At 40.3% G+C, this 93,365-nt stretch carries 82 protein-coding genes and 2 pseudogenes; 40 read left to right on the top strand and 44 right to left on the bottom strand.

The window, feature by feature from the left end:
* The 7 genes and pseudogenes from FTT98_RS07620 to FTT98_RS07650 all read left to right on the top strand — a co-directional run.
* Positions 1-111, top strand: a pseudogene (locus tag FTT98_RS07620) (IS701 family transposase); the annotation flags it as partial.
* Between the two features lie 971 nt (positions 112-1,082).
* The gene (locus FTT98_RS07625) at positions 1,083-2,285 is read left to right on the top strand and encodes an SfnB family sulfur acquisition oxidoreductase (protein WP_180177218.1); all 1,203 of its coding nucleotides are present in this window, start codon (positions 1,083-1,085) and stop codon (positions 2,283-2,285) included.
* A gap of 11 nt (positions 2,286-2,296) precedes the next feature.
* Complete coding sequence (locus FTT98_RS07630; RefSeq protein WP_180177219.1) at positions 2,297-3,520, top strand: SfnB family sulfur acquisition oxidoreductase; 1,224 nt, start codon at positions 2,297-2,299, stop codon at positions 3,518-3,520.
* Positions 3,520-4,956, top strand: coding sequence for an LLM class flavin-dependent oxidoreductase (locus tag FTT98_RS07635; RefSeq protein WP_180177220.1), 1,437 nt, complete (start codon positions 3,520-3,522; stop codon positions 4,954-4,956). The genes FTT98_RS07630 and FTT98_RS07635 overlap by 1 nt, the downstream gene beginning before the upstream one ends.
* A 64-nt stretch (positions 4,957-5,020) precedes the next feature.
* On the top strand, positions 5,021-5,851 hold the full coding sequence (locus tag FTT98_RS07640) for a MetQ/NlpA family ABC transporter substrate-binding protein (protein ID WP_180123837.1): 831 nt from the start codon (positions 5,021-5,023) through the stop codon (positions 5,849-5,851).
* A gap of 10 nt (positions 5,852-5,861) precedes the next feature.
* Positions 5,862-6,932 carry a methionine ABC transporter ATP-binding protein gene (locus FTT98_RS07645; RefSeq protein WP_180123836.1) on the top strand — a complete coding sequence of 357 codons (1,071 nt, stop codon included), beginning with the start codon at positions 5,862-5,864 and terminating at the stop codon, positions 6,930-6,932.
* Positions 6,913-7,572 (top strand): methionine ABC transporter permease, encoded by a 660-nt coding sequence (locus FTT98_RS07650; protein ID WP_078191524.1) that lies wholly within the window; start codon positions 6,913-6,915, stop codon positions 7,570-7,572. The genes FTT98_RS07645 and FTT98_RS07650 overlap by 20 nt, the downstream gene beginning before the upstream one ends.
* 138 nt (positions 7,573-7,710) lie before the next feature.
* Here FTT98_RS07650 and FTT98_RS07655 read toward each other — a convergent pair whose 3' ends face one another.
* Entirely contained in the window at positions 7,711-9,411 is a 1,701-nt protein-coding gene (locus tag FTT98_RS07655; RefSeq protein ID WP_180177221.1) for an NAD-dependent malic enzyme, read from the bottom strand.
* Positions 9,412-9,811: 400 nt separating this feature from the next.
* Here FTT98_RS07655 and FTT98_RS07660 point away from each other — a divergent pair, with 400 nt between their 5' ends.
* Together FTT98_RS07660 and FTT98_RS07665 are read left to right on the top strand one after the other, a co-directional pair.
* Positions 9,812-11,023, top strand: a complete 1,212-nt coding sequence (locus tag FTT98_RS07660; RefSeq protein WP_180177222.1) for an iron-containing alcohol dehydrogenase — start codon at positions 9,812-9,814, stop codon at positions 11,021-11,023.
* Positions 11,024-11,267: 244 nt separating this feature from the next.
* Positions 11,268-12,230, top strand: coding sequence for an alpha/beta hydrolase (locus FTT98_RS07665; protein WP_180177223.1), 963 nt, complete (start codon positions 11,268-11,270; stop codon positions 12,228-12,230).
* Positions 12,231-12,251: 21 nt separating this feature from the next.
* Here the strand turns inward: FTT98_RS07665 and FTT98_RS07670 are convergent, their stop codons facing one another.
* Positions 12,252-13,433: a transcriptional regulator gene (locus FTT98_RS07670; RefSeq protein ID WP_180177224.1), complete on the bottom strand. Its 1,182-nt coding sequence runs from the start codon at positions 13,431-13,433 to the stop codon at positions 12,252-12,254.
* A gap of 221 nt (positions 13,434-13,654) precedes the next feature.
* On the opposite strand from FTT98_RS07670, the gene FTT98_RS07675 reads away from it, so the two are divergent.
* The gene (locus FTT98_RS07675) at positions 13,655-15,166 is read left to right on the top strand and encodes an aldehyde dehydrogenase family protein (RefSeq protein WP_078191529.1); all 1,512 of its coding nucleotides are present in this window, start codon (positions 13,655-13,657) and stop codon (positions 15,164-15,166) included.
* 89 nt (positions 15,167-15,255) lie between these two features.
* Here the strand turns inward: FTT98_RS07675 and FTT98_RS07680 are convergent, their stop codons facing one another.
* Both FTT98_RS07680 and FTT98_RS07685 read right to left on the bottom strand, forming a co-directional pair.
* Positions 15,256-15,849, bottom strand: coding sequence for a 2-hydroxychromene-2-carboxylate isomerase (locus tag FTT98_RS07680; protein WP_180007987.1), 594 nt, complete (start codon positions 15,847-15,849; stop codon positions 15,256-15,258).
* A 314-nt stretch (positions 15,850-16,163) separates the two neighbouring features.
* Positions 16,164-16,913 carry an SDR family oxidoreductase gene (locus FTT98_RS07685; RefSeq protein WP_180123830.1) on the bottom strand — a complete coding sequence of 250 codons (750 nt, stop codon included), beginning with the start codon at positions 16,911-16,913 and terminating at the stop codon, positions 16,164-16,166.
* A 131-nt stretch (positions 16,914-17,044) separates the two neighbouring features.
* Between FTT98_RS07685 and FTT98_RS07690 the strand changes: the two genes are divergently transcribed.
* The 8 genes from FTT98_RS07690 to glmS all read left to right on the top strand — a co-directional run bounded on the left by FTT98_RS07690 (position 17,045) and on the right by glmS (position 24,663).
* A complete protein-coding gene (locus tag FTT98_RS07690) occupies positions 17,045-17,617 on the top strand; it encodes a TetR/AcrR family transcriptional regulator (protein ID WP_180177225.1) in 573 nt (190 codons plus the stop codon).
* 314 nt (positions 17,618-17,931) lie between these two features.
* Positions 17,932-19,053, top strand: a complete 1,122-nt coding sequence (ribBA, locus tag FTT98_RS07695) for a bifunctional 3,4-dihydroxy-2-butanone-4-phosphate synthase/GTP cyclohydrolase II (protein WP_078191533.1) — start codon at positions 17,932-17,934, stop codon at positions 19,051-19,053.
* Between the two features lie 11 nt (positions 19,054-19,064).
* Entirely contained in the window at positions 19,065-19,535 is a 471-nt protein-coding gene (ribE, locus tag FTT98_RS07700) for a 6,7-dimethyl-8-ribityllumazine synthase (protein ID WP_067765591.1), read from the top strand.
* Positions 19,536-19,539: 4 nt separating this feature from the next.
* Positions 19,540-19,989, top strand: a complete 450-nt coding sequence (gene nusB / locus FTT98_RS07705) for a transcription antitermination factor NusB (protein WP_078191534.1) — start codon at positions 19,540-19,542, stop codon at positions 19,987-19,989.
* A gap of 20 nt (positions 19,990-20,009) precedes the next feature.
* Positions 20,010-20,927, top strand: coding sequence for a thiamine-phosphate kinase (gene thiL / locus FTT98_RS07710; protein ID WP_180177226.1), 918 nt, complete (start codon positions 20,010-20,012; stop codon positions 20,925-20,927).
* 22 nt (positions 20,928-20,949) lie between these two features.
* On the top strand, positions 20,950-21,426 hold the full coding sequence (locus FTT98_RS07715) for a phosphatidylglycerophosphatase A (RefSeq protein ID WP_180055734.1): 477 nt from the start codon (positions 20,950-20,952) through the stop codon (positions 21,424-21,426).
* A 21-nt stretch (positions 21,427-21,447) separates the two neighbouring features.
* The gene (gene glmU, locus FTT98_RS07720) at positions 21,448-22,812 is read left to right on the top strand and encodes a bifunctional UDP-N-acetylglucosamine diphosphorylase/glucosamine-1-phosphate N-acetyltransferase GlmU (RefSeq protein WP_180177227.1); all 1,365 of its coding nucleotides are present in this window, start codon (positions 21,448-21,450) and stop codon (positions 22,810-22,812) included.
* A 12-nt stretch (positions 22,813-22,824) separates the two neighbouring features.
* A complete protein-coding gene (gene glmS / locus FTT98_RS07725) occupies positions 22,825-24,663 on the top strand; it encodes a glutamine--fructose-6-phosphate transaminase (isomerizing) (protein WP_180177228.1) in 1,839 nt (612 codons plus the stop codon).
* Positions 24,664-25,267: 604 nt separating this feature from the next.
* Here the strand turns inward: glmS and FTT98_RS07730 are convergent.
* Positions 25,268-25,753 carry a GNAT family N-acetyltransferase gene (locus tag FTT98_RS07730; RefSeq protein WP_180003567.1) on the bottom strand — a complete coding sequence of 162 codons (486 nt, stop codon included), beginning with the start codon at positions 25,751-25,753 and terminating at the stop codon, positions 25,268-25,270.
* On the bottom strand, positions 25,743-26,009 hold the full coding sequence (locus FTT98_RS07735) for a DUF1778 domain-containing protein (protein ID WP_039890759.1): 267 nt from the start codon (positions 26,007-26,009) through the stop codon (positions 25,743-25,745). Before FTT98_RS07735 ends, FTT98_RS07730 begins: the two co-directional genes overlap by 11 nt.
* Positions 26,010-26,438: 429 nt before the next feature.
* Here FTT98_RS07735 and FTT98_RS07740 point away from each other — a divergent pair, with 429 nt between their 5' ends.
* From FTT98_RS07740 to FTT98_RS07765, 6 genes are all read left to right on the top strand, one after another.
* Positions 26,439-27,242, top strand: a complete 804-nt coding sequence (locus FTT98_RS07740) for a TnsA endonuclease C-terminal domain-containing protein (protein ID WP_180003570.1) — start codon at positions 26,439-26,441, stop codon at positions 27,240-27,242.
* Positions 27,229-29,349, top strand: a complete 2,121-nt coding sequence (locus FTT98_RS07745) for a Mu transposase C-terminal domain-containing protein (protein WP_180109285.1) — start codon at positions 27,229-27,231, stop codon at positions 29,347-29,349. The genes FTT98_RS07740 and FTT98_RS07745 overlap by 14 nt, the downstream gene beginning before the upstream one ends.
* Positions 29,346-31,028, top strand: a complete 1,683-nt coding sequence (locus FTT98_RS07750; RefSeq protein ID WP_180177229.1) for an AAA family ATPase — start codon at positions 29,346-29,348, stop codon at positions 31,026-31,028. Before FTT98_RS07745 ends, FTT98_RS07750 begins: the two co-directional genes overlap by 4 nt.
* 25 nt (positions 31,029-31,053) lie before the next feature.
* Entirely contained in the window at positions 31,054-32,595 is a 1,542-nt protein-coding gene (locus tag FTT98_RS07755) for a TnsD family Tn7-like transposition protein (protein WP_180035096.1), read from the top strand.
* An 8-nt stretch (positions 32,596-32,603) separates the two neighbouring features.
* Positions 32,604-34,199 carry a Tn7-like element transposition protein TnsE gene (locus tag FTT98_RS07760; RefSeq protein ID WP_180105748.1) on the top strand — a complete coding sequence of 532 codons (1,596 nt, stop codon included), beginning with the start codon at positions 32,604-32,606 and terminating at the stop codon, positions 34,197-34,199.
* Between the two features lie 88 nt (positions 34,200-34,287).
* On the top strand, positions 34,288-35,658 hold the full coding sequence (locus FTT98_RS07765) for a phosphomannomutase CpsG (protein ID WP_180177230.1): 1,371 nt from the start codon (positions 34,288-34,290) through the stop codon (positions 35,656-35,658).
* A 102-nt stretch (positions 35,659-35,760) separates the two neighbouring features.
* On the opposite strand, the gene FTT98_RS07770 is transcribed toward FTT98_RS07765, so the two are convergent.
* From FTT98_RS07770 to FTT98_RS07810, 9 genes are all read right to left on the bottom strand, one after another.
* Positions 35,761-37,203, bottom strand: coding sequence for a capsule assembly Wzi family protein (locus FTT98_RS07770; RefSeq protein ID WP_180177231.1), 1,443 nt, complete (start codon positions 37,201-37,203; stop codon positions 35,761-35,763).
* A gap of 183 nt (positions 37,204-37,386) precedes the next feature.
* A complete protein-coding gene (gene galE, locus FTT98_RS07775) occupies positions 37,387-38,403 on the bottom strand; it encodes a UDP-glucose 4-epimerase GalE (protein ID WP_180177232.1) in 1,017 nt (338 codons plus the stop codon).
* Positions 38,396-40,063, bottom strand: a complete 1,668-nt coding sequence (pgi, locus tag FTT98_RS07780; RefSeq protein WP_373685133.1) for a glucose-6-phosphate isomerase — start codon at positions 40,061-40,063, stop codon at positions 38,396-38,398. The genes galE and pgi overlap by 8 nt, the downstream gene beginning before the upstream one ends.
* A gap of 5 nt (positions 40,064-40,068) precedes the next feature.
* Positions 40,069-41,322: a nucleotide sugar dehydrogenase gene (locus FTT98_RS07785; RefSeq protein ID WP_180041263.1), complete on the bottom strand. Its 1,254-nt coding sequence runs from the start codon at positions 41,320-41,322 to the stop codon at positions 40,069-40,071.
* Between the two features lie 12 nt (positions 41,323-41,334).
* Positions 41,335-42,210, bottom strand: coding sequence for a UTP--glucose-1-phosphate uridylyltransferase GalU (galU, locus tag FTT98_RS07790; protein ID WP_180177233.1), 876 nt, complete (start codon positions 42,208-42,210; stop codon positions 41,335-41,337).
* Positions 42,211-42,244: 34 nt separating this feature from the next.
* Positions 42,245-42,868 carry a sugar transferase gene (locus FTT98_RS07795; RefSeq protein ID WP_180177234.1) on the bottom strand — a complete coding sequence of 208 codons (624 nt, stop codon included), beginning with the start codon at positions 42,866-42,868 and terminating at the stop codon, positions 42,245-42,247.
* A 19-nt stretch (positions 42,869-42,887) separates the two neighbouring features.
* The gene (locus FTT98_RS07800; protein WP_180177235.1) at positions 42,888-43,715 is read right to left on the bottom strand and encodes a glycosyltransferase; all 828 of its coding nucleotides are present in this window, start codon (positions 43,713-43,715) and stop codon (positions 42,888-42,890) included.
* A 1-nt stretch (position 43,716) separates the two neighbouring features.
* Positions 43,717-44,535, bottom strand: coding sequence for a beta-1,6-N-acetylglucosaminyltransferase (locus tag FTT98_RS07805; RefSeq protein ID WP_180177236.1), 819 nt, complete (start codon positions 44,533-44,535; stop codon positions 43,717-43,719).
* A 12-nt stretch (positions 44,536-44,547) separates the two neighbouring features.
* Positions 44,548-45,633, bottom strand: coding sequence for an EpsG family protein (locus tag FTT98_RS07810; protein WP_180177237.1), 1,086 nt, complete (start codon positions 45,631-45,633; stop codon positions 44,548-44,550).
* Positions 45,634-46,119: 486 nt separating this feature from the next.
* Between FTT98_RS07810 and FTT98_RS07815 the strand changes: the two are divergent.
* Positions 46,120-46,243: pseudogene (locus tag FTT98_RS07815) on the top strand (IS1 family transposase); the annotation flags it as partial.
* A gap of 295 nt (positions 46,244-46,538) precedes the next feature.
* Here the strand turns inward: FTT98_RS07815 and FTT98_RS07820 are convergent.
* From FTT98_RS07820 to tviB, 21 genes are all read right to left on the bottom strand, one after another.
* The gene (locus FTT98_RS07820; RefSeq protein ID WP_180177238.1) at positions 46,539-47,192 is read right to left on the bottom strand and encodes a glycosyltransferase family 32 protein; all 654 of its coding nucleotides are present in this window, start codon (positions 47,190-47,192) and stop codon (positions 46,539-46,541) included.
* A gap of 9 nt (positions 47,193-47,201) precedes the next feature.
* The gene (locus FTT98_RS07825) at positions 47,202-48,092 is read right to left on the bottom strand and encodes a glycosyltransferase (RefSeq protein WP_180041252.1); all 891 of its coding nucleotides are present in this window, start codon (positions 48,090-48,092) and stop codon (positions 47,202-47,204) included.
* Positions 48,089-49,042: a glycosyltransferase family 2 protein gene (locus tag FTT98_RS07830; RefSeq protein WP_180041250.1), complete on the bottom strand. Its 954-nt coding sequence runs from the start codon at positions 49,040-49,042 to the stop codon at positions 48,089-48,091. The genes FTT98_RS07825 and FTT98_RS07830 overlap by 4 nt, the downstream gene beginning before the upstream one ends.
* A gap of 1 nt (position 49,043) precedes the next feature.
* A complete protein-coding gene (locus tag FTT98_RS07835; protein WP_180041248.1) occupies positions 49,044-50,300 on the bottom strand; it encodes an O-antigen translocase in 1,257 nt (418 codons plus the stop codon).
* 1 nt (position 50,301) lies between these two features.
* Positions 50,302-51,417 carry a DegT/DnrJ/EryC1/StrS aminotransferase family protein gene (locus FTT98_RS07840; RefSeq protein WP_180041246.1) on the bottom strand — a complete coding sequence of 372 codons (1,116 nt, stop codon included), beginning with the start codon at positions 51,415-51,417 and terminating at the stop codon, positions 50,302-50,304.
* A gap of 2 nt (positions 51,418-51,419) precedes the next feature.
* Positions 51,420-52,271: a WxcM-like domain-containing protein gene (locus FTT98_RS07845; protein WP_180041244.1), complete on the bottom strand. Its 852-nt coding sequence runs from the start codon at positions 52,269-52,271 to the stop codon at positions 51,420-51,422.
* A gap of 1 nt (position 52,272) precedes the next feature.
* Positions 52,273-53,145, bottom strand: a complete 873-nt coding sequence (rfbA, locus tag FTT98_RS07850; RefSeq protein ID WP_180041242.1) for a glucose-1-phosphate thymidylyltransferase RfbA — start codon at positions 53,143-53,145, stop codon at positions 52,273-52,275.
* The gene (gene rfbB, locus FTT98_RS07855; RefSeq protein WP_180041240.1) at positions 53,145-54,203 is read right to left on the bottom strand and encodes a dTDP-glucose 4,6-dehydratase; all 1,059 of its coding nucleotides are present in this window, start codon (positions 54,201-54,203) and stop codon (positions 53,145-53,147) included. Before rfbB ends, rfbA begins: the two co-directional genes overlap by 1 nt.
* A 104-nt stretch (positions 54,204-54,307) precedes the next feature.
* Positions 54,308-56,167, bottom strand: a complete 1,860-nt coding sequence (locus FTT98_RS07860) for a nucleoside-diphosphate sugar epimerase/dehydratase (protein WP_180041238.1) — start codon at positions 56,165-56,167, stop codon at positions 54,308-54,310.
* Positions 56,168-56,228: 61 nt separating this feature from the next.
* Positions 56,229-57,398 carry a DegT/DnrJ/EryC1/StrS aminotransferase family protein gene (locus FTT98_RS07865; RefSeq protein WP_180041236.1) on the bottom strand — a complete coding sequence of 390 codons (1,170 nt, stop codon included), beginning with the start codon at positions 57,396-57,398 and terminating at the stop codon, positions 56,229-56,231.
* A gap of 19 nt (positions 57,399-57,417) precedes the next feature.
* Positions 57,418-58,077 (bottom strand): acetyltransferase, encoded by a 660-nt coding sequence (locus tag FTT98_RS07870; protein ID WP_180041234.1) that lies wholly within the window; start codon positions 58,075-58,077, stop codon positions 57,418-57,420.
* Positions 58,070-58,678 carry a sugar transferase gene (locus FTT98_RS07875; protein WP_180041232.1) on the bottom strand — a complete coding sequence of 203 codons (609 nt, stop codon included), beginning with the start codon at positions 58,676-58,678 and terminating at the stop codon, positions 58,070-58,072. Before FTT98_RS07875 ends, FTT98_RS07870 begins: the two co-directional genes overlap by 8 nt.
* A gap of 153 nt (positions 58,679-58,831) precedes the next feature.
* Positions 58,832-59,371, bottom strand: coding sequence for a serine O-acetyltransferase (locus FTT98_RS07880; protein ID WP_180003610.1), 540 nt, complete (start codon positions 59,369-59,371; stop codon positions 58,832-58,834).
* Positions 59,372-59,403: 32 nt separating this feature from the next.
* Positions 59,404-60,543 carry a glycosyltransferase family 4 protein gene (locus tag FTT98_RS07885; RefSeq protein WP_180041230.1) on the bottom strand — a complete coding sequence of 380 codons (1,140 nt, stop codon included), beginning with the start codon at positions 60,541-60,543 and terminating at the stop codon, positions 59,404-59,406.
* Positions 60,540-61,634 carry a glycosyltransferase gene (locus tag FTT98_RS07890; RefSeq protein ID WP_180041228.1) on the bottom strand — a complete coding sequence of 365 codons (1,095 nt, stop codon included), beginning with the start codon at positions 61,632-61,634 and terminating at the stop codon, positions 60,540-60,542. Before FTT98_RS07890 ends, FTT98_RS07885 begins: the two co-directional genes overlap by 4 nt.
* Complete coding sequence (locus FTT98_RS07895; protein WP_180041226.1) at positions 61,631-62,749, bottom strand: glycosyltransferase; 1,119 nt, start codon at positions 62,747-62,749, stop codon at positions 61,631-61,633. Before FTT98_RS07895 ends, FTT98_RS07890 begins: the two co-directional genes overlap by 4 nt.
* 31 nt (positions 62,750-62,780) lie before the next feature.
* A complete protein-coding gene (locus FTT98_RS07900) occupies positions 62,781-63,329 on the bottom strand; it encodes an acyltransferase (RefSeq protein WP_180041224.1) in 549 nt (182 codons plus the stop codon).
* A gap of 120 nt (positions 63,330-63,449) precedes the next feature.
* Positions 63,450-64,043 carry a DapH/DapD/GlmU-related protein gene (locus FTT98_RS07905; protein WP_180003620.1) on the bottom strand — a complete coding sequence of 198 codons (594 nt, stop codon included), beginning with the start codon at positions 64,041-64,043 and terminating at the stop codon, positions 63,450-63,452.
* Positions 64,043-65,215, bottom strand: a complete 1,173-nt coding sequence (locus FTT98_RS07910; RefSeq protein WP_180041222.1) for an oligosaccharide flippase family protein — start codon at positions 65,213-65,215, stop codon at positions 64,043-64,045. The genes FTT98_RS07905 and FTT98_RS07910 overlap by 1 nt, the downstream gene beginning before the upstream one ends.
* A gap of 10 nt (positions 65,216-65,225) precedes the next feature.
* A complete protein-coding gene (locus FTT98_RS07915; protein WP_180041220.1) occupies positions 65,226-66,248 on the bottom strand; it encodes an NAD-dependent epimerase/dehydratase family protein in 1,023 nt (340 codons plus the stop codon).
* Positions 66,249-66,263: 15 nt separating this feature from the next.
* Entirely contained in the window at positions 66,264-67,541 is a 1,278-nt protein-coding gene (gene tviB, locus FTT98_RS07920; protein WP_180041218.1) for a Vi polysaccharide biosynthesis UDP-N-acetylglucosamine C-6 dehydrogenase TviB, read from the bottom strand.
* Positions 67,542-67,950: 409 nt separating this feature from the next.
* Here tviB and FTT98_RS07925 point away from each other — a divergent pair, with 409 nt between their 5' ends.
* The 11 genes from FTT98_RS07925 (at position 67,951) to FTT98_RS07975 (ending at position 77,936) form a co-directional block, all read left to right on the top strand.
* The gene (locus FTT98_RS07925; protein WP_218954607.1) at positions 67,951-69,027 is read left to right on the top strand and encodes a polysaccharide biosynthesis/export family protein; all 1,077 of its coding nucleotides are present in this window, start codon (positions 67,951-67,953) and stop codon (positions 69,025-69,027) included.
* 86 nt (positions 69,028-69,113) lie between these two features.
* Positions 69,114-71,252 (top strand): polysaccharide biosynthesis tyrosine autokinase, encoded by a 2,139-nt coding sequence (locus FTT98_RS07930; protein ID WP_180041216.1) that lies wholly within the window; start codon positions 69,114-69,116, stop codon positions 71,250-71,252.
* A gap of 186 nt (positions 71,253-71,438) precedes the next feature.
* A complete protein-coding gene (locus FTT98_RS07935) occupies positions 71,439-72,152 on the top strand; it encodes an FKBP-type peptidyl-prolyl cis-trans isomerase (protein WP_180041214.1) in 714 nt (237 codons plus the stop codon).
* A gap of 54 nt (positions 72,153-72,206) precedes the next feature.
* A complete protein-coding gene (locus tag FTT98_RS07940) occupies positions 72,207-72,899 on the top strand; it encodes an FKBP-type peptidyl-prolyl cis-trans isomerase (RefSeq protein ID WP_180011068.1) in 693 nt (230 codons plus the stop codon).
* 191 nt (positions 72,900-73,090) lie between these two features.
* Complete coding sequence (locus tag FTT98_RS07945) at positions 73,091-73,831, top strand: dienelactone hydrolase family protein (RefSeq protein WP_180177239.1); 741 nt, start codon at positions 73,091-73,093, stop codon at positions 73,829-73,831.
* Positions 73,832-73,882: 51 nt separating this feature from the next.
* A complete protein-coding gene (locus tag FTT98_RS07950; RefSeq protein WP_078191628.1) occupies positions 73,883-74,242 on the top strand; it encodes an HIT family protein in 360 nt (119 codons plus the stop codon).
* A gap of 153 nt (positions 74,243-74,395) precedes the next feature.
* The gene (gene mutY, locus FTT98_RS07955; RefSeq protein ID WP_180042050.1) at positions 74,396-75,442 is read left to right on the top strand and encodes an A/G-specific adenine glycosylase; all 1,047 of its coding nucleotides are present in this window, start codon (positions 74,396-74,398) and stop codon (positions 75,440-75,442) included.
* A 67-nt stretch (positions 75,443-75,509) separates the two neighbouring features.
* On the top strand, positions 75,510-76,037 hold the full coding sequence (locus FTT98_RS07960) for a M23 family metallopeptidase (protein WP_180066619.1): 528 nt from the start codon (positions 75,510-75,512) through the stop codon (positions 76,035-76,037).
* A gap of 15 nt (positions 76,038-76,052) precedes the next feature.
* The gene (locus tag FTT98_RS07965; protein ID WP_180003637.1) at positions 76,053-76,298 is read left to right on the top strand and encodes a hypothetical protein; all 246 of its coding nucleotides are present in this window, start codon (positions 76,053-76,055) and stop codon (positions 76,296-76,298) included.
* A 20-nt stretch (positions 76,299-76,318) separates the two neighbouring features.
* Positions 76,319-76,888 carry a DNA-3-methyladenine glycosylase I gene (locus FTT98_RS07970; RefSeq protein WP_180177240.1) on the top strand — a complete coding sequence of 190 codons (570 nt, stop codon included), beginning with the start codon at positions 76,319-76,321 and terminating at the stop codon, positions 76,886-76,888.
* A 25-nt stretch (positions 76,889-76,913) separates the two neighbouring features.
* Positions 76,914-77,936: an NAD(P)-dependent alcohol dehydrogenase gene (locus FTT98_RS07975; protein WP_180177241.1), complete on the top strand. Its 1,023-nt coding sequence runs from the start codon at positions 76,914-76,916 to the stop codon at positions 77,934-77,936.
* A 71-nt stretch (positions 77,937-78,007) separates the two neighbouring features.
* Here the strand turns inward: FTT98_RS07975 and FTT98_RS07980 are convergent, their stop codons facing one another.
* Positions 78,008-79,444, bottom strand: a complete 1,437-nt coding sequence (locus FTT98_RS07980; RefSeq protein ID WP_180042056.1) for a PLP-dependent aminotransferase family protein — start codon at positions 79,442-79,444, stop codon at positions 78,008-78,010.
* Positions 79,445-79,551: 107 nt separating this feature from the next.
* On the opposite strand from FTT98_RS07980, the gene FTT98_RS07985 reads away from it, so the two are divergent.
* On the top strand, positions 79,552-79,968 hold the full coding sequence (locus FTT98_RS07985) for a hypothetical protein (protein WP_257220817.1): 417 nt from the start codon (positions 79,552-79,554) through the stop codon (positions 79,966-79,968).
* 44 nt (positions 79,969-80,012) lie between these two features.
* Here the strand turns inward: FTT98_RS07985 and FTT98_RS07990 are convergent, their stop codons facing one another.
* Together FTT98_RS07990 and dapB are read right to left on the bottom strand one after the other, a co-directional pair.
* On the bottom strand, positions 80,013-80,657 hold the full coding sequence (locus FTT98_RS07990) for an START domain-containing protein (RefSeq protein WP_180042057.1): 645 nt from the start codon (positions 80,655-80,657) through the stop codon (positions 80,013-80,015).
* Positions 80,658-80,715: 58 nt separating this feature from the next.
* Entirely contained in the window at positions 80,716-81,537 is an 822-nt protein-coding gene (dapB, locus tag FTT98_RS07995; RefSeq protein WP_078194102.1) for a 4-hydroxy-tetrahydrodipicolinate reductase, read from the bottom strand.
* Positions 81,538-81,735: 198 nt separating this feature from the next.
* Here dapB and FTT98_RS08000 point away from each other — a divergent pair, with 198 nt between their 5' ends.
* Positions 81,736-83,379 (top strand): PglL family O-oligosaccharyltransferase, encoded by a 1,644-nt coding sequence (locus FTT98_RS08000; RefSeq protein WP_180177242.1) that lies wholly within the window; start codon positions 81,736-81,738, stop codon positions 83,377-83,379.
* A gap of 84 nt (positions 83,380-83,463) precedes the next feature.
* Here FTT98_RS08000 and dnaJ read toward each other — a convergent pair whose 3' ends face one another.
* From dnaJ to FTT98_RS08020, 4 genes are all read right to left on the bottom strand, one after another.
* Entirely contained in the window at positions 83,464-84,582 is a 1,119-nt protein-coding gene (dnaJ, locus tag FTT98_RS08005; protein WP_111885156.1) for a molecular chaperone DnaJ, read from the bottom strand.
* 106 nt (positions 84,583-84,688) lie between these two features.
* Entirely contained in the window at positions 84,689-85,066 is a 378-nt protein-coding gene (locus FTT98_RS08010) for a hypothetical protein (RefSeq protein ID WP_180003650.1), read from the bottom strand.
* 133 nt (positions 85,067-85,199) lie between these two features.
* Positions 85,200-88,337, bottom strand: coding sequence for an efflux RND transporter permease subunit (locus FTT98_RS08015; protein WP_180177243.1), 3,138 nt, complete (start codon positions 88,335-88,337; stop codon positions 85,200-85,202).
* Positions 88,337-89,443 carry an efflux RND transporter periplasmic adaptor subunit gene (locus tag FTT98_RS08020; protein WP_180177244.1) on the bottom strand — a complete coding sequence of 369 codons (1,107 nt, stop codon included), beginning with the start codon at positions 89,441-89,443 and terminating at the stop codon, positions 88,337-88,339. Before FTT98_RS08020 ends, FTT98_RS08015 begins: the two co-directional genes overlap by 1 nt.
* 151 nt (positions 89,444-89,594) lie before the next feature.
* Here FTT98_RS08020 and FTT98_RS08025 point away from each other — a divergent pair, with 151 nt between their 5' ends.
* Together FTT98_RS08025 and ppc are read left to right on the top strand one after the other, a co-directional pair.
* Positions 89,595-90,218, top strand: coding sequence for a TetR/AcrR family transcriptional regulator (locus FTT98_RS08025; RefSeq protein WP_180011056.1), 624 nt, complete (start codon positions 89,595-89,597; stop codon positions 90,216-90,218).
* A 152-nt stretch (positions 90,219-90,370) separates the two neighbouring features.
* Positions 90,371-93,055, top strand: a complete 2,685-nt coding sequence (gene ppc, locus FTT98_RS08030) for a phosphoenolpyruvate carboxylase (RefSeq protein WP_180058405.1) — start codon at positions 90,371-90,373, stop codon at positions 93,053-93,055.
* A gap of 100 nt (positions 93,056-93,155) precedes the next feature.
* Here ppc and FTT98_RS08035 read toward each other — a convergent pair.
* Positions 93,156-93,365 (bottom strand): zinc ribbon domain-containing protein (locus tag FTT98_RS08035; protein WP_180177245.1); only part of this gene is annotated, 210 nt, incomplete at its 5' end.

Consider the following 93,365-nt stretch of genomic DNA (forward strand, 5'->3'; position numbering starts at 1 on the left):
GAAAATGTATATCGTTGGCAGAAGAAATTATTTAGACCAATTATCAAAAGCTTCATTGATGACTTTATTCTCGATAAAAATCATCTGCTACCACAGAGAATCTTTAAATAATAGTGCGTAAGTCCTAGTCTTTTAAATCGTATGCTATAAATACATGGTGCCCAACAAAACGCATTTGAAATCGTATAAATCTAATTACATTCTACTCATTCAATTCTTGAAGTTATGGCTAGCATTCAGTTTTAAATACTTACAGATAAGGAAATAATTTGGGCTATTGATACCAAATAGTTGCCTATGTAACGAAGTTTGAAGATTGAGTACAATCACACACTGTGATTGTACTTTAGTAGTAGAAGTATACTCCTTTTCAAGTATTGTGTTTTGATCGACATGCTTATTCAAAGATTCAAAAAATTAAGCCCTCCTAAACAACTTAGATTTAAGTCATCATTGAGGGGTGAAAACAGCCTCGTTCGTTCAATTGATTTCAAACCATTACACATGCATGAATCTGATTAATTTAAGAAATATTGAACTGGTAATTTAGAATCTCATCCTTTATTCCTGTTCGAAGCAATTTCTTAACTGCATTGGCAACGATATTCAGACTGAGGTTTCCACTCATCCCATTTAATGTATGTTAAAACATCAAGCTCTAGAGCCAATAGCTAGATGAAGCCTATCACTACTTTCTTTATAGCTATCGTAATATTACTAAGCTTTTGTCTTCTACAAAGAAAGTGAGATAATTTGGAGCGATTCAGACGAATCTACAATGTTAAATGAGGCCTTGAACAAAGCTATACTTCATTCAAATAGAAGTATCTAACCCACTATCTTAGATATATTATTTTTAAGGTTGAATATCTGCAAAGTTGCTAATACCTTATTTTCTAATAAATTCATTTGTTGTTATTTCTACATCTATTGTTTTAAATCAAACACTTATTTTATCTAATTTGCATAATTTTTATGCAGATTAAATGCTAAAAAGACATTCTGCTAAGTTAAGAATAATCCATCATTTAAAGAATCACGCATTTACGAGTAGCGTTTTGATATCTATTAAAGGTGTCATTATGTCTCATTTAATCTCTGAAAATATTCATGTTATTGAAAATGACTTAGAAGCAATTCATGCAGCGTATCACGTTGCAGATTTTGCTTTGGAAGGTCGAAATGAACGTGATCAGAACCGCCTACTGCCATTTGCAGAAATCGACTTGTTTAGTCAAAAAGGTTTAGGCGGCATTCGTATACCCAAGCAATTTGGCGGTGCCTACGTGTCCAACAAGACACTGGCGCAGGTTTTTCGCATTATCAACAAAGCAGATTCTAGCGTGGGCCAAATTCCACAAAACCAAATTGCCTTGCTGTATATGATTGACCTCATGGGAACGGATGAACAAAAAGCCTTTATTTTTAATGAAATTTTACAGGGAAAACGTTTAGCCAATGGTGGCCCAGAGCGCAATACCAAAGACACCAAAACCTTAAAAACAACGCTACGCATCGAAGATGGAACGTATGTGGTCGATGGTGAAAAGTTCTATTCGACCGGCAGTAGTTTTGCAGATTGGTTGGCGATTAAAGCCGTTCACCCTGAAGGTCATGTTGTCCTGACCATCATTGATCGACACGCTACAGGCGTAGAAGTGATTGATAACTGGAATGGTTTTGGCCAACGCACAACGTCTAGTGGCACTGTCAAACTGAATCATGTGGCAGTAGATCCCCTATTAATTTTTGATGAACGTAAGCTTTCTGCAGGGCCAACGTATCGCGGTGCCTTTTCGCAATTGATGCAAGTCGCGATCGATGTGGGGATTGCGGAAGCTGCCTTTGCAGACACCCTTTCTGCGGTACAAAAAGCCCGTCCAATTGTAGATGCACAAGTTGAGAAAGCCAGTTTTGAGCCTTACACCCTACAGGAAGTGGGTAAATCTGCCGTTTTATTGGATGCTGCGATTTTACTTTTAGATGAAGCCGCAGACTACCTCGATGAATTAGATCAGCTTGATCAGGTGAGCGAACAACAAGCCGCTCTAGCTTCGATTCGTGTCGCTGAAGCTAAAATCTATGCCAATGATGCAGCCTTACAGATCTCTGAAAAACTCCTTGAATTAGGCGGCAGCCGTGCAAGTTTGAGTGCCCATAACCTTGATCAACACTGGCGCAATGCCCGAGTACACACCTTACATGATCCTGTGCGCTGGAAGCTGCATACCTTAGGCGACTATTACTTAAATCATAAATTACCTGCACGCCATGCGTGGATTTAAGGAGAATTCTGATGACCTCATTTCCAAATATTAATTCGCTACAGGCCATATCAACAACACCTGCGCATATTATTCAGTCCGATGCAGAAGCACTTGAAATTGCAAAACAATTAGCCGAAAAATTTAGAAAAAATGCCGTGCAACGTGATGCCGAACGCATACTGCCGTTTGATGAAATCGAGGCCTATAGTCAATCTGGTCTCTGGGCAATCACGGTTCCCAAGGCATTTGGCGGTGCCGAAGTTTCAAGTTATACCGTGGCGCAAGTGATTGCGCTTATGAGTGGTGTAGATGGCTCAATTGGGCAAATTCCACAAAACCATTTTTATGCATTGGAAGTATTACGAAACACCGGCACAACTGAACAAAAGCAAAAGCTTTATGCCGAAGTGCTTGCTGGCGCTCGTTTTGGCAATGCCTTAGCCGAGTTTAAAACCAAAACCGCTGCGCAAAAACAAACGTCGATTCGCCCTCATGACAATGGTTTTGTGGTGAATGGTGAAAAGTTTTATTGCACCGGCAGTTTATTTGCACATCGTATTCCCACATTGGTCAAAGACCAAGATGGTCGTGAATATTTAGCCTTTATTGCACGTGAAAGTACAGGTTTAGAGCTGATCGATGATTGGACAGGGTTTGGACAGCGCACCACGGGTAGCGGCTCTGTAAAATTTCACCAAGTTGCAGTTCCTGCCATAGATGTCATTCCCTTTGATCGGGCATTTACGGAGCCGACATTGGTTGGGCCATTTGCGCAAATTATGCATGCTGCGATTGAAGTCGGTATAGCCCGCGCAGCCTTTGAAGAAAGTTTGAGCCGCGTACACCAAGCTCGACCATGGATTGATTCAGGTCTTGATCTTGCAAGCGAAGATCCTTTAACCAAATACGAACTCGGTCGCATTGCCGCAGATGTTCGCGCCAGTGAGGTCTTGCTGAAACAAGCCGCTCGTGCCATCGATGCTGCTCGCCCACAGCCCAATGCTGAAAACATCGCAAAAGCCTCATTAGATGTAGCGAAAGTGCGTGCGCATAGTACTGAAACCGCACTGAAAGCGGCATCAAAATTGATTGAGCTTGCAGGCAGCCGTGGCAGTCAGCGTGAAGATGGCCTAGATCGATTTTGGCGTAATGCACGTGTCCACACCTTGCATGATGCAGGGCGTTGGAAATATTTCTTCATTGCCAATTACCTCCTAAATGGCGTATTGCCCCCACGTCGAGGGACCTTGTAATGAGCGAAATCACCACAGCTGATACCCAATCACATACAGCCAAGAAAATTTTACTGAATGCCTTCGACATGAACTGTGTCGGCCATATCAATCATGGCTTATGGACCCATCCACGCGATGAGTCATACCGCTTTAATGAACTGAGCTATTGGACCGATCTTGCCAAAACCTTGGAGCAAGGGCTGTTTGACGGGCTATTTATTGCGGATATCACCGGGGTCTATGATGTTTATGAAGGCAATATTGATCTCACACTTAAAGAGTCGATCCAACTGCCGAGCCATGACCCCAGCACCCTAATTTCTGCAATGGCTGCGGTCACTGAAAACTTAGGTTTTGGTGTAACAGTCAATTTGAGCTATGAAACGCCTTATCAATTTGCACGTCGATTTGCCAGCCTAGACCACCTGACCCAAGGTCGAATCGGTTGGAATATCGTGACTGGATATCTAGACAGTGCAGAACGCTTGATTGGGCAAAAAGGCCTGAAAGATCATGGTCTACGCTATGAACAAGCTGAAGAGTTTTTGCAGCTTTGCTATAAGTTTTGGGAAGGCTCTTGGGAAAATGATGCGGTTCAAAAAGATAAAGCAAATCGCATCTTTAGCGACCCCAAAAAAGTACATGCCATTCAACACCAAGGGAAGTTCTATCAAAGCCAAGGGGTATTTCAAGTTTCTCCATCGATACAGCGCACCCCTGTGTTGTATCAGGCCGGTGCTTCACCACGTGGTTTAGCTTTTGCTACGCAACATGCAGAAGGCATGTTTATCGGTGCAGACAGCGCAGAAAAAGTTAAAAATCAGGTACAAAAAATTCGCAGCCAAACCGCAGCGCAAGGTCGTGACCCACAAGCCGTAAAACTCTTTGTCGGCATTACGGTAGTGACCGCAGAGACCGATGAACTCGCCCAAGAGAAATTGGCTGAATACATTCGCTATGCCAATCCTGAAGCGGGACTGGCACACTTTTCCAGCTCGATTGGGATGAACCTCGCCAACTTTGCAGAAGATGAAGCCATTCCGTATCAGCAGACCAATAGCATCGCATCGGTCAATCAAAAATTTAAAGAGCAGAAAATTACGCGCCAAGATTTGCGTGCTCAGCACGTTCTAGGTGGGCGTTATCCGCTCTTTGTTGGGAGTGGTGCCAATGTTGCAGAACAGTTAATTGATTATTTGGATGAAACTGGCATCGATGGATTTAATCTGACTCGCACCGTTGCACCTGAGTCACATCAAGATTTTATTCGTTTGGTCATTCCTGAATTACAGCAACGTGGTCGCTATAAAACTGCATATGACACCGGTAGTTTGCGGCAAAAACTGTTTCAACAAGGTGACCATTTAGCCACGACACATCCTGCTCATCGCTACCGATGTCGCACTTCCGACGCGGGATCTCAGGCAGCAATTAAAAACGTTGAGACAGCATAAGCTGCACTTAAAAAATAAAATTTTAGTCAAAAAATTTAATTATTTCAAAAAATAGAGGTGTGCCATGGCACAAACAGCAAAATCTAAATTCACACTGATTGGTGTGATCGTGGCCATCTTGGTGATTGGCTTAGTTATTTGGAATCAACAAAAGAAAAATCATCAAAGTGAATTGGTGATTGGGATTAGCCCATCTTTTGCTAAACCCTTACAAGTCGCCGCAGATGAAGCCAAGCAGCAAGGGCTGAATGTGAAATTGGTGGAATTTTCAGACTGGAATACCCCGAATATCACTCTAAACCACGGCGATATTGATGCAAACTTTTTCCAACATCAGCCGTTTCTAGACAATGCAAAAAAAGAAACGGATTTTAAAATCAAAGCCTTTGATGTTGGTGCTGCAACCCATGTCGGGCTGTATTCCAAAAAGTATAAAAACTTTGCTGATTTACCCCATAAAGCCAAAGTGGTGATTCCGAATGATCCGGTCAATCAGGGCCGTGCCTTACAACTGTTACAGCAAGCCAAGCTCATTGAACTGAAACAGCCAGATAACTTTTTATCGACTTTAAATGACATTGCTGCGAATCCTAAACAACTTCAATTTATTGAGGTGGAAGGCCCTCAAACGGCACGTGCGATTGATGATGTCGATCTGGCTTTTGGCTATCCACATTATTTACGTCTAGCAAAAACTGCCGATCCTGAAAATGCCTTACTGTTTGACTCCAATACCGACAAGCGTTTTGCCATCTTATTTGCCGTTCGTGATGACTATGTAGATCGTGACGATAAACTGCGTAAATTTGTCGATATTTATCAAAACTCACCTAAAGTTAAACAGGCATTGGACGCAGATTTTGGTGCAAAACTGTGGTTCCCTGGTTGGAAATAAGGAGTCGCTCATGGTGAGTTTCGGTTCATCGGTTGAATTTGCCGTCCCCCATATCCAAATCAAAAATTTAAATAAATTTTATGATGTGCAAGGACAGCAGGTTCATGCCTTAAAAGATATCAATCTGAATATTCCACAAGGCAAAATATTCGGCATTATTGGGAAAAGCGGCGCGGGTAAATCTTCGCTGATTCGAACGCTGAATGGCTTAGAACAAATCAGTGATGGCAGTATTCACATCCATCAACAAGAATTATCAAGCTTAAATCACGCAGGGTTGATTGCACTGCGTCAACGCATAGGCATGATTTTTCAGCATTTTAATTTGATGTCTGCCAAAACCGTGTATGACAATATTGCGCTGCCCCTTAAAATTGCCAATTTCAGTCAAGCTGATATCTCTCAGCGAGTGAATGAAGTGCTGAAGCTAGTGGGTCTTGAAAATAAAGCAGCGCACTACCCTTCTCAACTTTCCGGTGGGCAAAAACAACGTGTCGGGATTGCACGAGCGTTAGTTCATCATCCGGAAATTTTACTCTGTGATGAAGCGACTTCTGCACTCGATCCTGAAAGTACTTCTGTTGTGCTGTCTTTGCTTAAAGAAATTAATCAAAAGCTCGGTATCACCATTGTGTTGATTACCCATGAAATGCAGGTCATTCGCGAGATTTGCGATCAAGTTGTGGTGATCGATCAAGGCGAAATTGTAGAAGCAGGACAGGTTTGGAAAGTGTTTTCTACGCCTCAGCAGCAGATCACACAAGAGTTGCTCAACCTTGAACAGCTTGATTTACCAAGCGATATTCAGCCACAACCGTCAGATCCAAATGATCAAATCATTTTAAAATTACGCTATGAATCGACACTACAACAGTCGCCGGACTTAAAGTTTATTTTTGATCAATTTCAGGCGCCAGTACATCTGTATCAAAGTCATATCGATAGTATTCAAGGGCATTTAATCGGTTCTTTGATTGTTGCAATAGACCACAGCCATTTAGAGATCAACGCCTTATCTGAACAACTTAAACACCATATCGCAAAGATTGAGGTACTCGGCTATGCACGACCAACTCATTGATTTACTGATTAGTGGAACCATTGATACCTTACTGATGGTCGGCGTTTCAGCCTTTGTGGCCTTTCTGATCGGCCTGCCTTTAGCGGTCGTATTGGTGTGTAGTGCTGAACACGGGATTTATCCTTCAAAAAGCCTAAACCACACGCTAGGTTGGTTGGTCAATATTACCCGTTCGGTGCCTTTTCTGATTTTAATGGTGGCGCTTATTCCGCTCACGCGCTTTATCGTGGGCACCAGTTATGGCGTTTGGGCCGCTGTCGTGCCTTTAACCCTTGCGGCCACGCCTTTTTTTGCACGTATAGCTGAAGTAAGCTTACGTGAAGTCGATCAAGGTCTGATTGAGGCTGCTCAAGCCATCGGCTGTAACCGCAAACAAATCATTTGGCATGTGCTGCTCCCTGAAGCGCTTCCCGGCATCGTCGCAGGCTTTACCGTGACCTTGGTGACCATGATTAATTCTTCTGCCATTGCAGGGGCGATCGGTGCAGGTGGTTTGGGGGATATTGCTTATCGGTACGGTTATCAACGCTTTGATATGCAAATCATGTTGGCAGTGATTGTGGTATTGGTCGCGATCGTGATGCTGGTTCAAGCCTGTGGTGATCACATTTCCAACCAGCTCGATAAACGCAAAATTTAAAACGACCCTCACGATTATTTTTCGTATTTCTTAGAAAAAAGCGTGCGGCTACACATAAAAAATACCCTAATCCAGATTAGGGTATTTTTTCAATTAGGTGCAAATTCGATTCTGTTCAAACAGGATCTTTAGACCGAATTAATAGGTCACACGGACATAATCACGATATTCAGGTTTCCAGAAATTCTCTTCAATCGCATGTTCGAGCACTTCAACGCTGACATTTGGTGCAACACCATCAGCAATCGCTGCCAATGCCACTTTCAAAGCGATTTTCTTCGAAATATCCTGTAAATAATCCAAACTTGGCAATAAATCGGCATTTGGATCTGCCAATTTTGGTGAACAGTCTGCCAACGCCGTACTCGATGCCATCAGCATATTTTCCGTCACACGTTTCGCCCCAGATGCAATCACACCGAGACCAATCCCCGGGAAAATATAGGAGTTATTGCACTGTGAAATATGATGAATCTTGCCGTGATAATTCACTGGTGCAAATGGACTACCAGTCGCAATCAGAGCCTTACCTTTGGTCCACTCGATAATATCTGCAGGCACCGCTTCGACACGCGATGTCGGATTAGACAGTGGCAACACAATAGGCTGTTCACAATTCGCAGCCATCGTTTCAATGACCTCTTGGCTAAACAGTCCCGGTTGTCCCGAAACCCCAATCAATACAGTCGGTTTGGCATGTGTAACTACATCCAAGAGTGAAACAACCGAATCTGCATTTGCCCAATGAGCAACGTTATCTGGTGCTTGTGCAAGTTTGCGTTGGAAATCTAAAAGATTCGGCTGATTTTCAGTAATTAAACCAAAGCGATCGACCATAAACACCCGCGCACGCGCTTGAGCATCGGTTAAACCTTCCGCCACCATTTGCTTGATGATCTGTTCTGCAATCCCACAACCTGCTGAACCCGCCCCTAAGAAGGTGACGATTTGATCTTTGAGCTGTTTACCTGCTGCGCGTGATGCTGCTATTAAACTTCCGACAGACACTGCTGCTGTCCCTTGAATATCGTCATTGAAGCAGCAAATTTTATCGCGATATTTTTCCAATAAAGGCATCGCATTTTTTTGTGCAAAGTCTTCAAATTGAATCAGCGCTTTTGGCCAACGTTGTTGAATGGCTTTAATCACGTCATCGACAAATTGATAATATTCTTCACCGCTGATACGAGGCTGACTCCAACCCATATAAATCGGGTCATTCAACAGCTGTTGGTTATTGGTTCCGACATCTAAAGTAATCGGCAATGTATAGGCTGGACTGATCCCACCACACGCGGTGTACAGTGACAACTTACCAATCGGAATCCCCATCCCGCCAATGCCTTGGTCACCAAGCCCAAGAATACGTTCACCGTCCGTAATAACGATCACTTTCACGTTCTTTTTATTCACGTTATGAATAATTTGGTCAATATGATCACGGTCAGGATATGAAATAAAAATCCCACGATGACGACGGTAAATGTCCGAGAAGCGCTGACAAGCCTCACCCACTGTTGGTGTATAGATGATCGGCATCATCTCACTGAGGTGATTTTCAATTAAGTGATAGAACAATGTTTCATTGGTGTCTTGAATATTGCGCAGGTAGATATGCTTATTGATATCACTATTAAATGCACAATATTGTTGATAAGAACGCTGACTTTGTTCTTCAATGCTTTCTGTGACGTGTGGAATTAAACCGTGCAAATTAAAGCTCTTACGTTCATCTTCATTAAACGCAGAACCTTTATTTAAAAGTGGGAGTTCTAAAAGTGTATTTCCGGCATAAGGAATATATAAAGGTCGTTTCGTTTTCAAATTTTCACTGGGCATTATTTAACTCGTTTAATTAATCTTTTGTTTCGCACTGCAAAAAGCGAAATGCACAAAAGTGACTATCTCGTTATTTGTTATAGCCTATCCTGATTCGAGCGCTTTGGGGCATTTAGTAAATTGATAGTAGTTTTAGTTAGATTTTATAATCTGATAACTCGATCATGCATCCAATCATCGCAACGCCTATTTTGGCTTAAATGTATACGACTTTTAGCGAATCTTAGAAAATAACAAAAATAATTAATGATTAAATTTCAATCAATTAAATAAATTCAAAACAAAGCCTTAATTTTGGTAGGTCTTTGGTAGGTGTGAATTTAAAACATCCCTCGCAATACTCAGTTTAGGTGAGTATCACCCATAACAAATGACAATGAATGGTAGAAGGAATCGCACCATGGCTTTTAAAAATATTGCAGATCAAACAAACGGTTTTTACATCCCTTGTGTTTCACTTTTTGGCCCCGGCTGTGCTAAAGAAATTGGTGCAAAGGCACAAAATCTTGGCGCAAAGAAAGCGCTTATCGTGACCGATGCCGGTCTTTACAAATTTGGTGTAGCAGATACGATTGCCGCATATTTAACTGAAGCTGGCGTAGAAAGTCACATCTTTCCGGGCGCAGAACCCAACCCAACTGACACCAACGTGCATAGCGGTGTAGATGCCTACAATGACAATGGCTGTGACTTTATTGTCTCTCTCGGTGGCGGCTCTTCTCATGACTGTGCCAAAGGCATTGGCTTAGTCACTGCCGGTGGTGGTCATATTCGTGACTATGAAGGCATCGATAAAAGTACAGTTCCAATGACTCCACTCATTGCGATTAATACCACCGCAGGTACGGCATCAGAAATGACCCGTTTCTGTATTATTACCAATACCGACACCCACGTTAAAATGGCGATTGTCGATTGGCGTTGTACCCCACTTATCGCTATTGATGACCCGAAACTGATGATTGCGAAACCTGCGGCGCTCACTGCAGCAACCGGTATGGATGCATTAACACATGCGGTCGAAGCTTATGTTTCTACAGCAGCCAATCCTATTACCGATGCTTGTGCTGAAAAAGCCATTTCAATGATCAGTGAATGGCTCAGCCCTGCCGTCGCCAATGGCGAAAACCTAGAAGCACGTGATGCGATGAGCTATGCACAGTACTTAGCAGGGATGGCATTTAACAATGCATCTTTAGGTTATGTCCACGCGATGGCGCACCAACTCGGCGGCTTCTACAACTTGCCACATGGCGTATGTAATGCCGTGCTGTTACCACACGTTTGCGAATTTAACCTGATTGCCTGCCCTGACCGATATGCACGTATCGCGCAGCTCATGGGTGTGCCAACCGATGGTTTAACGGTGACTGAAGCGGCTTATGCAGCGATTGCAGCAATCCGTGAACTCTCTGCTTCGATTGGCATTCCATCGAGCCTTTCTGAACTCGGTGTGAAAGAACAAGACCTCAACATCATGTCTGAAAATGCGCAAAAAGATGCCTGTATGCTCACCAACCCACGTAAAGCGACTCATGCTCAAGTGGTTGATATTTTCAAGACAGCGCTTAAAGCCAATGCCTCTGTGGTCGACTTCAAAGCAGCCGTTTAAGTTAAGCCCAATAGGTCTTCATGTTTAAGTGACCCAAGTGCCTACATTACCCTTTGAGTCTGGTGATGTAGGTCAACTGAATCCATTTCACCTTTTATTTCAGGAAAGCGACTATAGATTGGTCGCTTTCATACTGAGGTCACTCTTTTTTAGTCCGCATAACAGCATCGATTATTCATTTGACAAAAGCTCATGGCTCATCAAGGATAAAGCATAATGTCCAATAATATTGATGAGTATAATAATGAGCCATTCACATATTCAGTATCAGCCTGACATTTTGGGCGCAGGCTATGAACAAGCCACGCTGACCTTCCCTGATGATTATGAAGGCCCAGTGGTTGCCACACTGGTTCGCAAAAAAACCACGGCTCCTACCTCCAAAGCGGTGCTCTATATCCATGGTTTTATCGATTATTTTTTCCAAACCGAAATGGCGGAACGCTTCAATCAGCACGGTTTCGACTTTTATGCCTTAGATTTAAGAAAATATGGCCGCTCCATCCGCCCGCATCAAAAATACTATAATGTGCATGCACTGTCTGAATACGATGCCGAAATAGATCAAGCCCTAACGATCATTGCTGATGAAGGTCATGATGCCTTGCTGCTCTGTGGTCATTCTACCGGTGGCTTAACCACCACTTTGTATGCAGCCCATCATCCAAATCATCCTTTAATTCAAGCCCTTTGGGTTAACAGCCCATTTTATGATTTCAACATGAATCCGGTGAAACGCGCACTGGGTATTCCACAGCTGAGTAAATTGGCAAAAACCTTTCCCAATTTAAAATTTCCGAGTGAACTGAATAAATGGTATACCGCCAGTTTACACCGCGAACTCAAGGGTGAATGGGACTTCAATTTAGACTGGAAAAAGACCCGCTATCCAATGGTGTATTTAAGTTTCGTGCGGACAATTTATGAGGCTCAAAAAGAGATTCATCGAGGTGTCAGCCTAGATGTACCGGTCTTGGTCATGCACTCGCATCAAACACAAAATCCAAAACGATGGGGTAAAGCAGCACAGACCAGTGATGTGATTTTAGGTGTAAAAGACATCCAAAAATATGCCAAGAAAATTCAAGGCGATGTCACCATTCAAAGCATACACAATGGCTTGCATGATTTAGTGCTTTCGGAAAAAAACGCGCGCGAACAAGTCTATACCCAGCTCTTTGAATGGCTGGCCAATAAAGGCCTTTAATAGCCTGAATCACATTGCAACTTACTGTTTTAATTTCAACAAGGTCTGATGTACGGGATGCGATCTCGGCATCAGCTCGATCAGACGTTCAACCGCATCAATAGCTTCAGGAAAACGCGCGACATGCTTGAGCAGAACATCTGTTTCTTTGGCATTAAAAATCGCTTGGCTTAATCGTGACTCAAGACAATCACGCCATGCCCCTAAAAATGGGCTTTCAGTTTTAGCCAAGAAAACCCCTGAACACAGTTTTAATGCAGAATCGAGATAACCTGCATCTAAAGCTTGCTCGGCTTGTAAAAAGTCGGCTTCGACTTGCGCCAATAAGCGATAGGGTCTTGAGCCTAACATGCCACCCAAAATATCGCGTAGCTGCGACATTTCCGCTTTTAAAGTCCCAACACTCACCTTACGTTCACCATATAAGGCTTGATGCAAAGTATCTAAGGTCATGCCTTGCGGACATAGCGCCAAGATGGTCAAAATTTCTATTTGCCGCGGGGTCAGCACCATCACTTTGCCATTAAATAACACTTGCGGCACTGCAAAGGCCCGAATATACAAATGCTGTTTTTGAAAATCGAGCAAAGCCGATTGAATAATCGAAGCGCAGCGTTCAGCCGCAAGTAGCCCTAAACTATTGTGTTTTTTCCACACGGTGGATAAATCAACCACGCCCAAAATTTGCTGCGTATGTGGATCGATAATCGGTGCTGCATAGCAGACCCATTCATGTACTGATGGCATGTAATGTTCATTTGAAAACACACAACTCGACTGTTGGGTTTTTAAAGACAACGCTAATGCATTGGTGCCGACCAATTCTTCGCGCCATTGCCCACCTGCAATAAAATGCACACTTTCCGCAGCACTTTGCATTTGCCGACTCGACGCACTCCAAATAATCGTGCTCCCCACATCGCCTACGGCAAGTACCATCGACGATTGTTCGGCAATGTGTTTTAAATCTTCGGCACAATGTTGCAAGGCATGATGCAATGCCGACTGCTGTTGACTCTGAGGACTTAAATTCACCAAAGGCGCAGCACTCCGGTTTTCCGGAATTTCCGCCTGCGCCGATCGCTGCCAAGAACTCGCAATGCTCTCATTCAATTGCGAGCTTTGCTGCTTTGACAGACTCATGCCCTGCCTTAACCGTTCGACATTCTGTCGTTTTTCAGATAAATCCTTCTGTATCATCATTCATTATTCTCACAACAATTCATGACTAAAAATCCGTTTCCCAGCTTTTGTTTTTAAGACTGAAAAAAAATATTGTAAACCTTCTTGTCTCCAACCTTTTTCCAACCTTATACAGGCTATGCTAATCAAATAATGTACAAAAGTACCTTATACCAAAGCTGTAGATTGCCACAGATGGGCAGCCCAACAAGATCATAATAAACAAGCAAAGGAAAATTCATATGCGTTATGTCGATCCTAATCAACCCGGTTCAAAAGTTCAGTTTAAAGCTCAGTATGAAAACCTGATTGGTGGCCAATGGGTCGCGCCAGTGAAAGGTGAATACTTTGAAAATATCTCCCCTGTAGACGGTAAAGTTTTTACCAAAGTGCCACGTTCTTCTGCTGAAGATATCGAATTGGCTTTGGATGCAGCGCATAAAGCCAAAGCCCAATGGAACGCCTCTTCCCCAACGACACGCTCAAATATTTTATTAAAAATTGCCGATCGACTTGAAGAAAACCTAGAGCTCCTTGCGGTTGCAGAAACCTGGGACAACGGTAAACCAATTCGTGAAACCTTAGCCGCTGATATTCCACTGTGTATCGATCACTTCCGTTATTTTGCCGGCTGTATCCGTGCGCAAGAAGGTGGCATTTCTGAAATTGATGAAAATACTATTGCTTACCATTTCCATGAACCACTTGGTGTGGTCGGTCAAATTATTCCGTGGAATTTCCCAATCTTGATGGCGGCTTGGAAACTTGCTCCAGCATTGGCTGCGGGTAACTGCATCGTGTTGAAACCTGCGGAGCAAACACCTGTCAGCATCTTGGTCTTGGCTGAACTCATTCAAGACCTACTCCCACCGGGCGTGCTAAATATTGTGAATGGTTATGGTGTTGAAGTCGGTCGTCCACTGGCGACCAATCCACGCATCTCAAAAATCGCCTTCACCGGTTCAACCGCTGTGGGTCAAATGATCATGCAATATGCGACTGAAAATATCATTCCTGTGACTTTAGAACTTGGCGGAAAATCACCGAACATCTTCTTTGAAGACATCATGGACAAAGATGATGAGTTCCTTGATAAATCGCTCGAAGGTTTTGCCATGTTTGCGCTCAACCAAGGTGAAATTTGCACATGTCCATCACGTGCATTGGTACAAGAAAGCATTGCTGATCGATTCTTGGAAATGGCTGTCGAACGTGTCAAACGTATTAAGACCGGTCATCCACTCGATACCGACACCATGATTGGTGCACAGGCATCGCAAGAGCAGCAAGATAAAATCTTGGGCTGTATTGCGACAGGTAAAAATGAAGGTGCACAGCTCATTACTGGTGGTGATCCACGCAATGAAGTCGGTACAGGTTTCTATATTGAACCAACCATTTTCAAAGGCACCAATGACATGAAGATTTTCCAAGAAGAAATCTTCGGCCCTGTGCTTTCAGTTGCCACCTTTAAAGACTTTGATGATGCCATTAAAATTGCCAATGACACGATTTATGGTCTAGGTGCAGGGGTTTGGTCGCGTTCAGCACATACTTCATATCGTGCGGGTCGTGCCATTCAGGCGGGCCGTGTATGGACCAACTGTTATCATATCTACCCTGCACACGCTGCATTCGGCGGCTACAAAAAATCAGGGATCGGCCGTGAAAATCACAAAATGATGCTTGATCATTATCAACAAACCAAAAACTTGTTGGTGAGCTATGACACCAAGCCAATGGGCTTCTTCTAAGCAGCGTTGAACAATACATGAGATAAAAAGCGAACTTCGGTTCGCTTTTTTCAATTTTTTTAAATGCTCCATACATGTATCACCAAGCGTTACTGTCCTTGTAAAGCATCCTCTACAAAATGTAGATGATCTACACCCCAATACAGCTCATCATTCACAAACCAACTTGGCGCCCCAAACACACCCCGTTCAATAGCTTCTTCGGTCACCACTTTCAGCTCAGATTTGACTTTTTCATCATCCAACCACTGTTTCACTTGTTCTGCACCTAGCCCCAGTTCTTGCATGAGTTGCATGAAGGTGGTGAGATCATTTAAATTGCGTGGCTGACCAAACATCGCGTTAAAAATACCCGTCAATACTTTCAGAAACTCTTCAGACTGAAATAACTGGACTGCGGTTATCAAACGCATCAGCTGCAAAGTATTGATCGGAAAATACGGATTCATCTGTACAGGTATCTGCCATAGCTTTGCCCAACGTTGAAGATCAATCATGGAATAACGTGCCTTCGCAGGTACCGCCATCGGGCTACTATTGCCTGTGGCTTTAAACACACCACCCAATAACATCGGTTTCCAGATAATTTCTGCCTGATATTGCTCAGCAATGTGCTGAATACGGTGAAATCCAATGTAGCTATATGGACTGCCGACATCAAAATAAAATTCAATGACTTTCATGTTTTTCGTCCTTTTTTTGCTTATTTTCCTAACTGATGTTACGCACGTAAAAGTAACATCTTATTTTTTAAATGATTTTTAAGCCGATTTGACGGAGTCTTACATCCAGGGTTTAAATAAAGGGATTAGCCTTCGGCTGGAGGTACTTTTGTTTCGGCAAAAGTACCCAAAACCATTGTCATCCGCAAAACTCGTTCACTAGCGTCTAATTATTCAAAGTATCGCAAAAACATTTTTGAATAGATGTAGTCCTGTCTCAAACACTTGCGGATGACCTTACCGCGTATCGTTCTTTTATTTGAATCAAATTACGCTTACCAGCGTTCCATCCACGGTCGCAGATCTAATTCATGCGTCCATGCATCTCGTGGTTGCTGTGAGAGATGCCAATAATTTTCTGCAATATGTACTGGATTTAAAATACCATCTTGCGCTTTTTTTGCGTACAAATCGGGAAAAGTCTCTTTAATAAAGTCGGTATCAATCGCCCCATCAACCACCACATGCGCCACATGAATATTACGTGGACCTAGTTCCCGTGCCATGCTTTGTGCCAAGGCACGAAGCGCATGTTTTGCGCCAGCAAAAGCGGCAAAGCCTGCGGCACCACGAACCCCAGCCGTCGCACCCGTAAAAATAATTGTGCCAGATTCACGGCTCACCATGCGCTTCGCCACTTCCCGACCCGTTAAAAATGCCGAGAAACATGCCATTTCCCAAATCTTGAAATATTTACGTGCGGTTTCTTCCAAAATACTACATGGCACATTGGCACCAATATTAAAGACCATGACCTCAATCGGGCCAATGTTTGATTCAATGTGCTCGATGAGTTCAATCACTTGCTCTTCTTTTCGAGCATCCGAACCAAAGCCAAAAGCAGTCCCTCCCTGTGCTTGAATTTCAGCAATTAAGGGCTGTAATTTGTCGACATTACGCCGCGTCATACATGCGGTATAACCACCACAAGCAAAGCGTTTGGCAATTTCACCACCGGTGGCATCTCCTGCACCAATGATCAATGCCACACCTTTGACAGGCTGAGATATATGATTATTTTCCATGACGATCTCCTCGTGCTGGATAGTTTTTATATTCCATGTGCGATCAATTTTATTGAATAACGATCGTTACTATAACGAATACTATGTTATGATGAATTTATCGTCAATCATAATTTTTTAGGGTCATGCACATGCGCTATAAACCCGAATACAAACAACAAAAACGACAAGAATTGCTCAACATTACGGGGCAAATTGCGAAAAAAAATGGCTTTGCTGCAACAGGTGTTGACGGCTTAATGAAAGCTGCAGGTGTCACTAGTGGCGCATTCTATTCACATTTTTCGTCAAAACAGGATTTACTCAAAGCATTGGTTGAATATGAATTGCAGCAAAGCTTTAACATGTGGCAAAGCAACCCGCATCATAATGCAGCCGACTGGATTAATTTTGAATTAGACCGTTACTTAACCCCTTCCCACCTTGAACATCCTGAACAAGGCTGTGTTTTGCCGACACTTGCGACCGAAGTAGCTCGTGCAGATGACACGATTAAACAGGCCTATGAAAAGGAATTACTGCGCGGTCATGCTTTATTTAGCGCACATTTGGCGAGTGAAGAAAAAGCTTGGGCCATAATGTCCCAACTGGTCGGTGCGGTTTTAATTGCACGGGCAATGCATGATCCCGAATTACAAAAAAGCATTTTGCAGGCCAATAAAATGGTCATTCAAGATTATTTGGCCGCGCACTCAGCTGCATAAGTGACGATTATTTTATGTGATCCTTCATGTAGTTATACGATTAAACACTTCCGATAAACTGTCAGCTCCCTTTGGCTTAATTATTCAATATCCGTATAAGGTTGCCAATTTTTATGCTTTTCAATCGCTTAAAGATTGGGCATAAATGGCACAATTCAAATAAAGTCCTCTTTTCAAGGTTCTGACGACTGTGTATAACAATGAGCCATTAAAGGAAAATGATAAGCATAGGCAAAGAACGCAAAAAAACGTTAGACTATGCAACAATCAATGCAAGTAAATGTCATTCGATACAAACAAAAAGGTGAAGATTGATGCCGCTCAATACTGTTGAAGAGCTCGTAGCTGATATTCGTGCAGGTAAAATGGTCATCCTGATGGATGATGAAGATCGTGAAAATGAAGGCGACCTTGTCATCGCTGCGACCCACGTACGCCCTGAAGATATCAACTTCATGATTACGCATGCGCGTGGTCTTGTATGCTTAACCTTAAGTAAAGAGCGTTGCCAGCAGTTAAATTTACCTTTAATGGTCGATGCAAACGGTGCACAGCACGGTACAAACTTCACATTGTCGATTGAAGCAGCAAATGGCATTTCAACAGGTATTTCTCCTGCTGAACGTGCGCACACCATTCAAACAGCGGTGGCTGCACATGCTAAACCGGCTGATATCGTACAGCCAGGCCATATTTTCCCGCTGATGGCACAGCCTGGTGGTGTCCTTCACCGTGCCGGTCATACTGAAGCAGGCTGTGATTTATCGCGTTTAGCCGGCCTAGAACCCGCATCTGTGATTTGTGAAATCATCAATGAAGACGGCACTATGGCGCGTCGCCCAGATCTTGAAGTCTTTGCTGAAAAGCATGGCTTAAAAATGGGCACGATTGCGGACTTAATTCACTACCGCATGACCAATGAGCAAACCGTTGAGCGCATTGATCAACAAACTTTAGATACTGAATATGGTACTTTTGAATTGTTCCGTTACCGTGAAATTGGTAACCCAGACATTCATTTAGCACTGGTTAAAGGCGAACCGAAACAAGGCGTAACCACAGTCCGTGTACATGGTTTCAGCCCAGTTCGTGACTTATTAAAACTCAATAAACAAGATGGCGCTCCGGCGTGGAATCTCGATAAAGCACTCAAAGAAATCGCATCCAGCGATCGTGGTGTTTTAGTGTGGATCGGTCAGCGTCATTTACAGGACTTAGGCCCTGCTTTAGAAAATTTAACTGCACCGAAAAATGTTAAATCCAATGCGGCACTGTCTCAGCAGTATCAAACCATTGGTGTGGGTGCACAAATTTTACGTGATTTAGGCGTGGAAAAAATGAAGCTACTCAGCTCTCCACTACGCTTTAATGCACTATCAGGTTTTAACTTAGAAGTGGTGGAATACATCACCGCAAATCAAACATCAGAGAAATAATCGAGGTTGCTATGGCAGTTCGCCGTATTGAAGGTATGTTACATCTCGCGAACGAAGACCGTTATGCGATTTTAGTTGGTCGTTTTAATAGCTTTGTTGTTGAACATTTGCTAGAAGGTGCCGTTGATACATTGAAACGTCATGGCGTATCAGAGGATAATATCACTGTTGTTCATGCACCGGGTGCTTGGGAACTTCCTGTGGTTGCGAAGAAACTTGCAGCTTCAGATCGTTTCGATGCCATCATCGCGCTTGGCGCAGTGATTCGTGGTAGCACGCCTCACTTCGATTTTGTTGCTGGCGAATGTGCCAAAGGTTTAGGCGTTGTTGGTCTAGACACTGGCTTACCAGTAATTAATGGTGTATTGACTACGGATAGTATTGAACAAGCGATTGAACGCTCAGGTACAAAAGCAGGCAATAAAGGTAGTGAAGCTGCCTTGACTGCTATTGAAATGGTTAACTTGTTAAAGGCTATTTAACGCTATGTCGCAAACACTTCAAGCAACTTATGCAGCAAAACGTAAAGCACGTCGCTTTGCTGTACAAGGAATTTATGAATGGCAAATGAGCCGCAATCCTGTCCATGAGATTGAAGCACGTACACGTGTGGATAATGCCATGCACAAGGTCGACCTCGGCTATTACCACGAGTTATTGACCGAGGTTGTTGCCAATCATGAAGCATTGGATGCGCTTTTAATCCCTGTGCTCGATCGTGAAGTGGACGCTTTAGATGGTGTTGAACTTGCAACACTTCGTCTTGGTGCATATGAACTCAAAGAACATCTTGAGATTCCATATCGCGTCGTGTTAGATGAAGCGATCGAGTTAGCTAAACATTTTGGCGGTGCAGACAGCCACAAATACATCAATGGTGTATTGGATCGTTTAGCGACTACATTGCGTGCAGCAGAAAAACAACAAGCTAATTAATTTTTTAAGTAGTACGTTGTATGGCTGAGTTCTCGATCATTGATACCTATTTTAATCGTCAGAATATTAATTCTGTCGATTTAGGGGTCGGTGATGACTCAGCCTTGCTCACCCCTCCTCCACAGCAACAATTGGTCATCTGTGCCGATACACTGGTTGCTGGGCGTCACTTTCCCCTCGACACAAACTCACATGCCATCGGCTGGAAATCTGTTGCCGTCAACCTCTCTGATATTGCTGCAATGGGTGCCAAACCACACAGTATTTTATTGGCATTGAGCCTACCCCAAATTGATCATGACTGGCTCAAAGGCTTTAGTCAGGGTTTATATGATTGTTGCGATCAATTTGGTGTGAGTTTAATCGGTGGTGATACCACACAAAGTCCTCATCTGACGATTTCAGTCACAGCCCTCGGCTGGATAGAATCAGGACAAGCTGTCCCACGTTCAGGTGCCCAAATCGGTGATTATATCTGCGTCAGCGGACAAGTCGGTGATGCTGCATTTGGCTTAAATCATTTAGGTCATCGCTTACAGCGCCGTTTAGATTATCCCACACCCCGTTGCTTACTGGGCCAACAGCTCAAAGGCTTAGCCAACAGTATGATTGACGTCTCTGATGGGCTCGCACAAGATTTAGGACATATCCTCGCTGCTTCACACGTCGGTGCAGAAATTGAATTAGATCAACTTCCTATCGATCCCGATGTAAAACAATTACAACAAGAAATGCAGTGGCAATACGCCCTCGCGGGTGGAGATGACTATGAGTTATGCTTTACAATAAGTCCGCAGAATTATAAAAAACTTCTGCAACTAAAATTAGATGTAAACATTAGTAAAATCGGTCAAATCACCCCAAATTTGGGAATCCGTTATAACAACCACGGTGTGGACCAAGTCATAAAATTTAAGGGATACCAGCATTTTGCATAAGCCAGCCATTAACTTTAAATCCATGTCTTGGTTTAACCGAGTCATCGCCTTTTGTGGCGTGGGATTTGGTTCGGGTCTTGCACCCAAAGCACCAGGCACCTTTGGCTCTGCTTTTGCTTTGTTGTTTATTCCAGGTTGGCTTGCAATCGGCTTTTTCAACTCCATTATAGTCATGATCATCATGTCGATTATTGGTATCTATATTTGTGGTCAAACCGCCAAAGTCATGGGTGTTCATGACGATGGTCGCATCGTATGGGATGAATTTGCCGGTCAGTCCATTACCTTCCTCCCGATTTTATATCTTGGGCAAATGAGCTGGACTTGGGCATTGATTGGTTTTGCTTTATTCCGTTTATTTGATGTCTGGAAACCGTGGCCTATTCGTGTCATTGACCGTCAAGTCGGTGGTGGCTTTGGCATCATGTTCGACGACATTATTGCGGGCCTTTGGGCCGCGCTTTGCATCTGTATTTATTTTTATATTGTGTCTATGTAATAGAAACACCTAGGATTAAACATGTCTACTAGCGTTATTATTCTTGCTGCAGGTAAAGGGACACGTATGCGTTCTCGTTTACCCAAAGTATTACAACCACTCGCAGGACAACCTCTACTCGGCCATGTCATCAACACTGCGAAAAAACTAAATGCAGAAGAAATAATTACCATCTATGGACATGGCGGTGAATTGGTTCAAAACGCGTTTGCACATGAAAATGTCAAATGGGTTGAACAAGCAGAACAATTAGGTACAGGCCATGCAGTCAAAGTGACTCTGCCTGTCCTAGCAAAAACTGGGATTTCTTTGATTCTCTCGGGTGATGTGCCGTGCATCACTGAATCAACATTACAAAAATTACTGGATGTTTCGACTCATACTGGCATTGGTTTAGTAACCTTAACGGTTAATGATGCGACAGGTTACGGGCGTATTGTTCGTGAAAATGGCAAGATTCAAGCCATTGTTGAACATAAAGATGCTTCTGAAGAACAACGTAAGATCAAAGAATTTAATACCGGTATTTATGCAGTGAGCAATGCTAAATTGCACGAATGGTTACCAAAATTAAGCAATAATAACGCGCAAGGTGAATATTACCTGACCGATATCGTTGCCATGGCAATTGCTGACGGTCTCGAAGTGGCATCTGTTGAGCCAGAACGTGCTTTCGAAGTGGAAGGTGTCAATGACCGCGTACAATTGGCTGCCCTTGAACGTGAATTTCAAGCATTCCAAGCTAAACAACTGATGCAACAAGGCGTTCACCTGATTGATCCTGCACGTTTCGACTTACGTGGTACATTGACTGTTGGTCAAGATGTCCGTATCGATATCAACGTGATTATTGAAGGTGATGTTGAACTCGGTGATAACGTAGAAATTGGTGCAGGTTGTATCATTAAAAACACCAAGATTGCGGCAGGTACTAAAGTTCAACCATATAGCGTTTTTGACAGCGCCATTGTCGGTGAAGACGCTCAAATCGGTCCATTTGCACGTTTACGACCTGGCGCAAATTTGGCCAATGAAGTACATATTGGTAACTTTGTTGAAGTTAAAAATACCACTGTCGGCTTAGGCTCTAAAGCCAACCACTTTACCTATTTAGGTGATGCAGAAGTCGGTGCAGGTTCAAACATTGGTGCAGGCACCATTACCTGCAACTATGATGGCGCAAACAAATTTAAAACCATTATTGGTGACTCAGCCTTTATCGGCTCAAATAGCTCATTAGTCGCTCCTGTCACCATTGGTCATGGTGCAACAGTGGGTGCTGGCTCAACCATTACACGTGACGTGGCAGACAATAGCCTTGCGGTAGAACGTTCGAAGCAATTTGCCAAAGAAAACTATCAACGTCCCCAAAAATTGAAAAAATAAGAGGATTAAATTATGTGCGGTATTGTCGGTGGCGTTGCAGAACGTAGTATTACCAATATTTTAATTGAAGGCTTAAAGCGTCTTGAATATCGTGGCTATGACTCTGCGGGTTTAGCGCTGATTAATAAAGGCCATGTTCTACGTGAACGTCGCGTAGGTAAAGTTGCAAATCTTGAACAAGCCGTTGAAGAAGCAGATATCGCAGGTTCGGTCGGTATTGCACATACGCGCTGGGCAACCCATGGTAAACCGACTGAAAATAATGCCCATCCGCATATCTCAGGCAATGTGGCTGTTGTTCATAACGGTATTATTGAAAACTATCAAGAGCTTAAAGATGATCTTGAAGCGCTTGGTTATGTTTTTACCTCACAAACCGATACAGAAGTTGTTGCGCATTTAGTCAATGACGCTTTAAAAAGCACTCCGAGTCTTTTAGAAGCAGTTAAAAGTGTCGTGCCTCAACTCAAAGGTGCTTATGCACTGGGTATCGTACATACCGACCATCCTGATGAATTAATCACGGTGCGTGAAGGTTCACCTCTTGTGATTGGTGTCGGTATTGGCGAGAACTTTATTAGCTCGGATCAATTGGCACTTTTACCGATTACCAACCGTTTTATCTACCTTGAAGAAGGTGATATTGCACGTTTGACACGTAATACCATTGAAGTATTCGTCGAGGGTAAATTGGTGAATCGTCCAGTCAAAGAGCTTGATGCGACTGTTAGCAATGCTTCAAAAGGTGAATATAAACACTATATGCTCAAAGAAATTTATGAGCAGCCTGAAGCGATTAAGCAAACGATTTCACAAGCATTAAATGGTAATGCGCTTCGTGATGATTTCCTTGCCAATGCAGCTCAAGATTTCAGCCAAATTCAACAAGTGCAAATCATCGCTTGTGGTACTAGCTACCATGCCGGTATGATTGCCAAATATTGGTTTGAACAACTGATCGATGTGCCTTGCCAAGTCGAAATTGCCAGTGAATTCCGTTATCGCTCGCCTGTGATTGTGAATAACACACTGTATGTTTGTATTTCTCAATCAGGTGAAACAGCCGATACTTTAGCTGCACTGCGTGATACGCAAAAGCGTGCAGCAGCGAAAAGCTTGAATATCACCACCATGACCATTTGCAACGTGGCAACCTCGTCGATGGTCCGTGAAACCAACTACAGTTTGTTGACGCTCGCAGGCCCTGAAATTGGTGTTGCTTCGACCAAAGCATTTACCACACAGCTTGCGGCATTAATGCTATTGGTATTGAAAATTGGTCAAATTAAGCAAAGCATTTCAACTGACCGTGTTTCTGAAATTATTGCAGCGCTTTGGCATACACCAAAAGTGATTTTAGATACTTTACAAAATAATGCTGAGATTCTACGTCTATCAGAATTATTTGTTGAAAAAAATCACTGTCTATTCTTGGGTCGTGGAACTGAGTTCCCTATCGCCCTTGAAGGTGCTTTGAAACTTAAAGAGATTTCATATATCCACGCAGAAGGTTATGCGGCTGGTGAATTAAAACATGGTCCATTGGCACTGGTTGATAATGATATGCCTGTGGTGATTCTTGCTCCACAAGATGACATGTTGGATAAACTCAAATCGAATATGGAAGAAGTGCAAGCGCGTGGTGGTGAGTTGTTTGTTTTTGCAGATGAGAATAGCGGTATTAAAGCCAAAGATCGTCAACACGTGGTTTATGTGCCAAGTGTGAATGAAATCTTGGCACCGATTGTGTATAGCATTCCAGTACAACTGCTCTCTTATCATGTTGCAGTGCTACGTGGAACAGATGTCGATCAGCCACGTAACTTGGCGAAGTCTGTGACGGTGGAATAATAATTTTTGATCAAGGGCTGGAATTGTGTTCGTATAATTAAGTTTGTACCAAATAATTAAGTTTAGATTTAATTATTTAAGTTTGGATATTTTTGGATATTAATGAAGTAAACGAATACCCCCACCCTGTAGACCCAGTGATTCTTCACCAAGTCTACAGGGTTTTTAATATAATTAAATTCAAATTAGAGTCAAACCAGAAATATAAAATTATTACTAATATATTCAATTAGATAGATATATAAAAATCTCACCCTAGATTCAAAAAGCATTCCTTTTTGACCTCACCTTGAAAAAATTTCATTTTTATTTAAAGTATGCTTCGCCTTTCTGCGCAAGAATTCGCATTTTAAATGCGGAAGAATATTATGCAAACTTAATTTCATCTAGAATTAAAGATAGTAAATATTAATACAAACTTAATTTTAAAAACAAAAAAACAATGAATAAGATATATCAACTACTTAAGATAAAAAATAAAACAAACTTAATTAAGTTACCATAATTAGACGCAGTATTTGGTCATAAAGCAAAATAAGGGATAAGGAACTATGTGCAAACTCTGAATAAGTCTATTAGCTATTCCTGTTACTAGCAGCCCACCTTATTTAAAATGAGGTATTTCATTCACTGGATATATTAATGTTAATGGATTTGATGTTAATGAGATAAAGCCAAACCGCTGATAAAACTCCATAGCTTTTTGATCCTTAGCATGTATTACAACAAAATTTACGCCAATAATTTGAGCAACTTTTGAAACTTGTTTAAGAGCATGTGCTAAAAGTACTTTTCCAACTCCTTGCCCCTGTGCTGCTTGATCAACGGCAAAGCGACCCACAACCACACAAGGTAAGGGATAACGAGGTAATCGTTTAGTGAGAACAGCATCAACCCCATCAAATCCTATAGAGGTACTTGATAGACAATAAAATCCCCTCACCTGTGCATCATCAATAGCAACATAGGTTTTACTTGTTCCTGATTTCTGATGTTGGGATGCGTATTGTTTTATGAACTTATTTAAATCATCTTGCCCACAATTAAATGATTTTTTCTGATGATGGGCTTGTAAAACCTCAATTTTCATCCAATAAACTCATTAAATTTTTCATCTCATCATTTGCAGGGCGTGGATTTTCAAGCAAATTCATTAACATATCACGATCAGCATTATTTACTTTTAACTCGTGATTAGATTTAAGTAATTCTTTTGCTCGTTCAAATGAGGATTGGATCATAAAGGAACTCACACTAAGACCCAATAAATTCGCAGCTTGCTCAATTACATTCTTTGCATCTACGGTTGAACGAACATTGATTCGTTCTGTTGCTAAGTTAGCCATATTTTCCACCAATTTGTACATCATAATGATGTACAAATTATAGCAGATTAAGGTAGTACTTTAAGATCCAAATTTACATATTTTGTTCTAAAATATTTGGAATAGAAAATAAGCATTTTACTATGAACCAGAATGAATGGTCGGGTTTGAGTCTGAATATGCAATTGGTTTACATAAGAATATGCAACGATGTTTACTAAGATGTAATTTGAATACTTTTGCCTATCATCAACGTTTTTTTAAACTCATTAATTGAGTATTAAAATACCATATTAATTATTAAGTTGCTGAATTAAATAAATAATTAAATAAAAATTATAAAATTTTGTTTGTATATAAATATATTTAAGTTTGTATGTTTTTGCTAAATACAAAATTAACCCGCTTCAGATATGATTAATTATCCACCAAAACCCACAGGTCTTCTGTATGGCAAAAATTATAAAAAACTATGAAGAACTAGTAACAGAAGGGTATGGCCAGGGCCATGGACGCGATTATAAACCTTGTAAAACTGTTCAAAACTTCAGTTCAATTGGTCGCTCTCACAGAGTACAAGGCCGTGTCAGTAAACGTCTTCATCACTTATTTTCTGATCTAGAGCTATCTACCTTTTTACTGCTTGACTGGAATCAGAACGTTACAGATATTCGCGAGCATTATCCTTTGGATATCTATGATCTTAACTCCATCTGTTCTCGTTTCCGAATGAAAAAAGTGTCGATTGACTATATACCTTTTACCCTATCTTCAGATTTTTTAGTTGATTTTGGTAAGTTTTCTATAGCCCTTGACACTCTTTACAGCAAAGATCTGAATAAAGCTCATGTTATTGAGTCATTAGAAATTAAACGTCGCTACTGGGAAGAAGAGCACAATACGCCGTTCAAGTTGATTACTGAAAAAGACATTCCTGCTACGGTACTAGAGAACATTAAATGGTTGTATGTAGAAAAAAATGACCTTGAAATAACAAATCACATGATCGATCTAGCAGTTTATTTTATGGAAGAAATTAGCCAGTACCCTCAAAGCTCATTAATCCAATTTTGTAAGCATTTTGACCAAACTCAAAAAATGGGTATCGGAGCGACGCTCGCATTGTTTAGAAAATTATTTGCACTGCGAATACTTCAATTTAATCTAGAAATTTCGTACTTGGAGCTTAAACTCTCTGATATTCATGCAAGTAATTTGCTCCAGAATGAGAATACAGTCCATGCAACTAATTAATTCAGTTTACATCTTGAATTCAACACAATACCGAATACTCAAATTCTTACCGCAGTATACGGTATGGATTGCGATTGATAATAAAAATGCTTTTCCTGAACTCATTTTGTCTAAGGAACTTCAAACTCTCTCAGATGATCAAAGCCTGATACCAGCGCAAGATCCTTATGAATACTTAAAACGATTAAACTTGAGTGAAGATTCTATTCAACTCAAAAAAAGAGATGAAAACTTTTTAATTATTCAAGATTTAATTAATGATGATCAAGTTCTTATCAATGCAAAAATCAGGACTGCAAAAATTAAAACTCTACATCTAGAGAAAGAAGTATCAATTAATAAAATTCTACGACTCCTAAGACGCTACTGGCAGCGTGGTCAAACGATAAATGCTTTGGTACCGGACTATGAAAACTCAGGTGGAAAAGGCCAAAAAAGAACGATAGGTGATAAAAAAATTGGCAGACCACGCATCTATGAATCAAATGAAGGTAAGAATGTTACTGAACAGGTTGAATTATATTTTAAGAAAGCCATCGAAGAGTATTTAGTTCCTGTCAAAAAACAATCCATTAACGAAACTTATCTTCGGTTTAAAAATTTATTTTCCAAGCACTTTCATCAAGTGCAAGCTGGAGATATTCCAACGTATGCTCAATTCTACTACTTTTATAATACGCGATATAGAAATAAGAACAATTCCAAGGAAATTCTGAAGAATCAGAAAACCCTGAAAGATCACAAACCTCTGACTTCAACAGCGACCAAGCAAGCAAATGGTCCTGGTGCACGTTATGAGATAGATTCAACAGTCGCTGACATCTATCTAGTATCATCACGAGATCCATCACAGATTATTGGCCGACCTACCGTATATATTGTTATCGATGTATTCAGCAGGATGATTACTGGACTTTATGTCGGTATGGAAAACAGTTCATTTAACACAGCTATACAATGCCTCAGCGTTGCAATCCAAGATAAAGTGACATTCTGTCAGAGTTATGGCTTGCAAATACAACCAGAAGACTGGCCTATTTATGGTTTACCTGGTGCCATACTTGCAGACCGCGGTGAACTCATTGGTTATCAAATTGAACTTCTTGAAAAAAACTTTTCTGTTCGTATTGAAAATGCGCCACCGTATCGAAGCGATGCCAAAGGTATTGTGGAGAGGGCTTTTGGAATCATTCAGTCACGCTTTAAATCCTACGAGAATATTGGTGTTGTTTCTGGATTCAAGGAAAAAAAGAAAGGCGGACATGATTATCGACTAGAAGCTTGTCTAACTCTGGAAGAGTTCAGAAAAATCATCTTAAGCTGCGTCTTGTTACGCAATAATTTTGATATTTTGACGAAATACGATCGTAGTGCCGATATGCCGACTGACCTGCCTTCTACCCCCCTTAAGCTCTGGCAGTGGGGTCTACAGCACCGTACTGGGATGTTGAGACAAGTGGATAACAAATCACTATATGTTGGCTTGCTACCTAGGATCGATGCATCCTTAAGTGATAAAGGACTTAAAGTCAAAGGATTAGTCTATCAATGTTTGGAAATGCATCAACAAGGCTGGTTTATTCGTAACACGACCAAATCCCGCCCGAAAAAGTTGCGGATTGGTTTTGACCCATACTCAGTAAATACCATTTATGTTTTCTTTGATGAAAATAAATTGGAATACTGGGAAGCCCACTTAAGTGATGCCTCACGTCAATATCAGCATCTGACCTGGTGGGAAGCTGAACAAATTCAAAAAGCGATCAAAACTGTTGAAAAACAGCATTCGCAACTAAAGTCTGTAGCCATCAGTGAATTGCAGGATTTTACTGACAAAATCATTCATGCAGCACAGAGTCGGCAGGCTCAAGTAGGAGTACACCAACTTTCTAAAGCACAACGTACTCGGGATATCCGTCAGAATAAACAAGAAGCTATCCAAGTGGAACGTGCGGAACATCTCCAGAACAGACCCAGCAATTCTATCCAGACTATCAATCCCAACCAAGACAATTCTCAAATATCCCAATCTGACAGCAGCAATCTGGATTTAACCAGTCAACCAGACTTAATGAGACAATTATTTGAAGAGGACGATGAAGAATGAATAATAATGAAATAGTAGTTAATACATCGATACAAGACATCTATGGGGATAATCCTCTCATTACTAAATTACCGCCTATCCTTGATACAAAGTCAGTCATTAAACACCTACGGGGAAAACTGAAATTTATTCCAGAACAACGTTTCTTACCCCAACCAGAAAGAATCCATCTGATTGCTCAGCTGCCTCATGATTTTTTTCAACCACTGACCAAACATCTATCACTGGAACAAAAAATTTCTATCATGATCCGGCAAGGTTACGTGAGTAGAAACATCACTAATGGTGATAGACATCGACATTTACACGCCGCTTTTCAACAACTTGAACCATCAAATGAAAGTTCTTACCGATATGCACCTCCAGAATCAACTGCGACCAGCATGTCAATTATAGGATGCTCAGGAAGCGGCAAAACAACGACGATGAACAAGATTTTGCGTTATTACCCGCAAGTGATTGAGCATAAAGAGCTAGGATTAAAACAAATTGTTTTCCTTAAAATTGATTGCCCGCATGACAGCTCTTTAAAAAACTTATGTTCAAACTTTTTTAGAGCAGTAGATTTAGCATTAGGAGATACTAACTTTGAGCATCGTTTCACCAGAAGCCGCTTAAATGTGAATGCAATGCTGCAACAGATGAAAATTATCGCAAATAATTATTCTATTGGACTTCTGATCATTGATGAAATCCAGCATTTGAATACAAAAAAATCTGGCGGGGCTGAGATCATTCTTAATTTCTTTGTCACGCTGGTGAATGTGGCATCGATCCCTATCGTGATGATTGGGACACCTAAAGCGAATGAAATCCTGCAAGAAGACTTAAGGTCAGCTAGACGCAGTGCAGGATTAGGCTCTTTAATCTGGGAACCTATGCGAAATGAAGCGCCTATTCCCGATCCTGGCGACCCTGATCAAATGATCATTTCTGAATGGTATGCCTTTACCAACAAGCTGTGGCAATATCAATGGATTCAACAACCAGCTGAACTGACCGATGAATTAAGAAACACTTGGTATTATTATACGCAGGGCATTCCAGATTTAGTGGTTAAGCTGTTCTGTCTGGTACAAATTCACGCCATCACCATCGGCCTGGAAAAAATCACCTCAGAATTATTTAAAAAGGTCTATGAAGAACAATTACAGCCAGTCCACGACATTTTAGATGCACTGCGTTCAGGCAATCCCGCACGTATTGCACGGTATTCTGACCTAACCATCCCTCAAGTTCAAATTGAAGAATATGTTGAAAAACAACGTTTTAAATCTGAATTAAAAATGGAAAAACAGCATAAAGATTTAGGACCGCATTATTCTACCCTCATTGGTATGCTGACAGCCTTTGGTCACCCGGCTGCTACAATAGATCTGCATGTCACTTCTGCATTAAAAAAATATCCAAACGAGAACTTACAGGTACTACTCCAGCATATTCTGGAAGTATTAGACGGCTCTGTAGCAAAAGATAAATTGGACCAGCCTCAGACCACAACTTCGGTAAGAAAACCAAGAACATCACGCAAAGTCATGAAAGCAGAAGAATGGAAGAGCACTGAAGCCAATGACTTACGGAATTTTTTCAGTCAAGCACAAGAAAAGGAAGTAGATGTTTATGAGCTATTAAAATCATCTCACTATTTGTTTGATCCCACCTCTCCTGTGTTGCATTAAACAAAAAATAGAGAGTAAGTGTATTATGATTTCAAATTTTCCAATACCATATCCAGATGAGTTAATTTACAGCGTGATTGCACGTTATGCTATTCACAATGGAATTTTAAGTCCCAAATACCTTACTGAAGAATTATTCAATAATAGAAATTTGACGCCAACTTACGATTTACCATCTCATATAGGAAAATTGGCTAGTTATTTACCCGATTGCTATGATGCACTCTATTTAATCAACCACCACACCTTATTACCAATTTATCAACCATTTCAACCTGATACAGTGATGCGTTATGCTGTACATGTATTACAGGGTGAACAGTATCAATCATTACATACCAAGTTGGGAAAAAATGCGTCACGAATCAAATCTGTAAATTTTTTTCGGTTCTGCCCTCATTGCTGGCAAGAACAGATGGAGCAATATGGTGAAGTTTACTGGAAACGCAGCTGGCAGATTACAGGATATGAATATTGCATAAAGCATGAATCTGCCCTTTTTGTCAGCTCTGTTCCTTGCAATGGGCTAGACCGAAGATTTTATAATGCTCATTTAAATGTCCTTATTGACTCCTCACAACTTTTTATTAATTCACAAGACTTAAAGCGTCATCTAGAGTTAGCAAAAATAATCGAGGATCTACTTATTCAATCTAGCCATATTGCAGTACAAGATGTTTCGATTTTATCAAATGCCTACTTCAATCTATTGAAAGACAGAGGCTTACTGTCAGGTCAAAAAAATATCAACTACGAAAAAATTCGTCACCTTGTCTTAGATTACTGGGGCGAAAGCTTTCTTAAATACTATCATTTAGATGATCTTCTTTCTGAGAACTGCTGGCTCAAAAATATGTGCAGGAAACATCGTAAAGCATTTTCTTATCTTGAGCATTGCATTGTATTAAAATCGCTGGTTCCAGAGCAAAAACCAATTGAAACATATAAGCAATATGTTAGCTTAGCATCTATAGAAAAAACAAACTTAGATCAGCAGCACGAAGCTCCCCCTGTATGGGTTAATAATAAAATAGATATGATATTATCTGAAGATCAAAAACAATGGACAAAATTAATTCAGAAAAATTCTGTTAAGCAGGCACGTCAATGTGATCCTGCACTTTACGCTCGGTTATATCGTAATCATAAGAACTGGCTATTACTGACAAATAAATCTGCTGTGGTATTACCTTCAGCCATTCCCAAGCCACGTGTAGATTGGAAAAAGCGAGATCAACAATTGATTAAACAACTCATCAAAATCCGGGATCAATTATTAGAAGATCTCGACTCTCCACAATGGACAAAAAAGTTTTTTATTAAGCAACTTGGCTCGGTAAGTATGATTGAAAAAAACTGGAGGTTTTTACCACTCACCACCGCCTTTCTAGAGCGTTACGCTGAGTCTGCAGATTGTTATCAAATACGCCGTCTTACACGAACATTTATTCGCCAATACACTGAAAATCAGTTCTATCCACCGAGTGTTTTTCTTCGACTATCCGGATTAAGCCCTGAACGATTAACGCCAGAAGCTCGTAGATTTTTTAATAGTATTTGGGGGTGAAATTAAAAATGAGTGATTGTCTGATCGAATATTTACCGAAAGATATGATTTATTATACTGCGAAAAAAATTAGTCGACATGGTCAAACTCGGTTTGATATTGATACTTGTTTATTTAACCCTCTTATTAAACGGTATATTCATCTTAAATTGCCAATTGAAAGTATTCTTCTTTATTACCATAAAACTCCAATTGCCAATCCTGATCCACAGAAATTATTTAACCACACCCTGAAATCAGTGGATTTTTCAGCGCTCAACGTTTTAGATTTATCCAAGAACAATTATCAAAAAACGCATAACGGTCAGTTATACTTTGAGTTTAATTATGATTCACCCATATTAAAGAAAAATATGACAATTCTTTTACCTAAGCTTATTCTTGCTCGGGATCTATTTTTTTCACACCCCTATCTTTTACGTGCAGCACTTTTTGCAGAAAATTATTCAACAGATATTTTAGTGGATATGAATGATGAAAATGCTATACATATTAATATTGCGCAAAACAAAAAAATTATGAGAGCTGATATCTCTGATCCTCATTTTTTAAAGAAGCTAGCTTTAATTTTATTACAGCCGGACTTAAATAAGGCCTTCCTTAGTATTTATCAAAAAACAATTGTTGATCAAAAAGGTGTTAAAAGCTTTAATTTTGATATGGAAGCTCCTAATATCAAAAATATTAACCTAACAGTAGAGGGTATTTTTAATAAAAAAACAGGTATTTACAGAATTGAGCGCATCACGTCTTTCAAAAATCTTGATACAGCTATCAACCGCCCTATTCAATTTCATTTCACTTCAAAAAAGATTATACAACAAATAAAAAATGCTCAAGGACAAAATCCCAAGCAGTCAACACCAACATGTCCACCTAGAGAAAAATTAAATCAAAAAGCTGATGCAGATATCGATAAACTAATAGCCAAACTAAGAAACCTCCCAGGAAAAATTTATACGATAGAAGAATTAAAAATTTCTTTAGAGACGCCCCCTTCCGAAACTACCATACGGCAAAGACGAAAGCAGATGGATAAAGACCAAAATCAAGAAGAAGGATTTGCTGGCGGAGAAGGAGATATAGAGGGTACTCTGCCTGGAGTTACAACAGAATCAGATATTCAACTAGAGCGAGTCACTCATAAAGACTTGATTAAGGTATTGGACAAAATTGAACAAAAAGGATATGAAATCAAAGAAATTAAGAATTCACCGTTTAAAAAATATAAACGTTTCCGAGGCCACAAGTTTTCTAACGCCAATCAACTACGATACTTTTATGTCTATAGAATTATAAACACAAAAAATGATGAACAATTCTATCTATGTGAAATTGATACATCAGATGGAAAAAAGAACATCTCTACACTATTACTCCGATATGAAGAAAAAACTCAATTATTAATTGAGATAGATTTCGAAAAATTAAACAATTCAATACTTTCTCAATCACTCAGTTGGCCTAAAAAGTTTATATCTGAAGTAAGAGGTATTACCGCCTTTACTACAATTAATCATCCTTCAAAAAAGGAACAACTAGACGATGTAAATTATTATGTTGACTGGGCTCAACGAATCTTAGCAAAGGTAAAATCAATATAAAGGTTAAACAGTATCTTGGCATATAGGAGCGATTTTCCTTCTATAATCATACCTTCCTTACTTCGCAGGAATTATTTCGAGAATTTAGATGACACAACTTACTTGTTTTAAAGCCTATGACATTCGCGGCAAACTTGGTACAGAACTCAATGAAGAGATTGCTTATAAAATTGGCCGTGCCTATGGGCAAATTTATCAACCTAAAACAGTGGTTGTGGGCTGCGACATCCGTCTCAGCAGTGAAGATTTAAAACAAGCCACCATCAAAGGTCTGAATGATGCGGGTGTTGATGTATTAGATTTAGGTATGACGGGGACTGAAGAAGTCTATTTCGGTGCCTTTCATCTAGATGTTCAAGGTGGGATCGAAATCACGGCAAGCCACAACCCGATGGACTATAACGGCATGAAATTGGTCCGCGAAAATGCACGTCCGATTGGAGCCGATTCAGGGTTAAAAGAAATTCGCTTATTGGCTGAATCAGGCAACTTTAATGAAGTTATCACTAAAGGCAAGACTGAAAAATACAATATTCTTCCTGAATATATTGATCATTTAATGTCTTATATTGATCCTGCCAAAATTCGCCCACTCAAATTAGTCATGAATGCTGGTAATGGTGCTGCGGGCCATGTGGTCGATGCCATTGAAGTAAAGTTCAAACAACTTAACATTCCTGTTGAATTTGTGAAAATTCACAATGATGCTGATGGTACTTTCCCGAATGGTATTCCCAACCCGATTTTAGTTGAAAACCGTGACAGCACCCGTAATGCGGTGATTGACCATCATGCAGATATGGGTATCGCGTGGGATGGTGACTTTGACCGCTGCTTCTTATTTGATGAAAAAGGTCAATTCATTGAAGGCTATTATATTGTCGGTCTATTGGCACAAGCGTTCTTACTGAAACAAGCTGGTGAAAAAATTGTGCATGACCCACGTCTTGTATGGAATACCTTTGATGTCATTGAACAATACCAAGGTGAAGCGATTCAGTCTAAATCAGGGCATTCATACATTAAAGAAAAAATGCGTGAGCACAATGCAGTGTATGGCGGTGAAATGTCAGCACATCATTACTTCCGTGATTTTGCTTACTGTGACAGTGGTATGATTCCTTGGTTATTGGCAATTTCTGTACTCTCAGAAACCCAGCAAACATTGTCTTCACTGGTTGAAGGTATGATTGAAAAGTTCCCTTGTTCGGGTGAAATCAATTTTAAAGTTGCGGATACTCAAGCCACTATTCAAAAGATTTTTGATCACTTTGCCGATCAAAATCCTGCGATTGATGAAACGGATGGTGTCAGTCTAAATTTTGGTGCATGGCGCTTCAATGTTCGAGCATCAAATACAGAGCCATTATTGCGCTTAAATATTGAGAGTCGAAAAGATCAAAATCCAAAACCAATGCAAGATTATGTCGATGAATTAACACAGTTGATTCAAGGGTAAATTTTTCTGCATGCTAATAAAAAACCATTCAACTTATTCAATAAGTTGAATGGTTTATTTTTAGCTTAACTCAAAAGAAATTCTATCCAAGCTGACGACTGATTAAAATAGTGAACGATCCAATGGAATTTCGACCCCGATAGACACTCCCGCATCTTGACCATAGACATCAGAATCACTCACCCATCCATTCAGCTTCAATGGCGCATTTGGTTTTAAGTAATGTGTCCAAGTAAGATCTAAAGCTTTAATTTCATCTTTTTGCGCAAATGCATGATTATTTATTGAATTTGACTGATTCACTTTGGCCATCATTACTCGACCATTTAAGCGATTCATAACATCAAAGCGAATATCTCCACCAAGACTTAGCATTTGACCATCCCCGCCCATGGCATGCCCTAACGGGAAGCCGTGTTGATAATAGCCATCTTGATAAATATAGTGATTATAGGAAATACCTTGTACGTCGCCATTGGTTCGAGTATCAGCCCATTCCGCATACACCTGCAAAGGTAAATTATTCAATTGTGAAGAATAATCGACACCTGCTAAATACATTTTTTTTGAAGGAAGAAGCCCAGCTTCATCTTCACCTACATATTGCCCATAAAGGCTAATCGGGACACCACTCCAGTGGTTTAAATTAAGGCGTGCATCAAAACCCGCAATTTGATTAGACTTATCTAGATCGCCATCATAAAAGTTGTCATTACCTTTAATTGCATTCCAAAGAGAATCCCAACTTTCTGAACGTCCTTCCCCACCCCACTGAAGCATCCGAGAAGCGCCTAGCTCCAAGTAAGACAATGGCTGTGCAGTTAGACGCAGCCCTAATAGTTTGGCATCTGGAATCGCACTGTAGTCATCTAATTGACCTGCAAAAGCTTGATATTGCCAAGGTCCAATCCAAGACAACCACTTTGTTTCAAAGGCCTGTTGTTCCGCTCTTTGCATAGTAAAACCATAAACAGGGCGACTCGCATCACCACGGATTAGGCTTCCTTCATGTCCAGGTCCCCAATACGTTGGGATTTGACCTGCAATCAACCATTGATTCCACAATTTACCAGCAAGATATGAGCCTTCTAAATTGACATCATGTCCATGGTCAATGATTGGATCTTTTTCAGTATTGACTCGCAGTCTTGCATCCCACTGCGTTCCACCTGCATTCAATTCAAGTGCGGCTTGATATTGCGATTTTTGCTCATCTGCAAATTTTTGCGGGATGTTCTGTGGATCTGTTTCAGCAAATAAAGCGAGCTTAATAGAGGTATTTTCTGCTTCTAAATTTGCCATGACCGAATTGACAACTTTCTGCTGAGCATTATTTTCAATTTTGGCAGTAGATAATGCACGCTGAATTTCTTCACCACTCAATGGCCAAGTCGAAGTGCTGATTTGAATCACACCTTGTTGGTTCAGCCAATTTAGATCTGTACGTAGATCATTATTATTCAAAATGATCCCTTGAGCTGTAACTGGCAAAGCTATAGAAGAAAAAATGGCAAATGATAAAACCCTAAGAGCTTGATATTTCATATATTATTTCAATCAATTTATCTTTCACATATGATAACGATTTTTTTCAAACAAAAGATAAGATCTATCATTATTTTTGCACAATCAATACACGACTCACGACTTAAGTTAAGTAGTGAGAAGTATGGCAAATACAAAATTCGCCATACTGTCTTTAATGAATTTACACACTAAATTTAAATCTTAATTGTACCCATTTGGATTTTGCTTCTGCCAGTTCCAGCTATCCTTCAACATATCTTCTAAACCATGTTGAGGCTGCCAATCTAACTCCGCAATTGCACGCGTATTATCAGCAAATGAGGTTGCAACATCACCTTCTCGACGAGGTACATATTCAAAAGGTATCTCAACACCATTCACTTTTTCAAAAGTATCTCGAATTTGTTTTACTGAAATTCCATTGCCTGTACCAATATTCCAAGCGCGGCATCCTTGTGTTTTTAAACGATGATTCAATGCGCATAAATGTGCATTGGCCAAATCAACCACATGGATATAATCACGCACACCTGTACCATCTACCGTGTCATAATCATTGCCAAAAATTGACAACTTATCACGACGGCCGACTGCAACCTGCGTCACGTAAGGCATCAAATTATTGGGTATCCCTTGTGGGTCTTCACCCATTTGGCCACTTTTATGTGCCCCTACCGGGTTAAAATAACGCAGCAATCCAATTGACCAGCGCTCATCTGCAGTCGATAATTTTTCTAGTAATTGCTCGACAATCAGTTTGGTATAGCCATAGTTATTACTTGGCATACCTGTAGGCATGGTTTCATTCAAGGGTGAAATATTGGCTTCATCATAAACGGTTGCCGATGAACTAAAGACCAACTTAAAGACTTGAGCACGCTCCATCGCTTTAACTAAGCTAATAGAACCTGAGATATTATTTTCAAAATATTTTAGTGGCTTTTTTTGGCTTTCACCCACAGCTTTTAAACCTGCAAAGTGAATCACAGCATCAATAGAATGATGCTGAAAAATTTGATCTAAAATTTGCTGATCGAGAATATCACCTTCAACAAAATCTAATTTTTTAGCTGCCAACGCTTGAACACGTGCTAAAGATTCGACAGAACTGTTGGACAAATTATCCAGTACAACAACCTCATGCCCTGCGCTCAAAAGTTGAATACAAGTATGTGAACCAATATAACCTGCACCACCTGTTACTAAAATTTTAGCCATTGGTTTTTCCTAATAATATTTGTAGTAAGCCTTGCGTTGAACCATCTAAATCCGCAATATCCTTTCGATCACCATTTAATATTGGAAGTAGCTGATTGGCAATTTCTTTGCCTTTTTCTACACCCCATTGATCAAACGGGTTAATGTTCCAAAGCACCGACTGTACAAAAACTTTATGTTCATACATTGCAATCAACATGCCCAAACTATATGGATTTAGCTCTTGCAATAAAATGGTTGAACTTGGTTGATTGCCTTCATATTGTTTATATTCCGGCAAATCTTGTACTTCTTGTTGATTTAAAGCTTGATTACCAAATGCCAGTAAGCGCGATTGAGCCAAACAATTGGATAAGGCCAAATGATGCTGTTCCACCAGCGCCTCTGCATTATCGACATAGGTAAATTGTTGGGCCTGATAACGCTGCACTGGCGCAATAAAATCACAACTCACTGCTTGACTGCCTTGATGCAGCAATTGGTAAAAAGCATGCTGCGCATTTGGTCCCACTTCCCCCCATATAATCGGGCAAGTATCCCAGTCCACTTTTTGACCATTACGCTGAATCGATTTACCATTCGACTCCATTTCCAACTGCTGTAAATAAGAGGCGAAATATTTCAAACGCCCATCATAGGGCAGCACTGCATGAGTCTGAATATCAAGGAAATTATTATTCCACGCACCCAATAAGCCCATTAATACAGGAATATTGTGTTCGAAAGGTGCCGTCTGAAAATGCTGGTCTACCGCATATGCGCCAGCTAACAGTTGTTTAAAGCCATCAACTCCAATTGTCAGTGCAATCGGTAAACCGATACATGACCAAAGTGAATAGCGACCGCCGACCCAATCCCAGAGCAAAAATTGGTTTTCGGCTGCAATACCCCATTCTGTCATTTTATCTGCTTTGGTAGATACGCCAATAAAATGATGCTTTAAAATTTGTGATTCTTGTCCAAGTGCTTTTTCGAGCCATAATCGCACCGTTTGCGCATTGGATAAAGTATCAATGGTCCCGAACGATTTTGAAGAAATAATAAATAGCGTGGTTTCGGGGCGAAGTTGATGCAATAAATCTGAAAGCTGGCTACCATCAATGGTCGAAACAAAATGTACATCGAGTGGCTTATATGTGGATTTTTTGAAATCAGATAAGGCATGGCTCACCATCAGTGGTCCTAAATCTGACCCTCCGACACCAATATTGACCACATCTTGAATGACTTCACCAGTTGCGCCGCGGCACTGGCCAGCATGAATTTTTTCTACCAAAGCATACATACGCTCAAGTTGTGTATGCACTTGTTCTGCTAATTCAGGATGAGACTGATCATCTTTAGGTAACCGTAGCGCCCAATGCATGGCTGCACGCTGTTCGGTATAGTTAATTTCTTCAGTAGAAAATAAACGCTTTATCCACGACGTTAAATCTTGTGTCTGTGCCCACTGGACTAGATTTTTGACAACGGGCTGATTGACTCTATGTTTACTAAAATCAAAAACCACCGGCTCTAAAGGCACAGAGAATTTTTCGAATCGCTGAGGGTCTTCAGCAAAGAGTTCTGTTAAATGCTTATTTTCAAATTCAGTTTTCAAACTATGAAGACTGCCTAAAACTGAATCTAAATGTTCGACCATATAGGGTTGAGTTTTCATAGCCATTAACGTCCTACCCCCATATATACAAAACCTTGAGACTTCACATATGCTGGATCATAAATATTGCGCCCATCCAAAATAAGCGGATGCTGCATGGTTTTAAGCAATTCGGTATAATTTGGACTCCAATATTGTTTCCATGCAGTCAATAAACACAAAGCATGTGCATCTTGCACTGCCTCATATTGCTCTATGCAATATATAAGATCAGGTCGCTCACCATATATTTTTTTAATTTCTTCCAAGGCTTGAGGGTCGTGTAATTTAACTTTTACACCTTGAGCCCATAGTGCTGCCAACATGGCATGAATAGGAGATTGTTTCGTACTAGACGTTTTTTCTTTAAATGCAGCACCCCATATCGCAACAGTTTTCCCTTTTAAATCACCATGATAATAATTCCACAATTTGCGGAATAAAACTTCTTTTTGCTGCTCATTAATATCCCAAACTTGAGCAAGGAGCTGGCTATTTGCGCCCACACCTGACACCGTATGCGTTAGGGTCTGAATATCATGTGAAAAGTTTTCTCCACCAAAGCCTGCCCCCGGATAGAGATAAGATCCTCCAATACGATTATCCGCAGCCATCCCCTGACGAACTGACTCAATATCAATGCCTAATTTCTCAGCAACCATTGCCAAGTCATTGATATAACTAATTCGTGTCGCCAACATGCCAGAGATACTCAACTTGGTAAATTCAGCATCTAAAATGGGCATAAATAAATATTGCTGCTGACGTGGGAATAAAGGGCGTAAGAGTTCCTTAATTTTAATTTGAGCAACATCCGATGCAGCCCCAACAATCAACTGCTTGGCTTGGGCAAAGCTTTGTAAAGCGTTTCCTTCCTGAATCATGTCGGGTAAATAGACCCACTCATCTTCATGCAAAATTTTTGCAAATTTTTCTGTCCCATGCAGTCCTAGAGTAGACGCATTAATCATCAGTTTGGGGTGAATAATGGGGCGTTGCTTGATTACCTTGAGAATTTCGATACATTGCTCTTCTTCGGCAGGGTTAAAACTGAAGAAATAGGCATCTGCATCTAATGGAATATCATTAAAGTCGCAGTATTTTAAAAAACTACTTTGTTGTTTGTTGAGTAGATTTTTTACAGCTTCATCTTGCATATACATTTGTTCGCTTTCATACGTTTTCAGTGGTTCATACCAAAAAACGTGATGACCGCATTCTGCTAGCAAAGCAGCAAATACACCTGAAAAAAGTGTTTGTCCAAATACTGCAACCTTCATATCAATCTCTTTTTATAGTTTTAGTTCTTTGATCAGCGCTTTAAATTCCTCACCTAATTTTGGATGGTCTACACCATAATGTAAAACTGCTTTGAGATAGCCCAGTTTACTGCCGCAATCAAAAGTTTGACCTTTCATGCGATAGGCTTCAACCGTATCGGTCGCTTGCAGCATAGCAATAGCATCCGTCAACTGAATTTCATTACCTGCACCTTTAGGTGTTTTTTCCAATAATCGCATAATCTTGGCAGGCAAAATATAACGGCCAACTACCGATAAATTGGATGGCGCAGTTCCGACTGCCGGTTTTTCCACAATGCCTTGCATGACGATGCTATGCCCTTCTGCAGGTGTAGAAGCAACATCTACAATGCCATATTGATCCACCAAATGATCAGGTACAGCTTCGACCATAATCTGTGATGCATTGGTTTCATCAAAACGTTGAATCATGAGACTCAGATCGTTTTGGTCTGATGGATCTTTGACTAAAACATCTGGCAATAGCACAGCAAAATCATCATTCCCCACAACAGATTTGGCACATAAAACTGCATGACCTAAACCAAGTGGCTGTGGTTGACGTACACTGATTACACTGACATGTGGCGGTAAAATTTCGGTAATTTCTTTGAGTAAATCAAATTTATTTTTATGTTCTAGAGTGGTTTCCAGCTCAAAATTACGGTCAAAGTAATTTTCAATTGAGGCTTTTGAAGAATGGGTCACCAAGATAATCTGTTCAATCCCTGCAGCAACCGCTTCTTTGACTACATATTCAATGGCCGGACGGTCAACCACTGTCACCATTTCTTTAGGAATAGATTTACTGGCAGGTAAAAAACGTGTCCCGAGGCCTGCGACTGGAAGAATGGCTTTTTTGATCATTAAATTTCTGCTGACTAAATTTAAAAAATTTATGTTAAGACGATTTTACTTCATCTACATTATCTGTCGAGTCATTACCTTTAAACAAAGATGGCCCCACATGACCTGGAGCATTAATACCTTCTCTTCTCGTCATTACACCGACAGTTTTAAACATAATTTTAAAATCAACTAGAGTATTATGATGATCGACATACCAGACGTCGCATTTAAAACGTTCTTCATAGTCTAGCTCATTACGACCACTGACTTGCGCTAAACCGGTCATACCAGGACGAACATTTAAACGTCGCGCCTGTTCGGGTGAATATAATTTAACAAAGTCTTTGAGCATTGGGCGTGGACCAACAATACTCATGTCCCCTTTTAATACATTAATGAGCTGTGGCATTTCATCTAGACTAGTAGAGCGTAGCTTCTGACCAAATGGTGTAATCCGATCTTCATCTGGCAATGGATTTCCATCTTTATCCAAGGCATCTTTCATGGAACGAAACTTGATCATTTTAAAAAGTTTGCCATCTTTACCTGGACGCTCTTGCAGGAAAAAGATCGGAGAACCTAAATTTTTACGAACTTTAAAAGCCACTACGCAAAAAATTGGAGATAGAAGGACTAAAGCTATTAGTGAGATGACAATATCAACTAAACGTTTCATTACTAAAACTACCACTCTATTAATGAACTTTTTTTCGAAGTAAACTATTATAAATTTTGCCTAATAAAGAACTAGGCAAAAGCCTAAAAGTAGATCGTATTAAAAAGAGTATATTAGCATGTATTGGTCGCTGTAACTTAAGGTCTTTTTTCAATTTTAATAATTGTTTTTCACTTTTAATATATTCTAAACCTTTGCGACGCGCATGCATGCCGTTACCAACTCTTGCATAAAGAATAATATCTGATAAGTTTGCCACTTCATAACCTTTTCCTATAACTCTAAGCCATAAATTATAGTCTTCCATGAACAAATGGTGTTGGTAACCACCCAATTCTGTAATCACACTTTTTTTGTATGCCACAGTCATATGGTTAAATGGACAGCGTTTTTGAGCAAATTCTTTTATATCATCGTGTGTTGTTGGCACACTTTTGATAACTGCTGAATCATCCGGAGTCTGATCAAATTCAAGTATTTGTCCTCCAAAAAGTACAACATTAGGATTATGCCGAATAAATTGAATTTGTTTTTCAAAGCGATCAGGTTTACAGATATCATCTGTATCCATTCTAAAAACCCATTCATTTGAACAATGTTCTAGCCCTTTGTTTAATGCTTTACCCAGCCCAACATTTTGGCTTAATGGAATCACGTTTAAAGGTTTTCCAATTATTTGTTGCCATTTTTTGACACATTGACTTAGTTCTTCACCAATTGGACCATCTAAAACTAAAATTATCTCATTGGGTTGAATCGTTTGGTCTTTCCAAATACTTTGAAAACATTGCTCTAAAGCTAAAAGGTTTTCTTTATGGTATAAAGATAATAAAACTGAAAAATTCATATTACTCTTCATTAGAATTTAGATAAAATTTTTGCATTTCTTGCTGTTCAACTTTTCTAGCAAACCAATAATTTTGCTTTTGAGCATGTATTAATTGCTCTGAGTTTAAAAATATTGGGCTAGATCCTCGTTGAAAGTTAGGATCAAATTTAATAAATCGCTTATTACCACAATCTGCAACTTTACCTAGCATTTTATTTTTAGCAATTAGATATTGGAAAAAATGTTCATCAGGGCACAATTTTTTTCTAAAAAAATTTAAGTCTGTTTCAGTTATGGATTTCATCAAAATCTGTAATTCATTTCTACGAATTGAAAACCATTGACTCCCAAAATAAAATTTCTCACGAGTCGGCAATATTTTATCCATTTTCTTATAGAATTGAGTTAATGCTTTACCTAATAATGTTCTTTGATATTTTGTATCTGCATGAGGGGTATCAAAACGCATTCTGTATCGATGTTCTGAAGACTCGTTACATTCAATAAATATATCTGAATTATTCCAACTTAATTTTTTATCAAGAATAACATCATCACCACTAATCAAATGAAAGTATTCATTTGTTGGATCATGTTCAAGTGCATAATGAATTAAGTTTAGCGTAGCCTGTATCATTGAAAAACCAGCCCATTTAACATCAACTCTATTTTCTATAAAAAAGACATTACTAAAATCCTTAAAACTCTCAGATATTTCACAAAAATTTGACTTAAAATCAACATGGATATAAAAATTTGTATCTCTATTTTCCAGACAAGTACCTAATAGAGCATCATTTTTTTTATGCAATAAAATCAAAAAACATTTTTTTCCCATAAAAACACCTAATTAAAACAAGTACTGAATATAATTATATTTATACTCTGCACTAGGAAATATAAAAACTTTAATAAAAAATGGGACAAATAAATACAGAACCAAAATACCCAAAAGCCATATATTTTTTCGATACAATACTTGAAAAATATAATATATAGGGAAAATACATAAAAAACTAAACATATTCCACAATCTAAAATAAATTTCTATATATAGCATTTGAAAGAACATAAAATATGTTAAAGACCAAATAAATATTAAAAAATCAAAAAAAACATCTACTTTTTTACTACGAAGATAAAAAAACCAAAAACAAAAAAACAAAGGAGTATAATATAATTTAGGTAAAATAGATGAAATTTTACCAGCATCAAAAAAATCAGTATCAATATAATAAGTATAATTCCCTGTCAAACTAGAAATCAAAGGTACATTTAAAATATAGGAAATTAAAAGCTTTTGATTAAATAAGGCATAAAAAAACATAGAGCCTAAAAAAATGTAAAAGATATATTTTTTAGATGGTATCTTTTTAAAAAAAACAAATAAAACTAAGTAAAGATATGCCGTCTTATGAATAAAACCTAATAAAAAGAGACTGACGAAAAATTTAAAATTTTCTCTCTTGACAACCCAATATATTAATAATATTAAAAAGCTAAAAACCAAAGACTGTCGAAGAACATTAAAAGATGTCTGATAGAGACCTGTAACTAAAAAATAAAGCAAAAAAATCAACCAAGGACTAAAACCTAGATTTCGTAATAAAAATAAACTATAAAAAAAAGAAAGTGATATCAAAAATGAAAAAATTACAAATATAAATTGAGGATCACCTAAAATTTTTGCTAATTCAATAACCTTTATTAAAAAAAATTCGCCCTTAATTAAATATAGAGAAAAGTCATTATCATAGTACATTGACTTATAAGCTTTATAGTCTGTACCCACACTATCCTGAATAGCCATAGGAATAAAAAAGACTAAAAAAGCGGGAAGCCATATCGTTAACTGTGCTAAAAAGCTGCTTGATCTTATTCTTTCTGAAAAATATAAATATGTTGTAATAAATATAAAAATTAAGATATACATCATTTGCTATCTCCTATTTACAGAAAAAATTCGCAGCTCATGAGAAGATAAAAACTAAAGCAAATAACAGCTTATTCACTCCATCACTACACAACCTAAAAATCAATCACAAACACAAAACATATGGTTTTGAGTTAGCCAATATGACATATTTAACGCATAGATTTCAAATAAATCATTAAAAATTATCCTTTAAAAGGATATAAATATTAAAATATTTTTTCAATTTAATATGGCTTTGTTGCACAAACATTCAAAAGCTAAACTTTCCCCAAGTTATCCAAATTTAAGTGACAACTTGGGTGTGAGGTCGGCCCAACTCCATAAATTTATTTAATACTGCCACACGTGCATGCATCTCATTGACTTGGCTTGGCTTTGTTGCATAAAAATTGCATAATTATATGATTTTAAAGGTTTTGATTAAAATTCAACCTAAATTAAAACATAATAAAATCAGTGTTTTATGTATTTATGCAACAAAGCCATTGCAGAATAAGACATCGAATTAGGCGCAGTTTTAGAAAGAGCTGTAATTTTTCAAAAAAGCTTGAAAACCATTTAAAAGCCTTCGACCTAACCCTTCTTTTACATGAATAATGGTTTCATTTAATGGCAGCATATTTTTTGAAACACCACCCAGCAACAAAGTTTCCCATTTTTTTTAAAATTATGAAAAATCATATTTACTTATACTCCTATAAATAGCAGAACGATCAATAATATTAAGAGCAGCAACTTTCTTATTAAAATCAGCTACATATTCTTCAACAAAACAATCATTTACACCATCTTAAATAATCGACAATATACAGCAAAATCTGGTATATCAGCCCTCACTCCGATAATAAAAGCCAAGAGAATTAGTAAAATAAATTTCTATTTATTTTACTAATCGTCAATACTCATTACTGAAATAGTATTTTTTTTATTTTGTTAATAACTCTATCAAAAAATGAAAACTTCCAAGAATATCCCCAATGATGTATGCCATATGTTTCATCTACGATTTGATTAAACATAAGCTGTTTTACCGGCTTTGATTCATCAAATGGATTATAAGGATAAAATGAATCTGATTTTAATATTTTAAAGTTAGAAAACTTTGAATCATTGTAAATTTTTCCTAAAATTTGAGGCATTGCAATATACATCGTACTATTTTGATCATAATATTTTAACATTTTATACATCAAAATATTTCCCTTGAGTGATCCAATAGCGCCACAACTCACCTTACTCTTGTCTGAATCTTCATAAGCAGAAAAAAAGTCATATATCAACAAAGGACTTAAATCCCGAATTATTTCCATGTCCGTATCTAAATAAACTCCACCATATTCATAAAGTGCATAACAACGAACATAGTCAGCTGCAAAAGCATATTTTTTATCTTGTAATGCTTTTTTTACAAATGGGTGGTCAATAGGAGAGTTCAATTCATTCCACTCTTTAATTTCCCAATCTGGCAAATATTTTTTCCAACTTAAGATGCATGCTTGGATTAATGCTGATTTTTCTTGATCACCAAACCAACAAAAATGAATCACTTTAGGTATCATATATACCTCCTAAAACCAATCTTTCATTTTCACAAAAAAATATTTGCAGTAAACCAGAAACCCTCTATTAAAAATTACTGAAGGATTTTCCATTATATATTCCAATAAAAGCTTTAAGGATAAAGCTTTATTCTGCTGCCCTGTCCAAACGATATAAGTCCATCTTAGCTTGCTATATGCTTTATCATATAAATTATGTCCTTTATAAAAACTCAGCGTCTTCATATTGTTATCATAAATAAATTTAGAGTTCTTGGTGGTATTATTGGAGTGTATTCTATAATTTGCAAATGTGTCTGATAAACAATACACACTTCCTTTCTCTGCCATTTTCAACCACATATACCAGTCCTCAACCAATATATCAGGATTATAGCCACCGACTTCATCTAAAGTCGACTTTCTCATTAGCTGAGTTGGTGCATAGAATTGACATTCATTCAAAAATATTTTATCAAAAGCATATTCTTGCTGCTTCAATTTATCTAATTTTTTAATATTATTATTTTCATCAATATAATTTGCACTACCAAAAACTGCTGTAGTTTTTGGATTTTCTTCCATATATTTGACCTGCAAGTTAATTTTATTTTTTAAAATAATATCATCTGAAGCCAATGCTGCAAAATATTTACCTTTACTCCAAGCAATAGATTCATTTAAAGTTGCGCTCAATCCTTGATTAGGGCGATTTCTAAACTCAAATCGAACGAAACGTTGCTCACAAGCAGGGAGCATTTTTTCAATAATTTCAACAGAACTATCTTTAGAACCATCATCAATAATAATGAGCTCAATATTTTGATAAGTCTGGTCAATCACACTTTGAATGCTGTCTCGAACAAATTGTTCGTGGTTATAACAAGGAATAATAATAGAAACTAACGGAAAATTACTCACTGTACAAAATACCTCATTATCACTAATATTAGAAACTGAATTCTACGTTTTGAACTCAAATCACCAAATAAACTATTTCTCCAAATAAATTTAGTTGCATCGCTAATTGCGGACTTCCAATTTTCGATATTCTTCAGCGATTTACGGTTAAAAAATAAATATTTTCCTGCTTCCCATGCATATACAATAATAACTGCAGGACTTACCTCACTTTTATCTTTCGAGGAAAGTATTTTATACAAAATTATTGAATTAAAAATTTTCTTATATAATTCTTTATTAATTCTCTTAGTGGTAGACTGTAGATTATTATTATAAAAATATATACCATCTGAAACTTTTATGAGACGCGAATAATAGAATGCTAAACGTGTTATCACCTCATCATTATTTATATAGTTTTTGGTATTCTTTTCTTCATAATCTATGTATGCACACATTAAAATATCTTTTCTATATACTCCTAGCCCATGTACTCCCCACCTTTCTAAGGAGTTCTTTAGTGCATCCCGACCACAAAAAAATGATTTACTCGTATAATAGATAAAATCATTTAAAACTACCTCTCCATTAACTTCACTTTTATACTTCAAGTTGAAAAGAACTATGTCTACTTCAGTATTGAAATTAGTCATGGCTTCGTTTATAGCATCTTTAGAAAGCTCATCATCACAATCCAGTATTGCAATAAAATTTCCTGATGCGTGCATCACACCGTTCTTTCTAGCGCTAGCAGCCCCTTGATTTTCCTGATTTATTAGTCTAATTTTTAGATCTGGATATTTCGCAGCAATCTGAACAATTATATTCTTAGAGTTATCCGTAGAACCATCATTTACAAAAATAGCTTCTATAGCTTTATAAGTTTGACTTTGAATAACATCAAAACATTTCTCAATATTTTTCTCTTCATTATAGACTGGAATAATGATTGAACATAATTGATTCACATTAATACTCCATACTCTTAAGTTTAATGTTTGAAAATAAACCGCATACTAGCCAGTACATCAAACAATTTATAAAAAATGCAATTGCAATACCTTCAAAGCCAAAATATAAAATCGATAAGTAAGTTATTGGAAGTATACTTAGAGCAAACACTGTTTCTGTAATAACAAACAACCCCGTCATCGCTTTACTTAGCATCATGAAGCTAATAATCCAACTTGCAATTTTAGTCACATCACCAACTAACTGCCATGTTAACAATTCAAGCATTGGCATAAATTCATCTGTAAACAAAAACTTAACAACTATTTCTTTAAAAAGATAAATGAGAATAGACGATATAATCGCAACAGGTAAAATAACCTGATAACCTAAAAACACTTCCTTTTTAACCTCTTCATATTTTTTTAGTTCAGACAGTCTAGGTAGGTAATACACACCGAGGATCGTAGAGGCAAATAACAAGTAACCATTACTTAATCTTGTCATTGCATCCCAATACCCTGCATAAACTAAACCAAATTGCTCAATAACCATGTTTCTAAGCAATATTTGTGCAATATTGCCAAAAAACACACTTACAAAAGCCATTAATGCAAATGCTGCTAACTTCTTAGCTATATTCTTCTCGACTTTCCCAAAAAAACTTTTTAGATTAAACCACTCCAACTTAGAGCATAAAAACATCGTTACTAAAAAAGCGAGTGATTGATAAATTGACAGTGCGATCAATGCGCCATATAACTGATAATAAATCGCTAAGAGGCTTGTGATAATAAGTGAAAAGATACTCCCCGCAATATTAGCTACCACCATCTTTTTTACTTCTTTTACGCCATTCAGAATTGCCAAAAAGAAAGAGTTGAACGTAAAAAATACTAGAAAAATTGCAAACCAAACTAATACTTTAGAGTATTCATTAGAATGAAAAATATAAATGGCTATCTGATTTTTAAAAATCAAAATCAATAGCGCTGAAACTGTACTAAAAATTAGGATTAAAGTCCCTGAGGTTCGCCAAACTTCTATTTGCTTTGTTTTTTCTTCATGATATTCAGCTGTATATTTTATTATAGCGGTATTAATTGCACTTCCAGCAAAGGTTGTTATCATTTGAATAAAATTTTGGAATTGACCAATAGCAGCATAACCAGCAGGTCCGACGTATACGGCTAATATTTTATTCAATAAAAACATTGTGGCTGTTTTGATTAAAACAGCCACTCCATTTAGCACACTGGTCTTAAGCAAATTCATTTTAGGCGTTAAAACTATTACAAAGCTGAATTACTTTTTCTACATCTTCCAAACTCAGCGTTGGCCCCATAGGTAAGCTTATTACTTCATCATGAATCTTCTCGGAGATCGGATAACTCAAATTATTCCATTCTTTATAAGCCTGTTGCTTGTGTGGGGGAATTGGATAATGGATTAACGTTTGTACGCCATTTTCTGCTAAATATTGCTGTAATGCTTCTCGATTTCTTGAACGAACGACAAATAAATGCCAAACATGTTGGTCATATTGAGACACATCTATATCAGACAAAGGCAAGCTCAATTCAGGGTTTTTAATCCCCTCAAGATACATTTTTGCAATTGTACGACGATGTTTCACTTCTGCATCTAAATGTTTTAATTTGACATCAAGCATCGCTGCTTGAATTTCATCTAGTCGACTATTCACACCTGGAACTAAATTTTTATACTTTTCATGCGAGCCATAGTTACGCAATGCTTTTAACATGTTCGCTAATTCTGCATCATTCGTAGTAACTGCACCTGCATCACCCAATGCACCTAAATTTTTTCCAGGATAAAAACTAAAACCTGAAGCATCGCCCCAGTTTCCTGCTTTTTTACCTTGTATTTGTGCCCCATGACTTTGTGCGGAGTCTTCTAAAACCAATAAATTGTATTGTTTAGCAATTTGCATAATTTCTGGCATTTCTGCCAATTGACCATATAAATGGACAGGTAAAATCACTTTAGTTTTAGTCGTTATTGCTTCTTTTATTTTTATAGGATCAATATTGTAGGTAGAAATATTTGGCTCAACTAAAATTGCAGTCAAGTTATTTGCTGTAATCGCAAGAATACTAGCAATATAGGTATTTGAAGGAACAATCACTTCATCACCATCATGAAGCTTACCCAGCTCTTTCCAAGCACGTAAGGTTAAAATTAATGCATCTAAACCATTGGCCACGCCAATTGCAAATTTAACCCCGCAATAGTTTGCAAAATTTTGTTCAAACTGTTCTAGCTCATTTCCACCAATATACCACCCAGAATCAATAACTCTCGTGCAAGCCGTAATTAACTCTTCACGATACTGCTGATTAATATTTTTTAAATCTAAAAAGGTAATCATTCTTATATATAACCTTTAATTATTGCAGGGTTGCCTATCACTATTGCATTTGCGGGAACATCTTTAGTCACCACAGCACCAGCACCAATCAGTGCATTTTGGCCAATACGAATTCCAGGTAAAATGGTGGCATTGGCCCCAATGCTCGCACCCTTTTCAACAATCGTTTGAGAAAACTCTTCTGGATACTGCTTTGAACGGGGTTTTTTATCATTTGTAAACGTAACAGATGGGCCAATAAAGACGTTATCTTCTAGTGTGATCCCATCCCATACATAGACGCCTGATTTTATGGTGACATTGTTACCAACGATGACATCATTTTCAATGAGAGTATGCGCACAAATATTACAATTTTCACCAATTACAGCATGCTGTAGAATGACGCTAAACTGCCAAACTTTGGTTTTCTGTCCAATTCTTTGGGATTTCACGTCTGATAAAGGATGAATAAAAGGTTTATGTACTTCTTTTAAAAATTCTTGATAATCACGAATATAATCAGATTCAGTAAAATGCTCACTTGCCAAAACAAGTAGAACACAGTCCTCAGAAAAATCATGCATTTCCCGCCAGATCAATCCTTCAATAACCAAACCTTGGGTCGGGTTATCTAAAATAACTTCTTCTTTATTAGAGCCATTTTCCAGAATAAATCTGCAACTACCTTTTAAACATATTGCAACTTGTTTGAGATCAATATGAGCATGAAATCCACGAGGTTTATCTACTGTATTAAAAATATAATATAAACGCTTAACTTCAAAGGGAATGGACTGATTGGACTCAATAGCCACTAACCCACCACGGTCATCACCAAAGTTCGGTAAGTCAATTAATTCTACAAGACTCATCTTATTCAGCTACCAAAGAAATCAAATATTGACCATAGTCATTTTTACTCATGCTTTGCCCAATTTTTAACACTTGCTCTTTACTCAACCAACCTTGATTAAAAGCAATTTCTTCAAGACAAGCTACTTTATAACCTTGGCGTTTTTCTAAGGTCTCTACAAATTGTGCTGCTTCAAGCAAACTTGCATGTGTACCTGTATCGAGCCATGCAAAGCCTCGACCCAATAGCTCAACACTTAAGTCACCCCTCTCCAAATACATTTGGTTCACTGTCGTAATTTCTAATTCGCCACGCTCTGAAGGTTTAACTTCTTTTGCAATTTGAATCACATCATTGTCATAAAAATATAAACCTGTCACTGCAAAATTTGATTTTGGTTGCTTAGGTTTTTCTTCTAATGAAATTGCGCGTTTATGCTCATCAAACTCAACTACACCAAAACGCTCAGGGTCTTTTACTTGATAGCCAAAAACTGTAGCGCCTTTTTGGCGAGCTACAGCCTGCTTCAGCATTGGTGTAAAGCCCTGACCATAGAAAATATTATCGCCAAGTACCAAGCACACATTGCTATCACCAATAAATTCTTCGCCGATAATAAACGCTTGAGCCAACCCATCCGGACTAGGTTGAATGGCATACTGCAAACGAACACCAAACTGTGAACCATCACCAAGCAGGCGTTCAAAGCTCTCTTTATCCTCAGCTGTCGTAATAATCAGAATATCCTGAATGCCTGCCAACATAAGTACAGAAATTGGATAATAAATCATTGGCTTGTCGTAAATTGGGAGTAGTTGTTTAGATACACCCTTTGTAATTGGGTATAAACGTGTACCCGATCCACCTGCGAGAATAATACCTTTTGTATTCATTATGCATTCACACCTAATCTTTCACGTTGGTAACTGCCATCTTGAACACGACGACACCACTCTAAATTATTCAAATACCATTCAACTGTTTTTCGAATACCTGTATCAAACGTTTCTTCAGGTTTCCAGCCTAATTCATGGCCAATTTTTGTTGCATCAATGGCATATCGCAAATCATGACCAGGGCGATCTTGTACAAATGTGATCAGTGAATCATAAGCTTGTCCATTCGACTGGGGCTTTAACTCATCTAAAATCTTACAAATCTTTTTTACGACTTCAATGTTTTGTTTTTCATTGTGTCCACCAATGTTGTACGTCTCTCCCACAATGCCTTCAGTCACCACTTTATATAATGCTCTAGCGTGGTCTTCTACATATAACCAATCGCGAATTTGATCACCTTTACCATAAATTGGAAGTGCCTTACCTTCTAAAGCATTCAAAATCACTAAAGGAATCAATTTTTCAGGGAAATGATAAGGACCATAATTATTTGAACAATTGGTAATCATTGTTGGTAGTCCATAAGTTCGATGCCAAGCTCGAACTAAATGATCTGAACTGGCCTTACTTGCCGAATATGGCGAACTCGGAGCATAGGGTGTTGTCTCCAGGAACAAGTCATCTGTACCTTCTAAGTCACCATAAACCTCATCTGTTGAAATATGGTGAAAACGAAATGCTTGTTTTTTATTTTGATTTAAACCGTTCCAATAATGACGGGTAGCTTCCAGCAAGTGATATGTACCAATAATATTGGTTTCAATAAATGCAGCCGAACCTGTAATTGAGCGATCTACATGGGACTCTGCTGCCAAATGCATCACAGCATCTGGTTGAAAACTTTCAAAGATTTGATCTAATGCAATACGATCGCAAATATCAGTTTGAGAAAACTGATAACGCTCACTATCAGCAATACTTTCTAAAGATTCTAAATTGCCAGCATAAGTCAGCTTATCAATATTTAATACTTCATTATTAGTATGATTAATAATATGTCGAATCACGGCAGAACCAATAAAACCTGCTCCACCTGTTACTATAATCTTCATAAATATCCTAAATTTTAAAATTCACTGTATTAAGGTATAGCTTTAATTTTGTTATCCTTAATTATATCATCCAGTTAAATTAAATTTTAATACTACTATTAAAATTACTTATCTATAGATGCTGAGCAATAACCATCCACATATTTTTTTAGTATCGTAAATAATTCATTTAAATCATCACGATGCTTGTAACTTTTAAGCTGTATAAATATTTCAGCAACCTCTAAATATCCATAATATTTTTCATAAGACTTTAATATCCGTTCATGATCCGTTTTTTTTACATTTTCAGCATCAATTAACAACTCTTCATATAACTTTTCACCCGGACGTAGACCTGTAAATTGTATCTCAATATCACCTATACCATTTTCATCGATTGCTCGAAAACCACTCAAACGAATCATTTGTTTTGCCAAATCTATAATTTTGACTGGTTCACCCATATCAAGCAGAAATACATCACCGCCAGTCCCCATCGCACCTGCCTGAATCACAAGCTGAGCTGCCTCAGGAATCGTCATAAAATAACGCGTGACTTCTGGGTGCGTTACTGTAACAGGCCCGCCTTGAGCAATCTGCTTTTTAAACAAAGGGACGACAGAACCTGACGAACCAAGTACATTGCCAAAGCGTACAATACTAATTTGCGTTTTTGGATTCGTCGACGCTAGGCCCTGACAATACAATTCTGCCATGCGTTTAGACGCCCCCATCACATTGGTTGGACGTACCGCTTTATCGGTTGAAATTAAAACAAAAGTTTCAACATTTTGATTCACCGCTGCATCTACACTACGCTGTGTGCCAATGGACGTATTATAAATACCTTCAAATGGGTTTGCTTCAACAAGTGGTACATGTTTATAAGCTGCGGCGTGATAAACTGTTTGCACTTTGTACTCTTGAATAATACGTTCTAATTTTTGCTGATTGGTGACAGAACCTAGCACTGGAATAATTTGTATATCAGAAGCCTGCAATTCACGATCAATTGAATACAAAGCAAATTCAGACATTTCAAACAGCACTAACATTTTAGGCTGATGCTTCACAATCTGACGACATAACTCAGAGCCGATCGAACCGCCCGCCCCTGTCACCATGACCACTTTATGTTTAATATTTTTTTCTAACAGTTCAGGTTTCGGCGGTACAGGATCACGGCCTAATAAGTCAATAATATCCACTTCACGGATATCTGAAACTTGGACTTGCCCATCCACCAGTTGCGTTACCCCTGGCAGTTCCATAATTTTGACATCTGCTGAATCAAAAGACTCAATAATCTCTTTTTTCCGTGCACGACCAACGGAAGGCATGGCAAGTAATACTTCTTCAATGCCAAATTTTCCAAGTTTTGCTTGCGCTTTTTTGGGTGAATAAATTTTTAAACCACTCAGTGACTGACCTTGTAAGGAGCGCTTATCGTCAATAAAACACACGGGCAAATAATCATCTGAGCGGTTTAAAGCTGCTGCAATTTGTTGTCCTGCCAGCCCTGCGCCATAAATTGCCACACGTTTACGGCTTTGCTTTTTGGCAAAAGTTTTAAGAGTAGCGTAGCGAATGACTGCACGGCTCCACCACATGTATGAAAACAGCATAAAGCCATACATGAGCGGAATACTCATGGGAATAAATGCAACATTCAATTTTTTGATCGTGTATAAGGCCACGATTTGAATAAATGTCCCGATTAAAATTCGCAGCAGATAGTCTTCATTAAATGAACGCACAATTGCGCGGTAAATTCCGAGCAAAGCAAAAATAGCAATGCCAAAAATACCGACATAAATATACCAAGCATCCAGTCCTTGCATGACCTGTACATTGGGACGCGCCAAACGTATGGCATAAGCAAGCCACATCATTAACGGTAAAACACAAATATCCATCAGCACCAAAACGATTTGTTTTTGGCGACGCGGTAATGATGCTATAGAACGGATAAAGTCTTTCACAAGATGCTCAAATAGGGTCAATAAAGCGAATGAGAGCGCATATTATACGCTCTTTTCAGGTTTAGATTTTTGCGATCACCGCTTGGATCGCATCCACGGTTTTTTGTAGGCTGTGCTCGGACAAGGTTGGGTGTACAAGGAACATTAAGCTTGTTGCACCTAGCTGTTTAGCTTGCGGTAAAGACTGCGCAGGACGCCAAGGCGTACCATCAAATGCTTTTTCTAAATACACTTCTGAACACGAGCCGCTAAAACAAGGCACATTCAATGCATTGATTTCTGCCATGATTCGGTCACGCGACCAGTCTACAGGCAAGGCTGAAGTATTCACTTGCACATAGCATTTATAGGCTGCATGCACATATTCAACAGACGGTTTTACTACAGTAAAATACGGACTATTTTCAAATGCCGCTTGGATAAGCGCCATATTGGCATTACGTTTTGCCGTCCATTCAGGCATTTGTTTGAGTTGCAGGCGACCAATCACGGCTTGCATTTCCATCATGCGCCAGTTGGTGCCAAATGAGTCGTGTAACCAACGGAAGCCCGGTGGATGTTGCTTGTTATACACGCTATCAAAGTTTTTACCGTGATCTTTATACGACCACATTTTTTTCCACAGACTTTCATCATTGGTGGTGACCATACCGCCTTCACCGCCAGTGGTCATAATCTTGTCTTGGCAAAACGACCATGCACCAATATGACCAATTGAACCTGCGGATTTACCTTTATACATCGCACCATGCGCTTGAGCACAATCCTCAATCACGAAGATGCCTTTCTCCTCTGCCAATTGCATGATTGGATCCATATCACACATCCAACCCGCCAAATGCACACAAATAATCGCTTTGGTATTCGGTGTAAGCACCGCTTCAATAGTACGACGTGAGATGTTTTGTGAATCGAGTTCCACATCAGCAAAAATCGGATTAGCACCTGCAGTCACAATCGAACTTGCTGAAGCCAAGAAGGTACGTGAAGTGACAATCACATCATTCCCTGCACCGATGCCGAGGGCTTTTAGGGCTAAATCGAGTGCCACGGTGCCATTGGCTACGGCAACTGCATGCTTGGTTCCTGCAAACTGTGCAAATTCCTTTTCAAATTCACGGCATTCCTGCCCTGTCCAATAATTCACTTTATTGGACAAAAGAACTTTTGACACCGCATCGGCTTCTGCTTGGGTAAAGCTTGGCCAAGGCTCAAATGCACTGTTTAACATGGAATTTTCCTAAAACGTATTACTGTGAAGTCGTGACAATCCGCGCAGGATTACCCACCACTGTTGCGCCCGCAGGGACACTTTTGGTGACTACGGCGCCCATACCGACAATCGCGCCTTTACCAATCACCAAAGGCTGATCGGGGGTGCCTTGCTTAATCATGGCCCCTGCGCCAATATAAGCATGGTCGTGAATATGAATATTACCGTTGCATTTTACGCCTGGCGCAAAGGTAACGAAATCCCCAATCACACAATCATGCTCGACATAGCTATATAAATTGGCGTGGAAGCATTTTCCGATTTTAATATTGGAGGTAATGGTGACAAATGGACTGAGTGCTGAACCTTCTGCAATTTGTACTTCATCCATGAAAATGACGTTGTCAGCACAGATTGACCAAAGCTGAATACCATCCACTTCTAAACGCTGGGCAATTTTTTCGCGTACACGACTATTGGCAATCGCAATTTGCACGTATTTTCTTGATGCTGATTCATTTAAAAATGCTGAATAATTCATGGCACGATGACCATTCACCTCACCCATCTCTGTTAAGGCATCATCAATAAAGACAATTTCAGAACTGTCTTGTTCACGGGCTAATTGCTGCCGTGCCACCGGCATGAGACTACGCCCACAGCCCGATGCCCCATAAATCGCAAACAGTTTAGTCATTTTTATGTTCCGCAGAGCCGGTAAATTTGCTCATGGTTGCCTCACCTTCCGCGCTGATATCATCTTTGGCAATCACTTTTTTTATGGTTTTCAGCATGATTTTAAAATCGAGCCACAATGATTGGTTTTCAACATACCATGTATCGAGTTCGAATTTCTTTTCCCATGAAATGGCATTGCGACCATTCACTTGCGCATAACCCGTGATACCCGGACGCACGTTGTGACGTTTGGCTTGCTCGCTATTATATAAAGGTAGATATTCCATCAGTAATGGACGTGGACCAACAATACTCATGTCACCTTTAATCACGTTCCACAATTCAGGCATTTCATCGAGACTGGTGGCACGGAGCATTTTACCAAATGGGGTGAGACGTTCACTGTCGGGTAATGGGTTGCCCTCAGCATCCAGCGCATCTTTCATAGTGCGGAACTTAATCATTTCAAATGGTTTGCCATGTAAGCCCGGACGCACCTGACGAAATAGCACTGGCGAACCTAAATTCTTTTTCACCTTATGAGCCACCAAAGCATAAACAGGAGACAGCAGCACCAGCGCAGATGATGCGATCACAATATCCAATAAGCGCTTTAACATGGTTCACTCTTAAGATTAGATGAAGATGGGGAAATGGTATCCATTTCTAGCAATGATTATACCCTGTTCGAGACCATCAGATTTGTAAAATATTTCAACCGTCAAAGGGACTCAAGTAGTGCCCATTCCAAAAGATCCCGAAAATATAGTCGTTTAGAGATCGGTCCAACGACGATTGACTGCATGACCCGGGTTATTCATGCTGATCACCTTCGCGTAGTTTCCTACCGCAGTTGCATTTTCAGGAATGTCTTTCGTCACAACGCTGCCCGCACCGATAGTGGCATTATTGCCAATTTTTACATGCTCAATAATGCAGACATTTGGCCCAATATAAACATTGTCACCAATTTCTGCTGCTTGACGGCCGCCATTGGCACCAATCGTTGTAAATTGCGATAAATTTACATTATTGCCAAGCACAGTCGTAGGGTTAACAACCAGCGGCCCGCCATGACCAATAAACAGACCATATCCAATTTGAGTTGTGGTATGAATATCTATGCCGTACTGCTTTTTTTTATAATAATAAATGGGATAAGCCAACTTTGCCCAAAATGATTTTGCACTGGCCAAACGCAGCCAAAATGAAAAATTAAAACCACGATTGAAAAAATAAGTTTTCAAAAATGATTTAAAACCAAGATTGCCCGTATAACGGTATAAATCACTTTTTATATATTTTAAAGTCATCTGGATCGCCTCTTAAATTGGGTGAATCGCCTTTAATGGATACCCATTTCAGCCAGCAAATGCTTATTCACTTGATGCACATCATATTTATTCAGCGCAATTTCTCGCGAACGCTGTCCCATATACTCAATCAGTTTTGGATCTTCAATAAAGTATTGCATGCATTGCACCAAATCATCTACAGACTTCACTCCGACCAAATAACCATTCACACCGTGCGATACCGTTTCACGACAACCTGGTGCATCGGTGGTAATAATCGCCCGTCCCATAGCCATCGCCTCTAATACCGTACGTGGCGTGCCTTCACGGTAGGAGGGCAACACGTAGACCGAGCTTTCCGCAATTGCAGGACGTACATCACTCAGTTTACCCCAATAGTTGAGGCGACCATCGGCAATCCATTCATCAAGTTCGGCTTTAGAAATAGCTGATGGATTATCATCAATCCAACCGACCAAATGAAACTCTGTTGCTGGGTGTTTTGCTTTGATGATCCGCGCGGCTTCGGCATATTCACGTACGCCTTTATCACCAAGCAAACGTGCAATCAGTAAGAATGAAGCTTTGACTATCCCCGCATCATTTTGCGGTAAAGGCAATACATCAAAGTCTTGTACATTGACACCCGAACCATTCACCACCACCGTCGGCTTTTCGGCATCAAGCAAATGCATCTCTTGAAATAATTTGAGATCATCCGGATTTTGGAAAAAGACTTTGTCGCTATGTTTTAAAGCCTGTGCATATAAACCATGCACCAGTTTTTGAAACAGACTGCGTTTGCCCGATTCTACATTTTGGAAGGCATAACCTAGACCGGTAATTAAAGCAAAACGATGTGGTACTTTTGCAAGCCATCCAGCCAGCGTGCCGTAAATGACTGGTTTAATGGTATAAGACAGCACATAGTCAGGCTGAATTTGACGGATTTGCTGATAAAGATGTTTTAACAGTTTTAAATCTGCCAGTGGATTGGTGCCTGTGCGCTGCATGGGAATATCATGTACGGTGTATCCGAGCGACTGCAACTGTTGATATTCGTCAGGGAACGTACTCAGCTCAGGTGCCATGATGTGAATCTCATAGCCTTGATTTGCAATCGCTTCTAACAGCTTGCCACGGAAGTTCAGTGCAGAGGGCAAATAACTGCATATCATTAAAAACTTCATGCCTGTTGGCTCCACACCTGCATATATTGACTGCTGACCGTTTCGATACTGAAATTCTGTTCAACCCGTTCACGCGTTGCTTGTTTTAAAGCGTGTTTTTCTGCTTCTGTTTTTTGCACATACACCAAAATTGCATCTGCCAAAGCTTGTGCATTGCGTGGCGGTACAATTGCACCTAAGTCCTGCACAATGTATTTAGCATCGCCAACATTGGTACTAATACATGGCACCCCTGATGCCATCGCTTCCACCAAAACATTCGGAAAACCTTCGGTAATTGAAGTCATGAGGAATGCATCAATCGATTGATAAAAAGCAGGCATATCTGAGATTTGATCAAGCAAATACACTTTTTGAGCATCTAGCTGATACTGCTCGAACATAGTTTTCACTTCATGATTCTCTAGGCTTGCACCGCTGCCTGCAATTTTAAAGATGATGTTTTTATCTTTCAGCAAACCCATAGCTTCAAACAAATAGGGATAGCCTTTGGCCGTATGGTAACGCCCTGCAAAACCAATCACGGTTGGTTCATGCAATTGGGGATTAGGCTGAAACTTATCGAGAAATACGCCATTGGCAATCACTTGGCTATTGCCATTTTTAAAGCCGAAGGCCTGATGCTGCTGCATAGACGAATGCGCACAATAAATAATAGCACTAGGTTGCTGTGACAGTATTTTGCTTATGCCCAAGGCAATCTTGGTGCTGATTGATTCATCTTTAGGAGAAGCAAGAGAATGATGAATACCCCATACGACCTTTGGTTTTTTCGCTAAACCAATAACACTCAGACTGGTCAATGCATTGGCATGGTACATCCAGCATTGCACCGTTGCGGGCTGTAGATTTTTGAGTAATGCGCGCAGCTGACTCACCGTACTCAGCGTATTTAAACCATTCCAACCGAGCGCATAATGCGACTGACAACGCTCTAAAGTACTTTGATACACCTTGGAAGTTTTCATCAGTGCAATGATCACGTGCTGATAGTCATGTTCAGTTTGCTGAATTAAGCGTGCCAACATCATTTCGGCACCACCCACGCCTGCAAAGTTGGTGATCACATGTACCATCAAAGGTTTGCTCATGCCGCCGACTCCATCATTCGCAAATACTGCTTGAGCACGGTTTGCTTATGAAACTGCTGAATATGTGATTCAAAATCAGCATCTTGATATTGCACATAATCTGCAAATATCGCTTGCTGCATCGCTTGGGTTAAACCTGCCTGATCATTACATTCAACCAATAAACCAAACTTAGAGTTTTCTAGAATTTCCATTGGTCCACTTGGACAGTTGGTACTCACCACTTTCACTTTAGAGGCTAAGGCTTGAATAAGTACACCCGGCAAGCCTTCCCAATTCGAGCTTAAAACAAATAGCGATGCATATTTAAAATAAGCGTATGGATTGGCATCAAAGCCCGGCAAATCCACCACGTCTTTTAAACCCAAGTCGGCAACTAGAACTTCAAACTCTGCACGCAATTCACCCTCACCTAAAATCAATAATCGGGTTTCAGGATGCTGATCATGCAAGGCTTTAAAAGAGCGAATCAGAAAACCAAAGTTTTTTGCTTCAGTCAGGCGACCTACCGCCAAAATCACTTTATTGTCATTATTAAAAAAGCGATGTGTGACAGATACTTTCAGTTTTTCAAAATAGGTATCATCCAGTACAGGGTTATAAATGGTGCTCAGATTATTATTTTTATAGCCATAATATTCACGAAAATCGGCTTCAACCCCTTTGGAAACACAGACCACTTGCTGTGCCATGGGATAAGTCCAATTCACCAAAGTTTTCAGCAAAAATTTGGCAAGACCTTGCAATTTTAAGTTTTTGGACGGCGTAGATACTTCACGGAAGATTAATCGCGTTTTAACACCTGCGAGTTTTTTCGCAATACCTGCCACAATATTGGTGTGGGTTTGTGTTGCGACTAAGCAGTCGTATTGCTCAGCTTTCATTTTTATTTTTAAAGGCGTGATGCTATTCATCACCCGACCGCAATTAAAATTCACCAATTGAATTTTCGGGCTGACTTCAGGCAAGAGTTTGGCTTTATCACCTGTGACATTACACACGCCCAAATGAATATTTAGACCTTGTTCCGCAAAGCTGTTGGCGAGTTGAATGACTGTACGTTCTGCACCGCCACCGCCCAAGCTCGGCAAAAAGAACATGACTTTATTCAACATATGCAGACCTAAATTTTAAAATGGGAGAATATTAATGCAGTGTTTTTGAGGCTTGAATCGCCATGGCACGCTCAACACGCTCACGATAATCCGTGATGCCAGTAAGCTCACTGTCACTGGCACAGGTGCTTTGAATTTTGGCTTGATAATCAGCAAAACTGGATACCACTTTGGCAGGCACACCAATCGCCACGCTATGATCAGGAATATCTTTTGTCACCACTGAGCCTGCACCAATCACCACATTTGAGCCAATGCTCACGCCTGGCATTACAATGGTATTGACCCCAATAAACACATGCGAACCAACTTGAATTGGGGCAAAGCGTTGATAGCGCTTCCCTTGCTCATCTTTGACTAGACAGGTACTGCCATCATGGGTAATAAATTTCACCCCTGAAGTGACCGTCACATGGTCGCCAATGCTAACCAAGAACGGTTCTGAGCCCCAACTTTTAATATAGATTCGGCAGTTTTCACCGACTTTCACACCTTTTTTACGTGCATAAGCCACACTGCCCTTCGCCATAAAATAAGCAAGATCAAACAGCTGTCGAAAAGCAGAAACCATAAATGCCATACGCATGACCTATGTCAGGATCAGAAAATCAAAAGGGAGAAAATTAAGCTGAATATTTTACGCTGAAAATCTACTTTACGATATGGAAACCGCAGTCACGATACAGGATGAAAAAAAAGATCAGAGCGATTTGATTTTTTTAACAGGACTACCGACATAGATACCTGATTCATCCAAAGGTTTCGAGACGAGGCTACACGCGCCAATCACCGAATCACTTGGAATTTTCACACCATCAAGTACCGTCACCCGTGCACCAAGCCAAATATTTTCACCCAAACTCACGCCTTGTTTGGTAATCGCATCTTTCACCAACACATCAGGTTCACCAAATTTATGATTACTGGCAATAATGATGCTTTGCGTGCCAATGCGGGTGTTGTCTCCAATGCTGACACCGCCACAGCCATTGATAAATGACTTCGAGTTAATGCTGACATCTTTACCAATCGACACCTTGCCACCAAAGCATTTGATATAACAACTTTCACCAATAAAACTGTTATCCGCGATTTCTAAAATTGCACCTTGCTCGACGATTAAACTGACATGATCGCCAATATAAACATTGTTGCCGATCTTCACTTGTCCGCTAATATCGACCGTACAGGCTTTGCCGAAATAACGAAATTTGGTGCCAAAAGCCACATTATAAAATTGCTGACGGCATTGTGCAGTGAACCAATTTATCAGTTTTAACAGTTTAAAAAACATCAGCTTTTGTTTCTCCACACCACATATAAAATGGCAAAATTATAAATGATCAGTGCTACAGGCACCGCAAGCAACATATATACCTTATCAGCAAAGACTGCATAGAAGCCTGCAAATAAAGCGAACTTAATCATGAGTTCTACGATTTGCAACTTAAACAGCACTTGGCTATTGCGCTTAGCAATCAGAAAAGCTGAGCTTGGCGGATTACAGAAAATCGCCCAATAGCCCAAAGCTAAAATTTGGAAATAGCTCGAAATACCCACCCATTCACTGCCAAAAACCCATAAATATAAAGATTCAGGCAATACAAAGACCAAAGCAAATAATGGCAGTGAAACCAGACTGAGTAGTACACTCGCCTTTAAAGCACTTTGATTGGAATCCGTGGTTTTAAATTTGCGAATAAAGAACTGACGCAAGGTTTGCGAAATCAGGTTGATCGGCACACGTAAAGTCCGCTCGACAATGGCATAGAAACCCATCGCCTGCACACCGACAAAATGCGACACCACATAATACGGCAAGTTATGCGAAAAACTATTCAGCAAGGCATGCGGGGTATTGGCATAAATAAAATCTTGATAATGTTTAAATGCCTGCCAACTGACTTGATAGAGCTGATACTTCAATAGGTAGAGCAACATCGCCACGATCATCAGGATCGAGCTGACATTGTAGCTATTGACCAGACTGATCTGCATGAACAGTGGCAAACTCAGTTGTACTACAACGACGATCGCACTTCTAAAAATATTTAGACCTGCACAAAAATATTCTTTATGTACAGCAAATTGATAATTATAAACGCTCTGAATCAGCGTATTGGCAAGCACACCCGTTGCAACAGCAAACGCCATTTCAATATTTAAAATCAAGCTGATAACAATGCTACTCATCACAGCGATTACTGTTGAGAATATAGCCCCTTCAAAGATCAGGCTTTTTTTATCTTGTTCCTCAGCGACCAATAGCGCTTGATCCAAACGCAAATTGGCTACTGTTGAAAGCACACTGACAATCGCCAAAGCAATGCCATACGCGCCAAAGTCAGCAACAGAATACAGACGTGTTAAAACAGGAAGTGCGATAAATGTCATTATCGCACCTGCCAGTAAACTTAAGGTAATCAGTCCAATGGACTGATACTTTGCGAAGAGTTTCGCAATCATCGGTTCAAGATCATTTTAAGTTATTGACGTACCAACGCATGGCCAATTGAATGCCTTCGGCAATTTTAAACTGCGGTGCATAACCCAAACCTTGCTCAATTTTGGCAATGCTGGCTTGTGAATGACGTACATCACCCGCACGGAACTCACGGTACACAGGATCACGCTCAAAGTTCACCGCATTTTCAGCAAGTGCCACCTGAATGGCACGATATAACTCATTCAACGTAGTACGGTCACCCACAGCCACGTTATACACTTGGTTTTTAGCGTCATCAGATGCAGTTGCCGCCAAAATATTGGCTTGAACCGTGTTATCGATAAAGCAGAAATCACGGCTGGTTTCACCGTCACCATTGATGAAGACATCTTCGCCAGCGATCATTGATGCCGTCCATTTCGGAATCACCGCAGCATAAGCACCGTTTGGATCTTGGCGCTGACCAAACACGTTGAAATAACGCAAACCAATCGCTTTAAACCCGTATGTACGTGCAAATACATCGGCATACAATTCATTCACGTATTTGGTCACTGCATACGGTGAAAGCGGATTACCAATATTTTCTTCGACTTTTGGCAATGCAGGATGATCGCCATAGGTTGAACTGCTGGCGGCGTATGTGAAGCTGGCAACACCTGCATCACGCGCAGAAGTAAGCATATTTAAGAAACCGCTGATATTGGTATCATTGGTCGTGATCGGATCGGCAATCGAACGCGGCACAGAACCTAAAGCAGCTTCATGCAAGACATAATCCACACCGGCACAGGCTTTTTTGCAGTCGGCAAACTGGCGAATATCACCTTCAATAAAACTGAATTTTGCCCATTGCTCAGCAGTCACTAAACTTTGCACTTCATCCAAATTATGCTGATGACCTGTAGCAAAGTTATCTAAACCCACTACGGTTTGGTTGAGCTTGAGCAATGTTTCGAGAAGATTCGAGCCGATAAAGCCCGCAACACCTGTGACCAGCCATGTTTTAGGCGCTGTTTTAAGGTTTTCACATACCTGTTGATATTGATTCATTTTGGTATGCCCCTCTTACAAACGAAGATCAGATTCAGCTTGAGATAACACGTATTTCAAGTCATACAGCACATGATCAGCTTTACCCAACGCACGGATCGCATCTAAGCCCATGTCTTTAAACTGGTGATGCGCAACCGCTAAAATTACAGCATCATACTTGCCATTTTCCAGCGCCTGCACAGGGCTAATGCCGTACTCATGTTCAGCCTCAGCTCCATCGACCCAAGGATCATAGACATCAGCATCAATATGGTATTCTTTCAGCTCATTCACAATATCAATAATGCGGGTATTGCGGATATCCGGACAGTTTTCTTTAAAGCTTAAACCTAAAATTAAGACTTTGGCATCTTCTACTTGAATGCGTTTTTTCAGCATAGCTTTCACCAACTGAGTGACCACATAAGCCCCCATACCATCATTTAAACGGCGGCCCGCTAAAATAATTTCTGGGTTATAACCAATCGCTTGCGCTTTATGGGTTAAATAGTACGGATCAACACCGATACAGTGACCGCCAACCAAACCCGGGCGGAACGGCAGGAAATTCCACTTAGTACCTGCCGCTTGTAATACCGCTTCAGTATCAATGCCCATTTTATTAAAAATCAATGCCAATTCATTAATTAAGGCAATATTCACATCGCGCTGAGTGTTTTCAATGACTTTCGCCGCTTCGGCAACTTTAATGCTGGCTGCTTTGTGTGTGCCTGCTTCAATAATTAAATTATAAACTTGATCCACATAATCAGCGACTTCAGGCGTAGAACCTGAGGTGATTTTTAAAATATTCGTCACGCGGTGCAGTTTATCACCCGGGTTAATACGCTCAGGGCTATAGCCTGCATAAAAATCCTGATTAAATACTAAGCCTGAATTTTTCTCTAAAACAGGGATACACACTTCTTCAGTTGCACCCGGGTATACCGTCGATTCATACACCACGATATCGCCTTTTTTCAGCACTTTTGCAATGCTTTCTGAGGCTTTCACCAACGGGGTTAAATCCGGCTGCTTATATTCATCAATCGGGGTTGGCACTGTGACAATAAAGAAATTACAGTCTTTTAAATCTTCTAAATTTGCGCTGTAACTTAACTGAGCCGATTGTGCTAACTCTTCAGGAGAGACTTCTAAAGTATGATCACGTCCGCTACGTAATTCATCAATACGCTTCTGATGAATATCAAAGCCCACCACGGGAACTTTTTTTCCAAACTCAACAGCTAGCGGTAAACCGACATAACCTAATCCGATTATGGCAATTTTTAATTCGGAGAGTTGTAACATACTGAAGCCTATGTCATCGATGAATCATCAATCATCGTTATGTTGTAAATAGCGTTAAATTATATCAGAAAATCAAATTTCGATTGTGTAATGATGTTCTATGTCGACTGTAATTTTAACCAAAAAAGATTTATAGGATTAAACGATTCACCCTATAAGACCAACATTGCTCATCTCAAGAAAATTTAAATAACAATAAGATCTTTAAGATCTTTAAAAGATATTCATCCATGCATGTGTTGACTAAACACACGAATTAAAACAAATGTTAAGCTATATTCTGCAAAGTGAATAGTATAAACTTAGTAATCTAAAATGAGTAATTTGGGTGCTTTAGCCCGCATTTTAATGATTCAAATATTTTATAAATAGGATTTGTATTCGAGTGAGTTACTATCGTTATAGCTGCATGTTAGCTTTGAGTCTAAGTATGACGGGTTGTGCCATTACTTCAGGCTTACAAACCTATGACCTTCCTAAAGAAGGCACATTTCAAACTGATTTAGGTTCGACAGTTAATGTTATTAAACTAACTCAAGAAAATTTAGCTGCTGTTCAACCCGCTCAGGTTAACCAACAAAATTTTGCTCACTTATTTAATCAACATCAAAAGAGCTACCTCTTAAGTTCAGGCGATATCCTCACGATTTATTTATGGGCTTACCCAGAAATCACCCCACCTAATAATACAGTAAATAATAATGATGCTTCCCAAGCAAATGGTTATCAAATTGATCAAAGTGGTTACATTCAGTTTCCGATTATTGGTCGTTATAAAGCTGCAGGCAAGCCACTCACTCAAGTCAATCAGGAATTGCGTAGTCAACTCGCTCGTTACTTGAAAACCCCAGATGTGATTGTTCGCGTCCTTTCCTATCAAGGTCAACGTTACTCTGTCCAAGGTAACGTAATGAAAGGTGGTCAATTTAATCTGACCGACCAACCTACCAGCGTATATACTGCACTTGGTCTTGCTGGCGGCGTAAATACGCAATTTGGCGACAATACGTCTATTACCTTGGTACGCCACGGACAAACCTATACGTTAAATACTATCCAATTAGAACAGGCTGGCTATTCACTACATAATCTTCTCATCCAACCAAATGACACAATTTATGTCAACTCACGTGAAAACCAAAAAATTTATGTGATGGGAGAGTCTGGCAAAAACCAATCTTTACCAATGCGTGAACAAGGCATGAGCCTCAGTGATGTCCTTGGTGAAAGCCTAGGGCTTAACTCACTCTCAGCGAATCGTAGCAAAATTTATGTAGTTCGTAGTGATATGAATAGCTCAATGACTGAAATTTACAATTTAGATTTAACCAGTATTGGTGACTTTGGGCTCGCAAACCAGTTCAAAATGCGTAGCAATGATATTGTATATGTTGATGCAACTGGTTTAGCTCGCTGGCAACGTGTGGTTAACCAAGTCATTCCTTTTTCAAATATGATTTATAATTTAGATAGGTTTGGTCAGTAAAGTTTTATATTATTAAAATGTCTTTTTAAGTCATTAAATATTTTCCCTAATTACCAATCTCATTCTTATTCTTTAGCAGTAAATACATGAACACAGAATCAAACTTGCAAGATGACACAATAGATTTAAAAGAGTTATTTTTTACACTTATTGCACAGTGGAAATTAATTATACTTTGTACATTTTTCACTTTTATTTGTGCAATTTTATATTTACGCAGTAGTGACGCTATTTATCAAACTGATGCATTAGTACAAATTAAATCAAATAGTACAAGTCCCTTGGCCAAACTAAGCTCTGAAATGGCAGCTATGGCAAGTTTTGCTGGCTTAGGTGGAGCAGGCGGAAATTCAACACAAAGTGAAATTGAATTATTAAAATCACGTGCGATTTTTGGCCAAGCAATCCAAAATTTAAATTTAGATCTATCTATTCATCCGCAAGAAAATATTCTACATAAAGTTTTTTATAATGATGAGTCTAGTTTAGATTACAATCAAAAAGGCATTATATTTTCATCAAATACAAATAATAATCAACTAAAATTTACTCAGTTCATTACACCTAAAGAATATGAAAATAAAACTTTAGTTTTAAAAATTAATAATGACCAATACTCAATTTTTGATGAAGAAACAAATAATTTATTAATTAAAGGAGAGCTTAATCATATTTTAAATCATACAGGTTGGAAAATTAACATTTCTGGCTCAGTCGTATCTGAACAAATATTCAATATTCAAAAGCACTCCTTACCTGCGGCTATGTCTAAAGTACTCAATGATTTTAATGTTGAAGAAAAAGGTAAAGGTACTGGCATATTAGAACTTACTTATCAAGGTATTAACAAAACCAATATTCCTGAAGTTCTTAATACAGTCCTTAATATCTATAAAGCGCAAGATATTGATCGCAGTGTAGCTGATAAAAATCAACAAGTTGCATTTTTAGAAAAGCAACTACCTGAATTAAAAAATGATTTAGATAATTCAGAGCGACAATTCAACCAATTCAGAGAAAAATTCGGAACAATTGATGTTAAAGAAGAATCTGAGCTATATCTAAAACAAAGTATGGAGCTTGAAACTCAAAAAATTCTACTTCAACAAAAACAAGCTGAATTAAGCGCTCAATACACATCTGAACATCCAGCAATGCAAGCCATTGGTGCTCAATTAGCAACAATTAGCTCTAAAATCACTGAAATTAATGGAAAAGTTAAAAAACTTCCAGAAATACAACGCTTATATTTGCAATATTATCGTGATGTTGAAATTAAAAACAAACTGTATACTAATTTATTAGGTACCTACCAAACTTTAAATGTAGCGAAAGCAGGTGAATTAGGTAAAGTAGATATTATTGACTTTGCTGTTGAACCCGTTAAACCAATAAAACCACGAAAACTTATTGTACTTATTGCTTCAATTCTAGTTGGAGGTTTCATCGGTGTATTCATTGCCCTTCTTCGCAACTTGATGAATACAGGTATCCGAAATCTTAGTCTTATTGTACGTGAGCATGATATTAAGAATTTTGGTGAAATTTCACAATCAGACCAACTCAATAGTAAATCAAAAAATTATTTACCTACTTTAGCCATTAATCACCCAACTGAAAAAATTGTTGAACAAATACGCCAAGCAGCTAATGCAATTTATTCTACAACTCAACTTAAACAAAAACCGATCTTTCAAATTATAGGTACTTCTAAAAATATTGGTACAACAACTTTAGCTGCGAACATTTCAATTGTACTAGCGCAGCTCAATTTAAAAGTGGTACTTGTTGATACTAATCTAAGAAATGGTCATCTTCACGAATATTTCAATATAAATAATCAAGCTGGCTTAAGCGACTACTTAGAATCTAAAGTAGAGTCAAATACCATCATCGTGCCTACCCAACAAATAAACTTAGACATAATTATTTGTGGTAATAAAGTGCCTAACCCAATTTCAACTCTCAGTAACGATAAACTCACTACCCTGCTTGAAACACTAACCCAAAAGTATGATTTAGTGATTTTAAATAGTTCACCAATCATTGATTTTTCTGATAGTGTAATATTAGCTAAACACATAGATACTCATGTATTAGTCTCTCATTCAAGTTTAACTACAACAAATGAATTAGAAAAAGCTTTAGAGTATTTTAAAAATTCAGGTTTTAAATTTGATGGCGTGATTTTGAATGGTGTTCCAAAAATCCCTTTTTTAGTTTAAAAAACTAATCTTTTCAATACCGCTCTTTCTAATCCAATAAGAGCGGTATATTCAATCATTTCAAAAACTTAAATACAAAACACTATTACTGTTATTATTTTATTAATTATAATACTGGTTTGTTTAAGCTATGATAAGCTTGTATACGATTACTTATTTTGACTATTAAAATATTTTGGAACAACTATGAGTAAAGCCTTACCAATTGCTGTTGCTGCTATTTTAGGTGGTGCTGCATTAATTCCTGTTTACATTGCAACTAAAACACCTGCTACGCAATCAGCAACATCAACTCAACCAGCTGCCAATGCTTCTGCTGTCGCTAAAATCAGTTATGCACTTGGTTATGAAGTTGCCCATCAAACGCCTCCAGAATTAGATATTGATAGCTTTGTCACGGGCGTTCGTGCGGGTCATGCTCGTGCAAAACCTGCATATACTGAAGAAGAATTACAAAAAGCATATGCTGAGTTCCAACAAGAAATGCAAAATAAGCAGCTCGAAAGCAATAAGCAAGCACAAAGTAGCAGTGATAATTTCTTAACGGAAAACAAAAGCAAAGCTGGGGTTAAAACCACTGCTTCTGGTTTACAGTACCTAACAACGAAAGAAGGTACAGGTAAACAACCGCAAGCAACATCGGTTGTAAAAGTTCACTACACAGGTAAGTTAGTGGATGGCACAGTATTTGATAGTTCAGTGCAGCGCGGCGAGCCAATTGAATTCCCGTTGAACCAAGTGATTCCAGGTTGGACTGAAGGTCTACAGTTAATGAAAGAAGGTGGCAAAGCCACTTTGTATATTCCTTCAAACCTAGGTTATGGTGCTCAAGGTGTTCCGGGAACGATTCCACCGAACAGTACTTTAATTTTTGATGTAGAACTCATTGAAGTTAAATAATAAAACCGGTACAGGAGAGCTTTTCGCTCTCCTGCTTTATTTTGAGACTCGGTCATGAAATTACAGATCAGTATGTTGTGTTTGGCACTCTGCTCAAGCACTGTATTTGCCAAAGATGTCAGTAATAAAAGTAGTGCTGCAGAACAAGTCGGTTATAGTTTTGGTTATTTAATGGGACGCAGTAATGCTGAATCCATTAAGGACTTAGATATTGATGCTTTTGTTGCAGGTTTAAAGGCAGCATCTAAAGGTCAAGCCTCGTCACTAACAGATGAAGAAATGACCCGTGCCTTAACTCAATATAAAAAGCAAACCGAAGCGAAACAACTGATTGAACTGAAGCAAAAAGCGGATGCGAATGCCACCATTGGTTCAGCTTTCCTTGCTGAAAATGCCAAAAAACCGGGCATTCAGGTCACGAAATCTGGCCTGCAGTATCAAGTCATTCAAGCTGGCAAAGGTAAGTCACCTAAAGCCAATTCAACAGTGAAAGTTCACTATGAAGGTCGCTTAATTGATGGCACTGTTTTTGATAGTTCAATTGCACGTAACCAACCTGCGATGTTCCAAGTGAGCCAAGTCATTCAGGGTTGGACGGAAGGTCTACAGTTGATGAAAGAAGGTGCAAAATATCGCTTCTTCATTCCTGCAAATTTAGGCTATGGTCAAATTGGTTCAGCAGACGTCATTGAGCCAAATAGCACGCTGATTTTTGATGTAGAGCTCATTGAAGTTCTCCCGAAATAACTACTCCCTTCAGGAGCATCGACAAATCTCGGTGCTCCTCAATATTTCATCGTTCCATTATTTTCTTTTACAATTTTTTTGATTGATTTGACTTAAAATTCACATTGATATCTTATATTTATTTCACAAAAACTCATTTCCCTTTATCTTAAATCTTCATCAACTGCGTAGCCGCACATAAGGATTTGACCATGACCGTTAAAATTAAGACTCGCGAAATTCAATATACAGCAGCTGATGGAACTCAACTTTTTGGCTATTTTGCCGCACCAGAGTCAGACACTGCGATCGCAGGTGTGTTAGTTGCCCCGGAATGGTGGGGACGCAATGAATATACCGAACAACGTGCGCGCGAATTGGCAGAACAAGGCTATGCTGCTTTCGCTTTGGATATGTATGGTGACAAAAAAGTCACCACAGATGCCAAGCAAGCTTATGAATGGATGATGCAGACTTTTGATCATGCCAACACCATTGTGACCCGCGCGTCTGCTGCATTAAACACTTTGGCACAGCAAAAAGAAGTAAATGCAGATAAACTCGCAGCAATAGGCTTTTGCTATGGCGGAAAAGTCGTGCTGGATTTAGCTCGTTCAGGTGCTGCATTAAAAGCTGTGGTGACCTTCCATGCAACACTTTCTACAGCGACTCCTGCACAAGCAGGACAAGTCCAAGCAGAGATTTTAGTGCAACATGGTGAGCTCGACTCGATGGTGAGCTTAGAAGATGTTGCAACCTTTAGAAATGAAATGGATGCTGCCCAAGTGAAGTATCAAATCAATATTTTTGAAGGTGCAAAACATGGCTTTAGCAACCCAATGGCGGATGAACGTGCTAAAGCCAACGGCGTAGATTTAGCTTATAACGCTGCTGCAGAACAGCAAAGCTTAGCAGCCATGTATGCCTTGTTAGCACGCCAGCTTAGTTCTTAAAGCCATAAGAACCACTACCAATATTTAATTTATAAAAATGAGGAGAGCACAATGACAGAACTCAATTGTCCATATTGCAATTTTGACGAATATGACGTTATTGCAAAAAATGATTTTGGTGTTGTACTTCCTGAACCACATACACTGTCTAAAGGACATGCTGTCATTGTCCCACTACGGCATGTTGGTTCATTTTTTGAAATTACTGATAAAGAACGTAAAAGTTTAATGTCCTTACTTGAACAAGCGCGTAATGAATTAAATTTACGCTATCAACCCACTGGCTTTCATATTGGGTTTAATGATGGACAAGTTTTTGGCGAAGCCACTGAACATGTGCATATTCACATTATTCCACGTTATGAAAACCAAACATTGGCGCTCGATACCCGCTGGGGCTTTAAAAGCTAAACTTTAAATTTACACTCACTAAGGAGCCTCGGCTCCTTTTTTGATGGCCACTATTTTTGCATTTCCCCTGATATACAGTTTTCGTTTTGAACAAAAAGAATGACTATTGAAAGATGTATACTAGGCAGGTTTTTTCAATTTTGACTGTATTGCATGTTTAACTTTTCTGATGCCCTTCTCGACTGGTTTGATGTCCATGGTCGTCATGACTTACCGTGGCAAGTGAAGGATGACCCTTACAAAGTATGGGTTTCAGAAATTATGCTACAACAGACTCAAGTCAAAACCGTCTTACAATATTTTGATCGATTTATTCAACGGTTTCCGACTGTTGAAGATTTAGGCCATGCCTCTTGGGATGATGTGGCGCCCTATTGGGCTGGCTTAGGCTACTATGCACGGGCTCGGAACTTACACAAAGCCGCGGGTATTGTTGCACGTCAGGGACATTTTCCAAGCAATCTTGAGCAGTGGATGGAACTACCGGGCATCGGCCCGTCTACCGCGGGTGCGCTGATGTCTTTGGGTTTAAGACAATATGGCGTGATTATGGACGGCAACGTCAAGCGTGTATTGTCTCGTTTCTTTGCTATTGAAGATGATTTATCGAAACCTGTACATGAACGGGCCATGTGGCAACTGGCGACAGAGCTCTGCCCCACTGAACGCAACCACGATTATACCCAAGCGATTATGGATCTGGGTGCAACCGTTTGCACGCCGAAAAAACCGCTCTGTTTATATTGTCCCATGCAACAGCACTGCAAAGCACATGCTCAAGGTTTAGAAACTGAATTACCTTATAAAAAGCCTAAAAAGCCTGTTCCTGTAAGAGAAGCTCAAGTCATGCTGATTCAATCTGCAGGAGAATGGCTGTGGATACAACGTCCGAATAGCGGGCTATGGGGTGGTCTGTGGTGTTTACCTATTTTTGATCAACCCCATGAGTTTCAATCCCACACTCAGCAGCTTGGTCTGAAACCTACCACCACTCAAGTGCAAATATCACATAGCTTTACCCACTTCACTTGGCTTTTAGAGGCTACTGTATTTACCGTTGCTGCCGATCAAAAAGAGCATTTAGCCATTGAATGCAACGCACAGTGGTTTACACCGATACAAGCCACTGCTCTCGGTATTCCTACTGCCATGAAAAAACTCATTTCTACGCTAGAACTCGAAAGCCATTCTATGCCATAGTTTTGAACTGCTCATCAATTGTATAGGGACAAATGTGACTCAAGGATTTTTTCAGCTTCGCAAAGGGTTGTTCGGCGGTATTGGTTTTATTTTGCTTTTACTCAGCGCCTGTACGTCGACTCCACCTAAACCATCAGGCAGTACATTGCCTGCTCATGAAGTGAAAAAATTACAAAACATGCGTTTATCCAATCAATTGCCTGTTCCTGTTCATCAAGTCAAACGAAGTGAGCTCAAGGACACTTGGGGCGCAGCGCGTAGCCAAGGACGAAGCCACGAAGGCATTGATATTATTGTTCCACGTGGAACAAAAGTTCTCAGTGCTACAGAAGGTTTAGTTGCTGACTTACGTAATAACAATTTGGGTGGTAAAGTGATATGGATTATGGGGCCCGCAGGTTCTTGGCATTATTATGCGCATCTTGATGGTCATAAACGTGGCTTAAACGTCGGCGACTATGTCAAAAAAGGTGATGTCATTGGCTATGTAGGTAATACTGGCAATGCTCGACATACTGCACCACATTTGCATTATGGCATTTACTTGGGTGGTAAAGGTCGCAATGCCGTTAACCCCTATCCGTATTTACGTTAATTTTAGGAAACATACATGTCAGAAGCGTTGATCAATCGTCTGGTGGAATTTGCAGAATCTGGTAATCAACAAAAAATCAGCCTCAATGGACAGTCTTATCAGGGCTGGATCATGGAGATCACTGAAGAAGCATTACTCATCAGCACCGGCTACGCAGACAAATCAGGTAAAGATGTATGGATTCAATTTGCCGATCTCGATCAAGCGGAACTGTTGTATTGGGACAATAAAAACGACCAATGGACAGCTTTTAAAATTTAAGTCAAAAAGGAGCATTCAACATGACGATACAACGCTGTGCTTGGTGCTCCGAAGATCCTTTATATATTGCCTACCACGATACTGAGTGGGCTAAACCCAGTTTTGATGAGCAGCATCTCTTTGAAATGCTGTGTCTTGAAGGACAGCAAGCAGGGCTGTCTTGGATTACTGTGCTGAAAAAACGGGCCTGTTATCAGCAGCATTTTTTTCAATATCCCATTGCCGAAATTGCAGCGTTGAGTGACCTACAATTACAAGAAAAATTGCAAGATTCAGGTTTGATTCGCCATATCGGCAAACTCACTGCCATTCGTGATAATGCCAAAGCATGGCAACAGTTAAAAGCCCAAGGGATTCATCCTGTGGAATTTCTTTGGAGTTTTGTCGAAGGACAAATTGCCAATAATGATGTAGTTGAATATCGCAGCGCCCCTGCACAAACCGCTCAAAGTCAGGCCTTGTCCAAAGCATTAAAAAAGCATGGCTTTAAATTTGTCGGCCCAACGACTTGCTATGCTCTGATGCAAGCCATTGGCATGGTTAACGATCATGAAAATCACTGTGACTTTAAATACAAGCACGAAGAATGACCTCAAAAACAGAAAGGATAGAATAATGAGTGACAATACAATCCACGCCTATGCAGCAATGAACAGTGGTGAAGCCCTTGTTCCCTATCAATTTGATGCAGGTGAATTACAAGCCCATCAGGTTGAAGTCAAAGTCGAGTATTGCGGTCTTTGTCACTCAGATATTTCTATTATCCAAAATGATTGGAAATCTTCGGTATATCCTGTAGTCCCAGGGCATGAAGTGATTGGAACCATTACCCAACTCGGCAGCGAAGCCAAAGGACTGAAAATCGGACAGCGTGTAGGCATTGGCTGGACAGCAGAAAGTTGTCAACACTGTGACCCATGTATCGATGGTCGCCAAGTGCAATGTACTGGAACCAAGACAGCGACGATCGTCGGTCATGCAGGTGGCTTTGCCGACAAAGTCCGTGCAGGCTGGCAATGGGTTATTCCGCTTCCAGATGATCTCGACCCAACCAGTGCTGGCCCTCTGCTCTGCGGCGGGATTACGGTATTTGATCCCATCTTACAGCACCAAATTCAGGCCATTCACCATGTTGCCGTGATCGGCATTGGTGGTTTAGGTCATATGGCAATTAAACTGCTCAAAGCTTGGGGCTGTGAAATTACCGCGTTCAGTTCAAACTTAGATAAAACCGATGAACTTAAAGCCATGGGTGTTGACCATGTGGTGAATAGTCGTGATCTTGCTGCAATTAAAGCGCAGCGTGGGAAGTTCAATTTGATTTTAAGCACAGTCAATGTGACGTTGGATTGGCAAGCCTATCTTTCGACTTTGGCACCGAATGGAAGCGTTCACATGCTTGGCCTAGCACTTGAGCCGATGCAAATCCCCGCAGGTATGCTGATCAGTGGTGCTAAATCTGTCACTGGCTCATCAACAGGCTCTCCTGCAGCACTGCGTGAATTACTTCGATTCGCTGCACGTCAAAATATCGCTCCACAAATTGAAATGTATCCAATGTCTCAGGTGAATGAAGCGATTGAACGTTTGCATTCAGGAAACGTGCGTTATCGTATCGTGTTGAAAGCTGATTTTTAACGGCAAAAATCTAAGCCCAAAAAGCCTGCTGCATGCAGGCTTTTTTTTGTATGCTTTATGGACTCATTAATCTAGATGACATTTGTGTTTCTGCATTCCTTACGCACCCAATCTGCAAGCAACAAAATGGCCTGCTGAATATCTACAGACAACTCATGCCCGGCATTTAGACGAATACAGTTGTTATAACGATTGTCCTCACCAAAAATTAAACCTGGCACAATGTTGATGCCATGTTTTTGCGCATGGTAATACAGCGCCAAACTGTCTATTTGTTCAGGCATCTGCAACCACAGTGCATAACTGCCTTGAGGCCGATTCAGACGGATATCAACCCCTTGAAAAGCATCGTAAATATACTGACGATACTGCTCGACTTGCACCATTAATTTAGGACGCAATTCAGCAAGATGTTGGCGATAAGCACGACTAAAAATCAAATCTGCAAGTCCTAACTGCAAAGGCGTATTCACCGAATCATTTTGCAAAAGTAATTTAGGATGCAAATGTTGCAAATGTGGTGGAAGGCAAAACCACCCCACTCGATAAGAGGGTGATAAAGATTTTGAAATCGACCCACAATAGATCACATAGCCCGCCCGATCCCAATATTTGATAGGCAATGGTCGCTTTGCATTGAAACTACACTCAGCATAAATGTCATCTTCAATCACATAACATTGATATTTTTCAGCCAGTTGTGCAATTCGTTCCTTATCTTCATTACTTAAACAAAAACCCAAAGGATTTTGAAAATTTGCAGTCAATAAGCATACTTTCGCGCCTGAATCCCGCATTGCCTGCTCTAAACGATCTAAATCAAAACCTTCCGTATTGGCAGGAATTTCAACAATTTCCCGCTTCAATAAAGCCAATAATTGCAATTGCCCGTTATAGTTCGGCGTCGGAACAATGACACTCTCCCCTTCCGCACTTAGATTTTGCAACATCACTGACAAAGCAGGCATACAACCATTGCTGATGTAAATATCATCCTTAGGCATGTAAAAACCATCTTCAGCCCAATGTGCCGACAAAGCTTCACGCAATTGTGGATGACCTTGCCGATTGTTATATAAAAAATCTTCTGGTTTACAATGCTTTAATGCCCTTTGGATTGAACGTCTGATTGCTTCAACAGGAACAAAATTGGGGGACAACTGAATTGAACCCAAATGAATCAGGCGACTATTTGCAGATGCTTCATGGATCTGAATTTGCAATTCTAAATTCGAAATTTCACGAGGTCGGGAATCAAAATCAGGATGATTCGGCACGGCAATTTGCTGGGCTTTCTGTGAGGATTGTACAAAATAACCAGACTTTTCTTTGACATAAATGAGGCCTTTGGCTTCAAGTAATTCATAGCAGCGTTTCGCGGTATTTAAACTGATCTGATGCTGCTGTGAAAATTGACGTAGCGCATACAGACGCTGCCCTGCGGCCAATTCACCACTATAAATTTTCTGTGCCAACTGCTGCGCAAGCTGCTGATATTGAAAAGCCATCTGTACCCTTTTTTTAATCATTCTTGTATCTGTACCCATTAAGTTAACAGATTTAAGCTGATGGCATCAGGTTGATATCTCAAAAATAACGATAGGGGGACAATTAAATGAATGACTTCACGCAGTTTCGAGCGGGTCTAATCATCATCAGCACACTCACGCTTATGGCGTGCCAACCCGAACAGCACACTCAAGCTCAAAGCCAGCAAAATTTTATCTGTAAATCTTTAATTCAAGGTTTTTTGAGTGCCCAAAAACTGACGCAATATGAACTTGAGCAGATCCAACCAATCACCAGCGGCGGGTTACATCAAAAGCTATATATTTATAAAGCCAAATCTGAAAACGGTATGAATATGATGCCGCAGCAAGCCAAACTTCGCTTTGCCTGTGAACAATTGACTGCGCGGCAATTTCAAATCAAGTTACATCCGCATCAATTTCCAGAACAGACCTTACTCAGTATCGAACTTCCAGAAACACAACACATGCAGCAGTTGACTGCATTTCGCCTGCCTGAGTAGCGAAGTCATTGATCGTTCATATTGAACTGAATCATTACTGGTGCTTATTTTAAAATTTCGGGAAAGGTCTCAACAGTTTTGCTTTTACCCAGCTGCACTTTCATTTTTTGTAGCATTTGATAAGGCTGTTGCTGCACGAACATATTCACGAAACTGAGCGGAATGGAACCTTCCGGATTGGCGTAGCCATAGGTCGAAACTTTGACCTTTTGATTGCCTAAACGCTGGAAGGTCCAATCGCCCTCATAGTCGGTTAGGCGTACATAATTGGGATTGATCGGATAACCTTTTTTCACCGCTTTATTTTGGATGCTAATAATGCCTTGTGCATCTTTACGCATTTTGCCTTGTACCACCAAATCACGGTCTTTCAAGGGAAAAGGAAAATCCAACACCATATATAAACTGAATTCACCTTTCTGGTCATCGCGGGATAATACTTTGACACTGCCCATATAAGGGACCCAATTCACTGCATTTTCCACATCTAAAATCAGGGAAACCGCTTTTTCAATGGGTACATCAAAACTGGTTTCAGCTTTGTATTGAAAGACAGGATTTTGAGCATTTTGGTAGGTCCAAACTTTAATATTATTTTTATTAATCGTGAGTTTGGCATTATCCATAGTTTTCGCTTGTACTGCCGCAGTGAATGCGACAGCACAGGCCATAAAGATGACTTTTTTCATTCCATTGATCGTCTTATTTTAATTTTATGCTGTTGTTATAACGGATTTTAACGCGCTTTTATACGTCAATATCGTTAAAACCCAGTACATCTTTCATATCGTACTTACGTGCTTCACGACCAACTACCCATGCAGCTGCACGTACTGCACCAGAGGCAAAGTTCATACGGTTAGTCGCTTTATGGGTAATTTCAACACGTTCGCCATCCGCAATAAACATCGCAGTATGTTCACCGACAATGTCACCACCACGAATCGTTTGGAAGCCAATGGTTTGACGTTCACGTGGACCCGTATGACCTTCACGGCAATACACAGCATCTTGTTTTAAGTCACGTCCTAAAGCACCGGCAATGGCTTCGCCCCACATTAGCGCTGTACCTGATGGTGCATCAACTTTATGACGATGATGAGCTTCAATCACTTCAATATCCACAGTATCGCCAAACACTTTTGATGCCAATTCAAGAAGTTTGATTGAAACGTTTACACCGACAGAATAGTTCGCTGCATAGACCACTGGAGTCTCTGTAGCTGTTTCATCGAGATAAGCTTTTTGCTCATCATTCATACCTGTGGTACCAATGACAATCGCAACGCCTGCTTCACGACAAAGTTTAAGATGCTGAGCCGTTGCTGCAGGTGCAGTAAAGTCGATTACGACATCACAATCTTTTAAAACTTCAGCTAGGTTACCGACAACCTTTACGCCAACCGCGCCAATCCCTGCAAGTTCACCGGCATCCGCACCGACCAAGCTACTTTCAGGACGTTCTACCGCAGCAGCCAATTGATAACCAGCTTGCTGAACCGCCTGAATTAAGATGCGTCCCATACGACCGCCTGCGCCCAAGATACCAATACGTGGAGCTGCTGACATAACATTTTCCTAATGTTGATTCGAAATTGGTCTTACTATATCAAAACTCCATGCACAGGCTAAGTTACAAACAAAAAAATCCTGCATTTTCTGGAGTCATTGTGCAAATCAACTTCTACGACAGACGCTGACTATTCCCTCACCAAGTTTGGGCATTTTCACGGTATGATAGGCGCGTTCTATTGATCTTGAATATTCATGAAAACCCTATTGTATCTTTGTGCGGCAGTCTGTATTGCACTAGCATGGCTGATTCCGATTCATTACCGACCTTGGGCCACGTATACCGGTGAGCTTTATACCTTCTTTGCCCTGTTTGCCTTAGCGGCAACGTTCTTTAAAGAAAAGCTCATGGTGGCAAAAATTTCCTTGCCCCTGTTGCTCTTGGCGTTGATTCCCTTTGCTCAACTGGCTTTTGGGCAGGTATATTATTTTAGTATCGCCTTGCTCTGTATGCTGTTTGTGTTCAGCTTCTGGCTGTGTATCAATCTTGGTTTTAGCCTATCTCAAGGTACGGAAAAACGCGAAAAAACATTCCTATACCTGAGCTATACCTTTGTTGCATCTGGGGTCATGACGGGACTCATCGCAATATGTCAGTGGTTAGATTTCGACTCGTTTCTTCCTTTTGTGATGAAAATTAGTGGAACTACGCGCCCATTTGCAAACTTTGCTCAGCCAAATAACATGGCCACGTTTCTGCTCATGTCCTTGTTAGCCTGCTTATATGTTTATGAACAGCAAAAAGTTAAAACCCGCTATTTAGTCGCTTGTGCAATTCCTATTTTAATTGGAGTTGCGCTCAGCCAATCTCGCACCTCTTGGGTGGCAAGTATCTGTGTCCTAGTCTACTTGGCTTATGCACAGCACAAAGATTATATCCGTCTCCGCTGGTTTTACAGCTTGGCCTGGTTTATCGGCTTTGTGGCACTGATTGTATTGATGCCAAAATTAAGTCAAATCATGAGCCAAATGTCCGACATGAATATTCAAGAAAGTCGTGACGTAGTCAAACGTGCTGGTGGCGATATGTCTCGTTTAGCCATTTGGCAACAAATGGCGCATGCCGTAGCTGCACAGCCTTGGTTTGGCTATGGTTGGCATCAAACCAGTAGCGCTTTTGTCTCGATCTCTGACACGGTGCAAGGGCCTGTATGGATTCGTAGCTCACACAACTTTATTTTGGATTTCTTATTGTGGAATGGCACCATTATTGGTGTGCCGTTCTTGGCCTATTTCGCTTATTGGGGCATCCAATTACAGAAGTTAGCCAAGTCTGCATTATCTGTGATTGCCCTATTGATGGTCGGTGTCTTCGTTATTCATGCCATGTTGGAGTTTCCGCAAAACTACGCATACTTCTTACTGCCTGCGGGTTTTATTATCGGCATTCTTCAAGCAGCGAAGCCAGAGACGGCTACATTGAGTCTGTCTCCGTGGTTTATCCGCATTGTTTTCGTGATTGGCGCCGTGCTGATTACGGTGATTTATCGCGATTATGCCAATGCAGCGATTCAGCTGGGTCAGGCATCAAAATATGAAAAAACACCGGAGAAAATCACCAACCATGCGCCGATCTATTTACTCACGGAATTTAGACATCGGGTAGCGATTATTCGTTTAAATCCATATTCCATCGTTTCTGAACAAACCATTCAGGATACTGAAAAATTGGTTCGCAGCTATCCAGCGAAATACCACATCATTAAATATGCACGTTTATTGGCATTTAATGGTCGTGAGGCTGAAGCACGTCATCAGCTACAGCGTCTTAAAAATATCTATAGGCTCGACATGAGCTATGAGAGTTTATTACCGCCTACAGCACAGCCGAAACCTTAAAACGCTCAATAAAAAAGCCTGCAATTATGCAGGCTTTTTTATACCTGAGTTCACATCACAGCGAACTCAAGCAAATCATTTCAATTAATCAAACAAACGGTCGAAGAATGATTTTTTCTTCGGAGATGATTTATTGTCATCGCCATCCATCGTGTCTTGTAACTCTTTCAACAATTCACGTTGACGAGCCGTTAAGTTCACAGGCGTTTCCACCACGATACGGCAGAGTAAGTCACCGGTCATGCTGGTACGTACAGGCTTCACACCTTTACCACGTAAGCGGAACAATTTACCAGTTTGAGTCCCTTCAGGTACTTTCAAGCTCACACGACCATCGAGTGTCGGAATTTGAATTTCTTTACCCAATGCAGCATCTGCAATGCTTACAGGCACATCCATATATAGGTCAGCGCCATCACGTTGGAAGATTTCGTGTTCACGTACCACCACTTCTACATATAAGTCGCCTGCTTGGCCATCACGGATCGCCTCGCCTTTGCCACTTAAACGTACGCGGTCGCCATTGTCCACACCTGCAGGAATGGTCACCTCTAAAGTTTGCTGACGGTCAGAAACCCCTGAACCATGACATTTATTACATGGGTTCTTAATGATTTTACCTTGACCACGACAGGTGCTACAGGTTTGCTGCACAGAGAAGAAGCCCTGTTGCATACGCACTTGACCGGCACCATGACAGGTTTTACAGGTTTCAACGTCATTCGGATTTTTAGATCCTTTACCATCACAGGCATCACATGGCGCTGGCGCAGTAAAGGTAATGGTTTTTTTCACGCCCTTCACAGCTTCCTCAAGGGTAAGCTCCATAACATAGCGTAAGTCTGAACCACGGCGTGCACGTTGCTGACCACCACGGCCACCACCGCCAAATGCGCCACCGAATATGTCACCAAACTGACTAAAGATATCTTCTGCGCTAAAACCGCCACCGAAGCCACCGCCGCCGCCCATGCCGCCTTCAAAAGCTTGATGTCCCATACGGTCATACATACTACGTTTTTCGCTGTCCGATAAAACTTCATATGCTTCTGCAGCTTCTTTGAATTTTTCTTCAGCTTCTGGGTTATCTGGATTACGGTCAGGGTGATACTTCATCGCCAACTTACGGTAGGCTTTTTTAATTTCATCATCACTTGCGGTTTTAGATACACCTAAAACCTCATAATAATCACGTTTAGCCATGTCTGGCGATGCTCCTCACGGAATTTAATTTAATACTTAACTGTGGTCTGAAATTGGGGAATCAAACCATTTTTTCAAGGGGTAGGCAGGAAAAAAATAAATCGACTTAGAAAACAGCCTTATTTTTAACGAATTTGGATAGACCTTGGATCCATGCATTTAATAGATACAAAAAGGCAATCGAAGAAAAGATCACACCAATTACCGTGCATGCAGTCACCCAAAGATAGGTGTCCCAATAATAGAAAAATAAAGGAATAAACCACAGTGCGGCAAAAATGGCCATCATGGAATAAATCACGACGGTGCGCATGACCCAAAGCGCTTGGGCTTGTAGCCAAACTTCTGTAGAATCGATTTGAGTCACTTTGCGTGCAAAACCGTAGGCAAATACACCACTAATCAGGGTAAATAAAGCGAAAAACATGAAGACATAAGAAATCGCAATATAACGGCGATACTTAGCTAAACTCTCTGCTGTCATCTGTGATTCAACCCCGTACACCACAATATGCCGCGCTGCACTTGTGGTAGTTTTACTTTTTAAAAATGTCTTTGTAGATCAGGTGCTACTATAGAGAAAAATTCAATATTTCGCACCCAATATTATGACACTTTTAAGGATTCTGCTGAGTTTTTTTCACTTTAAACCACTGTGCATATAGCGCAGGTAAAAAGAACAAGGTCAGCAGGGTCGCCACGATCAATCCACCCATAATCGCCACGGCCATTGGACCGAAGAAAATACTGCGAGAAAGTGGAATCATCGCCAATACAGCGGCCAATGCAGTCAACACAATGGGACGGCAACGACGTACCGTCGCATTGATAATCGCATCCCAAGCCGACTCCCCGGACTGAATATCTTGTTCAATCTGATCAATCAAAATCAGTGAATTGCGCATAATCATTCCTGACAGTGCAATCGTGCCGAGCATTGCCACAAAACCAAAGGGTTTATTGAACAATAACAGGAATAACACCACGCCAATAATGCCCAAAGGTGCAGTTAAAAATACGATCATCGCCCGTGACATGCTACGTAGTTGAATCATCAACAAAGTCATGACAACTGCGAGAAATAATGGCATGCCTGCATTTACAGAAGTTTGGCCTCGTGCTGACTCTTCCACAGTGCCGCCTACTTCGAGTAGATAACCATTCGGCATCTCTGCACGTAACTGATCAAATGAATCTTTTAACTCACCCACCACCGTTGCAGGTTGCAATTTACTGCGAATATCCGCGCGCACAGTAATGGTCGGTAAACGGTTACGATGCCAAATCAAACCTTCTTCAAAGCTATACTCAATTTTCGCAATCTGCGCCAATGGCACTGAACCACCATTGCTGGTCGGTACTGCCAAACTGCTGAGCGAACCGACATCCAATCGCTCCGCTTGATCACCACGCATCCGAATTTCAATCAGCTCTCGTTTCTCACGATACTGATTAATCACTGCACCACTGATTGAACTATTCAGGAAATTGGACAGATCTAGACTGGAAACCCCCATTTGACGTGCGCGATCTTGGTCGATGTCCAGTTTAATGACTTTGCTTGGCTCACCCCAATCCAAATGCACGTTGGTAGTGTTCGGGTTTTGACTGACTTTTGCAGACACACGTTGTGCCCACTCACGCACCAAGCTCAGATCTTCACCCGACACGCGGAACTGCAATGGATAACCCACAGGTGGACCATTTTCTAAAAGTGAAACCCGAGTACGTACTTCAGGTAAAAGCTTACGAATTTCTTCTGCTAATGACTGACGGATCTCATTGCGATCATCTAAAGATGAAGCCAATACCACAAACTGAGCAAAACTGGCTTGGGGTAGCTGTTGATCTAGAGGTAAATAAAACCGCGGCGAACCGGTACCCACATAAGCCACAAAATTATCAATGCCTTGTTTTTTCGACAAGAACGCTTCGACTTTTTTTACGGCTGCTTCTGTGGCTTTCAGAGATGCACCTTCCTCGAGTTTTAAATCCACTAAAATTTCAGCACGGTTTGACGGTGGGAAGAACTGCTGTGGTACCGTTTTAAACATTAAAATCGATAACATAAAAATGCCAACCGTCGTTGCAATGACCGTCTTGCGATAGGTCACACAGATATCAACCCAACTACGGAAGCGTTGATAAAACGGAGATTGATAAGGATCGTGATGTTCACCGGCATGATGCACCATCGGCTGAGGTTCAGGTTGTTTGCGCAAACGTGCCCACAGGCGCTGATACCACGGGGCTTTTTGTACCAAATCTTTGTTGAAATCGGGCAATAATTTATCCCCAAGATAGGGAACAAACAACACTGCTGCAAACCATGACACCACCAATGCAATGGTGACCACTTGGAAAATCGAGCGGGTATATTCCCCTGTGCTCGATGCGGCTGTGGCAATTGGCAAAAATCCTGCAGCCGTAATTAGCGTGCCTGTTAGCATTGGAAATGCGGTCGTCCGCCATGCATGTCCGGCGGCTTGTAACCGGCTATAGCCCTGCTCCATTTTGATCGCCATCATTTCGACGGCAATAATCGCATCATCCACCAATAAACCGAGTGCGAGAATCAAGGCCCCCAAAGAAATCTTGTGCAACCCGACATCAAACATCTGCATGCCAGCAAAAGTCATGGCCAAGACCAAGGGAATGGAAAATGCAACGACAAGACCTGTACGGAAACCCAAGGAGAAGAAGCTCACCAACAGAACGATAATCACCGCCTCAGCGAGGACTTTCATAAACTCATTGACGCTGCGCTTCACGGCTACAGGCTGATCAGAAACTTTTTTTAGTTCCATACCCAAGGGCAAGGTTTTTTGCAGGCGGGCAAATTCTGTTTCAAGGTTTTTACCCAAAGCCAGAATGTCGCCACCTTTACGCATCGACACGGCAATGCCTAAACCATTTTCACCCATAAAACGCATACGAGGCTGCGGTGGATCACTAAAGCCCCGATGTACATCTGCCACATCACCCAATTGAATCGTTCGACCATTCACCAATAAGGGCATCTGACGCAGTTCATCAATGTTTTGTAAATTGCCGCTGACACGCACTTGAATCCGGTCTGAATTGGTTTCAAAAAAGCCAGCACTGGCAACCGTGTTTTGCTGCTGCAAGGCTTGTTGAATCGCCGTCACAGGTATGCCCATTTGCGTAGCTTTGGTGTTGGAAATTTCAATCCAAACTTTTTGATCTTGTAGACCAATCAAATCCACTTTCGCAACGTCTTTGACTCGTTGTAACTGGAGCTGTAAACGGTCGGCATATTCCTTCATGGTGGCATAGTCAAAGTCTTTGCCGGTGAGCACATAGATATTACCGAAGGTGTCACCAAACTCATCATTAAAGAAAGGACCTTGCACCCCAGATGGCAATTGATGGCGAATATCATTGACCTTTTTACGCACGGTGTACCAAACATCGGGGACTTGCAGCGAACGTAGACTGTCCTTGGCCACAAAGGTCACCATGGATTCACCCGGACGTGAATACGCCATGATGCGTTCATACTGCCCCGTAGTCATCAGTTCTTTTTCAATCCGATCGGTGACCTGTAGCGAAACTTCTTTGGCTGTTGCACCAGGCCAATAAGTTTGAATCACCATGACTTTAAAGGTAAATGGCGGGTCTTCACTCTGCGACAATTTGGAATAAGAAAATATCCCAACGATGCCCAGCAGAATCATAAAATAAAGGATTAAGCCTTTATTTTTCAGTGCCCACTCAGACAAGTTAAAATGCATTATTTAACTCCTGCCTGAATGTGTACCGCTCGATTTTCACGATCAACAGGTTGTATTTTTTGTTTTTCGCGGAGCAAATGCACGCCGCCAACCACAACAAAATCCCCTGCTTGCAGACCACTGAGTACGGGCACGCTGTCACGTCCGTATTCGCCTAAAGTTACTGGAACTTTACGTACCGTATTATCTGCATTGACCACCATCACATATGCCTGCTGACCACTCGCAGACACACTCGATAACGGCACATGCAAAACATTCTGCTGTGCTTTGGTTAAAAATACCCGTGCACTTTGCCCCAGTTGAATGGCGCTATTGCCTTCACGTAATGCCACTTTGACACTATAAGTACGAGACTGATCGGCTGCAGGACTAATTTCACGCACATAGCCTGCAAATTTTTCCTGTGGTTTCGACCACAAGGTGACCCATGCATCCTGCCCTGTTTTAATTTCAGTAACCGCTTGTTCAGGCACACCAATGACCACTTCACGTTCACCTGCAATCGCCAATTGAAATGCCGGTTGTCCTGCTGCAATCACTTGACCAATCTCAATATTACGCTCAGTAATGACCCCATTTTTATTGGCAATTAATTGGTTATAACCGGTCTGATTACGACTCACATCATAATTGGATTGCGCTTGCTTTAAATTCGACTGTGCTGCTTTATATTGGTTTTCCACCGCATCGTACTGCGAACGACTCACAGCATTGACTGGCAATAATTGCTTAAAGCGTTTTAGTTCATCTTCAGCAATTTGTGCAGCGGAACGCGCACTTTCAAGCTGCGCTTGTGCTGCATTCAGTTGCAACTGTGCATCTTTGACGTCTAATTTTGCCAAGACTTGCCCGACTCGGACTTGGTCTCCAACATCGACATAGCGCTCAGTGATTTGACCGCCAACCCGAAACGCTAAAGCTGTTTGCTGGCGTGCTTGTACATCACCCGCATAACTTTTTTGTTCAAAATGTGTGGCGCCTGGCTGAGTCACCATCACAAATGGCACTTCCTGTTCCGTTTGGGCTTTATCCTTGCTGCATCCCCATAAGGTCACACTGCAAACGATAATCATGCTGACAACTGTGATCTTAATCGTACTCATGAAGTTCGCTCTTAATAAAAAGTCTTTTTTAGGGCAGAATATTATTCAATTAATTTGGTTATTTTTTAATTAATAAACCATGCGGTACATTAATTAGATTAATTATCCTAAATCAATGACCTTTTCGCCTTTTTTGGAATTTTTTCAGCAAATGAATGTCGGCCGCCCAAAAGACTTAGAAAAACGACAACGGATTTTAGAGTCTGCAAAACAATTATTTTTAGAAATGGGCTATCACGGTTGCAGCATGAATCAGATTGCCCAACATGCAGCGGTCACCAAACTGACGGTCTATAATCATTTTCAGGACAAAGCCACCTTATTTACCAGTGCGATTGAAGACACCTGTGAATATATTTTGAATACCCGCCCGCGACATCTGCACAGCGAAAGTCATTTTATGCAGGCTTTCGTTGAAATTTGTGAGTTGGGGCTGAACATCATGAATTTGCCTGAAGCCATTAAACTGGATTTATTACTTTTGGAGTTGGCTGCCGAACACAGTCCTTTGGTGGAACAGTTTTTCCGTGCCTCACATTTAAAAATGCGCCAAGTCTGGGAAAACTTTTTTCAAGATGCAGCAGCTTTAAATTTCATTCAGCAGGATCACCCTGCCCGACAAACTGAACTGATTGTGTCGCTACTGATGGGACTACGCCATCAAGAGGTTTTATTGGGCATGCGCCCAGTACCTGAAGCAGCAGAGCGGCAAGCCATTATTCACTCTGCCATCGAAATCTTTATGCTGAAATATCAACTCAGCACGCAGAGCTAAGCATTTTCTGAAATATTTCAACGCTAAACTGAAACAAATGGCATAGCTATTGCTCATTTACCTAGAAAAGTCATCCGACTTTTGTCTGTACCCCCTTTTGCCACAGCACTTTCGGGGTATAGTCGAGACAGGAATACACGGAGAAATAACAAATGATTCAACAAATTGATGCTCCATTACGTGAAGACGTGCGCTTACTGGGCAATTTATTGGGTGAAACCCTAAAGCAGCATGCAGGACAAGATTTGTTTAATCAGGTAGAGCAAATTCGTGCTTTGTCTAAAGGCGCGCGCGATGGACAAGTTGAAGCCGAAAAACAGTTAGAACAATTATTTTTAAATTTAAAAGATGAAGAAATTCTGCCACTGACCCGTGCATTTACACACTTTCTCAACTTTGCCAATATTGCCGAACAATACAATGTGGTGCGCAGCCGTCGCCAAAGTGAGTTTGATGAGCAAGCACCATCACCGAATCCACTCGATCATTTATTTGAAAAATTTAAAAGCAATAACATCAGTGCGGAACAACTGTTCCAACAAATTTGTGAATTAAAAATTGAACTGGTCCTGACTGCACATCCAACTGAAGTCAGCCGCCGTACCTTGATCCAAAAATATGATGGGATTAATGATTGCCTGTTTAAAATGGATCAGCAAAAACTTACGCCACGCGAACGCAAAGCCGTACTGGATGATTTAAAACAACTGATTTGCTCGGCATGGCAAACCGACGAAATTCGTCAACACCGCCCGACGCCTGTCGACGAAGCTAAATGGGGCTTCACGACCATTGAACAGACCTTGTGGAATGCTGTACCCAAATTCATGCGTGAATTGGATGGCATGGTTCAAGATCATTGTGGCAAGACCTTGCCTTTAAATGTTGCCCCTGTGCGCTTTGCATCATGGATGGGCGGTGACCGTGATGGCAACCCAAACGTCACCCATAACATTACTCAAGAAGTGCTTTGGCTTTCACGTTGGAAAGCTGCCGACCTGTATTTACGCGATATCGAAGACCTACGTTGGGAACTTTCGATTCAAGAATGCAGTAAAGAACTCAGTGATGCTTTGGGCCATTTCCACCCTGAACCGTATCGTGAATATCTACGTGATGCGCGGGAACGCCTCAAAGCCACTCGTCACTGGTTGGCACTAAAACTCCGTGGTGAAGATGCTGACGATAGCCAAGTCATTAAAAGCCGCCATGAGCTGCTCGATCCACTATTGGTTTGCTACCGTTCACTGATTGACAGCGGTTTACCTGAAATTGCCAATGGTCAGTTACTCGACTTTATTCATCGAGTGAATTGCTTCGGTATCGAATTACTCAAACTCGATATTCGTCAGGAGTCGACTCGTCATCGCCAAGCGATTTCTGCCATTACTGAATATTTAGGTTTAGGCAATTTTGAAACATGGACGGAGCAAGCCCGTCAAAACTTCTTGATTCAGGAACTCCAAAGCAAACGTCCACTGCTACCGAAGTTTTTAAATGAGCCAAAACAAAGCCTGATTGAACATCCAGATGTACAAGAAGTCTTTGCGACCATGCGCACTTTGGCAGAACAGCCACCTGAAAGTTTAGGGGCTTATATTATTTCCATGGCCGAACATCCAAGTGATGTCTTGGCCGTATTGTTATTGCAAAAAGAAGCCGGCATCAAACAAGCGCTACGTGTCGTGCCACTGTTTGAAACTCTAAAAGATTTGGATGGTGCAGCCCGTACCATGAATACCCTATTTAATATGCATTGGTATAAGCAGCATATTCAGGGTAAACACGAGGTGATGATTGGCTATTCAGACTCAGCCAAAGATGCGGGCTTTATGTCGGCAAACTGGGCGCAGTATCGTGCACAGGAAGAATTAACTGCGGTTGCGAAAAAACATGATGTACAACTGACATTATTCCATGGCCGTGGCGGTTCAATCAGCCGTGGTGGCGCACCGACACAGCAAGCCCTATTTTCACAACCACCAGGTTCGATTTCAGGAGCGATTCGTGTCACAGAACAAGGGGAAATGATTCGCTTCAAGTTTGGATTAGAAGGCATTGCCTTACAAAACTTGGAAATTTACACCGCAGCGACCTTAGAAGCGACCTTATTGCCACCGCCTGAACCGAAACAGGAATGGCGCAAGCTCATGCACAGCATGACGGATCTGTCGGTACAGGTGTATCGTCAAACCGTGCGTGAAAATCCGCATTTTGTAAAATACCTACGGACTGTAACGCCAGAACTGGAACTACAAATGTTACCGCTCGGCTCACGCCCAGCCAAACGTAAAGTTAGCGGTGGGATTGAGTCTTTACGTGCGATTCCTTGGGTGTTCGCATGGACGCAAATCCGTTTGATGTTACCTGCTTGGCTCGGTACAGGTGCTGCGATTAATCAAGTGATTGATCAAGGTCAAAAGCAGACACTCGAAGAAATGCTGGAGCAATGGCCTTATTTCCAAACCCTGATTGATATGTTGGAAATGGTCTTGTCCAAAGCCGATGGTCATGTGGCGCTGTATTATGAGTCTCATCTGACAGATGACGCAGACCTCAAACAGTTGGGCGAAGAGTTACGTCAGCGTTTACGTGATGCGGTACAAACGCTATTAGCACTCAAAGGCGAATCGAAATTACTTAGCAGTAACGATGTGCTCGACCAATCCATGAAGGTGCGTAAGCCTTATTTATTGCCACTACATTTACTGCAAGCCGAGCTAATGAAACGCCGCCGCGCTTACCTTGCCGAGCGTCAGGCTGAAAATACCCCAGTCGACCATGCGTTGATGGTCAGCATCGCGGGTATTGCGGCAGGGTTGCGTAACACTGGCTAAATCTTCCAAGTTTTCAAAAAGCACACAGAACTGTGTGCTTTTTTTTTGACCAGTCATATTGGTTTTAATTTATTTTGGAATATTTGACATCCTCACCCCCTTAAAAGAGGGTGATTCCTACAGCTAGACGCTTATGCCCAAGCGCAAGAATGTTTAGAGCTGAGTTTATATCTCGATCATGAGCTGTACCACAGCTCATGCACTCCCATTCTCTTATTCCAAGATCTGTCTTACCTTTTGGACTACTTGAGGTGATCTCACCGCAGCACGAACAGATTTGGGTGGTATAGGCTTCTTGGACTTCTTCAAA

It is taken from the genome of Acinetobacter sp. YH12039, from assembly GCF_013420015.1.
Classification (GTDB): domain Bacteria; phylum Pseudomonadota; class Gammaproteobacteria; order Pseudomonadales; family Moraxellaceae; genus Acinetobacter; species Acinetobacter amyesii.

Coding starts and splice junctions, on each gene's coding strand:
- FTT98_RS07880 (WP_180003610.1), bottom strand. CDS start 59,371: ATGACTTTAAAATATATAAAAAGTGATTTATACCGTTATACGGGCAAT.
- FTT98_RS07675 (WP_078191529.1), top strand. CDS start 13,655: ATGCGTTATGTCGATCCTAATCAACCCGGTTCAAAAGTTCAGTTTAAA.
- FTT98_RS07645 (WP_180123836.1), top strand. CDS start 5,862: ATGGTGAGTTTCGGTTCATCGGTTGAATTTGCCGTCCCCCATATCCAA.
- FTT98_RS07750 (WP_180177229.1), top strand. CDS start 29,346: ATGAATAATAATGAAATAGTAGTTAATACATCGATACAAGACATCTAT.
- FTT98_RS07890 (WP_180041228.1), bottom strand. CDS start 61,634: ATGAGCAAACCTTTGATGGTACATGTGATCACCAACTTTGCAGGCGTG.
- FTT98_RS07740 (WP_180003570.1), top strand. CDS start 26,439: ATGGCAAAAATTATAAAAAACTATGAAGAACTAGTAACAGAAGGGTAT.
- mutY (WP_180042050.1), top strand. CDS start 74,396: ATGTTTAACTTTTCTGATGCCCTTCTCGACTGGTTTGATGTCCATGGT.
- FTT98_RS07975 (WP_180177241.1), top strand. CDS start 76,914: ATGAGTGACAATACAATCCACGCCTATGCAGCAATGAACAGTGGTGAA.
- FTT98_RS07660 (WP_180177222.1), top strand. CDS start 9,812: ATGGCTTTTAAAAATATTGCAGATCAAACAAACGGTTTTTACATCCCT.
- ribBA (WP_078191533.1), top strand. CDS start 17,932: ATGCCGCTCAATACTGTTGAAGAGCTCGTAGCTGATATTCGTGCAGGT.
- FTT98_RS07865 (WP_180041236.1), bottom strand. CDS start 57,398: ATGTTAAACAGTGCATTTGAGCCTTGGCCAAGCTTTACCCAAGCAGAA.
- FTT98_RS07770 (WP_180177231.1), bottom strand. CDS start 37,203: ATGAAATATCAAGCTCTTAGGGTTTTATCATTTGCCATTTTTTCTTCT.
- FTT98_RS07785 (WP_180041263.1), bottom strand. CDS start 41,322: ATGAAGGTTGCAGTATTTGGACAAACACTTTTTTCAGGTGTATTTGCT.
- FTT98_RS07950 (WP_078191628.1), top strand. CDS start 73,883: ATGACAGAACTCAATTGTCCATATTGCAATTTTGACGAATATGACGTT.
- dapB (WP_078194102.1), bottom strand. CDS start 81,537: ATGTCAGCAGCTCCACGTATTGGTATCTTGGGCGCAGGCGGTCGTATG.
- FTT98_RS07715 (WP_180055734.1), top strand. CDS start 20,950: ATGTCTTGGTTTAACCGAGTCATCGCCTTTTGTGGCGTGGGATTTGGT.
- FTT98_RS07795 (WP_180177234.1), bottom strand. CDS start 42,868: ATGAAACGTTTAGTTGATATTGTCATCTCACTAATAGCTTTAGTCCTT.
- FTT98_RS07970 (WP_180177240.1), top strand. CDS start 76,319: ATGACGATACAACGCTGTGCTTGGTGCTCCGAAGATCCTTTATATATT.
- glmU (WP_180177227.1), top strand. CDS start 21,448: ATGTCTACTAGCGTTATTATTCTTGCTGCAGGTAAAGGGACACGTATG.
- FTT98_RS07965 (WP_180003637.1), top strand. CDS start 76,053: ATGTCAGAAGCGTTGATCAATCGTCTGGTGGAATTTGCAGAATCTGGT.
- glmS (WP_180177228.1), top strand. CDS start 22,825: ATGTGCGGTATTGTCGGTGGCGTTGCAGAACGTAGTATTACCAATATT.
- FTT98_RS07925 (WP_218954607.1), top strand. CDS start 67,951: ATGTTAGCTTTGAGTCTAAGTATGACGGGTTGTGCCATTACTTCAGGC.
- FTT98_RS07765 (WP_180177230.1), top strand. CDS start 34,288: ATGACACAACTTACTTGTTTTAAAGCCTATGACATTCGCGGCAAACTT.
- FTT98_RS07670 (WP_180177224.1), bottom strand. CDS start 13,433: ATGATGATACAGAAGGATTTATCTGAAAAACGACAGAATGTCGAACGG.
- pgi (WP_373685133.1), bottom strand. CDS start 40,063: ATGAAAACTCAACCCTATATGGTCGAACATTTAGATTCAGTTTTAGGC.
- dnaJ (WP_111885156.1), bottom strand. CDS start 84,582: ATGGCTAAACGTGATTATTATGAGGTTTTAGGTGTATCTAAAACCGCA.
- ribE (WP_067765591.1), top strand. CDS start 19,065: ATGGCAGTTCGCCGTATTGAAGGTATGTTACATCTCGCGAACGAAGAC.
- FTT98_RS07665 (WP_180177223.1), top strand. CDS start 11,268: ATGAGCCATTCACATATTCAGTATCAGCCTGACATTTTGGGCGCAGGC.
- thiL (WP_180177226.1), top strand. CDS start 20,010: ATGGCTGAGTTCTCGATCATTGATACCTATTTTAATCGTCAGAATATT.
- rfbB (WP_180041240.1), bottom strand. CDS start 54,203: ATGAAGATTATAGTAACAGGTGGAGCAGGTTTTATTGGTTCTGCCGTG.
- FTT98_RS07870 (WP_180041234.1), bottom strand. CDS start 58,077: ATGACTAAACTGTTTGCGATTTATGGGGCATCGGGCTGTGGGCGTAGT.
- FTT98_RS08010 (WP_180003650.1), bottom strand. CDS start 85,066: ATGACAGCAGAGAGTTTAGCTAAGTATCGCCGTTATATTGCGATTTCT.
- FTT98_RS08020 (WP_180177244.1), bottom strand. CDS start 89,443: ATGAGTACGATTAAGATCACAGTTGTCAGCATGATTATCGTTTGCAGT.
- FTT98_RS07735 (WP_039890759.1), bottom strand. CDS start 26,009: ATGGCTAACTTAGCAACAGAACGAATCAATGTTCGTTCAACCGTAGAT.
- FTT98_RS07640 (WP_180123837.1), top strand. CDS start 5,021: ATGGCACAAACAGCAAAATCTAAATTCACACTGATTGGTGTGATCGTG.
- FTT98_RS07655 (WP_180177221.1), bottom strand. CDS start 9,411: ATGCCCAGTGAAAATTTGAAAACGAAACGACCTTTATATATTCCTTAT.
- FTT98_RS07800 (WP_180177235.1), bottom strand. CDS start 43,715: ATGAATTTTTCAGTTTTATTATCTTTATACCATAAAGAAAACCTTTTA.
- FTT98_RS07650 (WP_078191524.1), top strand. CDS start 6,913: ATGCACGACCAACTCATTGATTTACTGATTAGTGGAACCATTGATACC.
- FTT98_RS07835 (WP_180041248.1), bottom strand. CDS start 50,300: ATGAATTTGCTTAAGACCAGTGTGCTAAATGGAGTGGCTGTTTTAATC.
- tviB (WP_180041218.1), bottom strand. CDS start 67,541: ATGTTACAACTCTCCGAATTAAAAATTGCCATAATCGGATTAGGTTAT.
- ppc (WP_180058405.1), top strand. CDS start 90,371: ATGATTCAACAAATTGATGCTCCATTACGTGAAGACGTGCGCTTACTG.
- FTT98_RS07820 (WP_180177238.1), bottom strand. CDS start 47,192: ATGATACCTAAAGTGATTCATTTTTGTTGGTTTGGTGATCAAGAAAAA.
- FTT98_RS07875 (WP_180041232.1), bottom strand. CDS start 58,678: ATGTTAAAGCGCTTATTGGATATTGTGATCGCATCATCTGCGCTGGTG.
- FTT98_RS07845 (WP_180041244.1), bottom strand. CDS start 52,271: ATGAGTCTTGTAGAATTAATTGACTTACCGAACTTTGGTGATGACCGT.
- FTT98_RS07635 (WP_180177220.1), top strand. CDS start 3,520: ATGAGCGAAATCACCACAGCTGATACCCAATCACATACAGCCAAGAAA.
- FTT98_RS07680 (WP_180007987.1), bottom strand. CDS start 15,849: ATGAAAGTCATTGAATTTTATTTTGATGTCGGCAGTCCATATAGCTAC.
- FTT98_RS07755 (WP_180035096.1), top strand. CDS start 31,054: ATGATTTCAAATTTTCCAATACCATATCCAGATGAGTTAATTTACAGC.
- rfbA (WP_180041242.1), bottom strand. CDS start 53,145: ATGAATACAAAAGGTATTATTCTCGCAGGTGGATCGGGTACACGTTTA.
- galE (WP_180177232.1), bottom strand. CDS start 38,403: ATGGCTAAAATTTTAGTAACAGGTGGTGCAGGTTATATTGGTTCACAT.
- FTT98_RS07630 (WP_180177219.1), top strand. CDS start 2,297: ATGACCTCATTTCCAAATATTAATTCGCTACAGGCCATATCAACAACA.
- FTT98_RS08015 (WP_180177243.1), bottom strand. CDS start 88,337: ATGCATTTTAACTTGTCTGAGTGGGCACTGAAAAATAAAGGCTTAATC.
- FTT98_RS07935 (WP_180041214.1), top strand. CDS start 71,439: ATGAGTAAAGCCTTACCAATTGCTGTTGCTGCTATTTTAGGTGGTGCT.
- FTT98_RS07885 (WP_180041230.1), bottom strand. CDS start 60,543: ATGAAGTTTTTAATGATATGCAGTTATTTGCCCTCTGCACTGAACTTC.
- nusB (WP_078191534.1), top strand. CDS start 19,540: ATGTCGCAAACACTTCAAGCAACTTATGCAGCAAAACGTAAAGCACGT.
- FTT98_RS07915 (WP_180041220.1), bottom strand. CDS start 66,248: ATGAATCAATATCAACAGGTATGTGAAAACCTTAAAACAGCGCCTAAA.
- galU (WP_180177233.1), bottom strand. CDS start 42,210: ATGATCAAAAAAGCCATTCTTCCAGTCGCAGGCCTCGGGACACGTTTT.
- FTT98_RS07730 (WP_180003567.1), bottom strand. CDS start 25,753: ATGAAAATTGAGGTTTTACAAGCCCATCATCAGAAAAAATCATTTAAT.
- FTT98_RS07900 (WP_180041224.1), bottom strand. CDS start 63,329: ATGGCATTTATGGTTTCTGCTTTTCGACAGCTGTTTGATCTTGCTTAT.
- FTT98_RS08025 (WP_180011056.1), top strand. CDS start 89,595: ATGAATGTCGGCCGCCCAAAAGACTTAGAAAAACGACAACGGATTTTA.
- FTT98_RS07940 (WP_180011068.1), top strand. CDS start 72,207: ATGAAATTACAGATCAGTATGTTGTGTTTGGCACTCTGCTCAAGCACT.
- FTT98_RS07980 (WP_180042056.1), bottom strand. CDS start 79,444: ATGGCTTTTCAATATCAGCAGCTTGCGCAGCAGTTGGCACAGAAAATT.
- FTT98_RS07895 (WP_180041226.1), bottom strand. CDS start 62,749: ATGTTGAATAAAGTCATGTTCTTTTTGCCGAGCTTGGGCGGTGGCGGT.
- FTT98_RS07930 (WP_180041216.1), top strand. CDS start 69,114: ATGAACACAGAATCAAACTTGCAAGATGACACAATAGATTTAAAAGAG.
- FTT98_RS07990 (WP_180042057.1), bottom strand. CDS start 80,657: ATGAAAAAAGTCATCTTTATGGCCTGTGCTGTCGCATTCACTGCGGCA.
- FTT98_RS07625 (WP_180177218.1), top strand. CDS start 1,083: ATGTCTCATTTAATCTCTGAAAATATTCATGTTATTGAAAATGACTTA.
- FTT98_RS08000 (WP_180177242.1), top strand. CDS start 81,736: ATGAAAACCCTATTGTATCTTTGTGCGGCAGTCTGTATTGCACTAGCA.
- FTT98_RS07810 (WP_180177237.1), bottom strand. CDS start 45,633: ATGATGTATATCTTAATTTTTATATTTATTACAACATATTTATATTTT.
- FTT98_RS07910 (WP_180041222.1), bottom strand. CDS start 65,215: ATGATTGCGAAACTCTTCGCAAAGTATCAGTCCATTGGACTGATTACC.
- FTT98_RS07985 (WP_257220817.1), top strand. CDS start 79,552: ATGAATGACTTCACGCAGTTTCGAGCGGGTCTAATCATCATCAGCACA.
- FTT98_RS07745 (WP_180109285.1), top strand. CDS start 27,229: ATGCAACTAATTAATTCAGTTTACATCTTGAATTCAACACAATACCGA.
- FTT98_RS07905 (WP_180003620.1), bottom strand. CDS start 64,043: ATGTTTTTTAAACTGTTAAAACTGATAAATTGGTTCACTGCACAATGC.
- FTT98_RS07945 (WP_180177239.1), top strand. CDS start 73,091: ATGACCGTTAAAATTAAGACTCGCGAAATTCAATATACAGCAGCTGAT.
- FTT98_RS07805 (WP_180177236.1), bottom strand. CDS start 44,535: ATGGGAAAAAAATGTTTTTTGATTTTATTGCATAAAAAAAATGATGCT.
- FTT98_RS07685 (WP_180123830.1), bottom strand. CDS start 16,913: ATGGAAAATAATCATATATCTCAGCCTGTCAAAGGTGTGGCATTGATC.
- FTT98_RS07760 (WP_180105748.1), top strand. CDS start 32,604: ATGAGTGATTGTCTGATCGAATATTTACCGAAAGATATGATTTATTAT.
- FTT98_RS07690 (WP_180177225.1), top strand. CDS start 17,045: ATGCGCTATAAACCCGAATACAAACAACAAAAACGACAAGAATTGCTC.
- FTT98_RS07840 (WP_180041246.1), bottom strand. CDS start 51,417: ATGATTACCTTTTTAGATTTAAAAAATATTAATCAGCAGTATCGTGAA.